The 113,284-nt window shown below is 71.7% G+C and carries 101 protein-coding genes, 4 tRNA genes, 4 pseudogenes and 1 riboswitch (2 of these 110 cut by a window edge); of the genes and pseudogenes, 40 read left to right on the plus strand and 69 right to left on the minus strand.

Annotated elements, in window-relative coordinates; genetic code table 11:
* The 10 genes from rplP to ACLGIH_RS13395 all read right to left on the minus strand — a co-directional run.
* Positions 1 to 301: the 5' portion of a 50S ribosomal protein L16 gene (rplP, locus tag ACLGIH_RS13350; protein ID WP_332885451.1), read on the minus strand. The gene continues 119 nt to the left of window position 1, outside the view; only the first 301 of its 420 coding nucleotides appear in the window; its start codon is at positions 299 to 301; its stop codon lies beyond the left edge, outside the window.
* A gap of 5 nt (positions 302 to 306) precedes the next feature.
* Positions 307 to 1,137, minus strand: a complete 831-nt coding sequence (rpsC, locus tag ACLGIH_RS13355) for a 30S ribosomal protein S3 (RefSeq protein ID WP_100569745.1) — start codon at positions 1,135 to 1,137, stop codon at positions 307 to 309.
* A complete protein-coding gene (gene rplV / locus ACLGIH_RS13360) occupies positions 1,137 to 1,484 on the minus strand; it encodes a 50S ribosomal protein L22 (protein ID WP_028420772.1) in 348 nt (115 codons plus the stop codon). Before rplV ends, rpsC begins: the two co-directional genes overlap by 1 nt.
* A 43-nt stretch (positions 1,485 to 1,527) precedes the next feature.
* On the minus strand, positions 1,528 to 1,809 hold the full coding sequence (gene rpsS, locus ACLGIH_RS13365; RefSeq protein WP_010036728.1) for a 30S ribosomal protein S19: 282 nt from the start codon (positions 1,807 to 1,809) through the stop codon (positions 1,528 to 1,530).
* A 12-nt stretch (positions 1,810 to 1,821) separates the two neighbouring features.
* Entirely contained in the window at positions 1,822 to 2,658 is an 837-nt protein-coding gene (gene rplB / locus ACLGIH_RS13370) for a 50S ribosomal protein L2 (RefSeq protein WP_188183974.1), read from the minus strand.
* A gap of 53 nt (positions 2,659 to 2,711) precedes the next feature.
* A complete protein-coding gene (gene rplW, locus ACLGIH_RS13375) occupies positions 2,712 to 3,131 on the minus strand; it encodes a 50S ribosomal protein L23 (RefSeq protein ID WP_416525470.1) in 420 nt (139 codons plus the stop codon).
* Entirely contained in the window at positions 3,131 to 3,799 is a 669-nt protein-coding gene (gene rplD, locus ACLGIH_RS13380) for a 50S ribosomal protein L4 (protein WP_416525471.1), read from the minus strand. Before rplD ends, rplW begins: the two co-directional genes overlap by 1 nt.
* Before the next feature lie 8 nt (positions 3,800 to 3,807).
* Positions 3,808 to 4,452 (minus strand): 50S ribosomal protein L3, encoded by a 645-nt coding sequence (rplC, locus tag ACLGIH_RS13385; RefSeq protein ID WP_020135811.1) that lies wholly within the window; start codon positions 4,450 to 4,452, stop codon positions 3,808 to 3,810.
* Positions 4,453 to 4,470: 18 nt separating this feature from the next.
* On the minus strand, positions 4,471 to 4,779 hold the full coding sequence (rpsJ, locus tag ACLGIH_RS13390; RefSeq protein WP_003948644.1) for a 30S ribosomal protein S10: 309 nt from the start codon (positions 4,777 to 4,779) through the stop codon (positions 4,471 to 4,473).
* Positions 4,780 to 5,229: 450 nt separating this feature from the next.
* Positions 5,230 to 5,820: a TetR/AcrR family transcriptional regulator gene (locus ACLGIH_RS13395; protein WP_416525472.1), complete on the minus strand. Its 591-nt coding sequence runs from the start codon at positions 5,818 to 5,820 to the stop codon at positions 5,230 to 5,232.
* An 86-nt stretch (positions 5,821 to 5,906) separates the two neighbouring features.
* On the opposite strand from ACLGIH_RS13395, the gene ACLGIH_RS13400 reads away from it, so the two are divergent.
* Positions 5,907 to 6,368, plus strand: coding sequence for a nuclear transport factor 2 family protein (locus ACLGIH_RS13400; protein WP_416525473.1), 462 nt, complete (start codon positions 5,907 to 5,909; stop codon positions 6,366 to 6,368).
* 37 nt (positions 6,369 to 6,405) lie between these two features.
* Here the strand turns inward: ACLGIH_RS13400 and ACLGIH_RS13405 are convergent, their stop codons facing one another.
* Both ACLGIH_RS13405 and ACLGIH_RS13410 read right to left on the minus strand, forming a co-directional pair.
* Entirely contained in the window at positions 6,406 to 6,615 is a 210-nt protein-coding gene (locus tag ACLGIH_RS13405) for a DUF397 domain-containing protein (RefSeq protein ID WP_416525474.1), read from the minus strand.
* Positions 6,612 to 7,487 (minus strand): helix-turn-helix domain-containing protein, encoded by an 876-nt coding sequence (locus tag ACLGIH_RS13410; protein ID WP_416525475.1) that lies wholly within the window; start codon positions 7,485 to 7,487, stop codon positions 6,612 to 6,614. Before ACLGIH_RS13410 ends, ACLGIH_RS13405 begins: the two co-directional genes overlap by 4 nt.
* A gap of 158 nt (positions 7,488 to 7,645) precedes the next feature.
* On the opposite strand from ACLGIH_RS13410, the gene ACLGIH_RS13415 reads away from it, so the two are divergent.
* The 4 genes from ACLGIH_RS13415 (at position 7,646) to ACLGIH_RS13430 (ending at position 12,934) form a co-directional block, all read left to right on the plus strand.
* Positions 7,646 to 8,083, plus strand: a complete 438-nt coding sequence (locus ACLGIH_RS13415) for an ATP-binding protein (protein WP_416525476.1) — start codon at positions 7,646 to 7,648, stop codon at positions 8,081 to 8,083.
* Between the two features lie 391 nt (positions 8,084 to 8,474).
* Positions 8,475 to 10,277: an NlpC/P60 family protein gene (locus ACLGIH_RS13420; protein ID WP_416525477.1), complete on the plus strand. Its 1,803-nt coding sequence runs from the start codon at positions 8,475 to 8,477 to the stop codon at positions 10,275 to 10,277.
* Between the two features lie 195 nt (positions 10,278 to 10,472).
* On the plus strand, positions 10,473 to 11,420 hold the full coding sequence (locus tag ACLGIH_RS13425) for a LysR family transcriptional regulator (protein WP_416525478.1): 948 nt from the start codon (positions 10,473 to 10,475) through the stop codon (positions 11,418 to 11,420).
* A 134-nt stretch (positions 11,421 to 11,554) separates the two neighbouring features.
* Positions 11,555 to 12,934 carry a carbohydrate-binding protein gene (locus ACLGIH_RS13430; protein WP_416525479.1) on the plus strand — a complete coding sequence of 460 codons (1,380 nt, stop codon included), beginning with the start codon at positions 11,555 to 11,557 and terminating at the stop codon, positions 12,932 to 12,934.
* An 84-nt stretch (positions 12,935 to 13,018) separates the two neighbouring features.
* On the opposite strand, the gene ACLGIH_RS13435 is transcribed toward ACLGIH_RS13430, so the two are convergent.
* Together ACLGIH_RS13435 and ACLGIH_RS13440 are read right to left on the minus strand one after the other, a co-directional pair.
* Positions 13,019 to 13,252, minus strand: coding sequence for a hypothetical protein (locus ACLGIH_RS13435; protein WP_416525480.1), 234 nt, complete (start codon positions 13,250 to 13,252; stop codon positions 13,019 to 13,021).
* Positions 13,253 to 13,338: 86 nt separating this feature from the next.
* A complete protein-coding gene (locus ACLGIH_RS13440; RefSeq protein ID WP_416525481.1) occupies positions 13,339 to 14,583 on the minus strand; it encodes a hypothetical protein in 1,245 nt (414 codons plus the stop codon).
* 507 nt (positions 14,584 to 15,090) lie between these two features.
* Here ACLGIH_RS13440 and ACLGIH_RS13445 point away from each other — a divergent pair.
* From ACLGIH_RS13445 to pqqE, 5 genes are read left to right on the plus strand one after another with little or no spacing between them, the layout of a single operon-like run.
* Positions 15,091 to 15,243 (plus strand): pyrroloquinoline quinone precursor peptide PqqA, encoded by a 153-nt coding sequence (locus tag ACLGIH_RS13445; protein WP_416525482.1) that lies wholly within the window; start codon positions 15,091 to 15,093, stop codon positions 15,241 to 15,243.
* Positions 15,244 to 15,275: 32 nt separating this feature from the next.
* On the plus strand, positions 15,276 to 16,178 hold the full coding sequence (gene pqqB, locus ACLGIH_RS13450) for a pyrroloquinoline quinone biosynthesis protein PqqB (protein ID WP_416525483.1): 903 nt from the start codon (positions 15,276 to 15,278) through the stop codon (positions 16,176 to 16,178).
* Complete coding sequence (gene pqqC, locus ACLGIH_RS13455; RefSeq protein ID WP_416525484.1) at positions 16,175 to 16,897, plus strand: pyrroloquinoline-quinone synthase PqqC; 723 nt, start codon at positions 16,175 to 16,177, stop codon at positions 16,895 to 16,897. Before pqqB ends, pqqC begins: the two co-directional genes overlap by 4 nt.
* Positions 16,894 to 17,211 carry a pyrroloquinoline quinone biosynthesis peptide chaperone PqqD gene (gene pqqD / locus ACLGIH_RS13460; RefSeq protein ID WP_416525485.1) on the plus strand — a complete coding sequence of 106 codons (318 nt, stop codon included), beginning with the start codon at positions 16,894 to 16,896 and terminating at the stop codon, positions 17,209 to 17,211. Before pqqC ends, pqqD begins: the two co-directional genes overlap by 4 nt.
* Complete coding sequence (pqqE, locus tag ACLGIH_RS13465) at positions 17,208 to 18,380, plus strand: pyrroloquinoline quinone biosynthesis protein PqqE (RefSeq protein ID WP_416525486.1); 1,173 nt, start codon at positions 17,208 to 17,210, stop codon at positions 18,378 to 18,380. Before pqqD ends, pqqE begins: the two co-directional genes overlap by 4 nt.
* Before the next feature lie 120 nt (positions 18,381 to 18,500).
* Here the strand turns inward: pqqE and tuf are convergent, their stop codons facing one another.
* From tuf to rpsL, 4 genes are all read right to left on the minus strand, one after another.
* Entirely contained in the window at positions 18,501 to 19,694 is a 1,194-nt protein-coding gene (gene tuf / locus ACLGIH_RS13470) for an elongation factor Tu (RefSeq protein WP_416525487.1), read from the minus strand.
* Positions 19,695 to 19,851: 157 nt separating this feature from the next.
* Positions 19,852 to 21,978, minus strand: coding sequence for an elongation factor G (fusA, locus tag ACLGIH_RS13475; protein ID WP_416525488.1), 2,127 nt, complete (start codon positions 21,976 to 21,978; stop codon positions 19,852 to 19,854).
* A 39-nt stretch (positions 21,979 to 22,017) separates the two neighbouring features.
* Positions 22,018 to 22,488, minus strand: coding sequence for a 30S ribosomal protein S7 (rpsG, locus tag ACLGIH_RS13480; RefSeq protein WP_003998848.1), 471 nt, complete (start codon positions 22,486 to 22,488; stop codon positions 22,018 to 22,020).
* Between the two features lie 2 nt (positions 22,489 to 22,490).
* Positions 22,491 to 22,862 carry a 30S ribosomal protein S12 gene (gene rpsL, locus ACLGIH_RS13485; protein WP_003948652.1) on the minus strand — a complete coding sequence of 124 codons (372 nt, stop codon included), beginning with the start codon at positions 22,860 to 22,862 and terminating at the stop codon, positions 22,491 to 22,493.
* Between the two features lie 476 nt (positions 22,863 to 23,338).
* On the opposite strand from rpsL, the gene ACLGIH_RS13490 reads away from it, so the two are divergent.
* Positions 23,339 to 24,121 (plus strand): Crp/Fnr family transcriptional regulator, encoded by a 783-nt coding sequence (locus ACLGIH_RS13490; protein ID WP_416529369.1) that lies wholly within the window; start codon positions 23,339 to 23,341, stop codon positions 24,119 to 24,121.
* Positions 24,122 to 24,182: 61 nt separating this feature from the next.
* Here ACLGIH_RS13490 and ACLGIH_RS13495 read toward each other — a convergent pair.
* A pseudogene (locus tag ACLGIH_RS13495) lies at positions 24,183 to 24,310 on the minus strand (TerD family protein); the annotation flags it as partial.
* 130 nt (positions 24,311 to 24,440) lie between these two features.
* Here ACLGIH_RS13495 and ACLGIH_RS13500 point away from each other — a divergent pair.
* The 6 genes from ACLGIH_RS13500 (at position 24,441) to ACLGIH_RS13525 (ending at position 32,534) form a co-directional block, all read left to right on the plus strand.
* Positions 24,441 to 25,340 (plus strand): ICP22 family protein, encoded by a 900-nt coding sequence (locus tag ACLGIH_RS13500; protein WP_416525489.1) that lies wholly within the window; start codon positions 24,441 to 24,443, stop codon positions 25,338 to 25,340.
* A complete protein-coding gene (locus ACLGIH_RS13505; RefSeq protein WP_416525490.1) occupies positions 25,337 to 27,610 on the plus strand; it encodes a hypothetical protein in 2,274 nt (757 codons plus the stop codon). The genes ACLGIH_RS13500 and ACLGIH_RS13505 overlap by 4 nt, the downstream gene beginning before the upstream one ends.
* Before the next feature lie 13 nt (positions 27,611 to 27,623).
* Positions 27,624 to 29,414, plus strand: a complete 1,791-nt coding sequence (locus ACLGIH_RS13510) for a hypothetical protein (protein ID WP_416525491.1) — start codon at positions 27,624 to 27,626, stop codon at positions 29,412 to 29,414.
* The gene (locus tag ACLGIH_RS13515) at positions 29,411 to 29,953 is read left to right on the plus strand and encodes a Pycsar system effector family protein (RefSeq protein ID WP_416525492.1); all 543 of its coding nucleotides are present in this window, start codon (positions 29,411 to 29,413) and stop codon (positions 29,951 to 29,953) included. Before ACLGIH_RS13510 ends, ACLGIH_RS13515 begins: the two co-directional genes overlap by 4 nt.
* A 42-nt stretch (positions 29,954 to 29,995) precedes the next feature.
* On the plus strand, positions 29,996 to 31,363 hold the full coding sequence (locus tag ACLGIH_RS13520; RefSeq protein WP_416525493.1) for a M48 family metalloprotease: 1,368 nt from the start codon (positions 29,996 to 29,998) through the stop codon (positions 31,361 to 31,363).
* Between the two features lie 442 nt (positions 31,364 to 31,805).
* Positions 31,806 to 32,534 carry a hypothetical protein gene (locus ACLGIH_RS13525; RefSeq protein ID WP_416525494.1) on the plus strand — a complete coding sequence of 243 codons (729 nt, stop codon included), beginning with the start codon at positions 31,806 to 31,808 and terminating at the stop codon, positions 32,532 to 32,534.
* Between the two features lie 57 nt (positions 32,535 to 32,591).
* On the opposite strand, the gene ACLGIH_RS13530 is transcribed toward ACLGIH_RS13525, so the two are convergent.
* From ACLGIH_RS13530 to ACLGIH_RS13585, 12 genes are all read right to left on the minus strand, one after another.
* Entirely contained in the window at positions 32,592 to 33,110 is a 519-nt protein-coding gene (locus tag ACLGIH_RS13530) for a DUF1707 and DUF4190 domain-containing protein (RefSeq protein ID WP_416525495.1), read from the minus strand.
* 98 nt (positions 33,111 to 33,208) lie between these two features.
* Positions 33,209 to 37,123: a DNA-directed RNA polymerase subunit beta' gene (locus tag ACLGIH_RS13535; RefSeq protein WP_416525496.1), complete on the minus strand. Its 3,915-nt coding sequence runs from the start codon at positions 37,121 to 37,123 to the stop codon at positions 33,209 to 33,211.
* 94 nt (positions 37,124 to 37,217) lie between these two features.
* Complete coding sequence (gene rpoB, locus ACLGIH_RS13540; protein WP_416525497.1) at positions 37,218 to 40,703, minus strand: DNA-directed RNA polymerase subunit beta; 3,486 nt, start codon at positions 40,701 to 40,703, stop codon at positions 37,218 to 37,220.
* A gap of 585 nt (positions 40,704 to 41,288) precedes the next feature.
* Positions 41,289 to 41,678 (minus strand): 50S ribosomal protein L7/L12, encoded by a 390-nt coding sequence (rplL, locus tag ACLGIH_RS13545; protein ID WP_416525498.1) that lies wholly within the window; start codon positions 41,676 to 41,678, stop codon positions 41,289 to 41,291.
* A 116-nt stretch (positions 41,679 to 41,794) separates the two neighbouring features.
* Positions 41,795 to 42,325: a 50S ribosomal protein L10 gene (rplJ, locus tag ACLGIH_RS13550; protein WP_416525499.1), complete on the minus strand. Its 531-nt coding sequence runs from the start codon at positions 42,323 to 42,325 to the stop codon at positions 41,795 to 41,797.
* Between the two features lie 329 nt (positions 42,326 to 42,654).
* Positions 42,655 to 43,494, minus strand: a complete 840-nt coding sequence (locus ACLGIH_RS13555; protein WP_416525500.1) for an SCO4651 family lipoprotein — start codon at positions 43,492 to 43,494, stop codon at positions 42,655 to 42,657.
* 86 nt (positions 43,495 to 43,580) lie between these two features.
* Complete coding sequence (locus ACLGIH_RS13560; RefSeq protein WP_416525501.1) at positions 43,581 to 44,378, minus strand: SCO4651 family lipoprotein; 798 nt, start codon at positions 44,376 to 44,378, stop codon at positions 43,581 to 43,583.
* 143 nt (positions 44,379 to 44,521) lie between these two features.
* Positions 44,522 to 45,247 (minus strand): 50S ribosomal protein L1, encoded by a 726-nt coding sequence (rplA, locus tag ACLGIH_RS13565; RefSeq protein WP_416525502.1) that lies wholly within the window; start codon positions 45,245 to 45,247, stop codon positions 44,522 to 44,524.
* A gap of 80 nt (positions 45,248 to 45,327) precedes the next feature.
* The gene (gene rplK, locus ACLGIH_RS13570; RefSeq protein ID WP_019525223.1) at positions 45,328 to 45,762 is read right to left on the minus strand and encodes a 50S ribosomal protein L11; all 435 of its coding nucleotides are present in this window, start codon (positions 45,760 to 45,762) and stop codon (positions 45,328 to 45,330) included.
* Positions 45,763 to 45,930: 168 nt separating this feature from the next.
* Positions 45,931 to 46,812 carry a transcription termination/antitermination protein NusG gene (gene nusG, locus ACLGIH_RS13575; protein ID WP_416525503.1) on the minus strand — a complete coding sequence of 294 codons (882 nt, stop codon included), beginning with the start codon at positions 46,810 to 46,812 and terminating at the stop codon, positions 45,931 to 45,933.
* Between the two features lie 80 nt (positions 46,813 to 46,892).
* Complete coding sequence (gene secE / locus ACLGIH_RS13580) at positions 46,893 to 47,177, minus strand: preprotein translocase subunit SecE (protein WP_416525504.1); 285 nt, start codon at positions 47,175 to 47,177, stop codon at positions 46,893 to 46,895.
* 108 nt (positions 47,178 to 47,285) lie between these two features.
* A tRNA-Trp gene (locus ACLGIH_RS13585) sits at positions 47,286 to 47,358 on the minus strand.
* Between the two features lie 272 nt (positions 47,359 to 47,630).
* Here ACLGIH_RS13585 and ACLGIH_RS13590 point away from each other — a divergent pair.
* Positions 47,631 to 48,857, plus strand: a complete 1,227-nt coding sequence (locus ACLGIH_RS13590; RefSeq protein ID WP_416525505.1) for a pyridoxal phosphate-dependent aminotransferase — start codon at positions 47,631 to 47,633, stop codon at positions 48,855 to 48,857.
* A gap of 126 nt (positions 48,858 to 48,983) precedes the next feature.
* On the plus strand, positions 48,984 to 50,024 hold the full coding sequence (locus ACLGIH_RS13595; RefSeq protein ID WP_416525506.1) for an adenosine deaminase: 1,041 nt from the start codon (positions 48,984 to 48,986) through the stop codon (positions 50,022 to 50,024).
* A gap of 232 nt (positions 50,025 to 50,256) precedes the next feature.
* On the opposite strand, the gene ACLGIH_RS13600 is transcribed toward ACLGIH_RS13595, so the two are convergent.
* Positions 50,257 to 50,898, minus strand: a complete 642-nt coding sequence (locus tag ACLGIH_RS13600) for a TetR/AcrR family transcriptional regulator (RefSeq protein ID WP_416525507.1) — start codon at positions 50,896 to 50,898, stop codon at positions 50,257 to 50,259.
* Positions 50,899 to 50,999: 101 nt separating this feature from the next.
* On the opposite strand from ACLGIH_RS13600, the gene ACLGIH_RS13605 reads away from it, so the two are divergent.
* Complete coding sequence (locus ACLGIH_RS13605) at positions 51,000 to 51,632, plus strand: NAD(P)-dependent oxidoreductase (RefSeq protein WP_416525508.1); 633 nt, start codon at positions 51,000 to 51,002, stop codon at positions 51,630 to 51,632.
* Between the two features lie 157 nt (positions 51,633 to 51,789).
* Here ACLGIH_RS13605 and ACLGIH_RS13610 read toward each other — a convergent pair whose 3' ends face one another.
* From ACLGIH_RS13610 to ACLGIH_RS13635, 6 genes are all read right to left on the minus strand, one after another.
* A complete protein-coding gene (locus ACLGIH_RS13610; RefSeq protein WP_416525509.1) occupies positions 51,790 to 52,845 on the minus strand; it encodes a UDP-N-acetylmuramate dehydrogenase in 1,056 nt (351 codons plus the stop codon).
* Between the two features lie 186 nt (positions 52,846 to 53,031).
* Positions 53,032 to 53,460 carry a MaoC family dehydratase gene (locus ACLGIH_RS13615; protein WP_416525510.1) on the minus strand — a complete coding sequence of 143 codons (429 nt, stop codon included), beginning with the start codon at positions 53,458 to 53,460 and terminating at the stop codon, positions 53,032 to 53,034.
* Between the two features lie 7 nt (positions 53,461 to 53,467).
* A complete protein-coding gene (locus ACLGIH_RS13620; RefSeq protein WP_416525511.1) occupies positions 53,468 to 53,920 on the minus strand; it encodes an FAS1-like dehydratase domain-containing protein in 453 nt (150 codons plus the stop codon).
* A gap of 127 nt (positions 53,921 to 54,047) precedes the next feature.
* On the minus strand, positions 54,048 to 54,212 hold the full coding sequence (gene rpmG, locus ACLGIH_RS13625) for a 50S ribosomal protein L33 (protein ID WP_003948671.1): 165 nt from the start codon (positions 54,210 to 54,212) through the stop codon (positions 54,048 to 54,050).
* Positions 54,213 to 54,300: 88 nt separating this feature from the next.
* Positions 54,301 to 54,373, minus strand: a tRNA-Met gene (locus ACLGIH_RS13630).
* A 46-nt stretch (positions 54,374 to 54,419) separates the two neighbouring features.
* A tRNA-Thr gene (locus ACLGIH_RS13635) sits at positions 54,420 to 54,492 on the minus strand.
* Between the two features lie 222 nt (positions 54,493 to 54,714).
* On the opposite strand from ACLGIH_RS13635, the gene ACLGIH_RS13640 reads away from it, so the two are divergent.
* The gene (locus ACLGIH_RS13640) at positions 54,715 to 55,977 is read left to right on the plus strand and encodes an amidohydrolase family protein (RefSeq protein ID WP_416525512.1); all 1,263 of its coding nucleotides are present in this window, start codon (positions 54,715 to 54,717) and stop codon (positions 55,975 to 55,977) included.
* A 170-nt stretch (positions 55,978 to 56,147) separates the two neighbouring features.
* Complete coding sequence (locus tag ACLGIH_RS13645) at positions 56,148 to 56,804, plus strand: NAD(P)H-binding protein (protein WP_416525513.1); 657 nt, start codon at positions 56,148 to 56,150, stop codon at positions 56,802 to 56,804.
* A 27-nt stretch (positions 56,805 to 56,831) separates the two neighbouring features.
* Here ACLGIH_RS13645 and ACLGIH_RS13650 read toward each other — a convergent pair whose 3' ends face one another.
* Both ACLGIH_RS13650 and ACLGIH_RS13655 read right to left on the minus strand, forming a co-directional pair.
* Positions 56,832 to 57,044, minus strand: coding sequence for a hypothetical protein (locus ACLGIH_RS13650; RefSeq protein ID WP_416525514.1), 213 nt, complete (start codon positions 57,042 to 57,044; stop codon positions 56,832 to 56,834).
* A 115-nt stretch (positions 57,045 to 57,159) separates the two neighbouring features.
* Positions 57,160 to 57,241 (minus strand) — tRNA-Tyr (locus tag ACLGIH_RS13655).
* A 236-nt stretch (positions 57,242 to 57,477) separates the two neighbouring features.
* Here ACLGIH_RS13655 and ACLGIH_RS13660 point away from each other — a divergent pair.
* Complete coding sequence (locus ACLGIH_RS13660) at positions 57,478 to 57,966, plus strand: YajQ family cyclic di-GMP-binding protein (protein ID WP_416525515.1); 489 nt, start codon at positions 57,478 to 57,480, stop codon at positions 57,964 to 57,966.
* Between the two features lie 129 nt (positions 57,967 to 58,095).
* On the opposite strand, the gene ACLGIH_RS13665 is transcribed toward ACLGIH_RS13660, so the two are convergent.
* From ACLGIH_RS13665 to ACLGIH_RS13725, 13 genes and pseudogenes are all read right to left on the minus strand, one after another.
* Positions 58,096 to 58,362, minus strand: a complete 267-nt coding sequence (locus ACLGIH_RS13665) for a GlsB/YeaQ/YmgE family stress response membrane protein (protein WP_416525516.1) — start codon at positions 58,360 to 58,362, stop codon at positions 58,096 to 58,098.
* 175 nt (positions 58,363 to 58,537) lie between these two features.
* A complete protein-coding gene (locus tag ACLGIH_RS13670) occupies positions 58,538 to 58,933 on the minus strand; it encodes a YccF domain-containing protein (RefSeq protein ID WP_416525517.1) in 396 nt (131 codons plus the stop codon).
* Positions 58,930 to 59,793 carry a zinc metalloprotease HtpX gene (gene htpX / locus ACLGIH_RS13675; protein WP_416525518.1) on the minus strand — a complete coding sequence of 288 codons (864 nt, stop codon included), beginning with the start codon at positions 59,791 to 59,793 and terminating at the stop codon, positions 58,930 to 58,932. Before htpX ends, ACLGIH_RS13670 begins: the two co-directional genes overlap by 4 nt.
* A gap of 308 nt (positions 59,794 to 60,101) precedes the next feature.
* Positions 60,102 to 61,625, minus strand: a complete 1,524-nt coding sequence (locus ACLGIH_RS13680) for an NADH-quinone oxidoreductase subunit N (RefSeq protein ID WP_416525519.1) — start codon at positions 61,623 to 61,625, stop codon at positions 60,102 to 60,104.
* The gene (locus tag ACLGIH_RS13685) at positions 61,622 to 63,196 is read right to left on the minus strand and encodes a complex I subunit 4 family protein (RefSeq protein WP_416525520.1); all 1,575 of its coding nucleotides are present in this window, start codon (positions 63,194 to 63,196) and stop codon (positions 61,622 to 61,624) included. Before ACLGIH_RS13685 ends, ACLGIH_RS13680 begins: the two co-directional genes overlap by 4 nt.
* A gap of 6 nt (positions 63,197 to 63,202) precedes the next feature.
* A complete protein-coding gene (locus ACLGIH_RS13690; protein WP_416525521.1) occupies positions 63,203 to 65,197 on the minus strand; it encodes an NADH-quinone oxidoreductase subunit 5 family protein in 1,995 nt (664 codons plus the stop codon).
* Positions 65,194 to 65,601: an NADH-quinone oxidoreductase subunit NuoK gene (nuoK, locus tag ACLGIH_RS13695; protein ID WP_416525522.1), complete on the minus strand. Its 408-nt coding sequence runs from the start codon at positions 65,599 to 65,601 to the stop codon at positions 65,194 to 65,196. The genes ACLGIH_RS13690 and nuoK overlap by 4 nt, the downstream gene beginning before the upstream one ends.
* The gene (locus ACLGIH_RS13700; protein WP_416525523.1) at positions 65,601 to 66,287 is read right to left on the minus strand and encodes an NADH-quinone oxidoreductase subunit J family protein; all 687 of its coding nucleotides are present in this window, start codon (positions 66,285 to 66,287) and stop codon (positions 65,601 to 65,603) included. The genes nuoK and ACLGIH_RS13700 overlap by 1 nt, the downstream gene beginning before the upstream one ends.
* 242 nt (positions 66,288 to 66,529) lie before the next feature.
* Positions 66,530 to 67,255: pseudogene (locus ACLGIH_RS13705) on the minus strand (NuoI/complex I 23 kDa subunit family protein); the annotation flags it as partial.
* 2 nt (positions 67,256 to 67,257) lie between these two features.
* A complete protein-coding gene (locus ACLGIH_RS13710; protein ID WP_416525524.1) occupies positions 67,258 to 68,226 on the minus strand; it encodes a complex I subunit 1/NuoH family protein in 969 nt (322 codons plus the stop codon).
* A complete protein-coding gene (locus ACLGIH_RS13715) occupies positions 68,223 to 69,470 on the minus strand; it encodes an NADH-quinone oxidoreductase subunit C (protein ID WP_416525525.1) in 1,248 nt (415 codons plus the stop codon). Before ACLGIH_RS13715 ends, ACLGIH_RS13710 begins: the two co-directional genes overlap by 4 nt.
* Positions 69,467 to 70,120, minus strand: coding sequence for an NADH-quinone oxidoreductase subunit B (locus ACLGIH_RS13720; RefSeq protein ID WP_416529370.1), 654 nt, complete (start codon positions 70,118 to 70,120; stop codon positions 69,467 to 69,469). Before ACLGIH_RS13720 ends, ACLGIH_RS13715 begins: the two co-directional genes overlap by 4 nt.
* Before the next feature lie 20 nt (positions 70,121 to 70,140).
* The gene (locus ACLGIH_RS13725; protein ID WP_416525526.1) at positions 70,141 to 70,533 is read right to left on the minus strand and encodes an NADH-quinone oxidoreductase subunit A; all 393 of its coding nucleotides are present in this window, start codon (positions 70,531 to 70,533) and stop codon (positions 70,141 to 70,143) included.
* 197 nt (positions 70,534 to 70,730) lie between these two features.
* Between ACLGIH_RS13725 and ACLGIH_RS13730 the strand changes: the two genes are divergently transcribed.
* From ACLGIH_RS13730 to ACLGIH_RS13750, 5 genes are all read left to right on the plus strand, one after another.
* The gene (locus ACLGIH_RS13730) at positions 70,731 to 71,996 is read left to right on the plus strand and encodes a sensor histidine kinase (protein ID WP_416525527.1); all 1,266 of its coding nucleotides are present in this window, start codon (positions 70,731 to 70,733) and stop codon (positions 71,994 to 71,996) included.
* Positions 71,997 to 72,285: 289 nt separating this feature from the next.
* Positions 72,286 to 73,641, plus strand: coding sequence for a sensor histidine kinase (locus tag ACLGIH_RS13735; protein WP_416525528.1), 1,356 nt, complete (start codon positions 72,286 to 72,288; stop codon positions 73,639 to 73,641).
* A gap of 345 nt (positions 73,642 to 73,986) precedes the next feature.
* Positions 73,987 to 74,646, plus strand: a complete 660-nt coding sequence (locus tag ACLGIH_RS13740; RefSeq protein WP_416529371.1) for a LuxR C-terminal-related transcriptional regulator — start codon at positions 73,987 to 73,989, stop codon at positions 74,644 to 74,646.
* 303 nt (positions 74,647 to 74,949) lie between these two features.
* A complete protein-coding gene (locus ACLGIH_RS13745) occupies positions 74,950 to 76,878 on the plus strand; it encodes a 2-oxoacid:acceptor oxidoreductase subunit alpha (protein WP_416525529.1) in 1,929 nt (642 codons plus the stop codon).
* Complete coding sequence (locus tag ACLGIH_RS13750; RefSeq protein WP_416525530.1) at positions 76,871 to 77,929, plus strand: 2-oxoacid:ferredoxin oxidoreductase subunit beta; 1,059 nt, start codon at positions 76,871 to 76,873, stop codon at positions 77,927 to 77,929. The genes ACLGIH_RS13745 and ACLGIH_RS13750 overlap by 8 nt, the downstream gene beginning before the upstream one ends.
* Before the next feature lie 34 nt (positions 77,930 to 77,963).
* Here the strand turns inward: ACLGIH_RS13750 and ACLGIH_RS13755 are convergent.
* Positions 77,964 to 78,110: pseudogene (locus ACLGIH_RS13755) on the minus strand (winged helix-turn-helix transcriptional regulator); the annotation flags it as partial.
* Between ACLGIH_RS13755 and ACLGIH_RS13760 the strand changes: the two are divergent.
* The 3 genes and pseudogenes from ACLGIH_RS13760 to ACLGIH_RS13770 all read left to right on the plus strand — a co-directional run.
* Positions 78,097 to 78,267, plus strand: a pseudogene (locus ACLGIH_RS13760) (KR domain-containing protein); the annotation flags it as partial. The pseudogenes ACLGIH_RS13755 and ACLGIH_RS13760 sit on opposite strands and share 14 nt — an antisense overlap.
* A gap of 140 nt (positions 78,268 to 78,407) precedes the next feature.
* Entirely contained in the window at positions 78,408 to 79,505 is a 1,098-nt protein-coding gene (rarD, locus tag ACLGIH_RS13765; RefSeq protein ID WP_416529372.1) for an EamA family transporter RarD, read from the plus strand.
* 194 nt (positions 79,506 to 79,699) lie between these two features.
* A complete protein-coding gene (locus ACLGIH_RS13770) occupies positions 79,700 to 80,653 on the plus strand; it encodes a M28 family metallopeptidase (protein ID WP_416525531.1) in 954 nt (317 codons plus the stop codon).
* Here ACLGIH_RS13770 and ACLGIH_RS13775 read toward each other — a convergent pair.
* A complete protein-coding gene (locus ACLGIH_RS13775; protein WP_416525532.1) occupies positions 80,650 to 81,783 on the minus strand; it encodes a tetratricopeptide repeat protein in 1,134 nt (377 codons plus the stop codon). The two genes, ACLGIH_RS13770 and ACLGIH_RS13775, sit on opposite strands and share 4 nt — an antisense overlap.
* 169 nt (positions 81,784 to 81,952) lie before the next feature.
* Between ACLGIH_RS13775 and ACLGIH_RS13780 the strand changes: the two genes are divergently transcribed.
* Both ACLGIH_RS13780 and ACLGIH_RS13785 read left to right on the plus strand, forming a co-directional pair.
* A complete protein-coding gene (locus ACLGIH_RS13780; protein ID WP_416525533.1) occupies positions 81,953 to 83,236 on the plus strand; it encodes an amidase in 1,284 nt (427 codons plus the stop codon).
* A gap of 58 nt (positions 83,237 to 83,294) precedes the next feature.
* Positions 83,295 to 83,963: a flavodoxin family protein gene (locus ACLGIH_RS13785; RefSeq protein ID WP_416525534.1), complete on the plus strand. Its 669-nt coding sequence runs from the start codon at positions 83,295 to 83,297 to the stop codon at positions 83,961 to 83,963.
* Between the two features lies 1 nt (position 83,964).
* Here the strand turns inward: ACLGIH_RS13785 and ACLGIH_RS13790 are convergent, their stop codons facing one another.
* From ACLGIH_RS13790 to ACLGIH_RS13805, 4 genes are all read right to left on the minus strand, one after another.
* Positions 83,965 to 84,882, minus strand: a complete 918-nt coding sequence (locus ACLGIH_RS13790; RefSeq protein WP_416525535.1) for an ABC transporter permease — start codon at positions 84,880 to 84,882, stop codon at positions 83,965 to 83,967.
* Positions 84,869 to 85,819, minus strand: a complete 951-nt coding sequence (locus ACLGIH_RS13795; RefSeq protein WP_416525536.1) for an ABC transporter ATP-binding protein — start codon at positions 85,817 to 85,819, stop codon at positions 84,869 to 84,871. Before ACLGIH_RS13795 ends, ACLGIH_RS13790 begins: the two co-directional genes overlap by 14 nt.
* 103 nt (positions 85,820 to 85,922) lie before the next feature.
* Positions 85,923 to 87,146: a LolA family protein gene (locus tag ACLGIH_RS13800; protein WP_416525537.1), complete on the minus strand. Its 1,224-nt coding sequence runs from the start codon at positions 87,144 to 87,146 to the stop codon at positions 85,923 to 85,925.
* Positions 87,147 to 87,505: 359 nt separating this feature from the next.
* Positions 87,506 to 88,516, minus strand: coding sequence for a polyprenyl synthetase family protein (locus ACLGIH_RS13805; protein ID WP_416525538.1), 1,011 nt, complete (start codon positions 88,514 to 88,516; stop codon positions 87,506 to 87,508).
* Positions 88,517 to 89,272: 756 nt separating this feature from the next.
* Positions 89,273 to 89,440: riboswitch (cyclic di-AMP (ydaO/yuaA leader) on the plus strand.
* A 3-nt stretch (positions 89,441 to 89,443) separates the two neighbouring features.
* Here ACLGIH_RS13805 and ACLGIH_RS13810 point away from each other — a divergent pair.
* On the plus strand, positions 89,444 to 90,241 hold the full coding sequence (locus ACLGIH_RS13810) for a transglycosylase SLT domain-containing protein (protein ID WP_416525539.1): 798 nt from the start codon (positions 89,444 to 89,446) through the stop codon (positions 90,239 to 90,241).
* A 9-nt stretch (positions 90,242 to 90,250) separates the two neighbouring features.
* Here the strand turns inward: ACLGIH_RS13810 and ACLGIH_RS13815 are convergent, their stop codons facing one another.
* A complete protein-coding gene (locus ACLGIH_RS13815) occupies positions 90,251 to 91,057 on the minus strand; it encodes an HAD family hydrolase (RefSeq protein ID WP_416525540.1) in 807 nt (268 codons plus the stop codon).
* Between the two features lie 267 nt (positions 91,058 to 91,324).
* Between ACLGIH_RS13815 and ACLGIH_RS13820 the strand changes: the two genes are divergently transcribed.
* The 3 genes from ACLGIH_RS13820 (at position 91,325) to ACLGIH_RS13830 (ending at position 94,945) form a co-directional block, all read left to right on the plus strand.
* The gene (locus tag ACLGIH_RS13820) at positions 91,325 to 92,389 is read left to right on the plus strand and encodes a GNAT family N-acetyltransferase (protein WP_416525541.1); all 1,065 of its coding nucleotides are present in this window, start codon (positions 91,325 to 91,327) and stop codon (positions 92,387 to 92,389) included.
* Positions 92,390 to 92,432: 43 nt separating this feature from the next.
* Positions 92,433 to 93,932 (plus strand): glycosyltransferase family 2 protein, encoded by a 1,500-nt coding sequence (locus ACLGIH_RS13825; protein WP_416525542.1) that lies wholly within the window; start codon positions 92,433 to 92,435, stop codon positions 93,930 to 93,932.
* A 257-nt stretch (positions 93,933 to 94,189) separates the two neighbouring features.
* Positions 94,190 to 94,945 (plus strand): polysaccharide deacetylase family protein, encoded by a 756-nt coding sequence (locus ACLGIH_RS13830; RefSeq protein WP_416525543.1) that lies wholly within the window; start codon positions 94,190 to 94,192, stop codon positions 94,943 to 94,945.
* Positions 94,946 to 95,170: 225 nt separating this feature from the next.
* Here the strand turns inward: ACLGIH_RS13830 and ACLGIH_RS13835 are convergent, their stop codons facing one another.
* From ACLGIH_RS13835 to ACLGIH_RS13855, 5 genes are all read right to left on the minus strand, one after another.
* The gene (locus tag ACLGIH_RS13835; RefSeq protein WP_416525544.1) at positions 95,171 to 96,340 is read right to left on the minus strand and encodes a glycosyl hydrolase; all 1,170 of its coding nucleotides are present in this window, start codon (positions 96,338 to 96,340) and stop codon (positions 95,171 to 95,173) included.
* Positions 96,337 to 96,765 carry a hypothetical protein gene (locus ACLGIH_RS13840; protein ID WP_416525545.1) on the minus strand — a complete coding sequence of 143 codons (429 nt, stop codon included), beginning with the start codon at positions 96,763 to 96,765 and terminating at the stop codon, positions 96,337 to 96,339. The genes ACLGIH_RS13835 and ACLGIH_RS13840 overlap by 4 nt, the downstream gene beginning before the upstream one ends.
* 15 nt (positions 96,766 to 96,780) lie before the next feature.
* Positions 96,781 to 98,613: a glycosyltransferase gene (locus ACLGIH_RS13845; RefSeq protein WP_416525546.1), complete on the minus strand. Its 1,833-nt coding sequence runs from the start codon at positions 98,611 to 98,613 to the stop codon at positions 96,781 to 96,783.
* A 489-nt stretch (positions 98,614 to 99,102) separates the two neighbouring features.
* Positions 99,103 to 101,592 carry a lipopolysaccharide biosynthesis protein gene (locus ACLGIH_RS13850; RefSeq protein ID WP_416525547.1) on the minus strand — a complete coding sequence of 830 codons (2,490 nt, stop codon included), beginning with the start codon at positions 101,590 to 101,592 and terminating at the stop codon, positions 99,103 to 99,105.
* The gene (locus tag ACLGIH_RS13855; RefSeq protein WP_416525548.1) at positions 101,585 to 102,781 is read right to left on the minus strand and encodes a DegT/DnrJ/EryC1/StrS family aminotransferase; all 1,197 of its coding nucleotides are present in this window, start codon (positions 102,779 to 102,781) and stop codon (positions 101,585 to 101,587) included. The genes ACLGIH_RS13850 and ACLGIH_RS13855 overlap by 8 nt, the downstream gene beginning before the upstream one ends.
* Before the next feature lie 409 nt (positions 102,782 to 103,190).
* Here ACLGIH_RS13855 and fahA point away from each other — a divergent pair, with 409 nt between their 5' ends.
* Entirely contained in the window at positions 103,191 to 104,402 is a 1,212-nt protein-coding gene (gene fahA / locus ACLGIH_RS13860) for a fumarylacetoacetase (RefSeq protein WP_416525549.1), read from the plus strand.
* Positions 104,403 to 104,710: 308 nt separating this feature from the next.
* A complete protein-coding gene (locus ACLGIH_RS13865) occupies positions 104,711 to 105,649 on the plus strand; it encodes a M56 family metallopeptidase (protein WP_416525550.1) in 939 nt (312 codons plus the stop codon).
* Between the two features lie 256 nt (positions 105,650 to 105,905).
* On the opposite strand, the gene recQ is transcribed toward ACLGIH_RS13865, so the two are convergent.
* The gene (gene recQ / locus ACLGIH_RS13870) at positions 105,906 to 107,963 is read right to left on the minus strand and encodes a DNA helicase RecQ (RefSeq protein ID WP_416525551.1); all 2,058 of its coding nucleotides are present in this window, start codon (positions 107,961 to 107,963) and stop codon (positions 105,906 to 105,908) included.
* Between the two features lie 217 nt (positions 107,964 to 108,180).
* Between recQ and ACLGIH_RS13875 the strand changes: the two genes are divergently transcribed.
* A complete protein-coding gene (locus ACLGIH_RS13875; RefSeq protein ID WP_416525552.1) occupies positions 108,181 to 108,783 on the plus strand; it encodes a Uma2 family endonuclease in 603 nt (200 codons plus the stop codon).
* Between the two features lie 76 nt (positions 108,784 to 108,859).
* Here the strand turns inward: ACLGIH_RS13875 and nuoN are convergent, their stop codons facing one another.
* The 3 genes in view from nuoN to nuoL are tightly spaced (at most 5 nt apart) and all read right to left on the minus strand, a layout consistent with a single transcriptional unit that may run on beyond the window.
* On the minus strand, positions 108,860 to 110,518 hold the full coding sequence (nuoN, locus tag ACLGIH_RS13880; protein ID WP_416525553.1) for an NADH-quinone oxidoreductase subunit NuoN: 1,659 nt from the start codon (positions 110,516 to 110,518) through the stop codon (positions 108,860 to 108,862).
* Positions 110,515 to 112,086, minus strand: coding sequence for an NADH-quinone oxidoreductase subunit M (locus ACLGIH_RS13885; RefSeq protein ID WP_416525554.1), 1,572 nt, complete (start codon positions 112,084 to 112,086; stop codon positions 110,515 to 110,517). Before ACLGIH_RS13885 ends, nuoN begins: the two co-directional genes overlap by 4 nt.
* 5 nt (positions 112,087 to 112,091) lie before the next feature.
* Positions 112,092 to 113,284, minus strand: partial view of an NADH-quinone oxidoreductase subunit L gene (gene nuoL / locus ACLGIH_RS13890; protein WP_416529373.1) — the 3' portion only. 778 nt of this gene lie beyond the right edge of the window; 1,193 of the gene's 1,971 nt are visible here — the last part of the coding sequence; its start codon lies off the right edge, out of view; it ends in the stop codon at positions 112,092 to 112,094.

The raw sequence follows: 113,284 nt of genomic DNA on the forward strand, positions 1-113,284 counted from the left end.
GTCCGGGCTTGACGTTGGCCACCCACCACTCCGGCGAACCCTTACCGGAACCCATGCGGGTCTCGGCCGGCTTCTTGGTGAGGGGGCGGTCCGGGTAGATGTTGATCCAGACCTTGCCGCCACGCTTGATGTGACGGGTCATGGCGATACGAGCGGCCTCGATCTGGCGGTTCGTCACGTACGCCGGGGTCATCGCCTGGATGCCGTACTCGCCGAACGCAACCTGCGTGCCACCCTTGGACATGCCGTTGCGCTTGGGGTGGTGCTGCTTGCGGTGCTTGACCCTACGGGGGATCAGCATGACGGTCAGGCCTCCGTTCCGGTGCTCTCAGCCGGAGCGGCAGCGGCGGGCGCGTCGGCCTTGGGGGCCTCGGCGGCCGGAGCCGACTGCTGCTGCGGCTTGCGCCCACGACGCTCGCCACCGCGGCCACCACGGGCCGGGCGGTCGGCGCCACCACGGGCCGGGCGGTTGCCCGCACGGGCGGCGGCGTTCTCGGCGCGGACCTCGGCGATGTTCTTGACGTCGCCCTTGTAGATCCAGACCTTCACACCGATGCGGCCGAAGGTCGTCTTGGCCTCGAAGAAGCCGTAGTCCACGTTGGCGCGGAGCGTGTGCAGGGGCACGCGGCCCTCGCGGTAGAACTCCGAGCGGGACATCTCGGCGCCGCCGAGGCGGCCACCGCACTGGATCTTGATGCCCTTGGCGCCCGCCTTCATCGCCGACTGCATGCTCTTGCGCATGGCGCGGCGGAAGGAGACGCGGGAGGACAGCTGCTCGGCAACGGCCTGGGCCACGAGCTGAGCGTCGGTCTCGGGGTTCTTGACCTCGAGGATGTTCAGCTGGACCTGCTTGCCCGTGAGCTTCTCGAGGTCACCGCGGATGCGGTCGGCCTCGGCGCCACGGCGGCCGATGACGATGCCCGGACGCGCGGTGTGGATGTCCACGCGGACACGGTCACGGGTGCGCTCGATCTCCACCTTGGAGATGCCGGCGCGCTCCATGCCGGACGTCATCATCCGACGGATGGCGACGTCTTCCTTGACGTAGTCCTTGTAGAGCTTGTCGGCGTACCAGCGCGACTTGAAGTCGGTCGTCACGCCGAGCCGGAACCCGTGCGGGTTTACCTTCTGGCCCATTACCGGGTCCCTTCCTTGCTGCTGACGACCACGGTGATGTGGCTGGTCCGCTTGCGGATCCGGTAGGCGCGGCCCTGGGCGCGCGGACGGAACCGCTTCAGGGTCGGGCCCTCGTCGACGTAGGCCTCGGAGATGTAGAGGCTGTCGACGTCGGTGTGGTCGTAGTTGTGCGCGGCGTTGGCGATGGCGCTGTCCAGCACCTTGCCGACCGGCACGCTCGCGGCCTGCGGGGCGAAACGCAGGACCGCCTGAGCCTCCGTGGCATCCATGCCACGGATGAGGTCCACCACGCGGCGGGCCTTCATGGGCGTGACGCGGATGTACCGCGCCTGGGCCCTGGCTTCCATGGTTGTCCCTTCAGTGTCTGTCATTGGTCATTCCACCCCGCTGTTAGCGGCGCTTCGACTTCCGGTCGTCCTTGACGTGACCCCGGAAGGTGCGCGTCGGCGAGAACTCGCCGAGCTTGTGGCCGACCATGGACTCGGTGACAAACACCGGGATGTGGGTCTTGCCGTTGTGCACCGCGATCGTGTGGCCGAGCATCGCCGGGACGATCATCGAGCGACGGGACCAGGTCTTGATGACGTTCTTGGTACCGGCTTCGTTCTGGGCGTCCACCTTCTTGATCAGGTGGTCGTCGACGAAGGGTCCCTTCTTCAAGCTACGAGGCATCTCAACCCGTCCTTAGCGCTTCTTGTTCGTCTTGCGGCGGCGGACGATGTACTTGTTCGACGCCTTCTTGGGCGAACGAGTACGGCCTTCCTTCTTGCCCCACGGGGACACGGGGTGACGGCCACCGGAGGTCCGACCCTCACCACCACCGTGCGGGTGGTCGACCGGGTTCATGACCACACCACGGACGGTCGGGCGAACGCCCAGCCACCGCTTGCGGCCCGCCTTGCCCCAGTTGATGTTGCTCTGCTCGGCGTTGCCGACCTCGCCGACGGTGGCGCGGCAGCGGACGTCGACCAGGCGGATCTCGCCGGACGGCATGCGCAGGTGGGCGTAGGCGCCCTCCTTCGCCAGCAGCTGCACGGAGGCACCGGCGGAGCGGGCGAACTTGGCACCGCCACCGGGACGGAGCTCGATCGCGTGGATCGTGGTACCGACCGGGATGTTGCGGAGGGCCAGGTTGTTGCCCGGCTTGATGTCGGCCCCGGGACCGTTCTCGACGCGGTCGCCCTGGTTCAGGCCACGCGGCGCGAGGATGTAGCGCTTCTCGCCGTCCGCGTAGTGCAGGAGCGCGATGCGCGCGGTGCGGTTGGGGTCGTACTCGATGTGCGCGACCTTCGCCGGCACGCCGTCCTTGTCGTGACGACGGAAGTCGATCACTCGGTAGGCGCGCTTGTGTCCGCCACCCTGGTGGCGAACGGTCACACGACCGGCGTTGTTACGGCCGCCCTTGCTGTGCAGGGGACGGACCAGCGACTTCTCCGGCGTGGACCGCGTGACCTCGACGAAGTCGGCGACGCTGGCGCCACGACGGCCAGGAGTCGTCGGCTTGTACTTGCGGATACCCATTGTCTCTCAGTCCTCGGAAGTATTTCCGAAATCCTGGACGTTCCGGACCTCCGTCAGGAGGTCGGACCGCCGAAGATGTCGATACGGTCGCCCTCGGCGAGGGTCACGATCGCGCGCTTGGTCGACGCACGCTGGCCGAAGCCGGTGCGGGTCCGCTTGCGCTTGCCCTGGCGGTTGATCGTGTTGACCCCGGTGACCTTGACCGAGAAGACCGACTGCACGGCCTCCTTGATCTGGGTCTTGTTGGCCCGCGGGTCGACGACGAACGTGTACTTGTTCTCGTCGAGCAGCGCGTAGCTCTTCTCGGACACGACCGGCTTCAGCAGCACGTCACGGGGGTCCGTGTACGCCTTGCTCGCCGGGGTGACGACGGTGTTCTTGCCCTCGGCGGCGTGGCGACGCGCCTTGGCGACGCGCGCGGCCTTGGCCTTCTTCGCGGCCTTGGAGGCGATAGCGGGGTGACGGATGGCCATCAGACCTCGCTCCCTTCGGTGTCATTGACCCGGTCGGCACTGGGCGTGCCGGACACGAAGGACTCGAAGGCAGCCTTGGTGAAGACCACGTCGTCGGAGACGAGAACGTCGTACGTGTTCAGCTGGCCCGGCTCCAGGATGTGGACCTGGGGCAGGTTGCGGGCGGACAGCCACGCGGCCTCGTCGGAGCGGTCGACGACCAGGAGCAGGTTCTTGCGCTCGCTGATCTTGCCGAACAGGCTCTTGGCGGCCTTGGTGGAGGGGGTCTCGCCCTCGACCACGCCGGAGATGACGTGGATGCGGTTGTGACGCGCCCGGTCGGTGAGGGCGTGCCGCAGAGCGGCGGCCTTCATCTTCTTCGGGGTGCGCTGCGAGTAGTCGCGCGGCACGGGACCGTGCACGACGCCACCACCGGCGAACTGCGGCGCGCGGGTCGAACCCTGACGGGCGCGACCGGTGCCCTTCTGGCGGTACGGCTTCTTGCCACCGCCGCGGACCTCGCCACGCGTCTTGGTCTTGTGGGTGCCCTGGCGGGCAGCGGCCAGCTGCGCGACGACGACCTGGTGGATCAGCGGGACGCTGACCTTCTCAACGTCGAAGATCTCCGCGGGGAGCTCGACGGTACCGGCCTTGTCGCCCGCCGGCGAAAGGATGTCAACAGTGCTCATCGGTTACCTCAGGCCCCCTTGGCCGCGGTGCGGACCAGGACGAGGCCGCCGTTCGGACCGGGAACCGCGCCCTTGATGAGCAGCAGACCCTTCTCCGCGTCAACGGCGTGGACGGTCAGGTTCTGGGTGGTGACCCGCTCGTTGCCCATGCGACCCGCCATGCGGAGGCCCTTGAACACACGGCCCGGGGTGGCGCAGCCGCCGATGGAACCGGGCGAGCGGTGCTTGCGCTGGGTGCCGTGTCCGGCGCCGAGGCCCTTGAAGTTGTGACGCTTCATGACACCGGCGAAGCCCTTGCCCTTGCTCTTGCCGGTCACGTCGACCTTGATGCCGGCCTCGAACACCTCAGCGGTGATCTCCTGGCCGAGGGTGTACTCGCTGGCGTCAGCGGTACGGATCTCGACGAGGTGGCGGCGGGGAGTGACGTCGGCCTTGGCGAAGTGGCCCTTGAGGGGCTTGTTCACCTTGCGCGGGTCGATCTCGCCGAAGGCGATCTGGACGGACTCGTAGCCGTCGACGTCGTTCGTACGGACCTGGGTGACGACGTTGGGCCCGGCCTTGACGACGGTGACCGGAACAACACGGTTGTTCTCGTCCCACACCTGCGTCATACCGAGCTTCTCGCCCAGGATGCCCTTGATCTGCTTAGCCATCTTCTCAGATCACCGGCCTCAGAGCTTGATCTCGATGTCGACACCGGCCGGGAGGTCGAGTCGCATCAGAGAGTCAACGGTCTTGGGGGTCGGGTCGAGGATGTCGATCAGGCGCTTGTGCGTGCGCATCTCGAAGTGCTCGCGCGAGTCCTTGTACTTGTGCGGCGACTTGATGACGCAGTACACGTTCTTCTCAGTGGGCAGCGGCACCGGGCCCGCGACCGACGCACCAGTGCGAGTCACCGTCTCGACGATCTTCTTCGCCGAGGAGTCGATGACCTCGTGGTCGTAGGCCTTGAGCCGGATGCGGATCTTCTGTCCCGCCATGGCTACTTCGTAGTCCTGTCTCTCTAACGCTCTGGAACCCGGAGTTTCCTGCCCTCGCTCCGACCCACGCGGTCGGGCGTGTCGCGCTCCCGCTGACACAGATGTCCCTTGTTCGAACATCCCTGCTGTGGGAGTGCGGGCCCTCACGGAACCGCGGGCCGGGGGCGAGAGGCCCACCGGGTGCCTGGCCGGTGCCGCGCCCACGCTTCCCGGAAGATTCCCGTACGTCCGCCCCTGATCAGGGGCGACGAGTACTGTGGGACTCGCTTCCGGTCCTCCCGGCGGGAGGCGCGCAGCATCAACACTCGACCGAGCAACTCCGACAGTCTGCCATATGGGGCAGCGGGGGCGCCAATCGGGGCGAAGAGATTACCCGCGGGCCGGCGGGGAGCAAACACGGGTGCGGCCCGGCCGCGGGCGGCGATGCCCGGCGGGGCGCCGTCGCCCCGGTCACGTCTTCCGCGTCTCCCCGCCCGCAGCGGGCCCGAGCAGCGTCGCGACGGCTTCGCGGGCCTGCCGGGCCGGGCCGGGGCCGCCACTGATGCCGGCGGTCACGATGGCCCCTTCGGCGAGCAGGAAGACCGGGTCGGCCACCGGCGCCCCGGCGGCGCGGACCCACTCCGCGATCTGGCCGCGGAACGCCTCCTTGTGCGCCCTGACCTCGGCGAGGACCGCCTCGGACGACGCGCCGAGCTCGCCGTGCGCGTTGACCCAGGCGCATCCGCGGAAACCGGGCTGTGCGAACCACTCGGCGAGCCAGTCGAACACCGCGAGTACGCGCTCGCGAGGGTCCTGGACCTGCGCCACCCGCGCGGCCAGGCTCCCCCTCCACCGCTGGTCGCGGCGCCTGAGCACCGCCACGACCAGGTCCTCCTTCGTCGCGAAGAACCGGTAGATCCGCTTCAGCGGCAGACCGGAGGCCGCGCGGACCTGGTCCATGCCGACCGCCTGGATGCCTCGCTCGTAGAAGAGGCTCTCCGCCGCGTCGAGCAGCGTCTCGCGGTCCAGGCGGTTCCGCTCCTCGCTGAGGGGGGCCGGCATCCAGAACTCCTTGACGTCGAGAACGGTCGTTCCCTACCTTAGCCCCACCAGCAGAGAACGAGCGTTCTCGATGCGAGGAGGTCGCCATGCCGGAGAGTCGCCCGCCCTGTCCCCCGTTCACGCGGGAGACGGCCCTGCGGAAGGTCCAGAGCGCCGAGGACGCGTGGAACACCCGCGACCCCCACCGGGTGGCACTGGCCTACACGCCGGACTCCACCTGGCGGAACCGGGACACCTTCGTCAGGGGCCGCGAGGAGATCGTCGCCTTCCTCACCCGCAAGTGGGAGCGCGAACTGGACTACGCGCTGCGCAAGAGCCTCTGGTCGTTCCACGAGGACCGGATCGCCGTCCGGTTCCAGTACGAGTGGCACGACTGGGCAGGCCAGTGGTGGCGCAGCTACGGCAACGAACTGTGGGAGTTCGATCAGCACGGCCTCATGCGACGCCGCGAGGCGAGCATCAACGACGTCGCCATCACCGAGACCGACAGACGCATCCACGGCCCCCGGCCCGTGCACGAACACGGGGTCGAGATTCCGCTGCGGTAGGACCGGGCGCCGAGGTCCCGCGCAGGTCGTTGAGGCGTCAGCTCTCCGAGGCGTACGTCACGAAGTCCGTCCATGCTGCGGGCGTGAGCGCCAGGCGAGGCCCGTCGACGCTCTTGGAGTCGCGGACGTGGACGGTGCCGGGAGTTGCGGCGACCTCGACGCAGGAGTTGCCGTCCGTGCCACTGCTGTAGCTGCTCTTGAACCACGCCAGTTCAGAGGCTTCCCTGACGGAGGCCTTGTGGATCATGTTTCTCCCAGCAGTTGTCCGATGAAGGCGAGCGACTCTCTCGGCGGGAGCGCCTGGGCCCGGATCGTGCCATACCGCAGCTCAAGGATGCGCAGGTCCCTGGGTTCAGCGATCGGCCGCCCGTTGAACGCGCCGTCGGAACGCCCCACGGCCGTGCCGTCCGGGAACTTGAGCAACTCGATCTTGCCGTCCACTCCCGGGTGGGCATCGGTGTTCGTCGGCATCACCTGAAGCGTGACGTGGGTCAACCTCCCGACCTCCAGCAGACGTTCGAGCTGGCGCTGCCACACCATTGTGCCGCCAACCGGCCGACGCAGCGGTGCCTCTTCCAGGACGAAGTGGAGGGATGGAGCCGGCTCTCGCTCGAAGACCGACTGACGGGCCATACAGGCAGCCACCATGCGCTCCACGTCGTCCGAGGAGTACGGCGGCTGTGCCGCCTCCATCAGCGCGCGGGCATGCTCCGGCGTCTGCAACAAGCCATGGACGCTGTTGCACTCGTAGATACCGATCTCAACCGCCTTCGCCTCCAGCTTCCCCAGTTCCCGAACCTTCTTCGGGTACCGGACCTTCTTCACGTCCTCCCAGGCCGCCGAGATGAGCCCGCCCGCCTCCAGCACCTCGTCCGCCCTGTCCAGGTACTCCTGCCGGGGAATCCGCTTGCCGCTCTCGACCTTGTAGACCAGGTCCTCCCCGTAACCGACCGCCGCCCCGAACTCGGCGGCCCGCATCCCCACCGCCTCGCGCCGCAGTTTCAGCTGGCGCCCCACCGTCGCGATGACCGCGACGCCCCACTCGTCGTCCGGGTCGACCTCCCACCCCGGCTCATCCGCCTCACCCCTGAGCCGGCCCGCCTCCGCCTCGACCGCCATCGCGCGCCCCTTCGTCGTACTCGCTGCGTCGCTCCCAGCGCCCTACCCGTACGCCCCGTACCGACAGCCCCGGACACACCGGACAAGCTCCGGACAGTCACCGTACGCACCCGCTGAGTCACTTCTCACGGTACGCACGCGCCACCACGCTGAGTGACGTGAACCAGAAGACCGCCGAACCCACGGCCCCCGTCCGCAACTTCAGCGTGCAGCTCTCCCCCACGCCGCGCGGCGCCCGCCTCGCCCGCCTGCTGGCGACCGAGCAACTCCGCTCGTGGGACCTGCCGCTGGACCCGGCACGTCAGCTCGTCGCCGAGCTGGCCTCCAACGCGGCGGCCCACGGACGCGTCCCGGGCCGCGACTTCCGGCTCACGCTCTACGTCGTCGGCGACACCCTCCGCATCGAGGTCACCGACACCAGGGGCGACGCCCTGCCCCGCCTCCAGGCGCCCGCCACCGACACCGAATCCGGCCGTGGTCTGCTCCTCGTAGAGGCGCTGGCCCACCGCTGGGGAGTGACCGAAGGCCGCTTTCCCCGCAAGACCGTGTGGGCCGAACTGCGCCTCACACCACCGGAGCCCACATCCGGCCAATGACTGTGTGGTCGTTGTATCGATCCTGTGCGTGGATCCTGAAGGACCGTCCGTTTCGGCCTCAAGGAACACATGGAGACGGGCGGCCTCGCGCAGGCTCCCTTCACATCGGTCATCGTGGTTCCATGTGACGGCGCCGCTCCGCGCTTCTCTCCGACCTACCTGCCGGCGACGCGGGAGCGCCCCGGGGCGGTCGCCCGGTGGCAGCGGGAGATCGCCTGGGCCGTCGCCGCGGGCGGCGGCCTGGTGCCGGCCGGCACGGTCGGCTTGGCGGAACCCGTCGCCCGGTGCGGTCCACCCGTGACCGCCGCGGGACCGCACCGCCGGTGGCGCGTGAGCCCGGGCGGCACCACCCGCCCTCCCGCCGCTCCACCGCTGCCCCGATCATGGGGGCGTGACCCATACCTCAGGCACCTCCAGACGCACCCTGCTCGCCCTCTTCGCCGCTTCGGCCGCCACCGTCCCCCTGGGCGGCACGGCCACCGCCTCGCCGGCGCGCGCCGGTACGGCGACCGCCGCTCCCTCAGCCGCGGCTGCCGGCCCCGCAGCCGCGTCCGTCACCCCGCTCCCGCCCCCGGCCGGCATGACCACGGCCCGCTCCGCCGTGATGCTGCCGCCGCTGGGCCCCGCCTACTTCAGCGGCCTCACCCTGGCCGATCCGCTCACCGCCACCGTGCTGCCGGGCACCCCGGCCCGCAGCGAGATAACCTCCGGCGGCCGACGCGTCGCGCTGCTCACCCACGGAGCGCGCACCGTGCTGCTGCCCGGCCCGGAGCGGACGTTCACGGAGAACAAGAAGCCCTTCGTGGACGACTTCGGGCGCACGCTGCCCGACCTGTCTCTGCCCGCGGACAGACGCAGGTACTGGGGCACCTCCCCGGGCGGCGGCTCCTGGTCGACGCTCGGGCCGGTGGACACCGACTACTCCGTGGTGCCGGGCACCGGGATCATCAACCTCACCACCGACTACGCCAGTCGGCACGCCAGCGTGCGGGACGACGAGATCACCGACGTCGACGTGCGGTCCGTCGCGCGCTTCGACAAGGTGCCGACCGGCGACGCCTGTTCCTACGCCCTCTCCTTCGGCTACCAGAACACGCACAACAACTACCGGGCCCGGCTGTCCTTCACCGTCTCCGGCTCGGTCCAGTTCCGGGTGGAGAAGGAGGTCGACGACGCGGTCACGCAGCTCGCCACGGCCGTTACCCTCGCCACCGATGTGCCCGCCGGCACCGACTGGACGATCCGGGTGCGCCGGGAGGGTGACCGGATCCGGGCCAAAGCCTGGCGTTCCGCGGGCACGGAGCCGTCCGGATGGGTCTTCGACGTCACCGACGCGACCTTCGGCAAGGGCCGGGTCGGCCTGCGCGCACTCGCCAACAAGGGCTGCTCGAACCTGCCGGTGAAGCTGCTCGTCAGCCGGTTCCAGGTGGACGCCGCCAACTGGGCCGAACCGCCCGCCGTCACGCACACCGACTGGGTGCGAGTGCTGCCCGAGCCCTTCGACGGGACCTGGACGCCGGAACTGGAGAACGTCGTCCGCGGCTGGGCCGGGTCCACCGTCCCGGACGTCCTCGCGCACGCCGCGATGTTCCTGGCCGGGGCAGGACCCGTGGTGGCCGGTTCCGGCCCGGCCGAGGGCAGGCGGGTCATCGGCGAGGCCGGATACGGCTACCTGGATGCACAGGGCTACCGCCGGGAGGGCGCCGACTTCCACGAGTACATGGACACCGGCTGGACCTTCCCCGACGGCGCCTACACCGGCCGGTCCAGCAAGCAGGCCGGCAACCTGGACTGCTCCGGTTACACCCGCATGGTGTACGGCTACCACATGGGCGTACCGCTGGCCGCGGGCGAGGACACCTCCGGCAACCGGCTCCCCCGCAGGTCCCGGGACATGGCCGAGTACTCGCCGGGCGTGCGCATCGACCGCACCGACGGTACGAAGCCGCCCGCCGCGGCGCAGCTCCAGCCCGGCGACCTGGTCATGTTCAACGCCGACTCGGGCGACGACAACGAGACAGCCACGGTGGACCACGTCGGCATCTATCTCGGCAAGGACGGCGCCGGTCTGCGCCGGTTCCTGTCCAGCCGCAAGACGATCAACGGGCCGACCATGTCAGACCTGGGCGGCAACTCGCTGCTCGACGGCACCGGCACCTACGCGAGGACGCTGCACACGGTGCACCGCCTCTGAGGGGCTGGGAGCCGCCGCTGCGGCCCTCCCGGCAGGCCGTCCGGCTCCCGCACTCCCGGCAGCCCGTCGTCATCCCGCCGCGCAGGCCGCGCCGTTGCCCTCGGGGCAGCGGCGCGGCCTCCCGGAAGCCGTTTCCCCGACACTGGTCTGTACCAACCTCTTGCCCCCGCCCCTCCCCCGCCGCAAGCTCACCTCATGGAGCTGGAGTTGCGGCATCTCAGGACCGTCCGGGCCATCGCCGACGCCGGGAGTCTCACCAGGGCGGCGACCGCGCTCGGGCTCGCGCAGCCCGCGTTGAGCGCCCAGCTCAAGCGGATCGAACGGACCCTGGGGGGTGAGCTGTTCGAACGCGGCCGGCACGGAGTGCGGGCCACGGCACTGGGTGAACTCGTTCTCGAACGGACCCGTATCGTGCTGCCCGCGGTGACCGAACTCCAGCAGGAGGCGGCCCGGTTCGCCCGCACCCCGCGCTCGACGACACGCATCCGGCTGGGCGGCACCCACGGCCCCCTGCTCGGCGCCCTCGTCGACCGGCTGGCGGACGTGGCGCCCGACGCCCGGGTGACGACCTGCACCTCCTGGTCCGAGCGGGAGCTGGCCGGTCTGCTCGCCGAGGGGCGGCTGGACTTCGCGCTCGCCGGGACGTGCGGGTCCGCCGCTCCGCCCGGCGCCGAGGGGCTGGTGTGGCGGGAGGTCGCCGTGGACCCGGTGTTCGTCATGGTGCCCGACGGGCATCACCTCGCCGGCGCCCACGAGGTCGGCCTCACCGAGCTGGCCGGTGAGACGTGGGCCTGCGTGCCCGGGGACGGCTGCTTCGGTGACTGCTTCACCGCGGCGTGCACCCGCGCCGGGTTCACGCCGTGCCGGATCTACGAGACGGACACCTTCTCGCTCGTCCACCTGGTGCAGGTCGGGCGGGCCGTCGGGCTGTGCCGGGCCACCTTCCCGACCATGCCCGGCGTCGTCACCGTGCCGCTCAGCGGCACGCCCTTGTCGTGGCGGCATCTGCTCGGCTGGCACGAGGTGACGCGGGACGCGGACACCGCCGCCACGGTCCTGGCGCAGGCGCGCATGGCCCACGCGGGCGTGGCCGCGCGCAGCGGCAGTTACACCCGGTGGCTGGCCACCCACGGCGTACCGTGACGCCGCGCACCTGCTCGCGCCGCGTTCCATAACGCCGGGCAGAGGGTCAACCGACGTCTTACGCCGTCCCCTTGCCCCTTCCTACGGTTTCGGCACCTCCCCACCGAGCGAGACCGAGACCGAGGAGATCCCCCATGCTCCGACGACGCACCAGAGCCGTGTCCGCCGCCGCGGCGGCGACGGCCGCCCTGCTCGTGGCCGGGCTCAGCGGCTCCGCGAGCGCCGGGACGGCCGCCGCCCCCGCCGGCCCCGCCACCCCGACGGCCGCCGAGACCCTGCGCACCGACGCCGCGCCGCCCGCCCTGCTGCGCGCCATGGAGCGCGACCTCGGTCTGGACCGGCCGCAGGCCGAACGGCGGCTCGCCAACGAGGCCGAGGCCGGCGCCGTGGCGGGCCGGCTGCGGGCCGCGCTGGGCGGCGACTTCGCGGGCGCCTGGGTGCGCGGCGCCGAGTCCGGCACGCTGACCGTCGCGACCACCGACGCCGCCGACGTCGCCGCGATCGAGGCACAGGGCGCGCAGGCCGCCGTCGTCCGGCACTCCCTCGCCGACCTGGACGCGGCCAAGACCCGCCTGGACCGGGCGGCGGCGGAGAAGGGCCCGGCCGACGCACCGGTCTGGTACGTCGACGTGCGCGCCAACACGGTCACCGTCGAGGCGGTGCGCCCCGCGGCGGCACGCGCTCTGGCCGACGCGGCCGGCGTGGACCGCTCCCTGATCCGGATCGAGCGGACCGCCGAGCGGCCCCGCGCACTGTACGACCTGCGCGGCGGCGAGGCGTACTACATCAACAACAGCGGACGCTGCTCGATCGGCTTCCCCGTCACCAAGGGCGGCCAGCAGGGCTACGCCACCGCCGGGCACTGCGGCCGGACCGGCGCGAGCACCAGCGGACACAACCGCGTGGCCCAGGGCACCTTCCAGGGCTCCGTGTTCCCGGGCCGGGACATGGCGTGGGTGGCGACCAACTCGCAGTGGACGGCGACTCCGTACGTCCGCGGCGCGGGCGGCCAGAACGTGCAGGTGGCCGGTTCCACGCAGGCCCCGGTCGGCGCCTCCGTCTGCCGGTCCGGCTCCACCACCGGCTGGCACTGCGGCACCATCCAGCAGCACAACACCAGCGTCACCTACCCCGAGGGCACCATCACCGGCGTCACCCGCACCTCGGTGTGCGCCGAGCCCGGCGACTCGGGCGGCTCCTACATCTCGGGCAGCCAGGCGCAGGGCGTCACCTCGGGCGGCTCGGGCAACTGCAGCAGCGGCGGTACGACCTTCTACCAGCCGATCAACCCGCTGCTCCAGAACTACGGGCTCACCCTGAAGACGACCGGCGGCGGCCCCGAGGAGCCGCCGCCCGGTGAGGAGCCGCCGGGCGGCACCTGGGCGGCCGGCACCGTCTACCAGGCGGGCGACACGGTGACGTACGGCGGCGCCACCTACCGCTGCCTCCAGGGCCACCAGGCCCAGTCCGGCTGGGAGCCGCCGAACGTACCGGCGCTGTGGCAGCGGGTGTGAGCCACTGACCCCACCGCGGGGGTGCGGAAACGGGCCCGGGTGTGCGCGACAGCGCACCCGGGCCCGGCCTCGTCGTCCCCCGGGTCAGATGTGCTCGCGGCTCGCATGGGCGCGGAACACCCGCTCCTCGTGCGGGCCGTAGGCGAGGTCGAAGACGACCAGGACACCCGTGCGGCGGTCCCGGCCTTCCGCCGCGTCCCTCAGCCGGACGTCGAGACGGCGGTCCCGGAGGGCTCCGACGACCGCCGGTACCACTGCGACGGTGAGTACGGCAAGGGCGATGACGGCCTGCACGGCCGTGTCGAAGGCACTGTTCATGGACCCAAGCCTCGCCGTGGGCCGATCCGGACGGCAGTGGCAGGACTGACGACTGACGTCGATTTCCTGCCAGCAGCCGGGTCCGGTCACGTACGGGTGGCCACCCCGCAGACGGCCGCGTCGCGTGCGTCGTCGGTCAGCGGCCTGCTGCGGTCGTAGGGGTCCTCGGCGGGGCCGGTGGGCGCGGGTCCGCGGACCTCGTCCGGGAAGGCCGGGTGGAGGTAGCCGTCGTGGGCGTCGCAGTCGGAGTTGCTGAAGTCGGCCGTGTAGCTCTCGGGATGGAGCTTGCCCCGGGTGGCCGCCCACCGGCCCGGGTCGGCCATCGTCAGCGTCAGGTCGCGGCGGACGATCGTACGCGCCACCCGGTCCCCGTCGCCGTGCGCGCGGACCAGCGGGTAGACGAAGGTGTAGTCCGCGTGGACCTTCACCTCGCCGGGCCGCGAGGCGGTGAAGGTCATGTGGCCGCGCACCTTGACCACGTCACCGGCCAGGCGCACCTCGTCCGGGTCGAAGCGGGTGAAGAGCAGCAGAGGGTCGTTCCGCCGCGTCGGCTCGCGCAGCGACCGCCGCAGTTTCGACAGCAGGGCCGGCTGCTTGGGCTCCAGCAGTGCCAGCGCCCGTTCGGGCGTCCCGCCGCGCAGCACCGCCGGGTCCAGGCTGCTCGCGACCAGGAACTCCTTGGTGTGCCGCAGCGCCAGCTCCACATCGGCCTCGCCGAGCCCGGGAACCGCCTTGGCCTCCGGCAGTTCGATGGCGTCCGCGCCCTCGGCCCACCGCGCAGCGGGTGAGCCCCGCCAGGGGTGCTCACGGGTGGGTTGGCCCGCCGTGCCGACCCGGCCGGGAGCCGCCGTCGGCAGCGCCGTCTCGGCAGGCAGCGGCGTCGCGGGGGCGGCGGCCTCCGGCTCCGCTCCGGGAAGGTGATCCGTCACCAGCGACGGACGTACGGCGACCACGGCCAACGCCACGGCCAGGCTCACGCCGAGGACCGCGCCGGCCCCGCGACGGCGCGTGCGGGCGCCGGTCATCTCCTGCCAGGCGGGGCCGGTCCGCCAGCCGGGCGGCGCAGCGGGCGACGGGCCCTGCGCCTTCCGCCTCCGGCGCGGCCAGAGCCCCCGTCCCCGGCCGTCGCCCTGGGCGCGCTGTGCCGCCTCGTCCTGCTCCCGCAGCCGCGCCGCCACCATCCGCGCCCGCGCCGACGGCTCCTTGGGCGCCGGGGCGCCACCGCCCTCGGCGGCCTCGCGGAGGAACGACTCCAACTGCTCGTCGGATATGGACGGGGACGGCCCGCCGGACGGATCGTCGGGCTGCTCGGGAAGTGGAACGGTACTCACGGACGCACTCTCGTCGCTGGTCGCAAAGGCAAGTGATCAGTGTTTCCCGGCTCGGAGACCGTTCCCGGCACAGTTTGCCCGGCTGCAACCGAACCGGTTCACTCTCGTCACTCGGACAAGGAGCGGCCGTAGGGCACCAAGGGCTCGTCGGCGCCGCCTCCAGCCACTCCCCGGTGTCCGGTGCGCCTGTCGTACACCGTGACCTGGCTCCAGGTCCTTCTGCGAGCGGAGGAAGGACTCGTCCGCGCCTCCACTCCGCCTTTCCGGTGCTCCGCACCCCCGGATGGCGTAGGAGGGCGGGCAGGGGACCGTGGTCGCCCGTCGAATTGTGCACATGATCGGATGCCCGGCGGCGGATGGGCTCCCATCTCGACTGCCGTCGGCACGGCACGGGAGTCCGCGAGGTCAGTCCCGGACACGAGGAGGCGTACTCGTCGTGCGAGCCGATGCGCAGCCCGTGGGTTCGATGTGACAGAAGGCGTCCCCGACCGAAAGGCAGATCCGACCATGCACGAGACCGAGGACCGGACGAAGCCCGTCGAGCAGGTCGAGCAGAGCCCCGCCAGGCAGCCGGAGCCGGCCACCTGGCAGGCCCCCGGCTTCACGGTCGTCGACACCGCGCTCGAAGTCACCGCCTACTACGCCCCCGACTCCCGCTGACCGGAGAGCAGGAGAGCAGGAGGGCAGGAGCCATGCTGCTGCTGGTGCTCGGCACCGCGGCCGGCGGCGGAATCCCCCAGTGGAACTGCGCGTGTCCCGGCTGCTCCGGGGCACGCGCCCACGCGCACTGGCGCCGCCGGCACGCATCGCTCGCCGTCCGGACGGACGCGGGCCGCTGGTACGTCGTCAACGCCACTCCCGACCTCGGTGACCAGATCGAGGCCCGGCCCGAGCTGAACCCGGGCCCCGGACCCCGGCAGACCCCCCTCGCCGGACTCGTCCTCACCGACGCCGAACTCGACCACACCCTCGGCATCGCACGCCTGCGCGAGGCGGACGGCCTCCAGGTGATCGCGACGGCCCCCGTCCGCCGGGCCCTCGTCGACCGACTACGCCTCGGCGACGTACTGGCGCCGTACACCTCCGTTACCTGGCGGGAGCTGCCCCCGCGCGGCGCACGACCGCTGGACCCGCAGATCCCCGGCGGTCTGCGGGTCACCGGGATCCCGGTGTCGGGCAAGCGCCCGCGGTACGCCGCCGACGCCCCGGACGACGACGCATGGGTCGTCGCACTGCGCCTGTACGACCCCGCCTCCGGCACCTCGGCGCTCTACGCCCCCGCGCTGGCCGCCTGGCCGGACCGCCTCCAGCAGGCCGCCGAGGAAGCCGACTGCGTCATCGTCGACGGCACCTTCTGGGACGAGGAGGAACCCCGCCGCGCCGGCATCTCCTCCCGCACCGCGACCGGCATGGGCCACCTGCCCATCGAGGGACCGGGCGGCACCGCGGAGCGCCTGGCCTCCCTCCCCGCCCGCTGCCTCTACACGCACCTCAACAACACCAACCCCCTCGTCGACCCGGCGGCGCCGCAGCACAAGCGGCTCGCGCGCCGGGGCGTCGAGGTGGCGTACGACGGAATGGTGATCGAGCTGTGACCACGGCACTCGCCCCGCTCACGGAGCCCTGGAGCCCCGCGGAGTTCGAGACCCGGCTGCGCGCGGTCGGGGAGGAGCGGTACCACGACCGCCACCCCTTCAACCTGCGGATGCACAGCGGCGAGCTGCGCCCGGCCGAGCTGCGCCGCTGGATCGCCAACCGCTTCCACTACCAGCGCCACATCCCCGTCAAGGACGCCCTGATCACCGCCAAGCTGGACACGCCCGCGCTGCGCCGGATGTGGCTGCGCCGCATCCAGGACCACGACGGGGCGGCGGCGGGCGAGGGCGGCATCGAACGGTGGCTCAGGCTGGGCGAGGCGGCCGGCCTGGACCGCGAGGCGCTGCTGGGCGCCGACGACGTACTGCCGGGCGTACGGCTGGCGGTCGAGGGCTACGTCAACTTCTGCCGGCTGCACCCGCCCCTGGAAGCCGTCGCCGCCTCACTGACCGAGCTGTCCGCCCCGGACCTGATGCGCGCCCGCATCGACGCCTTCGAACGCCACTACCCGTGGATCGAACCGGAGGGCCTCGCCTACTTCCGCAGCCGCGTCTCCCAGGGGCGGCGCGACAGCCGCGAGGCGCTCGGCCTCGTCCTGGAGTGGGCCCGCACCAGGGACGACCAGGAACGTGCCGTGGCGGCGCTGCGCTTCAAGTGCGATGTCCTGTGGTCCCTGCTGGACGCCGTGGACACGGCGGGCCGCCAGGAGCAGTCATGACGGCGGCGGCGACGCCGACGCCAGGAGCAGTCACGACGACGGCGGCACCGGCGCCGGAGAGCGACTGGTGCCCCGCCCTGGCCCGCGGCGCCGTGCGGCGGCACGACCCCGTGCGCGGCGCGACCCTGCTGCTCCTGCCCGAGCGCGTGGGCGTGCTGACCGAACACGGCCGGCAGATCGTCGAGCTGTGCGACGGCACCCGCAGCGTGGGCGGAATCGTCGACGCACTGGCCGCACGCTTCCCCGGCGCGCCGGTGGACACCGACGTTCCCGCCTTCCTCGCCCGCCTGCGCAAGGGCGGCTGGCTGCGATGACCACCACCGGTCACGCGAGCCGCACCGCCGCGGCCGGCGCGCCCGCCCGCCCCTGGGCCCTGCTCGCGGAACTCACCCACGCCTGCCCGCTGCACTGCGGCTACTGCTCCAACCCGCTGGAGCTGACCCGGCGGTCCCAGGAGCTGAGCACCGAGCAGTGGACGGACGTGATGCGCCAGGCCGGCGAGTTCGGCGTGGTGCACACGCATCTCTCCGGCGGCGAGCCGCTGCTGCGCCCGGACCTGGAGCACATCGTCGGCGCCGCCGCGACGGCCGGCATCTACACCCAGCTGGTCACCAGCGGTGTCGGCCTCGACCGGGCCCGGCTGACCGCCCTCGCCGACGCCGGTCTGAGCAGTGTCCAGCTCTCCGTCCAGCACGCCGATCCGCGCGCCTGCGACCGCATCGCCCGCCACCGGTCCTCCTTCGCGCAGAAGGAACGGGCCGCCGGACTCGTACGATCCGCCGGTCTCCCCCTCGGCCTCAACGTCGTCCTGCACCGCGAGAACCTCGACGCCGTCGACGAGCTGATCGCCCTGGGCGTGTCCTGGGGCGTGGACCGCATCGAGCTGGCCAACGTCCAGTTCTACGGCTGGGGCCTGCTGAACCGCTCCGCGCTGCTGCCCGGCCGGGACCAGCTGGCCCGGGCGCGGGACGCCGTTCGGCGGTGGCGGGAGCGGTTCGCCTCCCGGCCCGGGGACGGGGCGGCGGCCGGACCCGATCTGGTCTGGGTCGTCCCCGACTACTTCGACGGTGTCGCCAAGCCGTGCATGGGCGGCTGGGGAGCGGTGTCCCTCACCGTCGCCCCGGACGGCACCGCCCTGCCCTGCCCGGCCGCGGCCGCCCTGCCGGGCCTGGACCCGCCGAACGTCCGCGACCACCCGCTGTCCTGGATCTGGGAGCACTCCACGGCGTTCACCCGCTACCGCGGGACCGGCTGGATGGCCGATCCGTGCCGCGGCTGTTCCCGCCGCGACCAGGATTTCGGCGGCTGTCGCTGCCAGGCCCACGCGCTGACCGGGGACGCCTCCCGCACGGACCCCGCCTGCCGGCTCTCTCCCGACCACGGCCTGATCCGGGCGCTGACCGACGGCACCACCGCCGGTGCGGGCGGCGGTGCGGGCGCCCGGCCCCCGGCACCGGTCAGACCGCGCACGCCCGGCCGCTGACGGCCCGGCACAGAAGCCCGGCACAAAGCAGCCCGGCACAAAAGCAAAGGGGCCCGCACGACCGAAGTCGTGCGGGCCCCTTCGAGCCACTCAGGTCAGGCGACCCTCAAGCAAGCGAACTTACTTGTTGATCTTGGTGACCTGGCTGGCGCCCACGGTCCGGCCACCCTCACGGATGGCGAACTTCAGGCCCTCCTCCATGGCGACGGGCTGGATGAGCTCCACCTTCATCTCGGTGTTGTCACCCGGCATGACCATCTCGGTGCCCTCGGGGAGGGACACCACGCCGGTCACGTCCGTCGTGCGGAAGTAGAACTGCGGGCGGTAGTTGTTGAAGAACGGCGTGTGGCGGCCACCCTCGTCCTTGGACAGGATGTAGGCCTGGGCCTCGAACTCCGTGTGCGGGGTGACGGTGCCCGGCTTGATGATGACCTGACCGCGCTCGACGTCCTCGCGCTTGATGCCGCGAAGCAGCAGACCGACGTTCTCACCGGCCTGACCCTCGTCCAGCAGCTTACGGAACATCTCGATGCCCGTAACCGTGGTCTTGGTCTTCTCTTCCTTGATGCCGATGATCTCGACTTCCTCGTTCACCTTGAGCACACCGCGCTCGATACGGCCGGTGACGACCGTACCGCGACCGGTGATGGTGAAGACGTCCTCGATCGGCATGAGGAACGGCTTGTCGACGTCGCGCTCCGGCTCCGGGATCGACTCGTCGACGGCCTTCATCAGGTTGAGGACGGAGTCCACCCACTCCTTCTCGCCCTCGAGGGCCTTGAGAGCGGAGACCTTGACGACCGGAACGTCGTCGCCGGGGAACTCGTACTCGGAGAGGAGCTCACGGACCTCGAGCTCGACGAGCTCCAGGATCTCCTCGTCGTCCACCATGTCGGCCTTGTTCAGGGCGACGACGATGTACGGAACGCCGACCTGGCGGGCCAGGAGCACGTGCTCCTTGGTCTGCGGCATCGGGCCGTCGGTCGCGGCGACCACCAGGATCGCGCCGTCCATCTGGGCGGCACCGGTGATCATGTTCTTGATGTAGTCCGCGTGACCCGGGCAGTCGACGTGGGCGTAGTGACGCGCCTCGGTCTGGTACTCGACGTGCGCGATGGAGATGGTGATACCGCGCTGGCGCTCCTCAGGAGCCTTGTCGATGTTGTCGAACGGGGTGGCCTCGTTCAGGTCCGGGTACGCCTCGTGCAGCACCTTGGTAATGGCCGCCGTCAGGGTGGTCTTACCGTGGTCGATGTGACCGATGGTGCCGATGTTGACGTGCGGCTTAGTCCGCTCGAACTTCGCCTTCGCCACTGGGGTCCTCCTGTGGAGTGGTTCTGTACGCCTTACTTCATCGGCGCCAGGTGATCTTTGCTGTTAAAGCCCGGGCCCCCAGGGCAAACATCCGCGTTTGCGGCTGTTTGCCCCTCAAGGCTCCGGAGTCAAGCCTACGGCGTGGACGCGCGGTCCGTTACTCGCCCTTGGCCTTCGCGATGATCTCCTCGGCGACGTTCCGCGGAACCTCGGCGTAGGAGTCGAACTGCATCGAGTAGCTTGCGCGACCCGACGTCTTGCTGCGGAGGTCGCCGACGTAGCCGAACATCTCCGACAGGGGCACGAGGCCCTTCACGAGGCGGGCACCCGCCCGCTCCTCCATGGCCTGGATCTGGCCACGGCGGGAGTTGATGTCACCGATGACGTCACCCATGTAGTCCTCGGGCGTGGTGACCTCGACGGCCATCATCGGCTCCAGGAGCACGGGGCTGGCCTTGCGCGCGGCCTCCTTGAAGGCCTGCGAACCGGCGATCTTGAACGCGAGCTCGGAGGAGTCGACCTCGTGGTAGGCACCGTCGAGCAGCGTCACCCGGACGCCCGTCATCTCGTAGCCCGCAAGGATGCCGAACTGCATGGCCTCCTGGCAGCCGGCGTCGACCGAAGGGATGTACTCCTTCGGGATACGACCACCGGTGACCTGGTTGACGAACTCGTACGAGGCGTCGCCGCCCTCGATCGGCTCGACCGAGATGATGACCCTACCGAACTGACCGGTACCACCGGTCTGCTTCTTGTGGGTGTACTCGACCTTCTCGACCGACTTGCGGATGGTCTCGCGGTACGCGACCTGCGGCTTGCCGACGTTGGCCTCGACCTTGAACTCGCGCTTCATGCGGTCCACGAGCACCTCGAGGTGAAGCTCGCCCATACCGCCGATGACGGTCTGGCCGGTCTCCTCGTTGGTGTGGACCTGGAAGGACGGGTCCTCCTCGGCCAGGCGCTGGATCGCGACGCCCAGCTTCTCCTGGTCGCCCTTCGACTTCGGCTCGATCGCGACCTCGATGACCGGCGCCGGGAAGTCCATGGACTCCAGGATCACCGGGTTCTTCTCGTCGCAGAGCGTCTCGCCGGTCGTGGTCTGCTTCAGACCCATGACGGCGACGATGTCGCCGGCGCCCACCGACTCGATCTCCTCACGCTTGTTCGCGTGCATGCGGTAGATCTTGCCGATGCGCTCCTTGCGGCCCTTGACCGAGTTCTGCACGGCGGTACCGGAGACCAGGCGGCCGGAGTACACGCGGACGAAGGTGAGCTTGCCGAGGTGCGGGTCGCTCATGATCTTGAACGCCAGCGCCGACAGCGGCTCGTCGTCGGACGGCTTGCGCTTGACGACCGTCTCCGGGTCCTTGACGTCCTGGCCCTCGATGGCCTCGATGTCGACCGGGGAGGGCAGGTAGCGCACGACCGCGTCGAGCAGGGGCTGGACGCCCTTGTTCTTGAACGCGGTGCCGCAGAACACCGGGGTCACCGTGGTGCCCGAGCCCTTGCCGGAGGCGATGGTGATGCGGCGGATCGCCGCGTACAGCTGCTCCACCGAGGGCTCCTGGCCCTCGAGGTACAGCTCCATCATCTCCTCGTCGTTCTCGGCGACGGCCTCCAGCAGCTTGCCGCGGTACTCCTCGGCAGCCTCGGCGTGGGTGTCCGGGATGTCGACGGTGTCGTACATCTCACCCTTGGTGGCCTCGGCGGACCAGACCAGGGCCTTCATCGTCACGAGGTCGATGACGCCCTTGAAGTCGGCCTCGGCACCGATCGGCAGCTGCATGACCAGCGGCTGCGCGCCCAGGCGGTCGGTGATCATGTCGACGCAGCGGTGGAACTCGGCACCGGTGCGGTCGAGCTTGTTGACGAAGCAGATACGCGGAACGCCGTAGCGGTCCGCCTGACGCCACACCGTCTCGGACTGCGGCTCGACACCGGCGACGCCGTCGAACACCGTCACGGCACCGTCGAGCACGCGCAGCGAACGCTCCACCTCGACGGTGAAGTCGACGTGGCCCGGCGTGTCGATGATGTTGATCGTGTGGTCGACGTTCTCCAGCGGCCAGTGGCAGGTGGTGGCAGCAGAGGTGATCGTGATGCCACGCTCCTGCTCCTGCTCCATCCAGTCCATGGTGGCAGCGCCGTCGTGGACCTCACCGATCTTGTAGGACACACCGGTGTAGAACAGGATCCGCTCGGTGGTGGTCGTCTTGCCCGCGTCGATGTGGGCCATGATCCCGATGTTGCGGACCTTGGCCAGGTCAAGTGAAGTGGTAGCCATAAGGCTTCAGTCTTCTCTCGGTCTCGATGGGGGAAGCGACTACCAGCGGTAGTGCGCGAAGGCCTTGTTGGACTCGGCCATCTTGTGCGTGTCCTCGCGCTTCTTCACAGCGGCACCGAGGCCGTTGCTGGCGTCGAGGAGCTCGTTGAGCAGACGCTCGGTCATGGTCTTCTCGCGACGGGCGCGGGAGTAACCGACCAGCCAGCGCAGCGCCAGCGTGTTGGCACGGCCGGGCTTGACCTCGACCGGAACCTGGTAGGTGGCACCACCGACACGGCGGGACTTGACCTCGAGGGTCGGCTTGATGTTCTCGAGAGCGCGCTTGAGCGTGATGACCGGGTCGTTGCCGGTCTTCTCGCGCAGGCCCTCCATGGCGCCGTAGACGATGCGCTCGGCGGTGGAGCGCTTGCCGTTCAGCAGCACCTTGTTGATCAGGGAGGTCACCAGAGGAGAGCCGTAGACCGGGTCGATGATGACCGGACGCTTCGGGGCGGGGCCCTTACGAGGCATTCTTACTTCTCCTTCTTGGCGCCGTAACGGCTGCGGGCCTGCTTGCGGTTCTTGACACCCTGGGTGTCGAGGGAACCGCGGATGATCTTGTAGCGAACACCCGGCAGGTCCTTCACACGGCCGCCGCGCACGAGCACGATGGAGTGCTCCTGCAGGTTGTGTCCCTCACCCGGAATGTAAGCGGTGACCTCGATGCCGCTGGTCAGACGCACACGCGCGACCTTACGCAGGGCCGAGTTCGGCTTCTTCGGGGTGGTCGTGAACACACGCGTGCAGACGCCGCGACGCTGGGGGGAACCCTCGAGTGCGGGCGTCTTGTTCTTTTCGACCTTGTCCTGCCGGCCCTTGCGGACCAGCTGCTGGATCGTAGGCACTACTTCTCCGGTTTCTGTGTGCCGATGGGTACAGCTAACCTGGAACATCGCCGACCCACGCGGTCGGGTGTGTCGAATCCCGCGGACTTTCGCCGCCAGGCGAAATAAGCGCAGATTACGGTGGCCGCTACCGGCCTCTGTACGGTCGAAGGCACGCACGAAGACCAGGGCACACCCCAGGCACAAGGTCTGAGCGTACCTACCTCACGGACTTCGGTCAAAACAAATGGAGCGCGGCCCGACACGCCGGACTTCTCACCTTCGTCCTCCGCGTTCCCGCCACTGACCAGCGCTTCCCCGACGGCCGCCGCCCGGGACCGCGGAACGGGCCGGAACCGGCACCGCCGGCCGTGCGCCGGGGCGGCCGGAGCGCCGGACTGGCCGGGGCGCCGGGGTTGGCCGGATCGCGCCCTTTACAAAGGCGCCACTCAGTACTTTGATCCGTCCGCCGCAGCGTAACGGGGGTGTGCAGCCTGATGGAGTCGGCGCCGTACGGACCGGACGACGGGGGTCTGGAGGACCGGGTGCCCTTTCTGGCGCGCCTGGAGAGCCAGGACCGGACGGCGCTGCTCGCGCTCGGCCGGGAGCTCCGCTTCGCGCCCCGGGTCACGCTGCTCCACCAGCGCGAGCCGTCGTCGCACGTGCTCTTCCTGGTGCAGGGCTGGACGAAGGTCACGGCCGCGGCGGCCAACGGCTACGAGGCGCTGCTCGCGCTGCGCGGTGCCGGCGACGTCGTCGGCGAGTCGGCGGCGCTGACCGGGCGCCCGCGGTCGGCGACGGTGACCGCGCTGGAGCCGGTGCGGGCGGTGGCCGTGGAGCACGAGCGCTTCAAGGACTTCCTGGGCCGCTCCCCCGCGGTGTCCTTCGCCCTGCTCGGCCTGACCGCGGACCGGACCCGGGCGGCCGACCGGCGGCGCCTGGAGTTCGCCTCGATGAACGTCCGGCAGCGGTTCGCGGTCCTGCTGCTGGACCTCGCCCGCAGCCACGGCCGGCGCACGGACGACGGCATCGAACTCGCCGTACCGCTCAGCAAGCAGGAGCTGGCCGGTTCGGTGGGCGCGTCCCGGGAGATGGTGCAGCGGCTGCTGCGCGAGCTGCGGGAGAAGGACGCCGTCGCCACGGGCCGCCGCACGCTGATGATCCTGCGCCCCGACGTGCTGCGCCGGATCGCGGCGACGGACCACCCGGCGTCCGGGATGCCGTCCCCGGCGAGGACCCCGGAGGGGGAGACGGCGACGCGGCCGGGGGGTCAGGGGTAGTACGGTCGCCGGGTTTCCGCCCCCGGAGCCCCGCTCCTCAAACGCGGAGGGGCTGACTGACCAGCCCGTCCGGCACTTGAGGACGAGGCCGTCCAGGCCGGACAAGGGGGGTCTGGGGGCGCAGCCCCCAGGGGGCGGGACGGGTAGGGGCGGCGGGGGCGGAACCCCTTCTCGCGTGCGCCAGGTCGCACGCCGGTCCGCCGCGCGCCGCGTTGTGTGTACCCGTTCACACTTCGACTGCGTCATCCGCCCTCACGCCCCACCCCCCGCTCCCGCCACTCTGCTGCCCTGCGCGACCCCCACCGTTCGAAGGGCGACCATGACCGACCCCGTGAGCCGCACGATCCTGTTGCTGGACATCGAGAGGTTCAGCGACCGTGACGACGTGGAGCAGGCGTACCTGCGCCGCATGCTCTACGACATCACCGACCGCACGCTGGAGACCGCGGGCATCGACGAGACCCGCCGGATGCGGGCGGACCGCGGGGACTCCGTGATGGAGCTGATCGACGCCAACGCCCCGGTCACCGCGCTGCTGCGGGCCCTGCTCACCGAGGTCCCGGCACAGCTGCGGGCGGTCAACCGCATGGCGTCCCGCTCGGCGCAGATCCGGCTGCGCGGCGTCGTCGCCACCGGCTACGTGGCCGTCGACCGGCACGACGGCTGGGTCGGCTCCGACCTCAACCACGCCTGCCGGCTGCTGGACGCGGGACTGCTCCGCGCCGCCCTGCGGGAGCGTGCCGACGACTTCGCGCTGTGCGTCTCGGACGCCCTGCACGCCGGTGTCGTACGGCACGACCACCCCGGCATCCCGGCGGCCGACTTCCACCGCGTGACGGTGGGCAGCAAGAACGGCCCGCTGACGGCATGGCTGCACGGACCGCTGCCCGCCGAAGCGGCGAAGGACCACGGTGAAGGGGGGACGGGGGAGGCGCCGGGCGGTTCGGGGGACCGCCCGGCGCCCGCGGCATCCGGGCCGGACGGCGCCGACGCGAGCCACCCGACGGCACCCGAGCCGGACGGTTCCCACGCGAGCCGTCCGGCGCGGGCCGGAGCGGAGGGCGGTGCCCCGGCGCCGGGTCCGGTCCTGAACGTCAACGGCGGCACGGTCAGCTTCGGCGGCGGTTATGTGGCTGGCGACCAGCACGGCGTCTCGGGCGGCCGGGTCACCGGTGACGTGGTCATGGGCGCCAAGACCGAGCGGGGTGAGCGGTCGTGAGCGGCCAGGAGCCGCAGGCCGGGGCGGCCCCGGGCGGCAGCGGCCCGGCGGCGCCCGGCGGCGGCACCGGCCAGGGCGCCGACCAGGGCTTCCACCAGGGCTTCGACCAGGGCGACGGCGCCCCGGACGAGGCCCGCAGGGACGGCGGCACCGAGGAGTCCGAGGAGCAGGACCAGCCGCAGAACGCCTGGTCGGCCCGGCGCGACCTGGTCGACCACAGCCCGCGCACCATGAACATCGGCGCGCGGACCCGCTTCGGCGGCGGCTACACCGCCGGGGACCAGCACGGCGTCTCGGGCGGCCGGGTCACCGGCGACGTGGTCATGGGCGCCAAGACGGAGATCCACCAGTGGTCGCTCTCCGGCCTGTCCACGACGGCCGCCGCCTCGGGCGAGATCCCCCGCAGCACCCTGGACCGGCTCGCCGATTCCTTCGTGGCCGCCGACGGCGCCGTCGACGAGCTCGTGGACCGGCTGCGCCGGGACCGCGTCCTGGTGCTGTCCGGGGCCCGCTTCACCGGCCGCCGCACGGCCGCCCTGATGCTGCTGCGCCGGCTCGGTGCCACGCCCGTGCACGCGCTGGACCGCGACATCTCCTCCGGCGTCCTCGCCGACCGGTTCGGCACGTCCGGCGAGGACGACGACGACGCCGGACGCGTCCGCGGGTACGTCCTGTGCGACCTGGCGACCCGCCGCGGCGACGCCCTGCGCGAGACCCACCTGCTGGCCGCCGCGAACCGGCTCGCCGAGCGCGACGCCCACCTGGTGATCACCGTCGGCCCCACCGCCGTACTGGAGGACGTACCGGTCGCCCGCTGGGAGCCGCCGGCCGCCGCCGACGTGCTCACCGCGCACCTGCGCATCCGGACCGACGCGGAGACGGCCGAACGCCTGCTCGGGCTGCCGGACGTCAAGGAGTTCCTGGGCCGCAGCCACCAGCTCCGCGAGGTCGCCGCCTTCGCGCGGACGCTGGGCCGGTACGCCGCCGGGGAGATCGGCGAGCAGGAGATCGCCGAATTCTCCCTCGCGGCGCTGGAGAACCAGGTCCGGGAGTGGTTCGAGGAGGACGAGAGCGCCGTCCACCTGCGCGACAAGGCGTTCCTCATCGCCCTGGCCGCCTTCGACGACGGGCCCTACGCCCTCACCGCCGAGCTGAGCGATCTGCTCTACCGCTTCCTGCAGAAGACGGAGAACCCCGCCCGCGTTCCCGAGGTCCCGGTCTTCGGCACCCACATCGGCAAGCGCCTCCAGCTCGCCCGCGCCCGCCGCTACGAGGCCGACGAGCACACCGAGTGGGGGCCGGTGACGCAGTCGAAGGCGCAGTTCGTCGACGAGCGGGCGTCGCTGGTGCTGCTGCGCGAGGTGTGGACGGGCCACCCCTCCGCCCGGCCCGCGCTGATCGAGTGGCTGCGCCGGCTCGCCGACGACGGCCGCCCGCTGGTGCGCACCCGGGCCGCCTCGACCGTCGCCGTCCTGGCCCGTACCGACCTGCCGTCCGCGATGGCACTGGTCATCGAGCCGTGGGCGACCTCCAACCGGTTCCGGCACCGGCTCGTCGCGGTCAACGCGCTCACGCTGGCCCACCACATCGACACGCCCAACATCCCGCGCATCCTCGACGCCTGGTCCACCGCCGAGGACCGGCGGCTGCGCTGGGTCGCGGTGCGGGCGTACGCGCTGATCGGCCCGGAGCGGCCGCAGCAGGCGCTGGCCGCACTGCGCGACGCCACCCGCGAGCTGTACCGGCGCTCCGGCGATCCGGACGACTTCGACCTGGAGACGGCGCGGGAGCTGGCCGAGGCCGTGGAGCTGCTGCTGCTGTCGTCCGCCGCGGCGGAGGTCCTCACCGAGCTGCGCGACCACCTCGACGACGACCGGGGCGTGCACGACCTGGCGCTGGGCGGCTTCCTCAACGCCTGCTGCCACACCGAGGGCGACGACCGGTACGGCCGGCCGCTCGTCCTCGACTGGTACGCCCGTGCCGCGACCGACCACGACGACGCCGCCCGGGGCATCGCGCACCTGTGGCGCGCGGCGCTCGGCGACCCGCACCACACCCGGCCCGCGCTGGACGTGCTGCGCAAGTGGGTGCTGATCGCCGACCGTTCCACGGCCACCGAGTGGGCGCTCGCCGCGCTGCTGCCCAGGCTCGTCACCAGCCCGCCCGAGTACCAGCGGCTGAGCCATCTGCTGCGCACCATGCCCGGCGAGGACGGCAACCCTCCGCCGGACGTCGCCGCCCGCCTGCTGAGCACGCTTCCACCCCGCTGACGAAAGACGCGTGATGCCTTCCTTCCACCGCCCGCCCGAGTGGCAGCAGCCGGCCGACCGGCACACCCGGCTGATCGACCCGGTACTCACCGTGCGGCAGCTGTCCCGGTTCGAACTGTCGCTGAAGCACGTCGTCCGCATCGACCACGCGCTGGTCTTCTCCACACCGAAGGGCGGGTACGAGGCGTACCCGCCGCCCAGACGGCCGACCCGCAGCGAGATCGCGGCCCGCCGCTACACGGCCGTGTACGAGGTGGACATGGGCGTCCACCCGTTCACCGACACGCTGGCGCTGCCCAGCGACAACGACGCCTTCGAGTTCACCGCCGAGGTGGACGTCTCCTGGCAGGTGGTCGACCCGGCGCGGTTCGTGGCGAGCGGCATCCGGGACGTGCCCGCCCTGCTGCTCGGCGAGCTCCAGCAGGCGGCACGGCCGGTCACGCGCCGCTTCGCCATCGCCGACAGCGCGGCGGCGGAGGGGGAGCTGCTGCGCGCGGTCACCGTCGTCGGCCCGCTCGGCGCGCCCGCCGGCCTCCAGGTCACCTGGACGCTGCGGCTGCGGCGCGACCAGGCGAACATCGACCACCAGCAGCGGCTCCAGGCGATCGACCACTCCGCCGCGGAGCAGATCCGGGTGGCCCGGCAGGGCATGCAGGTCGACGTCGAGGTGGACCAGCGCAACCGGCAGCAGGACGCCCTCCAGCTGGGCCGGGCCATGGACTACGGGCGGCAGCAGCAGGAGCTGGCCCTCCAGCAGCAGCGCTGGCAGCACGAGCAGGCGATGCTTCAGGGGCAGCAGATGCTGGAGCTGCAGAAGATCGAGGCGCAGAAGATCGAGTTCTACCAGTGGCATCTGTCGCAGGGCGGCGTGCAGTCCTGGGCACTGCACCTGGCCCAGCATCCCGAGGACTCCCGGCTGGTCATGCAGAGCATGCGGGAGGACCAGCTCCGGATGATCCAGGCGCAGATGGACCTGGTGAAGGAGCTGCTCGGCGGTGAGGGGGCCGAGAGGTTCGAGCTGGAGGGCCCCAAGCAGCTGGCACTGCGCACGGTCAGCGACATCCTGAACCAGCGCCTCCCGGGGGTTCCCCAGACCCCGCCGCTGCTGCCCTCGCCGGATCAAGGGACCGGGGGCGGCGGCACCGGGAGCAGCGGCACGGGGGACGCACAATCGTACGGCGCGCAGCCGTCCGACGCACAGCCGTACGGCGCACAGTCGTCCAGCGCGCAGCCATACAACCCACAGCCGTACGGCGCGCAGCCGTCCAGCACGCAGCCAGACAACCCACAGCCGTACGGCGCACAGCCGTCCAGCACGCAGCCAGACAACCCACAGCCGTACGGCGCACAGCCGTCCAGCACGCAGCCATACAACCCACAGCCGTACGACACCCCACCGCCGCCCGCCACGCCACCGGCAACCTCGCCGCCGTCGCCCGCCGGGCCACCGTCGCCCGCCGCCGCACCGCCACCACAGGTCACCGGCCCCTACGGACCCGGCACGCCGTACGCCCCGCCGACCGTGCCGGACGGGCCCGCACCCATGCCCTACGCCCCGCCGACCGTGCCGGCCGCGCCACCGTCACCGCCGCCGGCCGCGTACCCACCGCAGCCCACCGTCCCCGCCTGGCAGCCGCCGCCCGGCTACGGGAGCACCCCGACCGCGCCCCCGGACCCGGACCCGGCGCCGACGCGACCGCCCGCCGCACCCGGTGCCACCGAGGGTGCGGAGCAGCCGCCGGCCACCGTGCCGGACGGCACCGGACACCCGGACGGCACCGGCAGGGAGGAGACCGGTCCATGACGACGGTCGACCCGGTGCCCGCCCCGACGACGGACACCCCCGTCGCATCACCCCGGGCGGAGCTGTGCGAGCGGCTCCTGACCGACCTGCGTACCGAGATAGCCCGCGCCGACAGCAAGGCGGCCGTCCTGGTCGCCGCACTCGGCATGATCGCCGGTGTGTTCAGCGCGCTGCTCGCCGGACGCAACTGGTCCCCGGGCTCCCTCTCGGCGCCCGGCACCGCGGTGTGGTGGGCCGGGATCGTCGCGCTCGCCCTGTCCCTGTTCGCGCTGCTCCTGGCCGTCCTGCCCCGCTACCGCACCGGCACCTGGGCGCCGGGCCAGCCCCTGTCCTACTTCGGCGACATCCAGCGGGCCGTCCGGGTGGACCGGCTGGAGGCCGCGCTCGCCGACACCGAGGCCGATCCCGCGGCCGGCCTGACCACGGCGCTGGCCGAGACCAGCCGGATCGCCTGGCGCAAGCACCAGTGGATCCGCGCCGGGCTGATCGCCTTCTGCGCCGGGACGCTCCTGCTGCCCGCCTCCCTCCTGATCGGCTGACCCACGGGCCGGCCACCGCCCACATCACGCGAAGGAAGCACGATGACCCAGCCCCCGCCGGTCCCTCCGGAGTACCCCGAGCCGCCCACCGCCGAGGCCCGGCCGCAGTACCCCCAGGCCGCCCAGGCACCCACTCCCGCTCCCCCGCAGTACCCGGAGCCGAACGCCCAGCCTCACCCTCTAGCCGGCACCCCGCCGCAAGGCGCCCACCCCCACACCCACGCCCAAGCCGGCATCCCGCCGCAGGCCGCCCACCCCCACCCCCAGGTCCCTCCGCAGTACCCCCACCCCGCGACGCCCCCGCCGGCCCCGTACCCGGCTGCGGCGCCACAGCCCCCGGCCTACCCCGGCGCCACCCCGACGCCCGCGGCGGCCGCGCCCTCCGCCCCGCCGCCGTACCCCCAGCAGACCCCCCACCTCCATGGCGTCCCCACGCCGCCCGCCCCGGACGACCCGGCGCACCCGCACCACATCAGCACCGACCGCGGGCGCGTCCACATCTCCGCCCAGCAGCGCCGCACCGACGCCACCGCCTTCGGCAGCCTCCTCCTCCAGCTGCCGAACTTCCTGTGCAGCCTGGTCGTGGTCGCCCTGCTCTCGCTGGTCTTCGGCGACCTCGGCTTCCTGCTCGTCCTGGCCTGGCTGGCGAGCGGCGCACTCGTCTTCCACCGCCCCACCGAAAGCGCCCTCGCACGCCATCTGCTCCGGCTGCGCTACCCCACCCCGCAAGAACGAGCCAAACTCGAACCGGTCTGGCGCGAGGTCACCGCCCGGGCCGGCGTCGAGGGCCGGAACTACGAGCTGTGGGTCGAGGACAGCGACGGCCTCAACGCGGTCGCCGCGGCCGGCCACATCGTCGGCGTCACCCGCTTCGCCATGAACCGGCTGCCCAACGGCGAGCTGGCCGCCGTACTGGCGCACGAGCTGGGCCACCACGTCGGCGGCCACGCCTGGTCCGGGCTGCTCGGCTACTGGTACGCGCTGCCCGGCCGGATCGCCTGGCGGGTGCTGCGCGCGGTCACCGGGTTCATGTTCCGGGTGTCCCGCGTCTTCTCCTGCTTCGGCGTGCTGTTCTTCGGCCTCTTCGTCGGCGCCGTCGCGCTGGCCACCATCAGCACGCTGTACGGCCTGCCGCTGCTGCTCCTGGGCGTGCCGTACGCGCTCGCCGCCGTCGGCCGCCGCGCCGAGCTGCGGGCCGACCAGCACGCCGCCGCACTCGGCTTCGCCCCGATGCTGGCCGCCGTACTGGAGAAGCTGCACCAGCAGGAGCAGCAGCAGATCGCCGCGCTCACGGCCCAGAACGGCGGCGTACCGGTGGCCGAGTCCCCGGTCGGCAAGCTGCTGTCCTCGCATCCGGACCACTACACCCGGCTGCACCACCTCCAGCCGTACCTCCAGCCCCGGCCCTGACGCCCGACGGGCACCGGACGAGCACCGGGCGGGCACCGGAAGCCCGGCGACCACCCGCCCACTGCCGCTTCCCGGCAGCGGCCGGCGCCGCAAGTCGGCCGAGTCCGGCAGCTGCGTGCCGGAACCGCCCTCCCGCACCCTGAAGCCGAACCCAGGGGGAGGGAGCAACACCCATGAACCGCACCCGGCGCTGGCCGAAGGCCCTCCTGTACGGCTGGATCAGCGGCACCCTCACGTTCCTGCTCGTGCTCTTCACCATCGGCACACTCCCGCTCGGCGACGGGCCGGCCGTCCTGCTGCTGTACGCGGCCCTGGTGCTGCCGCCCGCGGTCGCGTGGCACCGGGGCCGGGCCCGCCGCCCCGACGCCCTCCCGGAGCCGCGGCACGACCCACCGCGGGTCACCGCCGAGGCCACCGCGGAGGCCGAGCGGGCCATCACCCGGTGGGCGAGCTGCTGCACGCCCACCCGTACTCCCCCGCCGAGGCGACCGGGACCGGCGAACTGGCCGACTACCAGGCGGCGCTCGACGCCTACGAGCAGGCCAAGCACGCCGCCCCCGGCCAGGTCCCGGCGATCCTGGCGCACGGCCGGGCGGCCCTCGGCCGGCTCGCCGCCGCCTCCCGTGCCACCTCCGGCCTCGACTGGAGCAGGGGCCAGGGCACGATGAAACTGGCCGTGCCGAGGCCCGCCCCGGGTGTGCCCGCGGTGCTGGTCTTCGAGACGGACGTGGCGCAGCGCTTCTCCGTGCACACCCGCTCCGGGCGGGGCGGGCGCCGGGAGCTCCTGCTGGACGGTGTGCTGGGGCCCACGAGCGCGCAGGTGGGGGTGGCTCCGCAGGACGCCGAGTCGCTGTTCGTGGAGGTCACCGCCTGCGGGCCGTGGCGGCTCGCCCTGCGTCCCATCAGTGAGGCGCGGCGGCTGTCCGACGGCGGTCTGCTGCGGGGCCGTGGCGCGGAGACGGTGCTCAAGCGCGGTGCGTCCCGGACGGTGGGGTTCGAGCACCTGGGCGACGCGGCGTTCACCGTGCGGCAGCTGACGCGCTCGTTCCGCCCCGCGGGTCTGCTCGCCGAGGGCGGGGGCCGCGCGCGGCTGACCGTCCCGGTCCCGGGCCCCTGTGTGCTGCGCGTCGACACCACGGGCGAGTGGCGGCTCCGCGACCCCGGCGCATGAGGGCGCCGGCGGCCCGCCGGTGTTCCCGTACGGGCCCGGGGCGGCCGCCGGTCCCCCTCAGCTCGTGCCGGCCAGCAGGGCGAGCAGGCCGAACATGACCATCACCAGCGCCCAGCCGGCCACCGACACCCAGCCGAGCACCAGGCCGGTCACCGCGAAGCCGTCGCCGCCCTCACCGGTGCGGCGGATCTCGGACTGTGCCATGTGGCCGAGGATCACCGCCGGGAGCCCGGTGAACCCGCCGGTGAACAGGCAGAGGATTCCGCAGACCATCGAGGCGACCGCCTTGCCGTTCGTGCGCTGCGGCCGGGCCAGGAAGGTGCCCGGCACCGGCCCGGTCGCCGCCACCGCCCGGGTCACCGGCCCCTGCGGCAGGTCGGCGACCAGCAGGGCCAGCTCCCCCACCGTGCGGGCGGCGTAGGCCCGGGCGACACGCTTCTCGAACTCGGAGTGGTCCAGCCGGCCCTCCCCGTAGCCGGCCCGCAGGACGTCCACGGCTCTCTCCCGGTCGGCGTGGGAGGCCAGCATCGACGGGGCGTTGTCACCTGACCACGGCTGCCATGCGGGGTACGACACCGGCGACCACCTCCCGGAGCGAGCGATCCCCTCCATGATGCGCCGAAGGGCGGCCCTCCGTAATGGAGAGCCGCCCTTCAGTGCGTCAGACGTACGCCTTACTGGTTGTACGGACCGTAGTCGTAGTCCTCCAGCGGCACGGCCTGGCCGGAGCCCGTGCCGAACGGCGAGTAGTCGATGTCGTCGTAGCCGACGGCCGAGTACATCGCGGCCTTGGCCTCCTCGGTCGGCTCGACCCGGATGTTGCGGTAGCGGGACAGACCCGTACCGGCCGGGATGAGCTTACCGATGATGACGTTCTCCTTGAGGCCGATCAGGGAGTCGGACTTGGCGTTGATCGCCGCGTCCGTGAGGACCCTGGTCGTCTCCTGGAAGGACGCCGCCGACAGCCAGGACTCGGTCGCCAGCGAGGCCTTGGTGATACCCATGAGCTGCGGACGACCGGAGGCCGGGTGACCGCCCTCCTGGACCACACGACGGTTCTCGGACTCGAACTTCGAGCGCTCGACCAGCTCGCCGGGCAGCAGCTCGGCGTCGCCGGACTCGATGATCGTCACGCGGCGGAGCATCTGCCGGATGATGATCTCGATGTGCTTGTCGTGGATCGACACACCCTGCGAGTTGTAGACCTTCTGGACCTCGCCGACCAGGTGGACCTGGACGGCCCGCTGGCCCAGGATGCGCAGCACGTCGTGCGGGTTGGTGGCACCCACGGTGAGCTTCTGGCCCACCTCGACGTGCTCGCCCTCGCTGACCAGGAGACGGGCGCGCTTGGAGATCGGGTACGCCGTCTCGTCGCTGCCGTCGTCCGGGGTGACGACGATCTTCTTGGTCTTCTCGGTCTCCTCGATCCGGACGCGGCCGGAGGCCTCGGAGATCGGGGCGACACCCTTCGGGGTACGGGCCTCGAAGAGCTCGACGACACGCGGCAGACCCTGGGTGATGTCGTCACCGGCCACACCACCGGTGTGGAAGGTACGCATCGTCAGCTGGGTACCGGGCTCACCGATGGACTGGGCGGCGATGATGCCGACCGCCTCACCGATGTCGACCAGCTTGCCGGTGGCCAGCGAGCGGCCGTAGCACATGGCGCAGGTGCCGACGGCGGACTCGCAGGTCAGGACCGAGCGGGTCTTGACCTCCTCGACGCCGTGCTTGACGAGCTCCTCGATGAGGACGTCGCCCAGGTCGGTGCCGGCCGGGGCCAGCACCTTGCCGTCGACCACGATGTCCTCGGCGAGGCAGCGCGCGTACACGGACGTCTCGACGTCCTCGCCCTTGAGCAGGGTGCCCTCGGCGTTGCGCTCGGCGATCCGCAGACGCAGGCCGCGGTCGGTGCCGCAGTCCTCCTCGCGGATGATGACGTCCTGGGAGACGTCGACCAGACGACGGGTGAGGTAACCCGAGTCGGCGGTACGCAGAGCGGTGTCCGCCAGACCCTTACGGGCACCGTGCGTGGAGATGAAGTACTCCAGCACGGACAGACCCTCGCGGAAGCTGGCCTTGATGGGCCGCGGGATCGTCTCGTTCTTCGCGTTCGACACCAGACCACGCATACCGGCGATCTGACGCATCTGCATCATGTTGCCTCGTGCACCCGAGTTCACCATCATGAAGATCGGGTTGGTCTTCGGGAAGTTGTCGTTCATCGCCTCGGCGACCTCGTTGGTCGCCTTGGTCCAGATCGCGATGAGCTCCTGCGTGCGCTCGTCCTTGGTGATCAGACCGCGCTCGTACTGCTTCTGGACCTTCTCGTCCTGCGCCTCGTAGCCGCGGACGATCTCCTTCTTCGCGTCGGGGACGACGACGTCGGAGATGGCGACGGTGACGCCGGAACGGGTGGCCCAGTAGAAGCCGGCCGCCTTCAGGTTGTCGAGCGTCGCCGCCACGATGACCTTCGGGTAGCGCTCGGCGAGGTCGTTGACGATCTCGGAGAGCTGCTTCTTGCCGACCTCGTAGTCGACGAACGGGTAGTCCTCGGGCAGCAGCTCGTTGAAGAGCGCACGGCCCAGCGTGGTCTTCAGGGTGAACGGGTCACCCTGCTGCCACTCGGAGCCGCCCTCGGCCTCGGCGCCCTCCTCACCGGCCGGCGGGGTCCAGCCGCGCGGCGGGATGGTGCCGACCGGGAAGCGCACGTCGATCTTCGCCTGGAGCGACAGCTCGCCGGCGTCGAACGCCATGATCGCCTCGGCGACGGACGCGAACGAACGGCCCTCGCCCTTGAGGTCCCGGCCCTCGCCGTCGGTGGTGAGGAAGTACAGGCCCAGCACCATGTCCTGGGTCGGCATCGTCACCGGACGGCCGTCGGCGGGCTTGAGGATGTTGTTCGAGGACAGCATCAGGATGCGGGCCTCGGCCTGCGCCTCCGCGGACAGCGGCAGGTGCACGGCCATCTGGTCACCGTCGAAGTCCGCGTTGAACGCGGTGCAGACGAGCGGGTGGATCTGGATGGCCTTGCCCTCGACCAGCTGCGGCTCGAAGGCCTGGATGCCGAGGCGGTGCAGGGTGGGCGCACGGTTCAGCAGAACCGGGTGCTCCGCGATGACCTCTTCCAGCACGTCGTACACGACCGTGCGGCCGCGCTCGACCATGCGCTTGGCGCTCTTGATGTTCTGCGCGTGGTTCAGGTCGACCAGGCGCTTCATCACGAACGGCTTGAACAGCTCCAGCGCCATCGCCTTCGGCAGACCGCACTGGTGCAGCTTCAGCTGCGGGCCGACGACGATGACGGAACGCGCCGAGTAGTCGACTCGCTTACCGAGCAGGTTCTGACGGAAGCGACCCTGCTTGCCCTTCAGCATGTCGCTGAGGGACTTCAGCGGGCGGTTACCGGGACCGGTGACCGGGCGACCACGGCGGCCGTTGTCGAACAGCGCGTCGACGGCCTCCTGCAGCATCCGCTTCTCGTTGTTCACGATGATCTCGGGGGCACCGAGGTCAAGGAGACGCTTGAGGCGGTTGTTGCGGTTGATGACCCGGCGGTACAGGTCGTTCAGGTCGGAGGTCGCGAAGCGGCCACCGTCCAGCTGCACCATCGGACGCAGGTCCGGCGGGATGACCGGGACGCAGTCGAGCACCATGCCCTTGGGGCTGTTGCTGGTCTGCAGGAACGCGGAGACGACCTTGAGGCGCTTGAGCGCACGGGTCTTCTTCTGGCCCTTGCCGGTGCGGATGATCTCGCGGAGGCGCTCGGCCTCCTCGTCGAGGTCGAAGGACTCCAGGCGCTTCTGCAGCGCGGCGGCGCCCATCGAGCCGTCGAAGTAGGTGCCGAAGCGGTCGCGCAGCTCGCGGTAGAGCAGCTCGTCGCCCTCCAGGTCCTGGACCTTGAGGTTCTTGAACCGGTTCCACACCTCGTCGAGGCGGTCGATCTCGCGCTGCGCACGGTCGCGCAGCTGCTTCATCTCACGCTCGGCGCCCTCGCGCACCTTGCGGCGCACGTCGGCCTTGGCACCCTCGGCCTCCAGCTCGGCGAGGTCCGTCTCGAGCTTCTTGGCGCGGGCCTCCAGGTCGGCGTCGCGGCGCTGCTCGATCTGCTGGCGCTCGACGGAGACGTGCGCCTCCAGCGAGGGCAGGTCGCGGGTGCGGCGCTCCTCGTCGACGTACGTGATCATGTACGCCGCGAAGTAGATGACCTTCTCCAGGTCCTTCGGGGCGAGGTCGAGCAGGTAGCCCAGCCGCGACGGAACGCCCTTGAAGTACCAGATGTGCGTGACGGGAGCGGCAAGCTCGATGTGGCCCATCCGCTCACGGCGCACCTTGGCGCGCGTGACCTCGACGCCACAGCGCTCGCAGATGATGCCCTTGAAGCGGACGCGCTTGTACTTGCCGCAGTAGCACTCCCAGTCCCGGGTCGGGCCGAAGATCTTCTCGCAGAAGAGGCCGTCCTTCTCGGGCTTGAGGGTGCGGTAGTTGATGGTCTCGGGCTTCTTGACCTCGCCGTGGCTCCACTGACGGATGTCGTCAGCGGTGGCCAGGCCGATCCGGAGCTCGTCGAAGAAGTTGACGTCGAGCACTATGCGTCAATCCCTCTCAGGGTTGTAAGTCTGTGGTCTGAAACGGGGGTCGCGGGATCGGCGGGGCCTCCGGAGAGGCCCCACCGAACTCCCGTCAGACCTCTTCGACGCTGCTCGGCTCGCGCCGGGACAGGTCGATGCCGAGCTCCTCCGCCGCGCGGAAGACGTCCTCGTCGGTGTCACGCATCTCGATGGACATACCGTCGCTGGACAGCACCTCCACGTTCAGGCACAGGGACTGCATCTCCTTGATGAGCACCTTGAAGGACTCGGGGATGCCGGGTTCGGGGATGTTCTCGCCCTTGACGATGGCCTCGTAGACCTTCACACGGCCGGTGACGTCGTCGGACTTGATGGTCAGCAGCTCCTGGAGCGCGTAGGCCGCGCCGTACGCCTCGAGTGCCCACACCTCCATCTCGCCGAACCGCTGGCCACCGAACTGGGCCTTACCACCCAGCGGCTGCTGGGTGATCATCGAGTACGGACCGGTCGAGCGGGCGTGCAGCTTGTCGTCGACCAGGTGGTGCAGCTTGAGGATGTACATGTACCCGACCGAGATCGGGTCCGGGAACGGCTCACCCGAGCGGCCGTCGAACAGCCGCGCCTTGCCGGACGGGAGGACCATGCGGTCGCCGTCGCGGTTGGGGATGGTGTGCTCCAGCAGACCGGCGAGCTCGTCCTCACGGGCGCCGTCGAAGACGGGGGTCGCCACGTTGGTACGGGGCTCGACGCGGTCGGCGCTGATCGCCTGGAGGCGCTGGGCCCACTCGTCGGCGAGGCCGGAGACGTCCCAGCCCTGGCTGGCGAGCCAGCCGAGGTGGATCTCCAGGACCTGTCCCGGGTTCATTCGGGACGGGACACCCAGCGGGTTGAGGATGATGTCGACCGGGGTGCCGTCCTCCAGGAACGGCATGTCCTCGATCGGCAGGATCTTGGAGATGACGCCCTTGTTGCCGTGCCGGCCGGCGAGCTTGTCACCGTCGGTGATCTTGCGCTTCTGCGCGACGTAGACGCGGACCAGCTGGTTCACGCCCGGCGGCAGCTCGTCGCCCTCCTCGCGGTCGAAGACGCGGACGCCGATGACCTTGCCGGTCTCGCCGTGCGGCACCTTCAGCGAGGTGTCACGGACCTCACGGGCCTTCTCACCGAAGATCGCGCGCAGCAGGCGCTCCTCGGGGGTCAGCTCGGTCTCACCCTTCGGGGTCACCTTGCCGACGAGGATGTCGCCGGCGATGACCTCGGCACCGATGCGGATGATGCCGCGCTCGTCGAGGTCGGCGAGGACCTCCTCGGAGACGTTCGGGATGTCCCGGGTGATCTCCTCGGGGCCGAGCTTGGTGTCACGGGCGTCGACCTCGTGCTCCTCGATGTGGATCGAGGAGAGGACGTCGTCCTGGACGAGGCGCTGCGACAGGATGATCGCGTCCTCGTAGTTGTGACCCTCCCACGGCATGAACGCCACGAGCAGGTTCTTGCCGAGGGCCATCTCACCCTGCTGGGTGGCCGGGCCGTCGGCGAGGACCTGGCCCTCGATGACGTGGTCGCCCTCGCTGACGATGACCTTCTGGTTGACCGAGGTGCCCTGGTTGGAGCGGGCGAACTTGGCCAGGCGGTACGTGATGTACGTGCCGTCGTCGTTGGCGGTGGTGATGTAGTCCGCGGAGACCTCCTGGACCACACCGGCCTTCTCGGCCTTGACGACGTCTCCGGCGTCGACGGCGGAGCGGTACTCCATGCCGGTGCCGACGAGCGGGGACTCCGCCTGGATCAGCGGAACGGCCTGGCGCATCATGTTCGCGCCCATGAGGGCACGGTTGGCGTCGTCGTGCTCCAGGAAGGGGATCATGGCGGTCGCGACCGACACCATCTGGCGCGGCGAGACGTCCATGTAGTCCACGTCCTCGGGGCCGACGTAGTCGACCTCGCCGCCCTTGCGGCGGACCAGCACCCGGGCCTCGGCGAAGCGGAGGTCGTCCGTCAGCGGCGCGTTGGCCTGCGCGATGACGAAGCGGTCCTCCTCGTCGGCGGTGAGGTAGTCGACCTGGTCGGTGACCTGGCCCTGGAACACCTTGCGGTACGGGGTCTCGACGAAACCGAACGCGTTGACCCGGCCGTAGGTGGCGAGCGAGCCGATCAGACCGATGTTCGGGCCTTCCGGCGTCTCGATCGGGCACATCCGGCCGTAGTGCGAGGGGTGCACGTCACGGACCTCGAAGCCGGCCCGCTCACGGGAGAGACCACCCGGGCCGAGCGCGGACAGACGCCGCTTGTGCGTCAGCCCGGACAGCGGGTTGTTCTGGTCCATGAACTGGGACAGCTGGCTGGTGCCGAAGAACTCCTTGATGGAGGCGACGACCGGCCGGATGTTGATCAGGGTCTGCGGCGTGATCGCCTCGACGTCCTGCGTGGTCATGCGCTCACGCACGACGCGCTCCATCCGGGCCAGACCCGTGCGGACCTGGTTCTGGATGAGCTCGCCGACGCTGCGCAGGCGGCGGTTGCCGAAGTGGTCGATGTCGTCGGTCTCGACGACGACCGTCTCGCCGCTGTCGCCGACCGTCTCGGTCTCACCGGCGTGCAGCTTCACCAGGTACTTGATCGAGGCGATGATGTCCTCGACGGTGAGGATGCCCGCGTCCAGCGGGGTGTCCGTACCCAGCTTCTTGTTGACCTTGTAGCGGCCGACCTTGGCGAGGTCGTAGCGCTTGGGGTTGAAGTAGAGGTTCTCGAGCAGCGTCTGCGCGGCCTCGCGCGTCGGGGGCTCGCCCGGGCGCAGCTTGCGGTAGATGTCGAGCAGCGCGTCGTCCTGGCCCTGGGTGTGGTCCTTCTCCAGGGTGGCGCGCATGGACTCGTACTCGCCGAACTCCTCGAGGATCTGCTCGGTGGTCCAGCCGAGCGCCTTCAGGAGGACGGTGACGGACTGCTTGCGCTTGCGGTCGATGCGGACGCCGACCATGTCGCGCTTGTCGATCTCCATCTCCAGCCAGGCACCCCGGGACGGGATGATCTTGGCGGAGAAGATGTCCTTGTCGGACGTCTTGTCGATGGAGGAGTCGAAGTAGACACCGGGGGAACGGACCAGCTGCGACACCACGACACGCTCGGTGCCGTTGATGACGAAGGTGCCCTTGTTCGTCATGAGCGGGAAGTCGCCCATGAAGACGGTCTGGGACTTGATCTCACCGGTCTCGTTGTTGGTGAACTCGGCGGTGACGAAGAGCGGCGCGGCGTACGTGAAGTCGCGCTCCTTGCACTCGTCGATCGAGTTCTTCGGCGGCTCGAAGCGGTGGTCGCGGAAGGTCAGCGACATCGACCCGGAGAAGTCCTCGATCGGGGAGATCTCCTCGAAGATCTCCTCGAGCCCGGACTTGGTGGGGACGTCCTGACCGTTGTCCAGAGCCTCCTCGACGCGAGCCTTCCACGCGTCGTTGCCGAGCAGCCAGTCGAAGCTCTCGGTTTGCAGCGCGAGAAGGTTCGGAACCTCGAGGGGCTCCTTGATCTTTGCAAAGGAGATGCGCAGCGGGGCGGTGCTGGCGCCGTTGTTCGTATTCGCGGTCGAGGCAGTGCGCGAGGCGGCCAAGAGGGGGTCCTTCCGAGGGCTCGGACTCACTACGCGCGTGCCGGCCCCTCACCGGTGCCCCGGGACAGACTGCGCCGAACTGGTCAAAAGGCCAGGTCAGGGCGGTCTGGTCGTCGGTGCTCGAGCGAGGGCATGCCCCTGGTGACGGGCAGGGAGCAGCTAACAGGCAGCGCAAAGGGTCAGTGTAGCCACACGGCACACTGATGTCCAGTCCCGCTCTACAGAGACCCTCACAGCCCTCACTGTTCTCAACGCCTGCGGCATGCCTGCCCTCAACGCACGTTGATACTGCCCTCTTTGTCGTCGATCCATGCCTCGGAACCCGGATCGATGTGACGACGCGTCCTGAGAATTGCGCGCTGCGTGCGGTTCGTCAAGGCCCCCCTTGCCCGAACCTGGACGCCCGGAGACACGACGAAGATCACCATACCCCGCACGAAGACGGGTGCAAGGCAACCGTGGCCGCCCTCCCAGGAACGCCGAAGAGCGACCACCCGGATGGATGATCGCTCTTCGGTGCGTAGACGTTACAGCTCCAGCGAACTGTTTTTCGCCATCGCGACGGTCGTGGCCGACCGGGAGGTCTTACTTGACCTCGACGGAGGCGCCGGCGCCCTCGAGGGCCTCCTTGGCCTTGTCGGCGGCCTCCTTGTTGACCTTCTCCAGGACCGGCTTCGGGGTGCCGTCGACCAGGTCCTTGGCCTCCTTCAGGCCCAGGGAGGTCAGCTCACGCACGACCTTGATGACCTGGATCTTCTTGTCACCGGCACCGGTGAGGACGACGTCGAACTCGTCCTTCTCCGGCTCGGCCTCGGCGGCGGCGCCACCAGCGGCACCGCCGGCCATGACGACCGGCGCGGCAGCGGCGGCGGTGACGTCGAACTTCTCCTCGAAGGCCTTCACGAACTCGGAGAGCTCGATGAGGGTCATCTCCTCGAACTGCGCGAGCAGGTCTTCCTGGCTGAGCTTCGCCATGATGGGCGATCCTTCCACTAATTCGGCTGGTGCCGGATGTACATGACTGGCGGGCGTACGTTGGCCCGCTGCGACCCCGACCGCCTCAGGCGGCCCGGATCAATGCGCGAGCCGAGTTACTCGGCACCGCCCTGCTCGTCCTGCTTGGCGCGCAGCGCGTCCACGGTGCGGACGAGCTTCGACGGCAGCGCCTGGAAGACGGAGGCAGCCTGGGACTGCTTCGCCTTGAAGGCACCGGCCAGCTTGGAGAGCAGAACCTCGCGGGACTCGAGGTCCGCAAGCTTCTTGATGTCGTCCGCGGACAGCGCCTTGCCGTCAAGGACACCGCCCTTGATGACGAGGTTGGGGTTGTCCTTGGAGAAGTCCCGCAGACCCTTCGCCGCCTCGACCGGGTCACCGGTCACGAAGGCGACGGCCGACGAACCCGCGAACAGGTCGTCGAGCGTGGTGATCCCGGCCTCGTTGGCCGCAATCTTGGTCAGCGTGTTCTTCGCCACACGGTACTGAGCGTTCTCACCGAGTGAACGACGCAGCTGCTGGAGCTGCGCGACGGTGAGACCGGTGTACGCGGTAACGACTGCGCCGTTGGAGTTGCGGAACTTGTCCCGCATCTCCACGACGGCATCGACCTTGTCAGGCCTCGCCATGAGCCTCGGCCTCCTTCCGGGTGATTCGGACCGCGCGGACCCGAAGGAGGACTGGGGAAAACGAAACGCCCCGGCGCAGGCGCACGGGGCTTAGCTCGACCGGAACGTTCGCACGCATGCGAACAGGCATGCGATCCGGGATTCCGGGAGCTCTTCCACTGTCACCTGCGCGGGCCGTCCGCCGTTCAGCGGATCCTTCGGCCACCGCGCACTCGGACGAACGCGCGGCAACGACCAGCGGTCTTTGGCTTCTGTAGGAGAGTACGGGAACGGGGCTCCGTCGAGCAAATCGCCCGAACGGAGCCCCGGTGGGCCGAGCCGCCAGGGGGTCAGCCCTGCGCGGTCTCCTGCATCATCTCCGCGAGGTCCACGGTCTCCTCGGCGGGCGGAGCCGCGACCTTCACCGGCTCGTTGACGCCGAGGAACGTGATGGTGAGGTCGAGCGGGCCCTTGTCGGCGGTGCCGCGGACGCGGAACTGCTTGGTGTGGTCGTCGCCGTCGACCCACACGTCCATGGTGAGCTCGTCGACGCCCATGTTCTCGTACTGGTCGATGCTCTTCTCCCGCTTCCCGCGGGTCTGCTCGTCCTCGTCCTTCAGGGACTCGCGCAGGTCGTCGAGGGTGACCGTGCCCGTGTAGTGGATGGTCTCGACGCCGTCGACGGTCTCGCTGCCGGCCCTCTTCACGTCCTTGGAGCCGGTGAGGAAAGTGGACTCGGTCGCCGGGTTCTTGTCGGCCTGGGAGGCGCCGCCCATCCGGTCCAGTTCCTTGTCGGCGGCCGTACCGGACAGGTCGAACTTGATCCAGCTCCTGTCGTCCATCTCCTTGGCGGCCTCGGCACCCCCGCCGATGTAGAGCGCCGTGTCGACCAGCCGGATCTCGGCGGTGGCGTCGGCGCCCTGATCGAGAGCCGTCACCTTCATGCTCAGGGCCGGGGTGGGCTCGATCCGCATCCGAGCCTCGGCCTTGACCCGCCCCTCCTCCGGGGCCCGGCCGGTCATCCGGTAGCGGAGCGACGTGATGTCCTCGGTGTTCTTCGCCGCCTTGGCCACGGCCGCGGCCGGCGTCATGTTCGGCGACTCCTCGCCCTTGCCGCAGCCCACGGCTCCGGCGGCGAGCAGCAGGGCGGCGAGGACGCCGCCGGCGGTCCTGCGTACAGACGTCTTCATTCGTTCCCCCCACGGAATGTGTGATCGTCACACAACAGATGGGACCCTATCGGGGAACACGTGTACGTTCTCGGTATTTTCGCAGCTCAGCTTCCGCCCCTGCCGGCCAGCAGTTCCCGGAAGTCCGCCGTGTCGCGCCTCGGCGGCGGCTCGGCGCCGACCGCGGTGCCGTAGTCGGTGTAGTACGTCGTCCGGGTCAGCCGTCCGGTCTCGGATCCGCCCCGCTGGACCTCCTTGACCAGCAGGTCCCGGTCGTCGACCCAGACGTCGACGGTGCGGACTCCGGGGGCGTCCACCGTGCCGGTGTAGTGCGTGGTCCGCCGCCCGCGCACGGTCTGTGTGCCGGTCGTGCGCAGGTCGTCGGCGGTCAGCAGCAGCCGCACGGACCGGTCGGGCGTGCTGGAGCGCAGGCCGTCCGCGATCCCGGTCCCGGCGCCCGCGCCGTCGCCGTCGCCGAGGTTCTCCAGGTCCTCGTACCGGTATCTGATCCAGTGCCGGCCGCCGGCCCGCTCGGCGAACTCCTCGCCCATCCGCGCGAAGTAGCCCTCGGGCAGGTAGCGGACTTCCGTGGAGGTGGTGCCGAGTCCGCGCAGGGTGTCGGCGGTGCTGCCGCCGGTGTACGTGAGGGTGAGGGTGCCGGTGAGGGCGTCGCGCCAGCCGAGGGTGCCGGCGGCTTCGAGGGAGAGCCGGTCGCCCATGACGGTCGTCGACCGGACCTCGGCCGAGCCGGCCCGGGCGACGGCGCGCTCCGCCGCCTGCAGCGCCCGCTCGGCGGAGCTCGGGGCGTCGGAGCCGGAGCCGGCCGGGGCGCAGGCCGCCGCGCAGGCCAGGACGGCCGCGAGGGCCAGCGCCGCCGTGCGCCGCGTCGCGCGTGTGCCCGTCATACGCCCCCCTGCCCGTCGTCCCCGTGGCCGCCGAACCCGTGCCCGCACGCTAACGCAGGATCCGCGCGCCCGTAGGGGAAACGGGAACGGGCCCCGCACCTGGGAAGGTGCGGGGCCCGTGACCGTCAGGGTGAGCCGGGGGCTCAGACCGCGGCCGGGTCCTCCTCGACGAGGAGGTTGCGGGTGCGGTTCGGGTCGACCGGAACGCCGGGGCCCATCGTGGTGGTGATGGCGGCCTTCTTGATGTAGCGGCCCTTGGCGGCGGACGGCTTCAGACGGAGGATCTCGTCGATCGCCGCACCGTAGTTCTCCACCAGCTTGGTGTCGTCGAAGGACACCTTGCCGATGATGAAGTGCAGGTTCGCGTGCTTGTCGACACGGAACTCGATCTTGCCGCCCTTGATGTCGGTGACGGCCTTGGCCACGTCCGGGGTCACGGTGCCGGTCTTCGGGTTCGGCATCAGACCCCGGGGGCCGAGCACGCGGCCGAGGCGGCCGACCTTGCCCATGAGGTCCGGGGTGGCGACGACGGCGTCGAAGTCCAGGCGGCCCTTCGACACCTCGTCGATCAGCTCGTCGGCGCCGACGATGTCGGCGCCCGCGGCACGCGCGGCCTCGGCACGGTCGCCGGTCGCGAAGACCAGGACCCGGGCGGTCTTACCGGTGCCGTGCGGGAGGTTCACGGTGCCACGGACCATCTGGTCGGCCTTGCGCGGGTCGACGCCCAGACGCAGGGCGACCTCGACGGTGCCGTCGAACTTGGTCGTGGAGGTCTCCTTGGCGAGACGGACGGCCTCGAGCGGGGCGTAGAGCTTGTCCCGGTCGACCTTGGCGTCCGCAGCGCGGAGAGACTTGCTGCGCTTGCTCACTACTGCTCCTGTTGCTTCTTAGGAGTCGTGGTCCGGGCCGAGCAGGCCCTGCCACTTCTGCTGCTGGAAGGTGGTGGGGTTCAGCCCTCGACCGTGACGCCCATGGAGCGGGCGGTGCCGGCGATGATCTTCTCGGCGGCGTCCAGGTCGTTGGCGTTGAGGTCGGGCATCTTGGTGGTGGCGATCTCGCGGACCTGCTCGCGGGTGATCTTCGCGACCTTGGTCTTGTGCGGCTCGCCGGAGCCCTTCTCCACGCCCGCGGCCTTGAGGATCATCTTGGCGGCCGGCGGCGTCTTGGTGATGAAGGTGAAGGAACGGTCCTCGTAGACCGTGATCTCCACCGGGATGACCCAACCGCGCTGCGACTCGGTCGCGGCGTTGTAGGCCTTGCAGAACTCCATGATGTTGACGCCGTGCTGACCCAGCGCGGGGCCGACCGGCGGGGCCGGGTTGGCGGCACCGGCCTGGATCTGGAGCTTGATGAGCCCCGTGACCTTCTTCTTCTTGGGAGGCATGGCTCTCCGGGTCCTTTCGATTCGGGTCTACCTTCGGCCGAGTCGCTGTCCCGACAGAAGGCATACCGCACAACGATAACGGGTATAGATGTGCGGCCAAAAACCGAGCAGGTCAGACGGCTGCCGCGGCAACCATCTGACCTGCTCGGACGTACTGGCGCCAGAAGGTCAGTTCTTCTGGATCTGGTCGAAGCTCAGCTCGACCGGAGTCTCGCGGCCGAAGATCTCGACGAGGCCCTTGACCTTCTTCGAGTCGGCGTTGATCTCGTTGATGGTGGCCTGGAGCGTGGCGAACGGGCCGTCGGTGACGGTGACCGAGTCGCCGACCTCGAAGTCCAGCACCTGCACCTCGACCTTGCGCTGCGGCGCCGGCTTGCCCTCGGCCTCGGCGGCCTCGCGGGCGGCCTTCTCCTCCGCCTCGGGGGCGAGCATCTTGACGATCTCGTCCAGCGTCAGCGGGTACGGGTCGTAGGCGTTGCCGACGAAGCCGGTGACGCCCGGCGTGTTGCGGACGACGCCCCAGGACTCGTTGGTCAGGTCCATGCGGACCAGGACGTAACCCGGCAGCTTGTTCTGCCGGACGTTCTTCCGCTCGCCGTTCTTGATCTGGACGATCTCTTCCTCGGGCACCTCGGCCTGGTAGATGAAGTCCTCGACGTTGAGCGAGACGGCGCGCTGCTCCAGGTTGGCCTTCACGCGCTTCTCGTAGCCGGCGTAGGTGTGGATGACGTACCACTCGCCGGGCAGACCGCGCAGCTCCCGGCGGAGCTTCTCGATCGGGTCCAGCTCGGGATCGGCCTCTTCCGCGGTCTCTTCCCCGGCATCCTCGGCCCCGGCGGCGGTGTCCTCCGCGCCCTCGGCGGTGTCCTCCGCCTCGTCGGCGGACTCCTCCGCGCCGGCCTCGGCGGCGTCGGCAGCCTCGACCTCGACCTCGGCGGAGGTCTCGGTGTCCTCGTGGTCCGCGCCCTCGACGGCGTCGAACACGTCCTCGACGGACTCGGCCCCCTCGCCGTGAGGCTCAACGGCGTCGTTCACGTTCGGGTCAGACACGGTGGCTGCTTCTTCCTGGATACATAGGGGTGGAACACGCGAAAGGAGCGCCGGGTACCTCGGCGCTCTTCGCTCACGGCTCAGCCGAAGACGTACCTGGCGGCGTTGCTGAGCCCATAGTCAATCAGGGTGACCAGGCCGATCATGATGGTGACGAAGATGATCACCACAGTGGTGTACGTCGTCAGCTGGTTTCGGGTCGGCCAGACGACCTTGCGGAGCTCCGCGACGATCTGACGATAGAAGAGCGCGAGGCGCTTCAGCGGGCCCTTCTTGCCTCGCTTGCCGCCCTTGCGCGTCTTCTTGGAGTCCGGCGCCTCGTCCTGGGCATCAGGCATGTCGATGGAGCCCACGGCGTCCGTCACTCGTCCTCACCTGATTCCGGGTCGTGGCCGTGCCGCGCCCGGTCTGAGCCGCACGGCGGTGCATTGCTGTACGTACATGCGCACACATCCTGGCGAAGGTGTGTGTAGCAGGGCCGGAGGGACTTGAACCCCCAACCGCTGGTTTTGGAGACCAGTGCTCTACCAATTGAGCTACGACCCTTTGCGTGTCCCCCAACGTACCGCATCCAACCGGCTGCATGGTGTGCGCCGACCGAGCGCGGCCCGGTGAAGGCCAACGAGGTGAGAGTGTACGTGTTCCTGGCCCGGGCGTCGAACAGAAAGCGCCCGTAATGGGCTTCGCCGGGGGCCGGCGGCCGAAGATCGCCCTGGCCGCGCGCCGGATCCGGACTGGTGTTCCGGCGTTTGCCCCGCCCTGCCCAGTCCGTGAAACCCGTGTGCCGGGGAAGTTTCCGGTCTGGAACGATGGACCGCATGAGCGCTGCAACCCCACCCACCGAGCGCCGGGTCTCCGCCCGAGTCGGCGCGATCTCCGAGTCCGCCACCCTCGCCGTGGACGCCAAGGCCAAGGCCCTCAAGGCCGCCGGACGTCCGGTGATCGGCTTCGGCGCCGGTGAGCCCGACTTCCCGACCCCGGACTACATCGTCGAGGCGGCCGTCGAGGCCTGCAAGGACCCGAAGTACCACCGCTACACCCCGGCCGGCGGCCTGCCCGAGCTGAAGGCCGCCATCGCCGCGAAGACGCTGCGCGACTCCGGCTACGAGGTCGACGCGTCGCAGATCCTCGTCACCAACGGCGGCAAGCAGGCCATCTACCAGGCCTTCGCCGCGATCCTCGACCCGGGCGACGAGGTCATCGTCCCCGCGCCGTACTGGACGACGTACCCGGAGTCGATCCGGCTGGCCGGCGGTGTCCCGGTCGAGGTCGTCGCCGACGAGACGACCGGCTACCGGGTGAGCGTCGAGCAGCTGGAGGCGGCCCGCACGGAGAAGACGAAGGTCGTGCTCTTCGTCTCCCCGTCCAACCCGACCGGCGCGGTCTACTCCGAGACCGAGACCGAGGCCATCGGCCGCTGGGCCGCCGAGCACGGCCTGTGGGTGCTGACCGACGAGATCTACGAGCACCTGGTCTACGGCGACGCGTCCGCCGTGTCGCTGCCGGCGGTCCTGCCCGAGCTGCGCGACAAGTGCATCGTGGTGAACGGCGTGGCCAAGACCTATGCCATGACCGGCTGGCGGGTGGGCTGGATCATCGGCCCGAAGGACGTGGTCAAGGCCGCGACGAACCTCCAGTCGCACGCGACGTCCAACGTCTCGAACGTGGCGCAGGTCGCCGCGATCGCCGCCGTCTCCGGCGGCCTGGACGCGGTCGCGAAGATGCGCGAGGCCTTCGACCGGCGCCGCAAGACCATCGTGCGGATGCTCAACGACATCGACGGCGTGGTCTGCCCGGAGCCCGAGGGCGCCTTCTACGCCTACCCGTCGGTGAAGGCCCTGCTCGGCAAGGAGATCCGCGGCAAGCGCCCGGAGAACACCGTGGAGCTGGCGGCGCTGATCCTGGAGGAGGCCGAGGTCGCGGTCGTCCCCGGTGAGGCCTTCGGCACGCCCGGGTACCTGCGGCTGTCGTACGCGCTCGGCGACGAGGACCTCGTCGAGGGCGTGAGCCGGATCCAGAAGCTGCTGGCGGAGGCGCGGGACTGAGGCGTCCTTCCCCGGCCGGGGACCACACCTCGACGTCGAGGTGTGGTCCCCGTTCGTTTGTGCGAGCAAGACCACGTGCGGGGAAAGCGCTACCGAGGCGGGTGGAACGTACGGCAGGATCACGGAATGGAGCACGTACGTGATGTCTCTGAGCTGCCGAAGGCCCATCTGCACCTGCACTTCACCGGGTCGATGCGACCCGCCACCCTGCTGGAACTGGCCGACAAGTACGGAGTGCGCCTGCCCGAGGCGCTGACCGACGCCCTGTCCGGCGGGGAGCCGCCGAGACTGCGGGCGACGGACGAACGGGGCTGGTTCCGCTTCCAGCGCCTGTACGACGCCGCGCGCTCGTGCCTGCGGGAGCCGGAGGACATCCAGCGGCTGGTGCGGGAGGCGGCCGAGGAGGATCTGCGGGACGGCTCCGGGTGGCTGGAGATCCAGGTCGACCCCACGTCGTACGCGCCGCGCCTGGGCGGGCTGATCCCGGCGCTGGAGGTCATCCTGGACGCGGTGGACACGACGGTGCGCGAGACGGGGCTCGGCATGCGGGTGCTCGTCGCCGCCAACCGGATGAAGCACCCCCTGGACGCCCGCACGCTGGCCCGGCTGGCGGTGCGGTACGCGGACCGGGGCGTGGTCGGCTTCGGGCTGTCGAACGACGAGCGGCGGGGCATGGCGCGGGACTTCGACCGGGCCTTCGCCATCGCCCGCGACGGCGGGCTGCTGTCGGCGCCGCACGGTGGTGAGCTGGCCGGCCCGGCGTCGGTGCGGGACTGTCTGGACGATCTGGAGGCGGACCGGATCGGGCACGGCGTGCGGGCGGCGGAGAACCCCCGGCTGATGAAGCGGCTGGCGGACCGCCAGGTGACGTGCGAGGTGTGCCCGGCGTCGAACGTGGCGCTGGGCGTGTACGAGAAGCTGGACGACGTGCCGCTGCGGAAGCTGTTCGAGGCCGGGGTGCCGCTGGCGCTGGGCGCCGACGACCCGCTGCTGTTCGGTTCGCGCCTGGCCGCGCAGTACGACATCGCCCGGCGGTACCACGCCTTCTCGGACGCCGAGCTGGCGGAGCTGGCCCGGCAGTCGGTACGCGGATCGGCGGCGCCGGAGGACCAGAAGGAGAAGCTGCTGTCGGGCATCGACGCCTGGCTCCACGCCCCGGTCGCCTGAAGCGGGCGTACGGCGGGCAGGCCTTGAAGGCGATCACTATTTCCGGGGGCGCCGGGGCATCGCCGGGTCCGGGGCCGGTTCGCCGTGCAGGCAGGTCCCGATCGTGGCCTGCCCCTTGGCGACGCCTTGGGGGTGCCGGGGCCCGAGGCCGCGGCGCAGTCGGGGCCACTTGCCGGGGGCAGGGGGATGTACACGATCGTGTGACGCGAGCGGGCGGCGAAGGAGAAAGCCGTCAGGCGGGGCCGTCCGCGACGGCGTTTTCGCCGAGGGGGGTGCCGCGGAGCCCGGTGAGCAGGGTGCGGGCCAGACGCCGGGCGAAGTCGTCCAGCGGGGGGAGGTGTCCGTCCGGCGCGGCGTCGTAGGCGAAGGCGCGCTGGGCGCAGGCGCCCAGGAGGAGGGAGGCGGCGGCGAAGGTGTCGGCGTCCGGGTGGATGCGGCCGGTGGCGCGTTCGGCGCGGAGGTAGCGGTCGAGTCCCTCGATCGGCAGGTGCGGCCCGGTGCCCATCTCCCGCATGGCGTCGTCGTGCCGCCGCTTGAGCTGGATCTCGGCGTAGAGCGAGGCGGCGATCGGGAAGCTCTGTTCGTAGAAGAGGGCGGCCTGCCGGGCGACCTCGGTCAGGTTGTCCTCGAGGGTGCCCCGGCCGGGTTCGGCGGCCAGGCCCCGCAGCAGCGGGCTCAGCCGCGGCAGTCGTTCGGAGAGCACGGAGATGAAGAGGTCCTCCTTGCTCGCGAAGTGCTTGTAGAGCGCGGCCTCGGAGCAGCCGGCCGCCCTGGCGATCTCCTTGGTGGTGGCGCGGGCGAGGCCGATGGTCAGCATCAGCTCGTGGGCGGCGTCCAGGATGCGCTCCCGGGCGGTCGGCTTGCCGGACTGCATGGTGCTCCCAACGCGCTTGACGGGTGGGTGAGTGTTTGCTCACGCTAGAGGAAGCAGAGGTGAGTGAATACTCACCCACCCTCTGGAGAGGCGGATTCGCCATGGAACTGACCGTTTTCGGCGCCACGGGAGGCGTCGGGCAGGAAATCGTGCGTCAGGCGCTGGGCTCGGGCCACCGGGTGACCGCGGTGGTACGCGACCCCGCCCGGCTGCCGGTGACCGGCGAGGGCCTGGAGGTGTTCCGCGCCGATCTGGCCGACCCGGCGGCGGTGCGGCCCGCGGTGGCCGGCCGGGACGCGGTGCTGTCCGGGCTCGGGGCGCGCAGCCGCAAGGACGCCGGGGTCGCGGCCCGGCTGACCCGGACGGTGCTGGGCGCCATGGAGGCGGAGGGCGTGCGGCGGCTGCTGGTGGTGAGTGCGGCGCCCGTCGGCCCGGAGCCGGCGGGCGAGGGGCTGCTGGACCGCGGCGTGCGGGGCATCGTCTCGGCCGTCTTCCGGGAGGTGTACGCCGACCTGCGCGCGATGGAGGCCGAGCTGGCGCGCAGTGCCGTGGACTGGACGGTCGTACGGCCGCCGCGGTTGCAGGACAGGCCGGTCAGCGGCCGCTACCGGACCGCCATCGGCGGGACCCCGGTCAAGGGCCGCCACCTGGCCCGCGCGGACGTGGCCCACGCGATGCTCGCGATGGTGCAGGACGCGCGGACGGTGAAGCAGGGAGTCGGGGTGGCCTACTAGGGCGGCCTGCCGGTTCGGGTGGCTGCGGGTCTCGGGGTCCCGGCGGGGCTTGGGGCCTCGCGGGGCTTGGGGCCTCGCGGGGCTTGGGGCCTCGCGGGGCTTGGGGCCTCGCGGGGCTTGGGGCCTCGCGGGGCTTGGGGCCTCGCGGGGCTTCGGGTCAGAGGCTGACGCCGACCGTCACCGGCTCGTTGACCAGCGTGATGCCGAAGGCGTCCCGGACGCCGGCGACCACCTCGCGGGCCAGTCCGAGGAGGTCCTCGGTGGTGGCGTCGCCGCGGTTGGTGAGGGCGAGGGTGTGCTTGGTGGAGATGCGGGCGGGGCCGCTGCCGTAGCCCTTGGTGAACCCGGCCTTGTCGATCAGCCAGGCCGCGGAGGTCTTGATGTGTCCCTCCCCCGCCGGGTAGGCGGGCGGTTCCACGCCGTCGCCGAGGCGCTCGCGCACACGCGCGTGGAACGCGGCGAACTGGTCGTCGGTGAGGATCGGATTGGTGAAGAACGACCCGGCCGACCAGGTGTCGTGGTCGTCGGGGTCCAGCACCATGCCCTTTCCGGCGCGCAGCTTCAGCACGGTCTCCCGGGCGGCGGCCAGCGGGACGCGGTCGCCCTGCCCGACGCCGAGGGCGCGGGCCGTCTCGGCGTACCGGAGCGGCCCGGACAGGCCCCCGGCGTCCTCCAGGTCGAAGCGGACGCGCAGCACCACGTACCGCTCGGGGTGGGCCTTGAAGCGGCTGTGACGGTAGGAGAAGGCGCACTCCTCGTTCGTGAGCGTGACCGTCTCGCCGGATCTGCGGTCGTACGCGATCACCTCGGTGATCGTGGAGGAGACCTCCTGGCCGTACGCGCCCACGTTCTGGATCGGGGTCGCGCCCGCCGAGCCGGGGATGCCGGACAGGCACTCGACGCCGGCCAGCCCGGCCTCGACCGTGCGGGCCACGGCGTCCGTCCACACCTCGCCGGCCGCCAGCTCCAGCCGAGTGCCGTCGAGGGTGAAGCCGCGCGTGGCGATGTGCAGGGCCGTGCCGTCGAAGCCCTTGTCGCCGATGACCAGGTTGGAGCCGCCGCCGATGAGCAGCAGGGGCGTGCCGGTGTCGTCGGCCTCGCGGACGGTGGCGATCACCTCGGCGTCCGTGGTGGCCGTGACCAGCCGGGTCGCGGGGCCGCCCAGCCGGAAGGTGGTCAGCGGGGCGAGGGGGGCGTCGTGGAGTTCCTGCACGCGCCCAAGACTACGAGACGGCACCGACAGGACCGCGCCGCGGCCGGGGCGCGAGCCGGGCGGCACGGGTGACCGGAGCAACCCGAGCACCCGAGCAGCCGAGTAAGGGGCGGCCTCTCTTGTGGTCGCCCCTTACCGAACCCCGGCACCCGGCACGACGGCGGCCGCGGCGTTCGCCGGTCCCGCTCAGGCCAGCCGTACGACGGCCCGGGACATGCCCAGCACCTTCTGGCCGCCGCTGGTCACCGTCAGGTCGACGCGGACGGTGTTGTCGTCGAGCTTGGCGGCGACCTTGCCGCTGACCTCGACGAGAGCACCCTTGTCGTCGTTCGGGACGACGACGGGCCTGGTGAAACGGGTGCCGTACTCGACGATCGCGCCGGGGTCGCCGGCCCAGTCGGTCACCACGCGGATCGCCTCGGCCATGGTGAACATGCCGTGCGCGATGACGTCCGGCAGGCCGACGTCCGTGGCGAACTTCTCGTTCCAGTGGATGGGATTGAAGTCGCCGGAGGCACCCGCGTACCGGACGAGCGTGGCGCGGGTCACGGGAAAGCTCTGGGCGGGCAGCTCGGTGCCGACCTCGACGTCGGAGTAGGAGATCTTCGCCGTCATCGAATGCTCACGCCTCCTCGGCCGCGCGGGCCACCAGCTTGGTCCAGGCGGTCACGACGTGCTCGCCGGCCTCGTCGTGGACCTCACCACGGATGTCCAGGACCTCGTTGCCGGCCATGGACCTGACCGACTCGATGGTCGAGGTGACCGTGAGCCGGTCACCGGCGCGCACCGGGCGGACGTAGGCGAACTTCTGGTCGCCGTGCACCACGCGGCTGTAGTCCAGGCCGAGCTGCGGGTCCTCGACCACCTGGGAGGCGGCCTTGAAGGTGATCGCGAACACGAAGGTCGGCGGCGCGATCACGTCCGGGTGGCCGAGCGCCTTGGCGGCCTCCACGTCCGTGTACGCCGGGTTGGCGTCCCCCACCGCCTCCGCGAACTCACGGATCTTCTCCCGGCCCACCTCGTAGGGCGCGGTGGGCGGATAGGTCCGCCCCACGAAGGACTGGTCGAGCGCCATGGGCTCGGCACCTCCTGCTGCTGTCTGCCTGATTACGGGCTGCCGGTCATGATGACGGACCGCCCGTCATGAACAACGACGCGAGGCCGCCCCCAGCTTCGGGGACGGCCTCGCGTACGAGCCTGTTTTATCGCGTTTCGCGGTGCGCGGTGTGCGCGTTGCAACGCGGGCAGTGCTTCTTCATCTCAAGACGGTCCGGGTTGTTACGCCGGTTCTTCTTGGTGATGTAGTTCCGCTCCTTGCACTCCACGCAGGCCAGCGTGATCTTCGGGCGGACGTCGGTGGCAGCCACGTGAGTGCTCCTTGACGAACGGATGGACTGATATAACGCAAGAAGAGTAGCCGATCGAAGGACCGACCCCGCAATCGGCTACTGACAGTAGCGGTGACCGGACTTGAACCGGTGACACAGCGATTATGAGCCGCTTGCTCTACCGACTGAGCTACACCGCTGAGGTGTGATCGGGTCCCGCCTCGCGACGGGAACCTCTCTCACCAGAGCCCCAAAACGGAATCGAACCGTTGACCTTCTCCTTACCATGGAGACGCTCTGCCGACTGAGCTATTGGGGCGAGCGATGAAGACATTACACGCTCGGCAGCCGTTCACCCAAATCCGTTCGGAAGCTCCCTCGCCCGCCTCCCGGTACCGCCACGAGCGCGGTCGTACGGCGGACCACACCGGTACGACTATTGCGCTCCTGCGCGCCACCGGCTGATCACCGGCCTAGGCTCGACTCACTCTGCGTGATCTTGCGTCCTCCCACGGCGCAGCCCCGAGCCCAGAGGAGCGCGATGCCCGACAGCCAGCCGCAGCCGCCACCCCACTCGTCCTCCGCCTCGGGACCGGGCGCCCGGGGCTCGCTGCTGCTGACCGGGGCACGCCTGACCGACGGCCGGACCGTGGACGTCCGGCTGTACGGCGAGCGCATCGAGGCGGTCGGCACCGCCGGCAGCCTGACGGTCGCCGGCCTGCCCGGAACCGGCACCCGCGTGGATCTGAGCGGCTACCTGCTGCTCCCGGCCCCGGCCGAGCCCCACGCGCACGTGGACACGGCGCTGACGGCCGACGGCGACGGGCCGGTCTCCTACGAGCCCCGGGACGTCCAGTGCCGGGCCACGGAGGCGGCACTGCTGCACCTCGGGCACGGGTCGACCGCCCTGCGGTCCCACGTGCGCGTGGGCGACGTCCAGGGGCTGGCCGCCCTGACCGCCGTACTGCAGGCGAGGCGGGCGCTGCGCGGGCTGGCCGAGCTGACGACGGTGGCGATGCCGCGGGTGCTGACCGGGGTTGCGGGCGCCGAGGGGCTGGCGATGCTGCGCGACGCGGTGAAGATGGGCGCGGGGGTGGTGGGCGGGTGCCCGGATCTGGACCCCGACCCGACGGGGTACGTGGAGGCGGTGCTCGACGTCGCCGCCGAGCACGGCTGCCCCGTCGACCTGCACACGGACGCCGCCGATCCGGCCCGGCTGGCCCGGCTGGCGGCGATGGCGGGCGGGCTGCGCCCGGGGGTGACGCTGGGGCCGTGCGGCGGTCTGGGGCGGCTGTCCGCCGAGGTGGCCTCCCGGACCGCGGACCAGCTGGCGGCGGCCGGGGTGACGGTGGTGTGCCTGCCGCAGGGTGGCTGCGGAACCGTCGACGGCCGCGACGGCACCGCTCCGGTACGGCTGCTGCGGGCGGCCGGGGTGCGGGTCGCGGCCGGGAGCGGGGCGCTGCGGGACGTGTCCAACCCGGTGGGACGCGGGGATCCGCTGGAGGCGGCGTACCTGCTGGCCTCGCGCCACGGCCTGCGGCCCGAGGACGCCTACGACGCGGTGAGCGCCTCCGCGCGGGCGGCTCTGGGCCTGCCCGAGGTGCGGGTGGAGGCGGGTTTCCCGGCCGAACTGCTCGCGGTGCGCGGCGACCGGCTGGCGGGCGCGCTGTCACTGGCGTACAGCCGGATCGTGGTGCACCGGGGGCGGGTGGTGACTCGTACGAGCGCGGTGCGGGAGTACGGGGATTCGACGGGCGGAACGGAACTGGAACTGCCCCGGCAGGGCCGGGGCGAGATGCCCTGAGGCCGCCCCGGGCCGGCCGAGGCTGCCCCCTCCCGCCCAACACCCCCGCCCCAACACCGCGGAGGCCACGGCGGTTCGGGAACGCGGGGCCGTGAGGCCGGGACTCCCTCGGGTGTGATGCGACCGGACTCGTGCGGCGCGGGTGGCCGTCCGGGCGTACGGTCGAAGGCATGCGCATTGTCATCGCTGGGGGTCATGGTCAGATCGCGCTGCGGCTGGAGCGGTTGCTCGCCGCACGCGGGGACGAGGTCGCGGGCATCATCCGCAAGGCCGAGCAGGCGGACGACCTGCGGGCGGCCGGTGCCGAACCGGTCGTGCTGGACCTGGAATCGGCGTCGGTCGAGGAGGTCGCGGAGCGGCTGCGGGGCGCGGACGCGGCGGTCTTCGCGGCGGGCGCGGGCCCCGGGAGCGGCGCGGCGCGCAAGGACACGGTGGACAAGGCGGCGGCGGCACTCTTCGCCGACGCGGCGGTCCGGGCGGGCGTACGGCGCTTCCTGATCGTGTCCTCCATGGGCGCGGACGCCGGGCACGAGGGGGACGAGGTCTTCGACGTCTACCTGCGCGCCAAGGGCGAGGCCGACGCGCACGTGCGGTCGCTGGACGCGCTGGACTGGACGATCCTGCGGCCGGGACAGCTGACGGACGACGCGGGGACCGGCCTGGTCCGCCTGGAGGCGCAGACGGGGCGTGGCCCGATTCCCCGCGACGACGTGGCCGCCGTCCTGGCCGAGCTGATCGACACCCCGGCGACGGCGGGGCTGACGCTGGAGCTGATCAGCGGCTCCGCCCCGGTGTCGGTGGCGGTGAAGTCGGTCGCCGGGAACTGAGCGGTCGGGCGAGGACCGGGTGCGGCGTCAGAACAGCGGCAGCTGTCCCGGGAACTCCGGGACGACGTGCCCGTCCAACGACGGTTGCGCCGCACCCAGTTGGGCCGGCTGCCGCGAGCCGGGGCAGGAGGTCAGCTCCCCGCTCTCCCGCGCGCCGGGCGGGTCGTGGCGCGCGTAACGCCCGGCGACGACGGCGATCTCGCGGCGGCACTCGGGGCAGATCCGGCGGCGAGAGGGCATGGGATCAGTGTGCCGCAGGGCCCCGGAGGCCCCGCCTGAGCCCACCGGTGGCAGTCCAACGAAAAGACCCCCTCCGCTCTGCGTTTCCGCAGTTTGGAGGGGGTCTTCCCCAGTGTGGCGGCGCCAGGATTCGAACCTGGGAAGGCTGAGCCGGCAGATTTACAGTCTGCTCCCTTTGGCCGCTCGGGCACACCGCCGGGGCCGCTGCCCTTCGAACCGCCTTTCGGCGGCGCTCCGCGGCAACGACGTAAACAATACCTGATGCGGAGGGGTGCTTCGCCACCCGGTTGATCTGCGCCCGGCGGGCAGGGGTGTGGCTAGTCTTGTCCGGATGCGGTCCGGGCCCTGCCGGGCTCGGCGGCCGTCCCCACGTATGCCGGTACCGGCCCGCCCCGCACACCGACACGCACCCAGATACAAGGAGCCACAGGACATGGCCGACTCCAGTTTCGACATCGTCTCGAAGGTCGAGCGGCAGGAGGTCGACAACGCCCTCAACCAGGCCGCCAAGGAGATCTCGCAGCGCTACGACTTCAAGGGCGTGGGCGCCTCGATCTCGTGGTCCGGTGACAAGATCCTCATGGAGGCCGACTCCGAGGACCGGGTGAAGGCTGTCCTCGACGTCTTCCAGTCCAAGCTGGTCAAGCGGGGCATCTCGCTCAAGGCTCTGGACGCGGGCGAGCCCCAGCTCTCCGGCAAGGAGTACAAGATCTTCGCGTCGATCGAGGAGGGCATCTCCCAGGAGAACGCCAAGAAGGTGGCGAAGATCATCCGCGACGAGGGCCCGAAGGGCGTGAAGGCCCAGGTGCAGGGTGACGAGCTGCGGGTCACCTCCAAGAGCCGCGACGACCTTCAGGCCGTGATCGCCCTGCTGAAGGGCAAGGACTTCGACTTCGCGCTGCAGTTCGTCAACTACCGGTGACGCGCGCGGTGGGCGACTGAGCCGGCGGCAGACCGCGGTGGTGAGAAGGGGCGGGCGCTTGGTCCCGCCCCTTTTCCTGTCAGCCGTCGGCGGTGGGCGTCGGGCGCCGGCTGCCGACCGGGGGTGTGCTCAGTCGCGCGAGTGGCCGAACAGGAGGCGGTAGGCGACCAGGAGGACGAGCGAGCCGCCGATCGCCGCCGCCCAGGTGGCGCCGTCGTAGAAGTCCTTGGTGATCGGGTGGTCCAGCCATCGGGCGGATATCCAGCCACCGAGGAAGGCGCCGGCGATGCCGATGAGCGTCGTACCGACGAGACCGCCGGGGTCGCGGCCCGGCAGCAGGAACTTGGCGATGGCTCCGGCCAGCAGCCCCAGGATGATCCAACTGATGACGGTCATGCCGCGAACCTGCCCTTCCTGCTGTGCTCATGCGTTCTCGACCGCGTGAATTCGATCATGCCGTCCCGCTGAAGAGGACGCCTCGGGGCACCCGCCGGTTGCACTGGTCAGCGGGTGGTACCGGGCGATGCCGGCGGGCTCGCCGACGAGGCGGCTGCCGAGCAGGGACAGCGGCTCACCAGCGGGCCGTGAACGGCTGGTCCGTGCGGACGATGTCACGGCCCAGGGGAAGCAGCGAGACGGGGATCAGCTTGAAGTTGGCGATGCCGAGCGGAATGCCGATGATGGTCACACACAGCGCGATGCCGGTGGCGATGTGGCCGAGGGCGAGCCACCAGCCCGCGAGGACCAGCCACAGCACGTTGCCGACGCAGGAGGGAGCGCCCGCGTCGCGGCGCTCGACCGTGGTGTGTCCGAAGGGCCACAGGGCGTAGACGCCGATACGGAAGGCCGCGACGCCGAACGGGATGCCGATGATCGTGATGCACAGCAGTACGCCTGCGAGCAGGTAGGCGAGGAACAGCCAGAAGCCGCTGAGGACGAGCCATATGACGTTGAGGACGGTCTTCATGGTGTGCGACCTGCCATCTTCTCGAGCCGGGCGATGCGTTCCGTCATCGGCGGATGGGTGGAGAACATCTTCGACAGGCCCTGACCAGGCCGGAAGGGGTTCGCGATCATCATGTGGCTGGCCGTCTCGATACGGGGCTCCGGGGGCAGCGGAAGCTGCTTGGTGCCGGCCTCCAGCTTGCGCAGGGCGCTGGCCAGGGCGAGCGGGTCGCCCGTGAGCTGTGATCCGGAGGCGTCGGCCTCGTACTCTCTGGAGCGGCTGATGGCCAGCTGGATCAAGGTGGCGGCGAGCGGGCCGAGGATCATGATCAGCAGCATGCCGAGGAGACCGGGGCCGTCGTCGTCGTTGGAGCGGCCGATCGGGATCAGCCAGGCGAAGTTGACCAGGAACATGATCACGGAGGCGAGGGCGCCGGCGACCGACGAGATCAGGATGTCGCGGTTGTAGACGTGGCTGAGTTCGTGGCCGATGACGCCGCGCAGCTCGCGCTCGTCGAGCAGGCGCAGGATGCCCTCCGTGCAGCACACGGCCGCGTTGCGCGGGTTGCGGCCCGTCGCGAAGGCGTTCGGGGCCTCTGTCGGGGAGATGTACAGGCGCGGCATGGGCTGGCGGGCCTGGGTGGAGAGGTCCCGGACCATGCGGTACAGCGCCGGGGCCTCGAACTCGCTGACCGGCCGGGCACGCATCGCGCGGAGCGCGAGCTTGTCGCTGTTCCAGTACGCGTACGCGTTCGTGCCCAGGGCGACGAGGACGGCGACGACGAGCCCGGTCCGGCCGAAGAAACTGCCGATGACGATGATGAGTGCGGACAGTCCCCCGAGGAGTACTGCGGTCCTGAGCCCGTTGTGCCGGCGGTGCACGGTACGCCCTCCAAGTGGTGCAGCAGGGGAACCCTTTGCTTGCTGGTCTCGCTCGCTGTGGTTGCTACCCGGTCTGTCGATGCCACCGATGCCGTGATGTCACGTCGTCACGTCCAGTGGACCCTCCCGTACTGGTCAACGCCAGGCGAAGGCCGCCGGTTCCCCGGTGGCCGCGGCGGGGGGCGTGGGCCGTCCGGGTGACGGGACGCGCGTCCGGCACGCGCGTGTGAGGGTCGTCGCAGGAGACGCCGGACGGGCCGGCGGGCCGGTGCCGCCCGTGCCGCCCGGGCGGCACGGGCGGCCGGGGCTCAGAAGAGGCCGGTGTCCGTGAAGCGCAGGACCAGTTGGGGCGCTCCGGAGAGGGCGACGGCGAGGACCGCGGTGACGGAGATCGCGGCCGTGAGCGGGGCGGGGGCGCGGTGCCTGTGGGGTTCGCCCTCGGGGGCGCGGAACAGCAGTGCCGTCCACTGGAGGTAGTAGTACAGCGCGATGACGACGTTGGCGGCCATGACCACCGCCAGCCAGCCGAGGCCGGCGTCGACGGCCGCGGCGAAGACGGTGACCTTGGCGAACAGGCCGATGATGCCGGGCGGCAGTCCGGCAAGGCAGAGCAGGAAGAACGCCAGGAGCAGCGCCATCAGGGGGTTGGTGGCGTACAGGCCGCGGTAGTCGGAGACCCGGTTGCGGGACTTCGCACGGCCCACGAGCGCGGCCACGGCGAACGCGCCGAGGTTCACGGCGCCGTACATCAGGGCGTAGGCGATGGTGGAGCCGATGGACCGCTCGGCGTCGCCGGAGTACGCGGCGGCGGCGATCGGCACCAGGAGGTAGCCGGCCTGGCCGATGGACGACCAGGCGAGCAGCCGTACCGCGCTGTACGCGCGCGTGGCCTGCTGGCGGAGGGCTCCGACGTTGCCGACGGTCATGGTGAGCGCGGCCAGCACCGCCAGCGCCGGGCCCCACACGTGGGCGTACGACGGGAGGGCGACGACCGTGACCAGGATCAGGCCGGAGAAGCCGACCGCCTTGCCGATCACCGACAGGTAGGCGGCGACGGGCAGCGGGGCGCCCACGTAGGTGTCGGGCACCCAGAAGTGGAAGGGCGCGGCGGCCGTCTTGAAGGCGAAGCCGACGAGGGTGAGCACCACGCCGGCGTGGGTGAGGGTGGTGAGCTGCCCGTCGACGTTCTGGACGCGCTCGGCGATCTGGTCGAGGAAGAGGGTGCCGGTGGCGGCGTACAGGAAGCTGACGCCCATGAGGCTGACCGCGGTGGCGGTGACCGAGGACAGGAAGAACTTCAGGGCGGCTTCGGAGGAGCGCCGGTCGCCGTGCCGCAGGCCGACGAGGGCGAAGGCGGGCAGGGAGGCCACCTCCAGGGCGACGATGAGGGTGGCGAGGTCGCGGGAGGCGGGCAGGAGCGCGGCGCCGGCCGCGGAGGAGAGCAGCAGGAACCAGAACTCGCCTTCGGGGAGTCGCCGGTCGGCGTCCTTGACGGCGGTGACCGACAGCAGGGCGGCCACGAAGGCTCCGGCGAGCACCAGGAACTGGATGACCAGCGCGAAGGGGTCCGCCACGTAGCTGCACACGTCGGCGTCCCGGTTGAGGCAGAAGGTGCTGCGGTCGCCGTCCAGCAGGGGCAGGAGCATGAGCAGGGAGGCGGCGAGGCCGGCCACCGAGACCCAGCCGAGCAGGGCCTTGCGGTGGGCTCCGAGGAAGAGGTCGGCGACGAGGACGACGAGTCCGACCGCTGCCACGATGGTGGGCGGCGCGATGGCGAGCCAGTCGACGGACTGGACGAGGCTCTGGGCCATCGGCTGGGCCAGCGGGCTCATCGGGTGCCTCCTGCGAGGAGCTGCTGCACGGCGGGGTCGGTCAGGCCGAGGAGGGCCTTGGGCCACAGCCCGGCGGCGACGGTGAGGACGACGAGCGGGGTCCAGGCCGCGAACTCGTACCGGCGTACGTCGGTGAGCTTCGGGCCGTCCTGCGCGGTGGCGCCCATGCAGACGCGGCGGACCACGATCAGCAGGTACGCGGCCGTCAGCAGGGTGCCGAACGCGCCGACCGCCATGAAGGTGAGGAAGGCGGGGCGGCTGAGGCCGGGCGCGGGTTCGAAGGCGCCGAACAGGGCCAGCATCTCGCCCCAGAAGCCGGCCAGGCCGGGCAGGCCGAGGGAGGCGACCGCGGCGAAGGCGAGCAGGCCGCCGAGGCGTGGTGCCCTGCCGTACAGGGCGGCGCCGGTCTCCTCGGCAAGGGTGTCCAGGTCGGTGGTGCCGGTGCGGTCCTTCAGCGCGCCGACCAGGAAGAAGAGCAGGCCGGTGATGAGTCCGTGGGCGATGTTGGCGAACAGGGCGCCGTTGACGCCGGTGGGCGTCATGGTGGCGATGCCGAGCAGGACGAAGCCCATGTGGCCGACGGAGGAGTAGGCGATGAGCCGCTTCAGGTCGCCCTTGGCGCCGCGCCTGGCCAGGGCCAGGCAGGCCAGCGATCCGTAGATGATGCCGACGACGGCGAAGGCGGCGAGGTACGGCGCGAAGGTCCGGAAGCCGTCCGGAGCGACCGGCAGGAGGATACGGACGAAACCGTACGTACCCATCTTGAGCAGGACGCCGGCCAGCAGGACCGAGCCGACGGTCGGCGCGGCGGTGTGGGCGTCGGGCAGCCAGCTGTGCAGCGGCCACATCGGCGTTTTGACCGCGAGCCCGATCCCGATCGACAGAACGGCGATGACCTGCACGGATGTGGTCAGCGACCGGCCGTTGTCAGTGGCGAGTGCCACCATGTCGAATGTGCCCGCGCTGATTCCGATCAGCAACAGGCCGAGCAGCATGACCACGGAACCGAGCAGCGTGTACAGGATGAATTTCCACGCCGCCGCGGTCCGGCCCTCGCCGCCCCAGCGGGCGATGAGGAAGTACATCGGGATCAGGACCATCTCGAAGGCGAGGAAGAACAGCAGCAGGTCGAGGACGGCGAAGGTGGCGAGGGTGCCGGACTCCAGGACGAGCAGCAGGGCGACGAAGGCCTTCGGGGCCGGACCCGCCGGGGGCTTGAAGTAGGAGTAGAGCGCGCACAGGAAGGTCAGCAGCGCGGTCAGGACCAGAAGGGGGAAGGAGATGCCGTCGATGCCGAGGTGGATCCGCACGTCGAGTGCGGGGATCCAGCTGATGTCGGTACTGGCCTGCATCTTCGACGGCTGGTCGTGGTCGAAGCCGGCCGCGAGGACGATCGCGGCGATGAGGACGGCACCGGTGACGGTGACGCCGTGCCGCAGCACGGCCTGCTCGGGTGACTTCCCCTTCAGCCCGGGCGGTGCGGGCAGGAGAGCGGCGGCGGCGCCGAGGAGCGGGCCGGCCACGATCAATGCCAGAAGGAACTGCATCACGGACTCGTTGATATCGATCACGCCTGCTCACGCTCCCGTGGCGACGAGGACGGCGGCGACCGCGAGGACGACGGTGCCGGCGAGCAGCGCGCTCACATAGGTCTGGACGTTGCCGGTCTGGGCGCGCCGTACGGCGGTGCCGAGCCAGCGGGGCAGGGTGCCCGCGCCGCGTACGTAGGTGTCGACGACCTCCCGGTCGAGGAACCGCACGAGGCTCGCTCCGGCCCGGACCGGGCGGACGAAGAGCGCCGAGTACACGGTGTCCAGGTGGAAGCCGACGGCGGCGTGCCGGTGGAGGGGGCCGAGCAGGAGCCGTCCGGGGTCGGCCGGGTCGGGGGCGTGGGCCACGTCTCCGTAGGCGGGCTCGTGGGTGGCGATGGCCTCGGCCTCGACCAGTCCGGCGTCGCCCTCCGGGTGGGCGGCGACCGCGCCGAGGGGGACACGGGCCGCGAGCGCGGTCGTGTGCCGCCAGGCGCCGTAGGTGACGATGCCGCCGACCAGGGCCACGCCCGTGCCGAGCACGGAGGTGGTCAGGGTCGGGGTCAGGTCCTGGCCGTCGAACCAGTCGGGGAGCAGGCGGAAGGCCAGCCCGCCGAGGGCGAGGGACGGGATGGCGAGCACCCACAGCACGGCGTTCATGACCAGCGGCTGCCGGCCGTGGTCGGGGGCGTCGGCGCCCCGGCCGCGGAAGGCCAGCAGCCACAGGCGCATCGCGTACGCGGCGGTGAGGAGGGCGGTGAGCAGGCCGGCGATCAGCACGGTCCAGCCCGCGGCGCCCGGAGCGTGCTCGGTGTGGCCGCCGACCACGTGTTCGGCGGCGCCGAGGACGGACTCCTTGGAGAAGAAGCCGCTGAACGGCGGGATCGCGGCGAGCGCGAGGAGCGCCACGGTCATCGTCCAGTAGGCGTCGGGGACGCGGTCGCGCAGGTCGCCCATGCGGGACATGGCGGCCAGCGAGTTAGTGCCGGCGGCGTGGATGATCACGCCGGCGGCGAGGAAAAGCAGCGCCTTGAAGGCGCCGTGGGACAGGAGGTGGAAGACGGCGGCACCGCGGTCGGCGACGGCCAGGGCGCCGGTCATGTAGCCGAGCTGGCCGATCGTCGAGTAGGCGAGGACGCGCTTGATGTCGTCCTGGGCGAGCGCGGCGAGCGCCGAGCCGATCATCGTGACCGCGGCCATGGCGGCCAGGACGGCCATCGCGGCCTGCGAGGCCTCGAAGACCGGGAGGAGCCGGGCGATGAAGTAGACACCGGCGGCGACCATCGTCGCGGCGTGGATCAGCGCGGAGACGGGCGTGGGGCCCGCCATCGCGTCGGGGAGCCAGGTGTGCAGCGGGAACTGCGCCGACTTGCCCGCCACGCCGGCCAGGAGCAGCAGGGCGATCAGCGTCGGGTGGTCGAGTCCGCCGCTCGCGACCGTGCCGAGGATCCGGGTGATGCGGAAGGACCCGGCGTCGGTGGCCAGCGCGAACAGGCCGATCAGGAAGGGGACGTCGCCGAGCTTCGTCACCAGGAAGGCCTTGAGGGAGGCGGCGCGGGCCTGCGGGGTCTCCCAGTAGTGGCCGACCAGGAAGTAGGAGCAGATGCCCATGATCTCCCAGCCGACCAGCAGCACCATCAGGTCGCCGGAGTAGACGACGAGCAGCATGGCGGAGGTGAACAGCGAGACGAGGGCGGCGTACGAGGGGTAGCGCGGGTCGTCGCGCAGATAGCCCGTGGAGTAGGTCTGCACGCAGACGGCGACCAGCGCGACCAGGACGGCGACGAGGGCGGCGAAGCCGTCGATGTGCAGGGCGAGCTCGATCGGGACCGACCCGGTGGGCGTCAGTTCCGTGGCGGCGTTCACGGCCCGGCCGCCGCCCTGGCGCCCGGCGACCACGGCGGCGAGCACGAGGGAGGCGAGCGTCGGCAGGACGGCCAGCGGACGGACGAAGCCGGGTGCGGTGCGGCCCAGCAGCAGGCCGGCGACGGCGCCCAGGAACGGAAGGAGGGGGACGAGGACGGCGAGGGTGGTCGTGGTCACGCGGTGGCCTCAGCCTTCTCGTCCCGGTCGGCCGCTCCGGCCGTGAGGGCGTCGCTGTCGGTGCCGTCGGTGTCCGGGTCCTCGGGGCCCTCGGCGGTGTCCCGGAGCCTGTCGATGTCCGAGGTGCCGCGGTTGCGGTGGACGGCGAGGACGATCGCCAGGCCGATGCCGATCTCGGCGGCGGCGATGGCGATGGTGAACAGGGTCAGGGCCTGGCCGGAGTGCAGGGTCTCCTCGGCGGCCCTGCTGAGCCAGACGTCGAAGGCGACCAGATTGAGGTTGACGGCGTTGAGCATCAGCTCGACCGACATCAGGACCAGGATGGCGTTGCGGCGGGCGAGGACGCCGTACAGGCCCGTGCAGAACAGGAGGGCGGACAGGACGGCGGGATAGGCGAGGTGCATCAGCGGGCCCCTCCCCGGCCGGTCCTGTTCGCGGCGGTCGTCCGGCCCGCGTCGGCCTCGCGGTCCGTGTTCGGCCCGCGGTCCGGTGCAGGCCCGCGGTCCGGTGCAGGCTCGTGGTCCGCCCTGGCCTTGCGGGACAGGACGATCGCGCCGACCAGAGCGGCGAGGAGGAGGACGGAGAGGGCCTCGAAGGGGAGGACCCAGTTCTGGAACAGGCTCGCCCCGGTCACGGCGGTGGAGCCGGCGGCCGGGCCGTCCAGATCGATCCAGGTGGTGCGGAAGGCGTCGACGACCACCCACACGAGGGCCACCGCGGCGGCGACGGCCACGGTGAGGGCGGCCCAGCGGTTGCCGGAGTCGGCGTCCGGGGAGCGGCCGATGGGTGCCCGGGTGAGCATCAGCCCGAACAGGAGGAGGACCACGACGGAACCGACGTAGATGAGGACCTGCACCCAGGCGATGAATTCGGCGGTGAGCAGGAGGTACTCCACGGCGAGGCCACCGAGGGTCACCACCAGCCAGAGCGCGGCGTGGACGAGCTGCCGGGTGGTGACGGTGATGACGGCGGCACCGAAGGTGACCAGGCCGACGAGGAGGAAGGCGATCTCGACGCCGGTCGGGGACAGGAAGCCGCGGGTTTCGGCGGCGGCGGTCACTGCGGTGGCCGCGGCGGACGAGAGGGTCATGACGGGTCCTCCGGCCTCGGCTCGGGTTCGGCCTGCGACTCCGGCTTTGGCTCGGGCTCGGGCTTCGGCTCGGGCTTCGGCTCGGGCCTCGGCGCCGGTTCGGGCTCCGGCCTGGACTCCAACCTGGGCTCCGGCTCGGGCCTCGGCGCCGGCTCGGGACTGGGCTCCGGCTTCGACTCGGACCTCGGCTTCGGCTCCGGTTCGGGCTTCGGCCCGGGCTTCGGCCGGCCGGTGTGGTGGTCGGGCCTCGGCTGGTCCGTCTGCTGCTTGGAATCGCCCATGGGCCGGGTGGGCTGTTCGGCGGCGCGGGCCTGCTCGTCGGCGTGCGGCTCGGCGCCGGCCCCGGGCGCGGGCGCGGGCGCGGCCCCGGGGGCGGGCGGAACGGCGGGCCGGGCCGGGGCCTCGGCGGCCGTCGCCTGCTGCTGGGCGGCCAGCTTCTCGGCGCTCTTGCGGGCGGTGGCGAGTTCCTTCGGCTCCTCCGCTCCGGCGTCGAGCGCGGGCGGGGCAGGAACCGTCCACATCCACTCGCGGAGCTTGTCCCGCTCGTGGGTGAGGTCGCGGATGTCGGTCTCGGAGTACTCGAACTCCGGGGACCAGAACAGGGCGTCGAAAGGACACACCTCGATGCAGATACCGCAGTACATGCACAGGGAGAAGTCGATGGCGAAGCGGTCCAGGACGTTGCGGCTGCGTTCGCGGCCGCCGGGGGCCGCCGCGGGGATCGTCTCCTTGTGGGAGTCGATGTAGATGCACCAGTCCGGGCACTCGCGTGCGCACAGCATGCAGACCGTGCAGTTCTCCTCGAACAGGCCGATCACGCCACGGGTGCGGGGCGGGAGGTCGGGCTGGACGTCCGGGTACTGCTCGGTGACGGTCTTCCTCGTCAGCGTGCGCAGGGTGACGGCCAGGCCCTTGGCCAGGCCCGAGCCGGGAATGCGGGGCCGGGCGGACGGGAAAGGCTCAGCCATGGCTACTGGATCACCACCTTGACGATGCCGGTGAGGGCGATCTGGGCGAGGGAGAGGGGGACGAGGAGGGTCCAGGAGAACTTCTGTAGCTGGTCCTCGCGCAGCCGGGGGTAGGTCACGCGCAGCCAGATCACGATGAAGGCCAGGACGGCCGTCTTCAGCAGGGTCCACACCCAGCCGAGGCCGTCGGCGCCCCAGGGGCCGTGCCAGCCGCCCAGGAAGAGGACGGTGGTCAGGCCGCACAGGACGACGATCCCGGCGTACTCGGCGAGGAGGAACAGGGCGAAACGCAGGCCGGTGTACTCGGTGTACGCGCCGAAGATGATCTCCGAGTCGGCGACGGGCATGTCGAACGGCGGCCGCTGCAGCTCGGCGAGGCCGGCGACGAAGAAGACGATCGCGCCGACGATCTGCCAGGGCAGCCACCACCACTCGAAGGCGTCGAGGATGCCGACGAGCGACACCGTGCCGGCCGCCATGGCGACGGAGGCGGCGGCGAGCAGCATCGGCAGTTCGTAGGCGAGCAGCTGGGCGGCCGTGCGCAGGCCACCGAGGAGGGAGAACTTGTTGGCGGAGGCCCAGCCGGCCATGAGCGAGCCGAGGACGCCGACGCCCATCACGGCGAGGACGAAGAAGATGCCGGCGTCGATCACCTGGCCGACTGCGCCCTCGCCGGGGCCGATGGGGATGGCGAGGAGGACCAGGAGGTACGGCAGGAGGGCGACGGCGGGGGCGAGCTGGAAGATGCGGCGGTCCGCGCCCGCGGGGACCACGTCCTCCTTCTGCGCGAACTTCACGCCGTCGGCGACGAGCTGGGCCCAGCCGTGGAAGCCGCCGGCGTACATCGGGCCGAGGCGGCCCTGCATGTGGGCCATCACCTTGTGTTCGGTCTGGCCGACGATCAGGGGGAAGGCGAGGAAGACGCCGAAGACGATCAGAAGTCGCAGGGCGACGTCGAGCGCGTCGTTCACTGCGTGCCTCCCGAGCGGTCCTGCGGGCCCTGCGGGTCTTGGGGGTCTTGAGGGCTTTGAGTTTCCTGGGGTTTCTGGGCTTCCTGGGGTTCCTGGGGTTCCTGGGCTCCCCGGGGTTGCTCGGGTTCCGGAGCTTCGCGGGCTTCCTGGGGTTCGGGGGCTTCCTGGGTTTCTTGCGTTACCCGGGATTGCTGGGATTCTTGGGCTTCCTGGTCTCGCGGTGCCTCGTTCTGCGCCTCCGCGCCCTGTGGTTCCTTCTCGGGGCTCGGCTCGGTGCCGGGCTCGTCGAAGGCCGGGCGGGCGTGGTGCCACGGGGCGTCGGAACTGCGGGGCGCGGCGGCCGGGGTCTGCGCGGGCGATGGCTCGCGCTGGCTCGCGGAGCCCTCCGACGCGCTGCGGGCCCGGCGCGGGCCTGCGGGGCGCTGGGAGGCCGACCCCTCGCTCGCGCTCCGTGCGCGCCGGGGGGTCGTCGGTGCCGGCGCGGAGGTGTCGTCACCCGCGGCCGTCTGGCCGGCGGAGCCCTCCGACGCCGTGCGGGTACGGCGGACCGGGCGGTCGCCCGCCGCACGGTCACCTGCCGCACGAGCCGGGCGGTCTGCGCCCGCCGCGCGTCCGGCGGCGCCCGCCGCACGGCCGGCGCCGCGGGCGGGGCGGACCGGGGCAGGGGGAAGCTGGCCCTTGAGAGGTCCCCACTCGTTGGGATCGGGGACGCCCGGCGGGAGCATCTGGCGGCGCTTGGGGCCGCCGTGGCCCGCCGCCGGCTCGCCCGGTTCCTTCGCTCCCGGCCAGGCCTTGGCGACGCGGGCGGCCAGGACGAAGTCCTTCCGCAGGGGGTGGCCCTCGAAGCTCTCCGGCAGGAGCAGGTGGTCCAGAGCGGGGTGACCGTCGAAGACGACGCCGAACATCTCGTGGGTCTCGCGCTCGTGCCAGCCCGCTCCCGCGTAGACGGCGACCGCGGACGGCAGTACCGGGGACCCGTGCGGAACCGTGGTGCGCAGCAGCAGCCGCCGGACCGGTGACAGGGCCGCGACGTGCGCGGCGACGCGGAATCCCGTGCCCGGTTCGTCGACCGCGCTCAGCCAGTCGAAGTAGGTGCAGCCCAGCCGGTCGCGGGCGGTCTCCAGCGCGGAGATCCAGGCAGCGGGGGGTACGTCGACCGTGAGGACGTCGTACGCCTCCTCGGCCGTGGCCTCCGTACCGAAGAGTTCCTCGGCACCGGCGGGCAGCCAGCCGACCGCGGTCATCGGCCCTCCCCCGCGCCGGAGCCGGCGGCCGGAGCCGGCGGCCGCACCAGGCCGCTCTGCAGCGCCGCCGCCGACGGACGGGAGGACGTGCCGTACCGCTCCCCCAGCGACTCCCGGGCGATCTTCTCCTGGAGCTTGAGGACCCCCTGGAGCAGCGCCTCGGGGCGCGGCGGGCAGCCGGGGACGTAGACGTCGACCGGGATGATCTGGTCGACGCCCTTCGTCACGGAGTACGAGTCCCAGTACGGGCCGCCGCAGTTGGAGCAGGCACCGAAGGAGATGACGTACTTCGGCTCGGGCATCTGTTCGTACAGACGCTTCACCGCGGGCGCCATCTTGTCCGTCACCGTCCCCGACACGACCATCAGGTCGGCCTGGCGCGGGCCCGGCGCGAACGGGATGACGCCGAGGCGGATGAAGTCGTGGCGGGCCATCGACGCGGCGATGAACTCGATCGCGCAGCAGGCGAGGCCGAAGTTGAAGACCCAGAGCGAGTAGCGGCGGCCCCAGTTGAGGACGACCTTCATCGGCTCGGGGGCGAGGCGGGCGAGCGCGCCGAGCCGCTTGGGCTCGGGCAGCGGCACCGGCTCCGGCCCGGCGAGCCCGGAAGGCCCGGCGGGCGCGGAAGACTTCGGGAGCCCGGAAGACATCGGGGAGGCGGAGGAGGGGTTCACGTCCATGTCAGGACGCCCTTCTTGTACGCGTAGAGCAGGCCCACGGCCAGGAAGCCCAGGAAGACGAACATCTCCACGAGGGTGGTCGCACCGTAGGCGGGGTCGGCGAAGACCGTCGCCCACGGGAACAGGAAGATCGAGTCGATCGCGAAAATCACGTACAGAAAAGCGTAGACGTAGTAGCGGACCTGGGTGTGGGCCCAGCCCTCGCCGACGGGGTCGACTCCGCACTCGTACGTCAGCAGCTTCTCGGGCGTGGGCACGACGGGCCGCAGCAGGCGCCCGGCCCCGAAGGCCACGGCGACGAAGAGGACGCCGACGACGGCGAGCAACCCGACGACCGAGTAGGACTGGAAGTAGTCGGCCGCGCCGACGGTCGGTTCCCGCACGTCCGTCCCTCGCTCCCTGTCTGCCCGTTTCCCGTGTGACGGCTGTCCGACGATCTGTACGCACGGGAGTCTAGGCCCTGATAAAGAGACGGTAAGCAGCCCGTCATGCCTTGAGACGCGGTGGTGGGGTTTTCCTCAGGGGATCCCGGCGGTCCGCCTCATGGCGTGGGTCCCCGCCAGGCGGCACGCTGACCCGTATGACCGAACACCTCTCGTCATCGACGCGCGCCGGCACTGGCGGCGCGGGCGGCACGGCGGACGGCGACCGCCCGCCGCCGGCCCGTCTCGCCTACGACCGGCACACCTGGAAGGAGATCGCCCACCTGCTGGCGAATCTGCCGGTGGCGCTCCTCGGATTCGTCTACGTCGTGACGGTGCTGTTCACCGGTTTCGGGCTGACGGTGACCGTGGTCGGGTTGCCGCTGCTGGCGGCCGGGCTCATGGGGGCGCGGCAGTTGGGCAAGCTGGAGCGCGCGCGGGCCCGGGTGCTGCTCGGCGTGCGGGTGGACGAGCCGAGCCCGCTGCCGCTGCGCGGCGGGGGCGGGTTCGTCCAGCAGCTGTGGATGGCGCTGAAGGACCCGGTGGGCTGGCGCACGGTGCTGTACGACTTCATCCGGCTGCCCTGGGGCGTCCTCACCTTCACCATCACCCTGACCTCGCTGTTCGTGCTGTGGCCGGTGCTGCCGTTCATCGCGCGGGCGCTCGGCAACGTGGACCGGGTGATGGTGCGGGGCCTGTTGTCGCCGTCCGACGAGCTGGAGCGGCGCATCGCCGAGCTGGAGTCGGACCGGGGAATCGTGGTCGACACCGCCGCGGCCGACCTGCGGCGCATCGAGCGCGACCTGCACGACGGGGCACAGGCCCGCCTGGTCAACCTCGCCATGGGGCTGGGCCTGGCGAAGGAGAAGCTGCTGGAGGGGCAGGCCGACGAGCACGTCGCGGCGATGGTCGAGGAGGCGCACGGCGAGGTGAAGCTGGCGCTGCAGGAGCTGCGGGACCTGGCCCGCGGCATCCACCCGGCCGTGCTGACCGACCGCGGCCTGGACGCGGCGCTGTCCTCGGTCGCCTCGCGCTGCACCGTCCCGGTGAAGGTGACGGTCGATCTGCCGGCGAGGCCGGCGGCGGCCATCGAGGGCATCGCCTACTTCACCGTCTCGGAGCTGCTGCAGAACGTCAGCAAGCACAGCGGGGCCGAGTCCGCCTCCGTGGACGTCTGGCGCACGGAGGAGCGGCTGCTCATCCAGGTGCGGGACGACGGCCGCGGGGGTGCGCGCCTCGACGGCGGTACGGGGATGAAGGGGCTCGCCGACCGGCTGGGCGCCGTCGACGGGCTGTTCGTCGTGGATTCGCCGGAGGGCGGCCCGACGGCGGTGACGGCCGAGCTGCCGTGGCGCGACCGGGAGCACGGCCGGGCACGGGGGCGGGACCGGGGCGCCTCGGACCCGTCCGGCGCGCGGGGGTGACGCCCGCGCGCCGGCTCACGCCCGCGCCGAGGCCCCGGCCCGTGCCCCCAGGCCCCTCCCGGGCCGCGCCCGGGCCGTGGTGGGGAAAACCCCCCGTCCGAGACGCCGACGGGCTCCATGGCCGGCAGCGGCCCGCACGAGGAGGGTGGAGGTAGGACGGCGGAGCCGTAGGGCGCGGCTCAGCGGGTGCGGGCGTAGGGGCCCCGGGGCCCCGCAGGAACCCCCGGGCCCCGTAAGGACCCGCAGGGGCCCGTAGGGGCCCGTAGGGACGAGGAGAAGGACGACACCGATGGCCACGGAGTACGGACAGGGTTACGGGCTGCGGAGCGAGCCCGGCTTCCACGGGAGCGCGAGCGAGCGGCACCGGCTGCCGGCGGGGCTGCGGGCTCCGTTCGAGGCGCGCAGCCGGCGGGAGTTCGGCTATGTGGTGCTGAGCCTGCCGATCAGCATCCTGCTCTTCACCTTCGCGGTCACGATGGTGTCGCTGGGGGCGGGGCTGCTGGTGACGTTCCTCGGGGTCCCGGTGCTGGCGGCCGCGCTCGCCGGGTGCCGGGGGTTCGGGGCGCTGGAGCGGGCGCGGGCGCGTTCGCTGCTGGGGCTGCGGGTGGCCGACCCGGAGCCGCTGCGGATGAAGAGGCACGGCGCGCTGGCCTGGATGGGCGCGGTCCTCAAGAGCGGCAGCTCGTGGCGGACGCTGCTCTACGCGGTGCTGCACCTGCCGTGGGCGGTGTTCTCGTTCGCCGTCGCCGTGACCGTCTGGGCCTGGGGCTGGGCGATGCTGACGTACCCGCTGTGGTTCTGGGTGTTCCCGATGTACGCCGGTCAGGACGGGCTCCAGCTGTACGGCGACGAGACCCACCGGGTCTACCTGGACAACCCCTTCGAGATCACCGTGACCGCGCTGGTGGGACTGCTGTTCGCGCTGGCCACGCCGTGGATCGTCCGGGCGCTGACGATGGTGGACCGGGTGCTGGTGCACGGGCTGCTGGGGCCGTCGCGGCTGGCCACGCGGGTGGTGGAGCTGGAGTCGGGCCGGGGGGTCGTGGTCGACACGGCGGCGGCCGACCTACGGCGCATCGAGCGCGACCTGCACGACGGGGCACAGGCCCGCCTGGTCAACCTCGCCATGGATCTCGGGCTGGCGAAGGAGAAGCTGCGGGAGGACCCGCGGGCGGCGGCCCGGATGGTGGACGAGGCGCACGGCGAGGTGAAGACGGCCCTTCAGGAGCTGCGGGACCTGGCCCGCGGCATCCACCCCGCCGTGCTGACCGACCGCGGTCTGGACGCGGCGCTGTCCTCGGTCGCCTCGCGCTGCACCGTCCCGGTGCGGGTGGAGGTGGACCTGACGGAGCGGCCGGCCCCGGCGATCGAGGGGATCGCGTACTACACGGTGTCGGAGCTGCTCCAGAACATCAGCAAGCACGCGCGGGCGACGCAGGCCGTGGTGGAGGTGTGGCGGGTCGAGGACCGGCTGCTGCTCCAGGTCGTGGACGACGGCGTGGGCGGGGCCGAGGTGTCGGCCGGGTCGGGGCTGGCCGGGCTGGCGGAACGGATCGACGCGGTGGACGGGGTCCTGGTGGTGGACTCGCCGGCCGGGGGCCCGACGCGGGTGACGGCGGAGTTGCCGTGGTGGTCGGAGCGGTGAGGGGCCGCCGGGGCGGGGTCGCCGTGGGGTCGCCGTGGGTGCCTTCGGAGCGGTGACAGGGTGCCGCCCCCTCCCGGAACGGTGGCAGGGCGCGCTCCGGAGAGGTGACGGGGCGCCACCCGGAGAAGTGCCGGCGTGCCCTCACCGGAGACGGACCGCCCCACCGGAGAGGTGCCGCCCCCGGAGAGCAGTCGGCGTGCCTCCCCCGGAGGTGGCGTCCCGGCCGTGCCCCCACTCTCCCTCGCCGGCTCCCCTCCACTCCCCCGATCCTGAAATGCTGGACCCCACAGCAGGCGGGCAACGTGCTCGCGTCGGGTGTGGGGGGCAAGGATCGTGGAGGACAGGGTGCGGGTGGTCATCGCCGAGGATTCAGTGCTGCTCAGGGAGGGGCTGACCCGACTGCTGACCGACCGCGGTCATGAGGTCGTGGCCGGCGTCGGGGACGGCGAGGCGCTGATCAAGACCATCACCGAGCTGGACGCACAGGGCGAGCTGCCGGACGTCGTGGTGGCGGACGTGCGGATGCCGCCGACGCACACCGACGAGGGGGTGCGGGCGGCGGTGCAGTTGCGCAAGGCGCACCCGAGCGTGGGTGTGCTCGTGCTGTCGCAGTACGTCGAGGAGCGGTACGCCACCGAGCTGCTGGCGGGGTCCAGCCGCGGCGTCGGCTATCTGCTCAAGGACCGGGTGGCCGAGGTGCGCGAGTTCGTGGACGCGGTGGTGCGGGTGGCCGAGGGCGGTACGGCGCTCGACCCGGAGGTCGTCGCCCAGCTGCTGGGCCGCAGCCGCAAGCAGGACGTGCTCGCCGGGCTCACCCCGCGGGAGCGGGAGGTGCTGGGGCTGATGGCCGAGGGGCGGACGAACTCGGCGATCGCCCGGCAGCTCGTCGTGAGCGACGGGGCCGTCGAGAAGCACGTCAGCAACATCTTCCTCAAGCTGGGGCTGTCCCAGAGCGACGGCGACCACCGCCGGGTGCTCGCCGTACTGACGTATCTCCGCTCGTAACCGCCCATCGCGGCCGCCCACCGCCAACGCCAACGCCCACAGCGACCGCCTGTCGCCACCGCCCACCGCGTCTCCCGAGGAACCCGTCATCCGAACGGACGAGAAACCTCCGGCCGGCCGGAGGGCTCCTCACCAGCGGCGGGGCGCGGGAGCCGTGGCGCGGCGGCGGCGTGGACCGTCCCGGCGGAGTGTCCATCATGCGAATGTCCAGAGGATGTCGACCCCGGCGGACGTAGGGTTGGACCTGGGATGGTCGATGGGAGACCACGCCCCGGACAGCCGCCTCGAGGGAGGTCCAGTTCAGTGACCAGCCAGGTCAGCAGCCCAGCGGAGCAGGCCGACGGAACCGTCGTAGGAGAGCAGCGCAAACCGGCGGGCGCAAAGGACGTCCGCCGGCTGGACCGGGTGATCATCAGGTTCGCGGGGGACTCGGGCGACGGCATGCAGCTCACCGGCGACCGGTTCACCTCGGAGACCGCGTCGTTCGGCAACGATCTGTCGACGCTGCCGAACTTCCCGGCCGAGATCCGGGCGCCCGCCGGCACCCTGCCGGGCGTGTCGTCCTTCCAGCTGCACTTCGCCGACCACGACATCCTCACCCCCGGTGACGCGCCGAACGTCCTGGTCGCGATGAACCCCGCCGCGCTGAAGGCGAACATCGGCGACATGCCGCGCGGTGCGGAGATCATCGTCAACACGGACGAGTTCACCAAGCGGGCGATGCAGAAGGTCGGCTACGACACCGACCCGCTGGAGGACGGGTCGCTCGACGGCTACCAGCTGCATCCGGTGCCGCTGACGACGCTGACCGTCGAGGCGCTCAGGGACTTCGGCCTGTCCCGCAAGGAGGCCGAGCGCAGCAAGAACATGTTCGCGCTGGGCCTGCTCAGCTGGATGTACCACCGGCCCACCGAGGGCACGGAGAAGTTCCTCAAGGCGAAGTTCGCCAAGAAGCCGGACATCGCCGAGGCCAACATCGCGGCGTTCCGGGCGGGCTGGAACTTCGGCGAGACCACCGAGGACTTCGCCGTCTCCTACGAGGTGGCCCCGGCGGCGAAGGCGTTCCCGCCCGGCGTCTACCGCAACATCTCCGGGAACCTGGCCCTGGCCTACGGCCTGATCGCCGCCTCCCGGCAGGCCGATCTCCCGCTGTTCCTGGGCTCGTACCCGATCACCCCGGCCTCGGACATCCTGCACGAGCTGAGCCGGCACAAGAACTTCGGCGTGCGCACCTTCCAGGCCGAGGACGAGATCGCCGGGATCGGTGCGGCGCTCGGCGCGGCCTTCGGCGGCTCGCTGGCCGTGACGACGACGAGCGGCCCGGGCGTCGCGCTCAAGAGCGAGACGATCGGGCTGGCGGTCTCCCTGGAGCTGCCGCTGCTGGTCGTCGACATCCAGCGCGGCGGCCCGTCGACCGGCCTGCCGACCAAGACCGAGCAGGCGGACCTGCTCCAGGCGATGTACGGCCGCAACGGCGAGGCGCCGGTGCCGGTCGTCGCCCCGCGCACCCCCGCGGACTGCTTCGACGCGGCGCTGGATGCGGCCCGGATCGCGCTCACCTACCGCACGCCGGTCTTTCTGCTCTCCGACGGCTACCTGGCCAACGGCAGCGAACCGTGGCGCATCCCGGAGCTGGAGGAACTGCCGGATTTGGCCGTGCAGTTCGCACAGGGCCCCAACCACACCCTGGACGACGGCACCGAGGTGTTCTGGCCGTACAAGCGGGACCCGCAGAGCCTCGCCCGCCCGTGGGCGGTCCCGGGCACCCCGGGGCTGGAGCACCGCATCGGCGGCATCGAGAAGCAGGACGGCACCGGGAACATCTCCTACGACCCGGCCAACCACGACTTCATGGTCCGCGTCCGCCAGGCCAAGGTCGACGGCATCGACGTCCCCGACATCGAGGCCGACGACCCGGACGGGGCCGGGACGCTGGTGCTGGGCTGGGGTTCCACCTACGGGCCGATCACCGCGGCCGTGCGCCGCATCCGCAAGGAGGGCGGCCGGATCGCGCAGGCGCACCTGCGGCACCTGAACCCCTTCCCCGCCAATCTCGGCACCGTCCTGGAGAGGTACGACAAGGTGGTGATCCCCGAGATGAACCTCGGTCAGCTCGCCACGCTCATCCGGGCGAAGTACCTGGTCGACGCCCGCTCGTACAACCAGGTCAACGGTATGCCGTTCAAGGCGGAGCAGCTCGCCACGGCGCTGAAGGAGGCCATCGATGACTGACGCAGGCGCGCTGCTGCAGCTCGTGCCCAAGGCCGAGGGCAAGCAGTCCATGAAGGACTTCAAGTCCGATCAGGAAGTGCGCTGGTGCCCCGGTTGCGGCGACTACGCCATCCTCGCCGCCGTGCAGGGCTTCCTGCCCGAGCTGGGCCTGGCGAAGGAGAACATCGTCTTCGTCTCCGGCATCGGCTGCTCCTCCCGCTTCCCGTACTACATGAACACCTACGGGATGCACTCCATCCACGGCCGCGCCCCGGCCATCGCCACCGGCCTGGCCGCCTCCCGCCGCGACCTGTCCGTCTGGGTCGTCACCGGCGACGGCGACGCGCTGTCCATCGGCGGCAACCACCTCATCCACGCCCTGCGCCGCAACGTCAACCTCAAGATCCTGCTGTTCAACAACCGGATCTACGGCCTCACCAAGGGCCAGTACTCCCCGACCTCCGAGGTCGGCAAGATCACCAAGTCGACGCCGATGGGCTCGCTGGACGCGCCCTTCAACCCCGTCTCCCTGGCGATCGGCGCGGAGGCGTCCTTCGTGGCCCGCACGGTCGACTCCGACCGCAAACACCTCACCGAGGTCCTGCGCCAGGCCGCCGCCCACCCGGGCACGGCCCTGGTCGAGATCTACCAGAACTGCAACATCTTCAACGACGGCGCCTTCGAGGTCCTGAAGGACAAGCAGCAGGCCGAGGAAGCGGTGATCCGCCTGGAGCACGGGCAGCCGATCCGCTTCGGCACCGACAGCGCCAAGGGCGTCGTACGGGACCGGCAGACCGGCGATCTGAAGGTGGTCACCGTCACCGCGGACAACGAGGCCGACATCCTGGTCCACGACGCCCACTCCCCGTCCCCGACCACCGCCTTCGCCCTGTCCCGGCTCGCCGACCCGGACACGCTGCACCACACCCCCATCGGCGTCCTGCGCTCCGTCGACCGGCCGGTCTACGACACCGAGATGGCCGACCAGCTCGACACCGCCGTCGAACAGCACGGCAAGGGCGACCTCGCCGCACTCCTCGCCGGCGGCGACACCTGGACGGTCATCGGCTGACCGGCACGAACGTCCCGCACGAGGCCCGGGCTTCTCACGCCCGGGCCTCGTCGTACGCCCGGCGGGCCCGCTCCACGTCGGCCATCCGCCGCTCCGTCCACAGCGCCAGCCCCCGCACCCGTTCCGCCGCCTCGCGGCCGAGGCCGGTCAGGGAGTAGTCGACGCGCGGCGGGATCACCGGCGCCGGGCTGCCCGAGCCGCTCGCGGCCGTCCTCGCGGGCGTGGACGCCGCCATCGAGAAGGGTGAACTGGTCGTCCCCGGCGGTGACCTGTCCCGCCTCATCGGCCGCCCGGCCACGCCGCTCGCCGAGGCGGTCGAGGCGGCACTGGGCAGCTGAGCCCCGCCTCCGGCGCACCCCCGCCTGTCATGACCGTATTGCGAAACGGGCATGACAGGCGGGGGTCTGCGGCGCTACCGTCGTGCAGGCGCGCAGGACGTGAGAAGGAGGAGCCCGTGGCCGGGTCGTCGAATGGGCCGATGGGGCCGAAGGGCTCCAGGGGCGAGCACCGAATAGGCCTGCTGAACGGCTTCGCGGCGTACGGGATGTGGGGGCTGGTCCCGCTCTTCTGGCCGCTGCTGAAGCCGGCCGGAGCGACCGAGATCCTCGCCCACCGCATGGTGTGGTCCCTCGCCTTCGTCGCCGCCGCGCTGCTCGTCGTACGGCGCTGGGCCTGGGCGGGCGAGCTGCTGCGGCAGCCGCGCAGACTGGCGCTCGTCGCGGTGGCCGCCACGGTGATCACCGTCAACTGGGGCGTCTACATCTGGGCGGTGAACAGCGGCCATGTCGTCGAGGCCTCGCTCGGCTACTTCATCAACCCGCTGGTCACCATCGCCATGGGTGTGCTGCTGCTGAAGGAACGGCTGCGGCCGGTGCAGTGGGCGGCCGTCGGGACCGGCTTCGCGGCCGTGGTGGTCCTCACCGTCGGATACGGCCGGCCGCCGTGGATCTCCCTCTGCCTCGCCTTCTCCTTCGCCACGTACGGTCTGGTGAAGAAGAAGGTCAATCTCGGCGGCGTCGAGTCGCTGACCGCCGAAACCGCGGTCCAGTTCCTGCCCGCGCTCGGCTACCTGCTGTGGCTGAGCGCGCACGGCGACTCCACGTTCACCACCGAGGGCCCCGGGCACGCCGTCCTGCTGGCGGCGACCGGCCTGGTCACCGCACTGCCCATGGTCTGCTTCGGCGCGGCGGCGATCCGGGTGCCGCTGTCCACGCTGGGACTGCTCCAGTATCTGGCGCCCATGTTCCAGTTCCTGCTCGGCGTCCTCTACTTCGGCGAGGCGATGCCACCGGAACGCTGGGCCGGTTTCGCGCTGGTGTGGCTGGCACTCACTCTGCTCACCTGGGACGCCCTGCGCACCGCCCGCCGTTCCGCGCGGGCCCTCAGGACGACGGGCATCGCGGCCGGGGCGGCGGCGCCGGTGGCGAAGTCGGTGCCGGCCCAGACCGAGCCGGCCCAGACCGAGCCGACCGGGGCCGAGCCGACCGGAGCGGAAGCGCCCACGTCGGCGGCCACCTCGGCCGCCACCTCGGCGGGCACCTCGGCCGCCACCTCGGCGGGCACAGCCAAGCCGTAGCCGTCCGGCGTCACGGTGGAGGGCGGGGGGAGCCCGGCGGAGGCTGTGGCGCGCAGCGAGCCACCGCTATGTGCAACACAGTGGCCGGATAACGGTCTTGACGGTAAGTCAGTCCCGGCCCACCATCCAGGCACCCCATTCACTCGGGACCCCTGGATTTCTCCGGGGTCCTCCAGGAATTCGGAGCTCCCCACATGAAGCTCTCCGTTTCCGGGCGTGCGACGACAGCCGGTGTCGTCGCCGTCGCCACCCTCATGGCCGGCGGATCCCTGGCCGGTGCGGCGCCCTCGTCAAAGCCCGCGACGGCCGCCGCCGCGCCCGACATACCGATAGCCAACGTCAAGGCCCACCTGTCACAGCTGCAGTCGATCGCCACGGCGAACGGCGGCAACCGGGCCCACGGGCGCCCCGGCTACCAGGCGTCGCTCACCTACCTCAAGGGCAAGCTGGACGCGGCCGGATTCACCACCACCGTCCAGCGGTTCACCGCCTCCGGCCGCACCGGCTACAACCTGATCGCCGACTGGCCCGGCGGCGACCCGAACCAGGTCCTCATGGCCGGCTCCCACCTGGACAGCGTCTCCTCCGGGCCGGGCATCAACGACAACGGCTCCGGTTCGGCCGCCGTCCTGGAGACGGCGCTCGCCGTGGCACGGGCGGGCTACCGGCCCGCCAAGCACCTGCGGTTCGCCTGGTGGGGCGCGGAGGAGCTGGGGCTCGTCGGCTCCCGCTACTACGTCAACAACCTGTCCTCGGCCGACCGCGCGAAGATCAGCGGCTACCTGAACTTCGACATGATCGGCTCGCCCAACCCGGGCTACTTCGTCTACGACGACGACCCCACGATCGAGAAGACCTTCAAGGACTACTTCGCCGGTCTCGGCGTCCCCACCGAGATCGAGACCGAGGGCGACGGACGGTCCGACCACGCGCCCTTCAAGAGCGTGGGCGTGCCCGTCGGCGGCCTCTTCACCGGCGCCGGCTACCGCAAGACGGCCGCGCAGGCGGCCAAGTGGGGCGGTACGGCGGGCCAGGCGTTCGACCGCTGCTACCACTCGTCCTGCGACACGACCGCCAACATCAACGACACCGCCCTGAACCGCAACAGCGACGCCGTGGCGTACGCGGTGTGGGAGCTGTCCGACTAGGGCGTGTCCTGAGCGAGGGCGCGGGCGCGTTCGGTGAGGCGGCCGATCCGGGCGCGGGCGGACTCCAGTTGCTCGACGTCGGCGGCGGCCGGTCCTTCCTCGGCGGTCAGCTCCGTCCACAGGCCGATCAGGTCGCGCCCCAGCTCAAGCCCGCGGTTCGGATCGCGTACGGCACGCCAGGCGGTGGCCGCGCTCTGGACGTTGCCGTACGCGGCCTCCGCGTCCCCCGCCCGGCGGTACAGCCGGGCGAGCTCCAGCGAGACGTCGTGGGCGCGCACCGGGTCGCCGGACAAGTAGGCGATGTACGCCGTCAGTTCGCGCAGCCGGAGCACCTCGCCGTGTTCCGGCCCGAGCGTCCGCGACGCCTGCTCCACGGTCTGCTCCGCCAGCCGCGCCGCCTCCTGCGTCCGCCCGGCCTTGACGGCCTCGTTGATACGGGCCGTCGGCTCCGCCAGGAGGGCAGGGACGGTGTGGTCGCCCGGTGCGGTGAGCGGTCCGTCCCCGAGAACGGCCTCGGCGATCGCGTCGAAGCCGCGGGCGGGGGTCGGGGCCTGAGTGGAGACCGGGGCCGGCTCCCGTGCCGGCGCTCCCTTGTCGCGCCGGGTGGAGGGGACGGGCCGCGGTGCGGCCGGAGGTGGTGCGGCCGGCAGCGGTGCGGTGTGCTGCGGTTCGGCCGGCCGCGGTTCGGTGCTCCGCGGTGCAGACGGCCGCGGTTCGGCATTCTGCGCTTCGGTCGGCCGTGGTGGTCCGGTCGGCCGCGGTTCGGTGGTCCGCGGTTCTGTCGGCCGTGGTCCGGCGTTCTGCGGTGCGGTCGCCGGGGCCGGCTCGCCTGCCAGGTGGCTGGAGCCGTCCGGGTCGACGCGGAGCGGGACGACGTAGCCGAGGCGTTCGTCGTGGACCGTGGCCAGCACGGGCCGGCCTGCGGTGAGGGCGATGCGGTGGAGGTGGCGCAGGACGGCGTCCTGCACGTCCTCACCGTCCGCCCCCGCGACCGGAACACCGCCCACCGTCGCCCCGCCGACGCCCTGCCCGGCCGCCGGCACACGGACCTCGACCGGTCCCGCCTCCGGGGCCGTCGGGTATGCCGGGACCGCTCCTTCCCGCTTCTCCCCGCGACTGAACCGAGCCATCTCGCCCCTCACTCCCACGCGCCGAGCCACCGGCCACACACCTGGTTCGAGCATCTCCGCCCGCTTGGACTCCCGCGTCACCGGGGCGTCACAGCCTCGTCCCAAGCGACCGCTCCCCCCTCGGCGTCCAGGACCATGGAGCCGCAGGCGGAACGACGGAGGTGAACGGGTGGTTCCCGGACAGACGGTCACCGACGAGCCGGCGGGCGCCTATCCGTCACTCACGGCGGTGCGGATCGCGACGGCCGTCCGTGCTCGCGAGGTGACGGCCGCCGACGTCGTCGCCACCGCGCTGGACCGGATCTCCCGCGTCGACCCGGCCCTGTGCGCGTTCCTGGAGGTGTGGGACGAGACGGCGCTGCGCCGGGCCCGGGAGGTGGACGCACGGGTCGAGGCGGGCGAACGGCTGCCGCTGGCGGGCGTGCCCGTCGCGGTGAAGGGGCGGTACGGGCTGCGTTCGGCGGGTCCGCTGCTCGCGGCCGGATGCGTGCCGGTCGGCTCGACCTCGGTGCCGGGGCCGGGCACCCGGTGGCAGACGTGGGGCCTGGGCGCCCATGGCCGCACCGTCAACCCGTGGCGGGCGGACCGGACGCCGGGCGGCTCCTCGGCCGGGTCCGCAGCGGCGGTCGCGGCCGGGCTGGTGCCGCTGGCCACCGGGAGCGACGGTGCGGGGTCGGTGCGGATCCCGGCCGCGTGGTGCGGTGTGGTCGGGCTGAAGCTCACGAACGCCGACCGTACGGGACTCACGGCGCCCGGCGTCCTCACCCGCTCGGCGTCGGACGCGGCGGCCTACTGGCGGGCGGTCACCGGGCACTGGCCGGGATCGGGTGATGCCGGGACCGGCCCCTCGGAGTCCGGCCCCTCCGAACCCAGTCCCTCCGAACCCGGTCCCTCCGGGTCCGCTCCCTCCGAGCCCGGTCCGTTCGAGCCCGCTCCCAGCGAACCCGCTCTCCCCATCCCCGCCGTCTGGTCCCCCGACCTGGGATTCGCCGGCCCCGACCCCGAACCCGTCGCCCTGGCCCGGGCCGCCGTGGAGCGTCTCGTCGCGGCTGGTGTCGTACGGCTGCTGCGGCCCGGCCGTCCGCTGCGGCTGGCGGACCCGGCGCCCGCCTGGCTCGCCCTGCGTGACCCCGCCGTCGCCGACGCCGACCTGCGTGCCGCCCATCGGACACGCGCGGACAACGACCGTCGTCTGGACCGGCTCTTCACCGACGCGGAGCTGCTGCTGACGCCGACGACCCCCACCGCACCGCACGGCCACGACGGCCCCGGCGAGCGGTACTCCACCGCACTGCCCTGGGCGTTCAACCTGAGTGGGCACCCGGCGGTCAGCCTTCCGGCAGGCTTCGGCGCCGACGGCTGCCCGGCCGGACTCCAACTGGTGGCCCGGCACGGCCGGGAGGCGCTGCTGCTCGCCGCGACGGACGCCGCGACCGCCGCCCTGGACATTTGATTGCGTATGCATAAGATGCAAGAGCAAGGAAATGCCGGCCAACCACCGTGGGGGAACCATGTCACGCCGCTTCCTGTTCGTGCTGGGCAGCAGCCGCGACGAGAGCAACACCGAGATGCTGGCCCGCCGGGCTGCCGAACAGTTGCCCGCCGATGTCGAGCAGCAATGGATCCGTCTGGCGGACCACCCGCTGCCCGAGTTCAAGGACCTGCGCCACGACAGCGACCATGTGCGTCCCACCGAGGGCAATGCGGCACTGCTGCTCGACGCCACGCTCGCCGCAACCGACATCGTGATCGCCTCGCCGCTGTACTGGTACACCCTGTCCACTCCCGTCAAGCACTACCTCGACCACTGGTCGGGCTGGCTGCGCATCTCCGGCCTCCGCTTCAAGGACACCTTGGCCGGGCGCACCCTGTGGGGCGTCACCGTGCTCGCGGACGACCAGCCAGAAGTCGCCGACCCGTTGATCGGCAGCCTCAACAACTCGGCGGCCTACATGGGGATGCGCTTCGGCGGCGTGCTGCTCGGCAACGGCAGCAAGCCCGGTGACGTGCTGCGGGACACCGATGCGCTGGCCCGCGCCAAGACGTTCTTCGCCCAGCAGCAGCCGCCACTCGCCCGTTTCCCCCACGAGCAGGCCGACGGGGGGGAACCGCGGGGAGACCGGCGTGGACGAGGACACGAAGGCCGGCGAGACTCAAGCGGCCTGACCCAGGCAGCCTGACTCAGGCCGTGATGTCCTTCGCCGCGAACCGGGCCCAGGCCGCCGAGCCGAACACCACCGCGTACAGCCCCTGGAGCCCGAGGTTCTTCACCAGGTCGTCCCAGTAGACGGGTTCACGCATCAGGTCGGCGAACGACAGCCAGTAGTGCGAGAAGAAGTACGGCTGTATCGCGTGGAGCTGCGGTATCTGGTCGAGGATCTGAACGGTGATCAGCAGCCCCACGGTCGTCGCCATCGCGGCGATACCGCTGCCGGCCAGGGTGGAGACGAACAGGCCGAGCGCAGCGAAGCCGACGAGTGACACGGCGACGACCAGGGCGATCAGCAGGGCCCGGCCGAGGCCCTCGGCGAGCGAGATCCGCGTGCCGGAGATCGTCGTCGGATCGCCCAGCGGGAACAGCAGTGCGCCGACCGCCAGCGCCGAGGCCGCGACCACGAGGGTGGCGGCCAGACAGAAGGCCATGGTCGAGGCGTACTTGGTGAGCAGGAGTCGGGTTCGGCCGGCCGGGGCGACCAGCAGATAGCGCAGAGTGCCCGCGCTCGCCTCGCCCGCGATGGCGTCGCCCGCGACGACGCCGACGGCCATCGGCAGGAAGAACGGGAGGGTGGCGGCCAGCGCGGTGAAGACCAGGAACAGACCGTTGTTGGTCACCTGGGAGATGAACGCCGGGCCCGCGCCGCCCCCACCGCCACCGGCCGGGGAACCGTCGCTCGTCTCGATCTTCACGGCGATCCCCACCAGGACCGGCACCGCGGCCAGCACACCCAGCAGGGCCAGCGTGCGCCAGCGCCGGAAGGTGGTCAGCAGCTCGCTGCGCAGCAGGCCGAGACCCCACAGCGGGCGCGGCGCACGGGCGCCCGCGGTGACCGCGGCGGCCTCGGTGGGCTCGGCGGATTCGGTGGGCTCAGCCCGCGACATCGAACCCCTCCCCCGTCAAAGCCACGAACGCGTCCTCCAGGGAGGCCCGTTCCAGTCCGAAGCCGCGCACACGCACGCCTGCCGTCACCAGCGCGGCGTTCACCTCGGCGAGATCGCGGTCCGGTGGCTCCGCCGTCACGCCGTCCTCGGCGACGACGACGTCCGCCGCGCCCTGTTCCTTCAGCACCCGGGCCGCCTCGGCCACGTCGGGCGTGGCCACCGCCAGCCGGCCGCGCGCACCCGCCGCCAGCTCGGCGACCGGCCCCTGGGCGATCAGCCGGCCCTGCGCCATCACGGCGACGTGCGTGCACACCTGCTCGACCTCGTCCAGCAGATGGGAGGAGAGGAAGACCGTGGTCCCGTCGGAGGCCAGCTCCCGCACCAAAGTGCGGATCTCCCGCATGCCCTGCGGATCGAGCCCGTTGGTCGGCTCGTCGAGGACCAGGAGGCGGCGCGGCCGGAGCAGGGCCGCCGCGAGGCCGAGCCGCTGTTTCATGCCGAGTGAGTAGGCCTTCGCCTTCTTGCCCGCGGCGGCCGTGAGGCCGACCCGGTCCAGCGCCGCCCCGACCCGCTCGCGCCGGGTGCGCGGGTCGGCGGTCGGGTCGGCGGCGTCGTAGCGCAGCAGGTTGTCGCGGCCGGACAGGAAGCCGTAGAGCGCCGGGCCCTCGATGAGGGCGCCGACCTGCGGCAGTACGGCGCGGGCGGCCCCCGGCATGGGCCGCCCCAGCACCCGGGCCGTGCCCGAGGTGGGCTCGATCAGGCCCATCAGCATGCGGATGGTGGTGGTCTTGCCCGAGCCGTTCGGACCGAGGAAGCCGAAGACGCTGCCCGCCGGGACGGTCAGGTCCAGACCGTCGACGGCGAGCTGCCCGCCGCGGTAGCGCTTGGTGAGCGCGCGGGTGGCGATGACGGCATCGCCCGCGGCCGGTTCGCCCATCGGCTCCCTCGTTTCGTCGTGCGTGCACGCGGCTGCGTGCGCGGATGTACGTCGCGGATGTGCGTCGCGGATGTGCGTGCACGGAGAACGGGTTCGGGGTCCGTCAGTTCCCCGCGTCCGCCGCCTTCACCAGCGCGTCCTTGGTGACGGCACCGACGTACACCTTGCCGTCCTCCGTGATCAGGGCGTTGATCAGCCGGGTCTTGAAGACCGTGCCCGAGCCGAAGGTGCCGGTGACCTGGTCGCCGAGCGAGCCGAGGAAGCCGCCGAGGTCGCCGCCGGTGTCGCCGCCCGCGGAGCCCGTCGGCAGGCCGGGGCCGCCCGTGTCGAAGGCGGCGACCGAGTTCCAGCCCTCTCCTATGACCTTCAGCCCGTCGAGGTCCTTGGCGAGGTCCTGCTCCGTCTTCTGCCCGTGCGCCGGCGCCGGCGCCTCGGCGTCGAACTCGCCGTCCTCGGTGACCTTCGCGCCCTTGGGCGGCGTGAAGTCGAAGGTCGAGGCGGCCGGCTTGGCGAAGCTGACCTGGGTGAAGCCCGCGTCCACGACGGCCGCGCCGCCGCTCGCCGGGGTCAGCGTGAACTTCAGCGGCAGCCCGGTCTCGGCGTCCACGGCTATGGTGATCGCCCCGACCGTGGTACCGGACTGCTTGGGGTCGATGACGAGCCGGTACGCGTCCCGGCCGGCCACCTGGGCGGTGCCGTCGACGGTCACGGACGTGGTGTCGTCGACCGCCTTCAGGGCCTCCTCCGCGAAGTCCTTCGGCATGGCCGGCACCTCCTCGCGCGGCCTCTCGGCGCGGTCGGAGACGGTCGCGTGGTAGACCTCGTTGGACTTGCTGTCGTAGCCCCAGACGTCCTTGCCGTCGTGGATCAGGCTGTACTCGGCGGCGTCCTGGAGCAGCGACAGCTTCTGCCGGTCGGGGCCGTCGGCCGCGACCCGCAGCGTGTGCGTACCGGACGCCAGCTCCGTGAGCCGGGCCGACGGGTCCGCGGCCGAGCCGCCCTCGTCGCCCGCGCCGGGACCACCGGGCATCAGGCCGCTCTCCAGGCCGCCGAGGTCCGGCAGTCCGAGGTCGGTGCTGATCTTCACCGTGCCGGACAGCTGCTCGACGTCCGACTTGGCCATCTTTTCGAGGAGTTGCTGGGCGGTGATGTCCGGGAGGTCGGGATCCCCGGAGTCGGCGAGCGCGGGAACGAGCCCGATCGTGGCGGCCGCCACGCCCATCACCGTGACCGGGACGACGTACCGCGCGGCCTTGCGCCGCCGCCCCGCCCGGCGCTCCTCGTCCTGTCCGGCGGTCGTGTTGCCGTCGGATTCGTACGGTGCCATGTGTGCCCTACCTCCGTCGTCGGCGGCGGCTGACTCGCGACCTCGCACTTGTCCACCCCTGAGCCGCCATTCTCACCCGAATCGGTGAGGAGTGGTGTTTTCCGTGGTGTCCATCTCACCAAATCGGCCACGCAGAAGCGTCAGACCGCGGAGCCAACTCCGCGTACTGCTGGGGTATGACACCGAGGGCGGCAACCTCCCCCGACCAGTAGGGGTCTTGTGACGTGCGTCACCCCTGCGCGAGGGCGGAGAGCAGGACGGGAGGCAGGGCGCGCGCTTCCGACCGGCCGTCCCCAGCCGGTCCCGACGCTCCCGGCCGGCCGCTCCGAGCCGGCCCCGACGCTCCCCGCCGGGCGCGCCTAACCGGCCCGGTGCACCACCGCGTCGCACAGCTCCACCAGCGCGGTCTTCGCGTCGCACTCCGGGAGCGGGGCCAGCGCGGCACGGGCGTCCTCGGCGTAGCGCACGGTGTCCCGCCGGGCCTGCTCCAGCGCGGGGTGGGCGCGCAGCAGGCGCAGCGCCTCCGCGTGGCGCTCGTCGTCGGTGAGGTCGGAGTCGAGCAGCTCGCACAGCGCGCGGTCCTCGGCCAGCCCCAGCCGGGCGGCCCGCTCGCGCAGCCGCAGCACCGGCAGGGTCGGGATGCCCTCACGCAGGTCCGTGCCCGGGGTCTTGCCCGACTCGTGCGAGTCGGAGGCGATGTCCAGCACGTCGTCCGCGAGCTGGAAGGCGACGCCGAGCCGCTCTCCGTACTGGGTGAGCACGTCCACGCGCGCCTCGTCGGCACCGGACATCATGGCGCCGAACCGGCAGGACACCGCCACCAGCGAGCCGGTCTTGCCACCCAGCACGTCCAGGTAGTGCTCGACCGGGTCCCGGCCGTCCTGCGGCCCGGCCGTCTCCAGGATCTGCCCGGTGACCAGCCGCTCGAACGCCAGGGCCTGCACCCGGACCGCCTCCGGCCCCAGGTCGGCGAGGATCTGCGACGCCCGGGCGAACAGGAAGTCGCCGGTCAGGACGGCGACCGAGTTGCCCCAGCGGGTGTTCGCGCTGGGCACCCCGCGGCGCACCGCGGCCTCGTCCATCACGTCGTCGTGGTAGAGGGTGGCGAGGTGGGTCAGCTCGACGACGACGGCCGACGGGACGATCCCGGGGGCGTACGGATCACCGAACTGCGCCGAGAGCATCACCAGCAGCGGCCGGAAACGCTTGCCGCCGGCCCGCACCAGGTGCTGGGCGGCCTCGGTGATGAAGGGCACCTCACTCTTGGTTGCCTCGAGCAACCCTTCCTCGACAGCCGCCATCCCGGCCTGGACATCGGCTTCCAGAGCCTGGTCCCGCACGCTCAGCCCGAACGGCCCGACGACGGTCACGAGGGGTCTCCTGTCTGCTGGTGTCTACTGGCGGTTACCCGGTTTGTCGATAGGTCGCTGCCATCACTCAAGTCAGCGTATCCGGTCACGTTTCGATCACCGCTAGCGCCCACCGTTACAGGCCGGTCGGTATCGGATCATGAACGGTATATTTTTGATCAGGTGATATGAGCAAACTTTGATCGATATCGACGGGCGGGCGCGACCTCGACGCGCGCCCGACATGTGGCACTCGACACCTGCCGCTCGACACCCGGCACCCGGCACCCGGCACCCGGCACCCGGCACCCGCGACAGCAGGCCCGCGCCCCGGCGCCACCGCACCGCCCCCCGAGCCCGCCCGGCACCGCCCACCTCCACCCGATCGGCCACCCCCGCTCCCCGTCGAAGATCCCGTCACCCCTCCCAACGGCCGGCCCTCCGCGAACGTCACCCATTCGACGCGCAAACCCGCGTTCCCGCCCAGGACTGGGCGGTTGGCTCGCAGTTGAACTGATTGCCCGATTTGCCGGGCTTGTTGACCCAGGTGAATTGGCTCACGCGGCACCCGCGGCCGGCCGTCGCCCCGCGCCCCCTCCGCCCCTTTGCCCTGTAGGCCAGTTGGGCTTGGCGCACGCAAAGGATCAAGCACGCCGAAATTGATGGATCAAGGTCAAAAGGCCGCTTGTGTGAATCCCGCACTTGTTCCGGACATGTGCTCTCGCATACGTTCCCGGCCTGTCGGGCGGACGCCGAGTCCTGCCGCCGCCCGGACGGACACCCATTCGACCAACTCACGCACGGCAGGAGCGGGGGACCCAGGTAAGTCGCCGCGCCGGTCACGGACCGGAGCGGCTCGGGGTGAAGCCACGCCCGTCAGGGCGCGGCCGGGCACCTCCCGCCCGAACCCGACAGCTCACCTCGCAGGCGACGGAGAGGAACATCAGCATGCCCGGACGTGGTAAGCACCGCCGCCAGAGAACCAATCCGCTCACCCGAAGCGTCATCGCCGCCGGCACCGGCAGCGTGGCGCTCTCGCTCCCCCTCATGGGCGCCGCGACCGCGCACGCCGCCCAGCCGCCCCAGAGCGCCCCGGCCGCCGCCCAGTCGGCGCCGCAGGCCGCACAGGTGGCCAAGTCCCTCACGTACACCGTGGTCAAGGGCGACACCCTCTACCGGATCGCCGACAAGTACGACGTGAGCGGCGGATGGCGTCAGCTCTACAAGGACAACGGCGCGACCGTCGGCGACGACCCGCAGCTGATCCGCCCGGGCCAGAAGCTGAAGGTGACGACGACGAAGGCGGACGCCGCCGAGAAGGCGGGCAAGGCGAGCTCGGCGACCAAGGCGTCCACGGCCTCCGCGCCGGCCACGAAGGCCGCCGGAACCGTCGCCAAGGCCACCACGGCCGCCGCGAAGACCTACGCGAACAACCTCGACGGCTGGATCCGCGAGGCGCTGGACGTCATGGCGCAGAACGGGATCCCCGGTTCGTACGAGGGCATTCACCGCAACATCATGCGGGAGTCCTCCGGCAACCCGCAGGCCATCAACAACTGGGACATCAACGCGGTCAACGGCACGCCGTCCAAGGGGCTGCTGCAGGTCATCGACCCCACCTTCCGCGCCTACCACGTGCCGGGCACCTCCTGGGACCCGTACGACCCGGTCGCGAACATCACGGCGGCGTGCAACTACGCGGCCGACCGGTACGGCTCGATCGACAACGTCTTCGGCCCGTACTGAGACGCCGGGCTACGGCCCGTACAGTCGCTCGAGGACGACGGCGATGCCGTCGTCCTCGTTCGACAGCGTGACCTCGTCGGCCACCGCCCGCAGCTCGGGATGGGCGTTGGCCATCGCCACCCCGTGGGCCGCCCAGTCGAACATCGGGATGTCGTTGGGCATGTCACCGAAGGCGATCGTCTGCCACGGGCTCGCCCCCAGCCGCTCGGCGGCCAGTGCCAGGCCGGTCGCCTTGGTGATGCCGCACGGCTGGAGCTCCACGGTCCCCGGCCCCGACATCGTGACCGTCGCCAGCGAACCGACCACCGCGCGGGCCGTCGCCGCCAACTGGTCGTCGGACAGGCCCGGGTGGCGCAGCAGCACCTTGCTGATCGGCGTACCCCACAGGTCGTCGCGCCGGTCGACCCGTACGGCGGGCAGAGTCGGGTGCGGCATCAGGTATCCCGGCTCGATGAGGGTGAGGCCGTCGACCCCGTCCTGGTCCACGGCCGCGTACACCTGCCCCACCTCCGCCTCGATCTTTCCCAGAGCCGTCTCCGCCAGCTCCCGGTCCAGGGTCACCGACCACAGCAGGCGGCCCGATCCGGCGTCGTACACCTGCGCGCCCTGACCGCACACCGCGAGCCCCGTGCAGCCAAGGTCGGCGAGGAGCGGCCGGACCCGGGGCGCCGGGCGCCCCGTCACCACCAGATGCCGCGCACCGGCCCCGGCCACCCGCGCGAGCGCGGCGAGCGACCGGTCGGACACGGTGTCGTCGCCTCGGAGCAGTGTTCCGTCGAGGTCGGTGGCGACGAGGGCATATGCGGTGGGGTCCATGATCAGAGAATACGGACATCGCGCCCCGCCGACTCACCAGCGGAACGCATGCGCACCAGAAGGCATCGGTCGAGGTCAAGATCAGGTGCACGCAAGGACGTTTGTGTCCGGAAACTGACGCATCAAGAGCTAAAGGCAGTTAAGGGCCTGTGCACCGGTTGGCAACAACATGGTCCGCTACCTACCCTCCGGGTCGGCCCGGGGGTACCTTCCTTGTGTCCAGGGGGACTTGATCGGGGGGTCGGGTTGGGCATCGGACGCATTCGTGTGCTGCAGCCGGAGGAGCTGGGCGAGGGGGAACGAGAGCACTGGCGCGACCTGCGCGCCAAGTCGCAGACGCCGCGGAACCCGTTCATGGAGCCGGAGTTCACCGACGCCGTGGGCCGGGTGCGGCCCGGGGCGCGGGTCGCGGTGCTGTACGAGGGCGGGGAGCCGGCCGGGTTCCTCCCCTACGAGCGGGGGCCGCTGGGGCAGGGGCGCGCGATCGGCCTCGGCGTCTCGGACTGCCAGGGCGCGGTGCTGGCCCAGGGTCCGGTCCCGGACACCCGGGCCCTGCTGCGGGCCTGCTCGCTGTCCGGGTACGCCTTCGACAACCTGGAGGCGGAGCAGCGGCTGTTCGTCCCGTACGCCGCCGGGAAGCACGCCGCCCACGTCATCGACGTGGCGCAGGGCTACGGGGCGTACGAGCGGGCGCTGCGGGCCCGGTCACCGAAGTTCCTGAAGACCACGCTGGCCAAGGAACGGCGGCTCGGGCGCCAGGTCGGGGACGTGCGGTTCGTGTTCGACGAGCGGGACCCGGCCGCGCTGCGCACCCTCATGGGCTGGAAGTCGGCGCAGTACCGCAGGACGGGGCGCCGGGACCGGTTCGCCCAGGAGTGGATCACGCGGCTGGTCGGCGGGCTGGCCAGGACCCGGGCGCCGGAGTGCACCGGCACGCTCTCCGTCCTCTACGCCGGCGGCCGCCCGGTCGCCGCCCACTTCGGGCTGCGGTCGGCGACCGTGCTGGCGTGCTGGTTCCCGGCGTACGAACCGGAGTTCGCGAAGTACTCGCCGGGCCTGGTGCTGCATCTGCGGATGGCCGAGGCCGCCGCCGCGGAGGGCATCGGCATGCTCGACATGGGGCGCGGTGCCGCCGAGTACAAGGACTCGCTGAAGACGGGTGAACTCCCCGTGTACGAGGGGGCGGCGACCCGTCCGGGGCCGGGCGGCGCGCTGCAGTGGCTCGGCCACGAGCCCGCGCGCCGCGCGCAGAGCTTCGTCCGCGCCCGGCCCCGGCTGGCGTCGCTGGCGGCACGGACGCTGAGGGGGGCGGCGCGGCTGCGCCGGTCGTGACGGACAGGGGCGACGGACAGGGTGACGACAGGGGGGTGGGCGCATGGCCGGAGGACGGCGTGCGCGGCAGCGGACGCGGGAGACCCGGGGAGAGATCGAGAGTTTCCTGAGCATCGAGCCGGTGCAGGTCGCCGAGCTGGACCTGAGGCCGGACGGAGCGCGGCTCGGACCGGGGCCGGGCGGTGAGCCGGTGACGTCCGGCGACGTCTTCGTCCTGGTCCGCCGGTCGGGGCGGCCGGTCGGCACGCTGGTCGGGCGGGTACCGGAGGGCGCCGACCCGGCGGCGGTCCTGACAGAGCTTGCTCGGGGGGTGGCGGGGGCGGGGGGCACGGCCGCCGTGCGGACGGAAGACGCGACTGCGGAGGAGACAGCCGCCGTACGGGCGGAAGGTGGGGCTGAGCGGGGCGTGGCCGCCGCCTGGGTGGACGGGGCGGCTCCGCGAGGATCGGCCGCGTCGGGGGCCGGGGCGGCTCCGAGGGGATCGGCCGCGTCGGGGGCCGGGGCGGCTCCGAGGGGATCGGCCGCGTCGGGGGCCGGGGTGCCGTCCGCGAGTGTGGTGGTGGCCACCCGGGAGCGGGCCGGCCGGCTGGCGCGGGCCCTCGACTCGCTGCTCGCGCAGGACCATCCGGACGTCGAGATCATCGTCGTCGACAACGCGCCCCTGACCCAGGAGACCCGGGACCTCGTCGAGCGCAAGTACGGCGAGCGCGTGCGGTACGTGTGCGAACCGGTGCCCGGCCTCGCCGTCGCCCACAACCGCGGGCTCGAGGCGGTGCGGGGCGAGGTGGTCGCCTTCACGGACGACGACGTGGTCGCCGATCCGCGCTGGCTCACCGAGCTGACCGCGCCCTTCGCCGCCGACCCCGGCGTCGGCTGCGTCACCGGCCTGATCCTGCCCGCGCGGCTGCGCACCCCGGCGCAGGTGCTGCTGGAGAGCCACGGGGGCTTCGCGAAGGGGTTCACGCCCCGGACGTACGACCCGGCCGACCCGCCCGCCGACGAGCCGCTGTTCCCCTTCACCGCCGGGCGGTTCGGCTCCGGGGCCAACATGGCGTTCCGCACGGCGGTACTGCGGTCCGTCGGCGGCTTCGACCCGGCCACCGGCGCCGGCACGCGTGCGCGTGGCGGCGACGACCTGTACGGCTTCGTCCGCGTCCTCGCCCAGGGGCACCGGCTGCACTACGCACCGGCCGCCCTGGTGTGGCACCACCACCGGGAGACCTGGCGGGACCTGGAGACCCAGGCGTACGGGTACGGCGCGGGTCTCACCGCCTATCTCACGGCGGTCCTGGTGAACCGGCCGGCCCTGCTGCCGGCGTTCCTCGCCCGGCTCCCCCGCGGCCTCGCCCACGCGCGTGCGCTGACCGCCGCGCGGAACGCGGCGGAGGGCGCGGACACCGGTGTCCCGGGTGGGCACGACGCCCGGACCCACCCCTGGCCGCGGCGCCTGTCCCGCCTGCAACGCCGGGGCATGCTGTACGGCCCCGTCGGCTATCTGCGCGCCCGCAGGGCGCTGCGCACGAGCAATCCGGGGGAGCGATGAGCGAGGGTGCGAGACCGGCGCGGGAGCGAACCGGCGAACGGCGGCGCAGACCGGGCGGTACGGCGGGGAGCGGGCCGGGCAGGGCGGCAGGAGCCGAGCGGGACGACGCACCAGCCGCCCGGGTGGGCGGTACGGCAGGGGCCCGGCCGGGGACCGGCGGCGGGTCCTGCCGCGGGCGACGGGGTGCGTCGGACGGACGGCGGGACGGTGTCCGCGCCGCCGCGGAGCACATACCCGTGTTCCTGTATCACGCCGTGATGGACGACCCGCCCGCCTGGATCGCCGAGTTCACTCTGACCCCGCGGGAGTTCGCCGCGCACCTCGACGCGATCGTGGGCAGCGGCCGCACCCCCGTCACGATCAGCGCACTCGCCGACCACCTGGCCGGGCGGGCGCCCTTGCCGCCCCGGCCCGTGCTGCTGACCTTCGACGACGGCTTCGCCGACCTGCCGGGGCCCACCGCGCAGGCGCTGGCCGAACGCGCGCTGACCGCCACCGCGTATCTCACCACCGGCGCCATCGCGCCGGGCGGGCGCAGCCTGCTGCCGCCCGCCCCGATGATGACGCTGGACCGGGCCGCGGAGCTGGAACGTCACGGCATGGAGATCGGCAGCCACACCGTCACCCACGCCCAGCTCGACACCCTGTCGGCCCGCCGCCTGGCGGAGGAACTGCGCGTTTCCAAAGCCGTTCTGGAGGACGCCCTGGGCCACCCGGTCCGCCACCTCGCCTACCCGCACGGGTACAACAGCGCGAAGGTCCGCTCCATGGCGGCACGCGCCGGCTACGAGACGGCGACCGCGGTGCGGCACGCGCTCAGCTCGGACCGCGACGAGCGCTACCGCATCGCCCGGCTCATCGTCCGGCGCTCGCACACCGTCACCGACGTCGAGGCCTGGCTGGCGGGTACGGGCGCGCGGACCGCCCCCTACCGCGACGGGCCGAAGACGGTGGCCTGGCGCTGGTACCGGCGGGCCCGCGCGGCGGTGCACGGGCCCGAGTTCGCGGGGTGAATCCGACGGGCGGCCGGAACACGTCCGACAGTGCGCGCCCGACGGTTCGAGCCCGGCGACTTCGTCCCGACGGTCCGCGCCCGACGGTTCGAGCCCGGCGACTTCGACCCGACGGTCCGCGCCCGACGGTTCGAGTCCGACGATCCGCGCCCGACGGTTCGAGCCCGACGATCCGCGCCCGACGGTCCACGTCCGACGGTCCGCTGGTGGCCGGCAGGCGGCCCGTCACCCGTGCGGCTGGTTGAGGTACGGGTCGGTGGCCAGCTCGCGCAGGCTGCGCCATGCCTCGTCGCCCTGCACCGCGAGGTTGCAGTGCGGTCCGGGGTCGCGGTAGTTCCACTGGAGGGCGGCCTTCACGCCCTCCAGCCCCTTGAGCACCCGGGGCACCTGCGCGTACCAGTCGGCCTGCCGGCCCGGCCGGTCCGTGTCGAAGGCGCTGCCGAACTCCGAGAGCATCAGCGGCTTGTCGTCGGATATGTGGGTGCGGATCCAGTCGTGCGTGGCGGTCTGCGTCTGGGCGAAGGACAGCCACTCCGCCTCGTGGCAGCGGTAGTAGTTGTACTGGTTGTAGCCGATCCAGTCGACGTACGCGTCCCCGGGATACATCCGCTCGAACAGCTCCGCGTGGTCCAGGTAGCCGGTGACGACCCAGGTCCACACCACGTTGTCGACGCCCAGCGCACGGAAGCGGTCGTGGATGTGCCGGTAGGCCCGGACGTACTCCTGCGGGGCGCCCGCGTCCGGTGTGCGGGTGTCCATCTCCAGGTCGAAGGAGAGGAACACCTTCTTCCCCGTGCGCTGCCCGTACTCCTTGATGCGCCGGGCCTGCACGTCGATCACGGAGTCGTCCAGCTCGCCGCCGGCTATCTGCCTCCAGGTCGGCTGCTGCCGCTCCGTACCGCCCCACCACTTGCTCTCCCAGGACAGCAGCAGCATGCGCTCCTCGCCCACGCGCTGTTCCTGCTCGGTCAGCAGCTGGCCCTCCAGCCGGGTGTCCGTGACCGCGGACATGTCGTGGTACGTGTACACGATGTCCAGCTTGCGGCCCACACGGCGTTCGTAGGCGCCGACCTTCTCGGCCAGGTCCGTCCTGTCGTGCGGCACGAAGGCGCCGAACCAGGCGCCGCAGGGCGGTTCGAGGAGTTCGGTCGGGCGGCACTCCCCGGCGCGACCGGACGCGTCCCGGCCCGAGCGGCTCGTCTCCGGCCCGGAGGCGTGGCGCAGGGCGAGCACGGCCAGCAGGACCGCGCAGGTGACTCCGGCGGACGTGAGGAGGAGCCTGCGCCGGCCGCGCGGTGACGGTTTGCGGTGCCGGCTGGTGGGGCCGGCCGGCCCGCGTGCCGCCGGACCGGCCGCCGTGCGGCGAAGGGATCGGAGGAACCCGGGCGCCTTCACAGGGCTGAACCCTTTCCAGTCCTCGGCAGCGGGGACGCGCGCAGACGCGGGCAGAACGCCGCGAGCGTGGTCAGCAGCGTGAGCGTCAGCAGCACGCGCTCCCCGGTGAAGACCTGCGCGGCGATCAGCACGGTCGCCGCGAGCATCGCGGCGCACACGCTGAGGAAGACCACCAGCATCAGCAGCTCCAGCAGGTCGGAGTGGCGCTCGAACCCGGCGTCCCGGCGCTCGACGGGCCCCTCGGCGGGCCGGGAGCCCAGCGCGGGAGCGCAGATTCTGACCAGGGCGGCGCCCGGTCCGGCGGCCAGGAAGACCACGACGGCCGCGCCGCGCAGCGGTGCGCCACCGGGCAGGGCGAGCGCGGCGAGGGCCAGCCAGCCCCCGAACGGGGGCAGCATACGGATCACGAGGTCCTGCGGTGTCATGGCTCGCACCCCTCCTCAGCTCGCCGGTTTCAGGACGTAGAGCACGCCGGCGCCGTTCTCCGCGACCAGCTGGAACCGGGGCGACGCCGCCACGGACTGCCGTATGCGCTCCAGCTGCGCCTCGTCCAGCTGGCCGTTCATCTCGGAGTTGGCCACCTGCCCCTGGGTGAGCAGGAAGTAGGCCCGTCCCGGAGCCTCCACACCGCCCATGTCGCGGGCGAGCACGGCCGCCGGGTCCCGTACGATCGCGTCGACGTGCCGGCGGTCGTCGTCGAGGAACCAGTAGTGGTCGACGTCCCAGTACTCCTCGTAGGCGAGCGGGTAGTTGCGGTTCGCGGCGACGACCAGCGAGCCGTCGGGCGCCCGGTCGAAGAGCTGCCGTACGAGCGCCACCTCCTGCGGCGGGAAGTAATTGATGCGGTCCTTGCCGGAGTAGCTCGGCACGAACGCGAGGGTCCCGGCGAGCAGCGCGAGCAGCGGCAGCGCCCACGCGCCGTACCGGGCACGGGTCACCGGGAACCGGCGGCGGGGCACCGCAGCGGGTACCGGACCTTCCCGCTGCCCGTCGGTGGCGTCGGCGGCCGGGGTGCGGACCTTGGGCAACAGCGCGGCGGCGGCGAAGAAGGCCGCGCCCGGCAGCATGAACATCAGGACCCGGAAGATCATTTCGCTGCCGTAGCTGCTCGCCACGAACATCGGCAGCGGCGCCGCCGCGACGAACAGCAGCGGCAGTGCCCGGTGCCGCAGCACCCGCTGCCGCAGCACACCGGCCAGCGCGAGCAGCAGGACCGAACCGGACAGCAGCCGGGCCGCCCAGGAGGTGGCCACCGCTCCCGTGCCGGTCGGGGTGGTCCCGTACCCGGTCTCGACGTTGGCGCCGACGTCGCCGACGGAGCGGATCATCTCCGGCAGCGCGGCGGACAGGAAGGGCAGCGCGGCCGTGAGGCACCAGGCCAGGAAGATGACGACCGTCGTGACCAGCGGGACCCAGTCCCGGTGGCGGCGCGCGAGGCACAGCGCGGCGAGCGCGACGACCAGCATGCCGGGCGTCAGCTGGTGCGAGACCACGATGGCCGCGACCAGCAGGGTGAGGACCACCGTCCAGACGGCTTGGCGGTGTCTGCCACCGCGCCCGCCCGAGCGGCCGAACCGGCGCAACACGACGGCCAGGACGCCCAGGTGCAGGGCGAAGGCGACGGACTGCGGGGAGAAGTAGTCCTGGCCGACCCAGTTGGCGACGCAGAACAACCACACCGCGGTCCAGATCAGCCGGCGGTCCGTGGTGAACGTGCGGTAGATGAGCAGCAGCGGGAGGAGCAGCATCAGGCTGGAGGCCAGGGGCCACCACGCCATGTACATCGCGGCGTTCTCCACGCCGAGCAGCCGCACCAGCGCCGCCTGGGCGGCGAAGAAGCCCGGCCACTGGTCGTAGACGGCCATGTCCCCGAGTTCGGCCTCCGTCCGGAGCCCGCCCGAGGTCAGCAGGTGGTCGACGACCGCGTCGTGCTTCCACGCCCACGCGTACAGCGGGGTCGGGTACAGCAGGGCCTGGGTGGCGCGCTCCATCAGCAGCAGCCCCAGGACGTACGCGAACGACCATCCGTGCGGGCGCCGCGGATCGCGGACCGTGCACCAGAAGCCGGTGGTGAGCATCGCGAGGGCGGCCCAGAAGGCCGGGTGCAACGCGGTGACGAGGCCGAAGTCGTCGAGGCCGGAGACGTCGGTGTGCCGCAGCGCGTACACCCACAGGGCGAGCGCGAGGAGCAGCGGCAGGGCCGGCCAGGCGGCGGCACCGCGGCGCCCGTACCCGGCGAAGGACAGGGGCGAGAGGTCGGACAGATCCGTCACGGGCTCGGCGGCGGAGCCCTGCGGCTCCGGGAGAGCGGGCCGGGAATGCGGCGTGCGGGGGGCGCGCGGGGGGCGCTGCGAGACCTCCTCCTCCGCCGGGGCGCGAATGGCCGATTCCTGTGAGGCCGGGGGGACCCTGTCGGTCCGCGGCGCGGCCGAGGCGGGCGTCCGCCGCGCGGTCTCCCGCTCCGCCACGGCGTCCTGCGGCTCCGCCCCGGGGCGGGTGTCCCGCGGGTCCTGCCCGCCCTGAGCCTCCCGTCCGGGGCTCGCGTCCGGCGCGGCCGCTGTGTCCGCCGCCTCGGACGGTCCCGGCGGATCCGGAGCCGGATCCGGAGCCGGCGCGTCGGGGACCGACGCGTCCCTGGTCGGCGCGGCCGGGGTCGGCGCCGGGGTCCCCTGCCCGGGCACGGGCTCTGGTGCGGTTCTCTCCCGTGGAGTTGCTCGCGGACGCACGACGGTTCCCCCCTGGCGTTGTGGTTCTGTGTTTGATCAGTCCCTGGTCGTGCCTGTCGGTCCGGTGGTGTGCGGGGGCTCCGTCAGCGGTGCCGGGCGGCGCAGCGACAGGAGCGGGACGGCGAGGACGAGCAGCAGGAGAAGGGGCGGTGCAACCGGCGCGAGCGCCTGCTGCCACACCCAGCCCCCCACCGCGGCGAGATAGAGAACCCCCCAGCGTCCCGGCCACGGCAGCCGCCCGCCCGCTCGCGCGAGCAGCAGCCACAGCGGCACGAGACACAGCAGCTGGAAGACGAGCGGCGCCCAGCGAAGCAGGGGGCCGGGCCCGTCGAGCCCCACCGCTTCCGCCAGAAATCCGGCCGTCTGCGCATACAACGCCCCACCCACCGGCCGCGGTTCCCGGCCGAGGGCGACCGGCGCGGCGTACAGCGCCAGTACGACCGAGCCCAGCGCGGCGCAGGGCAGCCACGGGTCGGAGCGGGTGCACAACGTCACCGCGGCCACGAAGATCACGAGCAGCAGGCCTCCGGCGGCCAGCGCCGCCGTCGGCAGCCCGTCCAGCAGCGCCCGCCCGGTCAGTTCGACCGTGGCCTCGGAGGCGCCGCCCGGCCACGGCAGTCCGCGCAGCGCCGTCCAGAAGACCAGGGTGGCGACGCCGAGCAGTGTCCACAGGACGATCCTGAGCCGCCACTCGCGGGCATCGCCCTGGCCCTGGGCTCGGCCCTCGGCTTCGGCCTCGGCCTCGGCCTCGGCGTCGTACGCGGCCTCATGAACGACCTCGTGACCGGCCTCATGACCGGCCTCGTGAGCGACCTCGTGAGCGACCTCGTATTCAGTCCCGTGTCCGGTCTCGTACTCGGCTTCGTACTCGTGGCCGTACTCGGCGCCGCACTCGGCTTCGGCACCGTCGTGTGCTCCGGGGCCCGGCCGCCGTGGACGGACGACCACCGCGAGGGTGTCCGCCTCCAGGGCCTCCCGTTCATATCGCGGATGCCCTATGAACAGCGCGACGGTGTCCTCCCGCGCCTCGCCGTCGCCCGCGCCGGGCTCCCGGTCCTCGTACGCCGCCCGCCGCGCCCCGCCGGTGCCGTACCCCGCGGTGGCGTTGAGCCGCGCCCAGCGAGTGCCGTAGGCGGGGGTGCCGTAGGCGGAAGTGCCGGGATGAGAGCCCCCGTCACCGCGCGGTCCCCCGCCCCCGCCCCCGCCCTTGGCCGCAGCACCGTCCCGCAGCACCGCCCGCAGTCCGGGCACGCACCCGACCGCGACCACCGTCATCCCCACCAGCACCGCCCAGCCGGCGCCCGCGATCCCGGCCGGGGTGAACAGGACGGCCGCGCTGCCCAGCACGAGGACGCACATGGTGCCCTGCACGGCGGCGAGCATGCCGGTCCGGCCCTGCACGCGCAGCACCCCGATGTACAGCTCCACCAGTATTCTCGGCAGCGCGGCGAGGGCGAGCAGCCGCAGCACCGTGGAGCCGTTTTCGGCGTACTCGGTGTCGAAGGGGGCGAGGACGTACGGCGCGAAGAGCACCAGCACCAGCACCACCGGCACCAGCAGCAGCGTCATGCGGCGCAGCGCGCCTCGGACCCCGTCGGCGAGGCGGCGCGGGTCGTGCGAGGCGTGGGCGGTGAGCGAGGAGGCCATGTTGATGGCCAGGAACTCCATCGTGCCGCCGACGGTGTACGCCACGTAGAAGTAACCGTTCTCGGCGGCGGTGAAGTTGACCGCGACCATCACCGGCAGCAGGTTGATCATCGCCAGGCTGAACAGCGCGCCGAGCGAGTCGCCGGCCAGGAAGCGGCCCATCTCGCGCACCCGGGGCGGCTCCACGTCGCGGTCGGCGGCGGCCTGGCGGGGAATGAGCCGGCGGAAGATCAGCCAGCCGAGCGGCAGCGTGGAGAAGGCGATGGCCACCGCCCAGGACACGAAGATGCCGAGCACCGGCAGGGCGGTGGCGAAGAAGACCAGCAGGACCAGCTTGCCGACCGAGAACACCGCGTTCCCGGCGGGCACCCACTCGGCTCGGCGCAGCCCGGTCAGCACTCCGTCCTGGAGGGTGAGCAGCGCCCAGGCGACGCACGCCGCGACGAACAGTGCCCCGGCCGCCGGGGTGCCCAGCGGCGCGTACGACGCCCCCCACAGGTCGAGGGTGAGCAGAAAGACGCCGGCGGCCACGGCGACGACCACGGAACTGGCCGCGTAGGCACGCCACACCAGCGATCCGGTGGCGCGGCCGGCGCGCGGTACGAACCGGACGACGGCGCCGATCATCGTCGTCGCGGTGATGCTGGCGAGCAGCCGCATCGCGGCGATCGCGGCGGAGCCCTGGCCGACGGCCTCCTGGGAGTAGTAGCGGGCGGCCACGAGCCAGAAGCCCAGGCCGAGTACGGCCGACACGCCGGTGCTGAGCATGAGGAAGTAGGCGTTCTTGAACAGCGAGTCGCCGCCGTGCCCACCCCCGGCACGCTTCGGGCCGCCGTCGCCTGGCGCCGCGGCGGTCTCCTGCACCCGCGTCTCAGCCACGGACCGGACCCGGCCCTTCCGCAGCGGGGTCCTCCAGCGCCTCCGGCACCTCCACCGGCCGCACCCCGGCCTCCTCCAGCGTCTCGACGGCCGTCCGCGCGCGCAGCGGGTCGACCGGCAGCGCGTGCCGCGCGAACCAGCGCGCCGCCTCGGGAGCGGGCGAGGGGTCGGTGAACGCCTCCCCCGCGTAGTCGTCCAGGGGCGGGTCGTAGAGGTAGCCGACGACGATGCCACGCCGGGCGAGGGCCGCGGTGGCCGCATCCCGGTCCGCCACCAGCAGCGGCACCCGGAAGAGCGGCTGGACCCGTCCCGTCTCCCCCGCTCGCGCGGGCGGCCCGGCCCAGCGCGTCGACAGCAGCAGCTCCGTACCCGACCGGCAGGCGGCCAGCACCTCGTCCAGCCGGTCGAGTTTCCGGCCGATGCGGGCCAGCCGGAACCGGCCGGACCGCAGCCGGTAGTCGTGCATGTCGACGCGCACCCACGGGTCGTGCGCCGTGAGGTCCGGCGCCGCGGCGACCGCGCGGGCCAGCTCCGCGGGGCGCAGCGGCATCCGGATCTCCTCGCGCTCCATCCGCCCCAGCAGCCGCAACGTGGCCCGGGCGGCGCCTCTGAGCCGTAGTCCGCGCACCACGGCCTCCGCGTACGGCCGTACGGCGTAGGCGAGTTCGGCCGTGGTCCGGGGCGGGGCCAGCAGGTCGTCGCAGGACTCGGCCAGCGTGTCCCGCAGCTTCGGGTCGGCGACGGCGAGCATGCCCCCCGCCTGGGCGCCGGCGTGCTTGGACAGGCTGAAAACGGAGGCGTCGCCCCAGGCCCCGACCGGCCGTCCGCCCACCTCGCTGCCGATGGCGTGCGCGGCGTCCTCGAACAGCGGGATGCCCAGGGCGTCGCAGCGCGCCCGCAGTCCGGGCGCCGGGTCCGGGTTCCCGTACAGGTTCGTCGTCAGGACCGCGGACAGCGAACCCCACACCTCGTCCGGCACGGCATCGATGTCGATGGACGCGTCCAGCGGGTTCAGCGGCGCCTGCACGGGCCGCAGTCCGGCCGCGAGGATGACGAAGAAGATGACGTCGTCGTTGACCGGTGACATCAGCACCCGGCCGCCCGGCGGGCACCAGTGGCGCAGCGCCGCGTACAGGCCGAACCGGCATGACGGTACGTATACGCATTCCCGGCCCAGTCGCCCGCGCATGGTCTCTTCCAGCCGCTCGCACCGCGAAAGCGCCCATGCCGAACCCGGACCGGCCTCCCCAATGGCCATCCGCCCCCCTGGTGTGCCATCGAACGCCCCCTCCCCGAGGCCTTCCGGCACCCGCCCAGAGTCGCCCCGTTCGCACCGCTCCGTCAAGATTGCGGCCCGCCCTGTGGACAACTTCCCGCACACAAGAGGAAGCGGAGCGCGACCGGCCGCCCCGGCCCGTCCGCTGCCGGACGGGACGTCCCACCGGCCACTTCCTTCTCCCCCGTGGCCGACACGTCGGGCTCTGCCCAAGACCGGTGTGTCCGCCGTAACGTGTGGCCCGGCCACGGATCACGTGGCGCACCCGGCGCACCCGGCGCGCACGGCGCACATGGCGAGCACGAAAGCGAGGCAGCACCCGATGCCCCCCTTCGATGTCCCCGAGGGCGACCCCTTCGGTCCGCACAACCTTCCGTACGGCGTGTTCTCGATCCCCGGCACGCAGGAGCGGACGGTGGGCGTCCGGCTCGGCGACCACGTCCTCGACGTCGGCGCGGCGGCCCACGCGCTCGGCTCGCCCTACGCCTCCCTGCTGGCGCGACCCACCCTCAACCCGCTGCTGGCGGCCGGCCGCACCGCCTGGTCGGACGTCCGGCGCGCGCTCACGGCGTGGGTGACGGTCCCGTCCCACCGGACGACCCTCGAACCGCTGTTCCACCCTCTGTCGTCGGTGACCCTGCACCTGCCCTTCGAGGTCGCCGACTACGTCGACTTCTACGCCTCCGAGAACCACGCCCGGAACGTCGGCCAGATCTTCCGCCCGGACGCTGCGGACTCCCTGACCCCGAACTGGAAGCACCTCCCCATCGGCTACCACGGCCGCTCCGGCACGGTCGTGGTGTCGGGCACGGACGTCGTACGGCCGTCCGGACAGCGCAAGGCTCCCGCCGACGCCGCCCCGGTCTTCGGCCCGTCCGTCCGGCTCGACATCGAGGCCGAGGTCGGCTTCGTGGTCGGCGTGCCGTCCGAGCTGGGCCGGCCGGTGCCGCTCGGGGACTTCCGCGAGCACGTCTTCGGACTGTGCCTGCTCAACGACTGGTCCGCGCGGGACATCCAGGCCTGGGAGTACGTCCCCCTCGGCCCGTTCCTCGGCAAGTCCTTCGCCACGTCGGTGTCGGCGTGGATCACACCGCTGGACGCCCTGGAGGAGGCGCGGGTGACCCCGCCGGAGCGGACCCACGGACTGCTGCCGTACCTGGACGACACCCGCGACGAGCCCGGCGGCTACGACCTGCGGATCTCCGTCGCGATCAACGGCCACGTCGTCTCCGAGCCGCCCTTCTCCACCATGTACTGGACCGCCGCCCAGCAGCTGGCCCACATGACCGTCAACGGTGCCTCCCTGCGCACCGGCGACCTCTACGGCTCGGGCACGGTGAGCGGCCCGACCGAGCGGGAGCGCGGATCCCTGCTGGAGCTGACGTGGAACGGCCGCGACCCCCTGGAACTCCCCGGCGGCAAGCGCACGTTCCTGGAGGACGGCGACGTGGTCACCCTGTCGGCGTGGGCCCCCGGTCCGGACGGCACCCGGGTGGGGCTCGGGGAGGTGACGGGGCGGATCGTCGCGGGCTGACACCGGGCTCCGGGCGACGCATCACGGGTCTGCCGGGGGCGGACGGGCCTGCCGGGGACGAACCCGCCGGGGACGGGTCGTCGTGGGCCGGCGCGGGCCGCACCGCACCGGGCCCGTCCTCCGAGTGTCCGCCTCCGGGGCTCCTCGGGGACTCCTCCGGCACTCCACCGAATCCGACGGCTGCCGGCACCTGACTCACACCGCCCGCCCCCGTCATACTGGCGGCGGGCGGTGTGCGCGGCACTCCCGTCCCTCCCGCACGCCCCAGAGCCGAAGCCACCTTCCGAACAGGAACCGGAGCCCGTGGCATGACCGTCTGCCTGCTCCTGCTGAGCGTCGTCGCACTGACCGCCGCCGTGCCGGCACCGCGCGCGCTGACCCGGGCCGCCTGGCCCGAGCGGGATCCCGTGGTCGCGCTGTGGGTGTGGCAGTGCCTGGTCGCCACCGTGCTGCTGTGCTGCCTGACCGCCCTGGCGCTGAGCACCGCCGCCATCTTCGGCACCGTGCGCGCCCAGCTCTTCGCCCCGGCGCCGCCCGCGGTGACCGAGGCGTACAACCTCTCCGCCGGCCCGCCCTGGGCCGCCGCCCTCACCCTGCTGCTGGCCTGCGGCGCCGCCTGGACGACCGCCATGCTCGCCCGCGAGCTGGTCGAGGCCCGCCGGCGCCGCGCCCGGTCCCGTGCCCACCTGCGCGAGCGTGCCCCCGACCTGCCGGCCGGCCTGCCCGCCGAGCGCGGCCCCCTGCTGGTCCTGGAGGACGAGTACCCGGACGCCTGGTGGATGCCGGGGAGCCCGCCCCAGCTGATCGTCACCACCGGCGCCCTCCAGCGCCTCACCGACCACCAGCTCGACGCGGTCCTCACCCACGAACGCGGCCACGCCCGCGCCCGCCACGACTGGCTGCTGCACCTGTCCACCGCGCTGGCCACCGGCTTCCCCCGTGTTCCGCTCTTCGCCCACTTCTGCGACCAGACCCACCGGCTGGTCGAACTCGCCGCCGACGACACCGCCTCCCGCCGCTGCGGTCACCTGACCACGGCACTCGCCCTGATCGAGCTGAACCAGCACCGGGGCGTACTGTCCTGCGCCTCCAGCCACCGCCTCCTCGGGGAGCGGGTCGACCGGCTCCTGGAGCCGCAGCCCCGCCCGAGGCGCCGCCACCGGGCCCTCACGTCGACCGTCGCGGCCCTGGTACCGCTGCTCCCCCTGCTGATCACCTTCGCTCCGGGCCTGACGGCGCTGTCGTAGCAAGGGCGCCCCGGCCGCGGGCACCACACACCCTGGGCGCCTCTTGCCCGGGAGCCCTCCAGCCGTGGGTCCTTCCAACCCTGGGGCCCTCCAGTCCTGGGGCCCTCCAGCCCTGGGGCGCTTCTATCCCTGGGGGGCTTCTACCCCTGGGGGACTCCAGCGCTGGGGCGCGCTTCTAGCAGCTGAAGCCTGCAGCCCTGGACGCTGCTGACCTGGCGCCGGTGAACCGAGCGCGCGCCTCGTACCGCAGATTCGCTTACATCCAGTCGTCGGGACCCGGTTCGGGCTCCTCCTCGGGCCAGTCGTCCGGGCCGCCGTCAGCCGCACCCGCTGCACCCGCTGCACTCCCCGCGCCCGGGGCCGCGCCCGGGGCCGCGCCCGGGGCCGCGCCCGGGGCCGCGCTCGGCGCCGTCGCTCCGGACGGGCCGCCGAGCCCGCCCAGTACCTCCAGCACACCCTCCCCGTACGTCGCCAGCTTCTTCTCGCCGACCCCGCTGATGCCGCCGAGCTGCGCGACCGAGGTGGGCCACACCGTGGCGATCTCGCGGAGCGTGGCGTCGTGGAAGATGACGTACGCCGGAACGCCCTGTTCGCGGGCCTGCTCCGCACGCCAGGCGCGCAGCGCCTCGAAGGCGGGCAGCAGTTCCTCGGGGAGCTCCGCCGCGGCGGCCTTGGGCTTGCGGTCGCCCCGCGAGCCACCGGACGCGCGCGCCGCCGCCGGCTTCTTCGGCTCCTTGCGCAGCGGCACCTCCCGCTCTCTGCGCAGCACCGCCGCGCTGGCGTCGGTCAGCACCAGCGTGCCGTACTCCCCCTCGACCGCGAGCAGCCCCTGGGCCAGCAACTGCCGGACGACGCCCCGCCACTCGCCCTCCGTCAGTTCCTCGCCGATGCCGAACACGGAGAGCTGGTCGTGGTCGAACTGGATCACCTTGGCGGTCCGCTTGCCCAGCAGGATGTCGATGATCTGTCCCGCGCCGAACTTCTGCCCGCGCTCGCGCTTGAGCCGCACCACCGTCGACAGCACCTTCTGCGCGGCGACCGTGCCGTCCCAGGTCTCCGGCGGGGTGAGGCAGGTGTCGCAGTTGCCGCAGCCCGACGGGTCCGGGTCCTGCCCGAAGTAGGCGAGGAGCTGACCGCGGCGGCACCGGGCGGTCTCGCACAGCGCCAGCATGGCGTCCAGATGCGCCTGGGCGCGGCGGCGGAACGCCTCGTCCCCCTCGCCGGACTGGATCAGCTTGCGCTGCTGGACGACGTCGTTGAGGCCGTACGCCATCCACGCCGTCGACGGGAGCCCGTCGCGGCCGGCGCGGCCGGTCTCCTGGTAGTAGCCCTCGACCGACTTGGGCAGGTCGAGGTGGGCGACGAAGCGCACGTCCGGCTTGTCGATGCCCATGCCGAAGGCGATGGTCGCCACCACCACCAGGCCCTCCTCACGGAGGAACCTCGCCTGGTGCGCCGCGCGGGTGCCCGCGTCCAGGCCCGCGTGGTACGGCACCGCCTCGATGCCGTTGCGGGTCAGGAACTCGGCGGTCTTCTCGACGGAGTTACGGGAGAGGCAGTACACGATGCCCGCGTCGCCGGCGTGCTCCTCGCGCAGGAAGGCGAGCAGCTGCTTCTTGGCGTCCGTCTTCGGCACGATCCGGTACTGGATGTTGGGCCGGTCGAAGCTGGCCACGAAGTGCCGGGCCGTCGGCATGTTCAGCCGCTCGGTGATCTCCCGGTGGGTCGCGTGCGTGGCCGTCGCCGTGAGCGCGATCCGGGGCACGTCCGGCCAGCGCTCGCCGAGCAGGGACAGGGACAGGTAGTCGGGCCGGAAGTCGTGGCCCCACTGCGAGACGCAGTGCGCCTCGTCGATCGCGAAGACGGCGATCTTGCCGCGGGAGAGCAGTTCGAGGGTGCTGTCCAGACGCAGCCGCTCCGGGGCCAGGTAGAGCAGGTCCAGCTCCCCGGCCAGGAACTCCGCCTCCACCATGCGCCGCTCGTCGAAGTCCTGCGTCGAGTTCATGAAACCGGCGCGCACGCCCAGCGCCCGCAGCGCGTCCACCTGGTCCTGCATGAGCGCGATCAGCGGCGAGACCACGATGCCCGTACCGGGCCGGACCAGGGACGGGATCTGGTAGCAGAGCGACTTGCCGCCGCCGGTCGGCATGAGCACGACGGCGTCGCCGCCTGCCACCACGTGTTCGATGACCGCTTCCTGCTCACCGCGGAAGGCCTCGTAACCGAAGACCCGGCGCAGCGCGGCCACCGCCTCGCCGTCCGACACCGTCCCTGTCATCTCGCCGGTCCCGCCGATCACGCCCGTCCCGCCCATCGTCTCGCCCCCCGTACGTCCTGCCCCGTCTGTCCTGTCCCGACCACTGCCTCCACGATAGGGGCCCGGACCGACAGCCCCCGAGTTATCCACAGGACGGTCACCGTCGCCGCCCACGTCAAGGACACGGACGTCGTTCACACGTTCGCGGGAGACCCGTCCGTTTACGGCGGATAGTCTGATTGCACCGGCGAGACTCCGTCCCATGGGAGCACTGATGAGCGTCGCACCGAAGGCGTCCACGCCCACCTGGCCGACCCCGCCGAAAGGCGGCTGGACCGCCGACGACCTGGACCGGCTTCCGAATCTTCCTCCGCACACGGAACTGATCGACGGGAGCCTCGTCTTCGTGTGTCCGCAGACCATCTTCCATGAGCGCGCCATCGACTTCTTCAAGTGGCAGCTCCAGTCCCTGGCGCCGGCGGACTTCGAAGTGTTCCGTGAATTCACCATCGACCTCGACCGCCAGAACCGGCCGGAACCAGACGTGGTCGTGGTGCGGAGCGAGGCGGTCGAAGATCCTCAGCAAACCCGGTTTCCGGCGGACGCCGTACTTCTGGCTGTCGAGGTCGTCTCCGAGGACTCCGTCTCCCGCGACCGCGAGACCAAGCCCCTGAAGTACGCCCGGGCCGGTATCCCCCACTACTGGCGGGTGGAGAACGAGAAGGGCCTCGCCGCCGTGCACGCCTTCGAGCTGGAGCCCACCACGGGTGCCTACACCAGCGTGGGCATCTTCCGGGAGCGTATGAAGGTGAGCGCTCCGTTCCCGGCGGACCTCGACCTCACCGGCATCAAGCCGCGCCGGGGCGGCGGCGAGTAGTCCCGGTCCGGACAGCAAGCGGCCCGGCACCCCCCGAAGGGTGCCGGGCCGCCCGTTCCACAGGAGCCGTGCCGCGTCAGCGCACGAACACGCCCGCCTGACCCGCGAGGTCCAGGAAGTACTGCGGCGCCACGCCGAGCACCACCGTGACCGCCACGCCCACGCCGATCGCCGTCATCGTCAGCGGCGACGGCACCGCGACCGTCGGGCCTTCCGGCCGGGGCTCGCTGAAGAACATCAGCACGATGACCCGGATGTAGAAGAACGCCGCGATCGCCGAGGAGATCACACCGATCACGACCAGCGGCGCCGCGCCGCCCTCCGCCGCCGCCTTGAACACGGCGAACTTGCCCGCGAACCCGGAGGTCAGCGGAATGCCCGCGAAGGCCAGCAGGAACACCGCGAACACCGCAGCCACCAGCGGTGACCGGCGGCCGAGCCCCGCCCACTTGGACAGGTGGGTCGCCTCGCCTCCCGCGTCCCGGACCAGCGTGACCACCGCGAAGGCGCCGATCGTCACGAACGAGTACGCCGCCAGGTAGAAGAGGACCGAGGAGACACCGTCCGGCGTGGTCGCGATCACACCGGCGAGGATGAAGCCCGCGTGCGCGATCGACGAGTACGCCAGCAGCCGCTTGATGTCGGTCTGCGTGATCGCCACGATCGCACCGCCCAGCATGGTGACGATCGCCACCGCCCACATCACCGGCCGCCAGTCCCAGCGCAGGCCGGGCAGGACGACGTACAGGATCCGCAGCAGCGCGCCGAAGGCCGCCACCTTGGTCGCCGCCGCCATGAATCCGGTCACCGGCGTCGGCGCGCCCTGGTACACGTCCGGCGTCCACATGTGGAACGGCACCGCACCCACCTTGAACAGCAGGCCCATGACGACGAGGGCCGAGCCGACGAGGAGCAGCGCGTCGTTGCCCATGGTCTGGGCGAGCGCCGGGGTGACGGTCTCCACCGTACCGTTGACGACCTGGGCGATCGTCCCGTACGACATCGAGCCCGCGTAGCCGTAGAGCAGGGCGATGCCGAACAGCGTGAACGCGGAGGCGAACGCGCCGAGCAGGAAGTACTTGACCGCCGCTTCCTGCGACATCAGCCGCTTGCGGCGGGCGAGCGCGCACATCAGGTAGAGGGGGAGCGAGAAGACCTCCAGCGCCACGAACAGCGTCAGCAGGTCGTTGGCCGCCGGGAAGACCAGCATGCCGGCGACGGCGAAGAGCAGCAGCGGGAAGACCTCGGTGGTGGCGAAGCCCGCCTTGACCGCGTTCTTCTCGCTCTCGCTGCCCGGCACGGACGCCGCCTGTGCGGCGAAGGAGTCCACGCGGTTGCCGTGCGCCGCCGGGTCGAGGCGGCGCTCGGCGAAGGTGAACAGTGCGACCAGGCCGGCCAGCAGGATGGTGCCCTGCAGGAAGAGGGCCGGTCCGTCGACGGCGAGCGCGCCCATGGCGGCGATGCCCGCCCTGGTGGTGCCGTACCCGTTCGCCGCGAGCGCGACGACCGCGGCGAAGGCGGCGGTGAGCGCGACGGCGGAGAGGAACATCTGCACGTGATAGCGGGATCGGCGCGGTACCAGCGCCTCGACGAGAATCCCGACGACCGCCGCACCGACGATGATCAGGATGGGCGCCAACTGCCCGTACTCGATCTTCGGCGCATCGATCTTCGCGATCGGTTCGGCCGCGGTTGCCGCCGTTGTCCACAGGCTGTGGACGGCTGTTGCGCTCACTTGGCCGCCTCCACCTCGGGCTGGGGGTCCTTCTTCTGTACATCCGACATGGTCTGCTCGACCGCCGGGTTGACCACGTCCGTGAGCGGCTTCGGGTAGACGCCCAGGACGATCAGCAGGGCCACCAGCGGCCCCACCACCACCAGCTCACGCACGCGCAGATCCGGCATCTTGGCGAGCTCCGGCTTCACCGGGCCCGTCATCGTCCGCTGGTAGAGGACGAGGGTGTAGAGCGCGGCGAGGACGATGCCGAAGGTGGCGATGATGCCGACCACCGGGTAGCGGGTGAACGTGCCGACCAGCACCAGGAACTCGCTCACGAAGGGTGCGAGGCCCGGCAGCGACAGCGTCGCGAGCCCGCCGATCAGGAACGTGCCGGCGAGCACCGGGGCGACCTTCTGCACACCGCCGTAGTCGGCGATGAGCCGCGAGCCGCGCCGCGAGATCAGGAAGCCGGCCACCAGCATCAGCGCGGCGGTCGAGATGCCGTGGTTGACCATGTAGAGCGTCGCGCCGGACTGGCCCTGACTGGTCATCGCGAAGATGCCCATGATGATGAAGCCGAAGTGCGAGATCGACGCGTAGGCCACCAGCCGCTTGATGTCCCGCTGGCCGACCGCCAGCAGCGCGCCGTAGATGATGCTGATCAGCGCGAGGACCAGGATGGCGGGCGTCGCCCACTTACTGGCCTCCGGGAACAGCTGGAGGCAGAAGCGGAGCATCGCGAAGGTGCCCACCTTGTCGACGACCGCCGTGATCAGCACGGCGACCGGGGCGGTGGATTCCTGCATGGCGTTGGGCAGCCAGGTGTGCAGCGGCCACAGCGGCGCCTTCACCGCGAAGGCGAAGAAGAAGCCGAGGAACAGCCAGCGCTCGGTGCTGGTCGCCATCTGGAGCTCGCCGTCGGCGCGGGCCTGGGCGATCTCCGTGAGCGAGAAGTTCCCGGCGACGACGTACAGGCCGATCACCGCGGCCAGCATGATCAGTCCGCCGGCCAGGTTGTAGAGCAGGAACTTCACCGCCGCGTACGACCGTTGCGTGGCCGCCGCCTTCTCGCCGTGCTCGTGGGCACGGTCCCCGAAGCCGCCGATGAGGAAGTACATCGGGATGAGCATGGCTTCGAAGAAGATGTAGAAGAGGAAGACGTCGGTGGCCTCGAAGGAGAGGATCACCATCGCCTCGACCAGCAGGATCAGGGCGAAGAAGCCCTGGGTGGGCCGCCAGCGCCTGCTGCCGGTCTCCAGCGGGTCGGCGTCGTGCCAGCCCGCGAGGATGATGAACGGGATCAGTACGGCGGTCAGCGCGATCAGCGCCACCGCGATGCCGTCCACGCCCAGCTCGTACCTGACGCCGAAGTCCGCGATCCAGGCGTGGGACTCGGTGAGCTGGTAGCGGTCGCCGCCGGGGTCGAAGCGGACCAGGACCGCGATCGCGAGAGCGAGTGTGGCCAGCGAGAACAGCAGCGCCAGCCACTTGGCCGCGGTGCGTTTCGCGGCCGGCACGGCGGCCGTGGCGATCGCCCCGACGGCCGGGAGCAGCGCCGTCGCTGTCAGCAGGGGAAAGGACATCGGTATCAGACCGCCCTCATCAGCAGGGTCGCGGCGACGAGGACCGCCGCACCGCCGAACATCGAGACCGCATACGAGCGCGCGAAGCCGTTCTGCAGCCTGCGCATCCGCCCGGACAGGCCGCCGACCGAGGCCGCCGTGCCGTTGACGACGCCGTCGACCAGGCTGTGGTCGACGTACACCAGGGAGCGCGTGAGGTGTTCGCCGCCGCGGACCAGGACGACGTGGTTGAAGTCGTCCTGGAGCAGGTCGCGCCGGGCGGCCCGGGTGAGCAGCGACCCGCGCGGGGCGACGGCCGGGACCGGGCGGCGGCCGTACTGCGCCCAGGCGATCGCGACGCCGATGACCATCACGGCGACCGTGGCCAGCGTCACCGTGAGGGCGCTGACCGGCGGGTGGCCGTGCACGTGGGCGGTGATCGGCTCCAGCCAGTGCACGAACCGGTCGCCGATGCCGAAGAACGCGCCCGCGAAGACCGACCCGAAGGCGAGCACGATCATCGGGATCGTCATGACCTTCGGCGACTCGTGCGGGTGCGGCGGGGTGTACTCGCCGCGTGTCTCGGCGGCCGGTTCCACGTCCGGCTCGGCCGGGGACGGCGTCGGGGCGTTGCGCCAGCGCTCCTCGCCGAAGAACGTCATCAGCATCATGCGCGTCATGTAGTACGCCGTGATGGCCGCGCCCAGCAGGGCCACGCCGCCGAGGATCCAGCCCTCGGTGCCGCCCTTGGCGAACGCCGCCTCGATGATCTTGTCCTTGGAGAAGAAGCCGGACAGGCCCGGGAAGCCGATGATGGCGAGGTACCCGAGGCCGAAGGTGACGAAGGTGACCGGCATGTACTTGCGCAGTCCGCCGTAGCGGCGCATGTCGACCTCGTCGTTCATGCCGTGCATCACCGAGCCGGCGCCGAGGAACAGGCCGGCCTTGAAGAAGCCGTGCGTCACCAGGTGCATGATCGCGAAGACGTAGCCGATCGGGCCGAGGCCCGCGGCCAGGACCATGTAGCCGATCTGCGACATGGTCGAGCCGGCCAGTGCCTTCTTGATGTCGTCCTTCGCGCAACCGACGATCGCACCGAACAGGAGCGTGACCGCGCCGACGATGGCGACCACCAGTTGTGCGTCGGGCGCGCCGTTGAAGATCGCGCCGGACCGGACGATCAGGTACACGCCCGCCGTCACCATGGTCGCGGCGTGGA

The sequence above is a fragment of the Streptomyces hamibioticus genome (genome assembly GCF_047946815.1).
Classification (GTDB): domain Bacteria; phylum Actinomycetota; class Actinomycetes; order Streptomycetales; family Streptomycetaceae; genus Streptomyces.

Coding starts and splice junctions, on each gene's coding strand:
- rpsC (WP_100569745.1), bottom strand. CDS start 1,137: ATGGGCCAGAAGGTAAACCCGCACGGGTTCCGGCTCGGCGTGACGACC.
- rplV (WP_028420772.1), bottom strand. CDS start 1,484: ATGGAAGCCAGGGCCCAGGCGCGGTACATCCGCGTCACGCCCATGAAG.
- rpsS (WP_010036728.1), bottom strand. CDS start 1,809: ATGCCTCGTAGCTTGAAGAAGGGACCCTTCGTCGACGACCACCTGATC.
- rplB (WP_188183974.1), bottom strand. CDS start 2,658: ATGGGTATCCGCAAGTACAAGCCGACGACTCCTGGCCGTCGTGGCGCC.
- rplW (WP_416525470.1), bottom strand. CDS start 3,131: ATGGCCATCCGTCACCCCGCTATCGCCTCCAAGGCCGCGAAGAAGGCC.
- rplD (WP_416525471.1), bottom strand. CDS start 3,799: ATGAGCACTGTTGACATCCTTTCGCCGGCGGGCGACAAGGCCGGTACC.
- rplC (WP_020135811.1), bottom strand. CDS start 4,452: ATGGCTAAGCAGATCAAGGGCATCCTGGGCGAGAAGCTCGGTATGACG.
- rpsJ (WP_003948644.1), bottom strand. CDS start 4,779: ATGGCGGGACAGAAGATCCGCATCCGGCTCAAGGCCTACGACCACGAG.
- ACLGIH_RS13395 (WP_416525472.1), bottom strand. CDS start 5,820: ATGCCGGCCCCCCTCAGCGAGGAGCGGAACCGCCTGGACCGCGAGACG.
- ACLGIH_RS13400 (WP_416525473.1), top strand. CDS start 5,907: ATGCCGGAGAGTCGCCCGCCCTGTCCCCCGTTCACGCGGGAGACGGCC.
- ACLGIH_RS13405 (WP_416525474.1), bottom strand. CDS start 6,615: ATGATCCACAAGGCCTCCGTCAGGGAAGCCTCTGAACTGGCGTGGTTC.
- ACLGIH_RS13410 (WP_416525475.1), bottom strand. CDS start 7,487: ATGGCGGTCGAGGCGGAGGCGGGCCGGCTCAGGGGTGAGGCGGATGAG.
- ACLGIH_RS13425 (WP_416525478.1), top strand. CDS start 10,473: ATGGAGCTGGAGTTGCGGCATCTCAGGACCGTCCGGGCCATCGCCGAC.
- ACLGIH_RS13430 (WP_416525479.1), top strand. CDS start 11,555: ATGCTCCGACGACGCACCAGAGCCGTGTCCGCCGCCGCGGCGGCGACG.
- ACLGIH_RS13435 (WP_416525480.1), bottom strand. CDS start 13,252: ATGAACAGTGCCTTCGACACGGCCGTGCAGGCCGTCATCGCCCTTGCC.
- ACLGIH_RS13445 (WP_416525482.1), top strand. CDS start 15,091: ATGCACGAGACCGAGGACCGGACGAAGCCCGTCGAGCAGGTCGAGCAG.
- pqqB (WP_416525483.1), top strand. CDS start 15,276: ATGCTGCTGCTGGTGCTCGGCACCGCGGCCGGCGGCGGAATCCCCCAG.
- pqqD (WP_416525485.1), top strand. CDS start 16,894: ATGACGGCGGCGGCGACGCCGACGCCAGGAGCAGTCACGACGACGGCG.
- pqqE (WP_416525486.1), top strand. CDS start 17,208: ATGACCACCACCGGTCACGCGAGCCGCACCGCCGCGGCCGGCGCGCCC.
- fusA (WP_416525488.1), bottom strand. CDS start 21,978: ATGGCTACCACTTCACTTGACCTGGCCAAGGTCCGCAACATCGGGATC.
- rpsG (WP_003998848.1), bottom strand. CDS start 22,488: ATGCCTCGTAAGGGCCCCGCCCCGAAGCGTCCGGTCATCATCGACCCG.
- ACLGIH_RS13490 (WP_416529369.1), top strand. CDS start 23,339: ATGGAGTCGGCGCCGTACGGACCGGACGACGGGGGTCTGGAGGACCGG.
- ACLGIH_RS13500 (WP_416525489.1), top strand. CDS start 24,441: ATGACCGACCCCGTGAGCCGCACGATCCTGTTGCTGGACATCGAGAGG.
- ACLGIH_RS13510 (WP_416525491.1), top strand. CDS start 27,624: ATGCCTTCCTTCCACCGCCCGCCCGAGTGGCAGCAGCCGGCCGACCGG.
- ACLGIH_RS13515 (WP_416525492.1), top strand. CDS start 29,411: ATGACGACGGTCGACCCGGTGCCCGCCCCGACGACGGACACCCCCGTC.
- ACLGIH_RS13520 (WP_416525493.1), top strand. CDS start 29,996: ATGACCCAGCCCCCGCCGGTCCCTCCGGAGTACCCCGAGCCGCCCACC.
- rplL (WP_416525498.1), bottom strand. CDS start 41,678: ATGGCGAAGCTCAGCCAGGAAGACCTGCTCGCGCAGTTCGAGGAGATG.
- rplJ (WP_416525499.1), bottom strand. CDS start 42,325: ATGGCGAGGCCTGACAAGGTCGATGCCGTCGTGGAGATGCGGGACAAG.
- ACLGIH_RS13555 (WP_416525500.1), bottom strand. CDS start 43,494: ATGAAGACGTCTGTACGCAGGACCGCCGGCGGCGTCCTCGCCGCCCTG.
- ACLGIH_RS13560 (WP_416525501.1), bottom strand. CDS start 44,378: ATGACGGGCACACGCGCGACGCGGCGCACGGCGGCGCTGGCCCTCGCG.
- rplK (WP_019525223.1), bottom strand. CDS start 45,762: ATGCCTCCCAAGAAGAAGAAGGTCACGGGGCTCATCAAGCTCCAGATC.
- ACLGIH_RS13590 (WP_416525505.1), top strand. CDS start 47,631: ATGAGCGCTGCAACCCCACCCACCGAGCGCCGGGTCTCCGCCCGAGTC.
- ACLGIH_RS13595 (WP_416525506.1), top strand. CDS start 48,984: ATGGAGCACGTACGTGATGTCTCTGAGCTGCCGAAGGCCCATCTGCAC.
- ACLGIH_RS13600 (WP_416525507.1), bottom strand. CDS start 50,898: ATGCAGTCCGGCAAGCCGACCGCCCGGGAGCGCATCCTGGACGCCGCC.
- ACLGIH_RS13605 (WP_416525508.1), top strand. CDS start 51,000: ATGGAACTGACCGTTTTCGGCGCCACGGGAGGCGTCGGGCAGGAAATC.
- ACLGIH_RS13615 (WP_416525510.1), bottom strand. CDS start 53,460: ATGACGGCGAAGATCTCCTACTCCGACGTCGAGGTCGGCACCGAGCTG.
- ACLGIH_RS13620 (WP_416525511.1), bottom strand. CDS start 53,920: ATGGCGCTCGACCAGTCCTTCGTGGGGCGGACCTATCCGCCCACCGCG.
- ACLGIH_RS13640 (WP_416525512.1), top strand. CDS start 54,715: ATGCCCGACAGCCAGCCGCAGCCGCCACCCCACTCGTCCTCCGCCTCG.
- ACLGIH_RS13645 (WP_416525513.1), top strand. CDS start 56,148: ATGCGCATTGTCATCGCTGGGGGTCATGGTCAGATCGCGCTGCGGCTG.
- ACLGIH_RS13650 (WP_416525514.1), bottom strand. CDS start 57,044: ATGCCCTCTCGCCGCCGGATCTGCCCCGAGTGCCGCCGCGAGATCGCC.
- ACLGIH_RS13660 (WP_416525515.1), top strand. CDS start 57,478: ATGGCCGACTCCAGTTTCGACATCGTCTCGAAGGTCGAGCGGCAGGAG.
- ACLGIH_RS13665 (WP_416525516.1), bottom strand. CDS start 58,362: ATGACCGTCATCAGTTGGATCATCCTGGGGCTGCTGGCCGGAGCCATC.
- ACLGIH_RS13670 (WP_416525517.1), bottom strand. CDS start 58,933: ATGAAGACCGTCCTCAACGTCATATGGCTCGTCCTCAGCGGCTTCTGG.
- ACLGIH_RS13680 (WP_416525519.1), bottom strand. CDS start 61,625: ATGAGCCCGCTGGCCCAGCCGATGGCCCAGAGCCTCGTCCAGTCCGTC.
- nuoK (WP_416525522.1), bottom strand. CDS start 65,601: ATGCACCTCGCCTATCCCGCCGTCCTGTCCGCCCTCCTGTTCTGCACG.
- ACLGIH_RS13700 (WP_416525523.1), bottom strand. CDS start 66,287: ATGACCCTCTCGTCCGCCGCGGCCACCGCAGTGACCGCCGCCGCCGAA.
- ACLGIH_RS13715 (WP_416525525.1), bottom strand. CDS start 69,470: ATGACCGCGGTCGGCTGGCTGCCCGCCGGTGCCGAGGAACTCTTCGGT.
- ACLGIH_RS13720 (WP_416529370.1), bottom strand. CDS start 70,120: ATGTCTTCCGGGCTCCCGAAGTCTTCCGCGCCCGCCGGGCCTTCCGGG.
- ACLGIH_RS13730 (WP_416525527.1), top strand. CDS start 70,731: ATGACCGAACACCTCTCGTCATCGACGCGCGCCGGCACTGGCGGCGCG.
- ACLGIH_RS13735 (WP_416525528.1), top strand. CDS start 72,286: ATGGCCACGGAGTACGGACAGGGTTACGGGCTGCGGAGCGAGCCCGGC.
- ACLGIH_RS13750 (WP_416525530.1), top strand. CDS start 76,871: ATGACTGACGCAGGCGCGCTGCTGCAGCTCGTGCCCAAGGCCGAGGGC.
- rarD (WP_416529372.1), top strand. CDS start 78,408: ATGGGGCCGAAGGGCTCCAGGGGCGAGCACCGAATAGGCCTGCTGAAC.
- ACLGIH_RS13770 (WP_416525531.1), top strand. CDS start 79,700: ATGAAGCTCTCCGTTTCCGGGCGTGCGACGACAGCCGGTGTCGTCGCC.
- ACLGIH_RS13775 (WP_416525532.1), bottom strand. CDS start 81,783: ATGGCTCGGTTCAGTCGCGGGGAGAAGCGGGAAGGAGCGGTCCCGGCA.
- ACLGIH_RS13785 (WP_416525534.1), top strand. CDS start 83,295: ATGTCACGCCGCTTCCTGTTCGTGCTGGGCAGCAGCCGCGACGAGAGC.
- ACLGIH_RS13790 (WP_416525535.1), bottom strand. CDS start 84,882: ATGTCGCGGGCTGAGCCCACCGAATCCGCCGAGCCCACCGAGGCCGCC.
- ACLGIH_RS13795 (WP_416525536.1), bottom strand. CDS start 85,819: ATGGGCGAACCGGCCGCGGGCGATGCCGTCATCGCCACCCGCGCGCTC.
- ACLGIH_RS13800 (WP_416525537.1), bottom strand. CDS start 87,146: ATGGCACCGTACGAATCCGACGGCAACACGACCGCCGGACAGGACGAG.
- ACLGIH_RS13810 (WP_416525539.1), top strand. CDS start 89,444: ATGCCCGGACGTGGTAAGCACCGCCGCCAGAGAACCAATCCGCTCACC.
- ACLGIH_RS13815 (WP_416525540.1), bottom strand. CDS start 91,057: ATGGACCCCACCGCATATGCCCTCGTCGCCACCGACCTCGACGGAACA.
- ACLGIH_RS13825 (WP_416525542.1), top strand. CDS start 92,433: ATGGCCGGAGGACGGCGTGCGCGGCAGCGGACGCGGGAGACCCGGGGA.
- ACLGIH_RS13830 (WP_416525543.1), top strand. CDS start 94,190: ATGGACGACCCGCCCGCCTGGATCGCCGAGTTCACTCTGACCCCGCGG.
- ACLGIH_RS13840 (WP_416525545.1), bottom strand. CDS start 96,765: ATGACACCGCAGGACCTCGTGATCCGTATGCTGCCCCCGTTCGGGGGC.
- ACLGIH_RS13855 (WP_416525548.1), bottom strand. CDS start 102,781: ATGCGCGGGCGACTGGGCCGGGAATGCGTATACGTACCGTCATGCCGG.
- fahA (WP_416525549.1), top strand. CDS start 103,191: ATGCCCCCCTTCGATGTCCCCGAGGGCGACCCCTTCGGTCCGCACAAC.
- ACLGIH_RS13865 (WP_416525550.1), top strand. CDS start 104,711: ATGACCGTCTGCCTGCTCCTGCTGAGCGTCGTCGCACTGACCGCCGCC.
- recQ (WP_416525551.1), bottom strand. CDS start 107,963: ATGGGCGGGACGGGCGTGATCGGCGGGACCGGCGAGATGACAGGGACG.
- ACLGIH_RS13875 (WP_416525552.1), top strand. CDS start 108,181: ATGAGCGTCGCACCGAAGGCGTCCACGCCCACCTGGCCGACCCCGCCG.
- ACLGIH_RS13885 (WP_416525554.1), bottom strand. CDS start 112,086: ATGTCCTTTCCCCTGCTGACAGCGACGGCGCTGCTCCCGGCCGTCGGG.